The sequence below is a fragment of the Streptomyces sp. NPDC002867 genome (genome assembly GCF_053591895.1).
Genome location: NZ_JBSFUR010000001.1, coordinates 225,692 through 341,034 on the forward strand (window position 1 = coordinate 225,692; position 115,343 = coordinate 341,034).

The following is a 115,343-nucleotide window of genomic DNA, read 5'->3' on the forward strand; positions in this document are numbered from 1 at the left end:
GTTCCTACATGCCGGACCGCGTCGCCACGGTGTTTCAACAGCTCCGCACTGTGCTGCCGCCCGGTACACCGAGCGAGTTCGTCTCGGACGTGACTCCAAGGCTTGTCCACGAAGAGGCCTGACCCCTGGCCCAAGGCGTGTCCCGTATAAGGCTGTGAGCTGGGAGGTCGGCTGGCGGCACTGTCGGCCAATGGAATCTGAGGAGCCGAACGAGTGCCCGCTTCATGGTGCTGGGGTGAGCGCCCAGAGCCTGGTGGGGCGTCGGCTCGCGGCGGCCCTTGGGTCGTGGCATCTGCACGGCAGTGATGACCCCGCGGGCCCGCTGGATGTGTGGCTGATCGATGACCAGGGGGCCGCCATTCACCTCACGACCGGATCGGATTGGTGTCTGATCGTTGAGGCGTCGGAGCCGCACGCCGGCTACGACATGGGCGACTCGGGGCTCATCACCGTGGGAGCGATCGGAGGGAAGACATCGTTCGCAGACCACATCGGGGAAAGCGTCCTGGCGGTGCGGGAAGACCACGAACCGAACACCGGACGCGTCGCCCTGGAGCTCACGTTCTCCACCGGTCGGGTCCGTTGTGAGAGCTGGGCTGGTGACCTCCGCCTGACCGCGGTGTGATGATCTTGGTGTGGGTGGTGGATCATGGCGTCGGAGTCGTCCTGGTCCGGTGATAGCGACAGTCCTTGAGAGACGTACACCCGCCGGTCTGTTCGAGCAGTAGACGCGTTGGTCACGATGGCGGTCACGTGGGTGTCGGGCCGACGCCTTGAGCCGTCTGGGGACTTGATCCCTATATCCAGAGCGGTGGTGCCCGATGCTCTCGTGACCGCCATCGTCGTCACACTGCCCACTTGATCACTCGTTGGTGAATGTGGTGCGAGCCGACCGCATGGTGACCCCTCGTGATGCCCGAGCCTGCAGCTCCGACGCAGACCGGGGCCTGTGCGGTGAGCTGGTGCCTCGCCCATCACGCGGGCGTCCGGCAAGAAGTCCAGCATCACCCGGCGCTGGGTGAAGAACGACCGCCTCAACCACGCCGGATACCTCTGGGCGTTCTCCGCGATCAGCGCCTCGACCGGCGCCAAAGCCCACGACCGGCCGGCGTCGCGACAACCACGCGGACTGGCACGCGGCCGCCCAGCGCAACTGCTTCAACCGCATGATCGGCCAGCGCTACGACTGCCTCCAACAGAACCATCGATATGACGAGGCACTGGCCTTCCCAGTTCCACTCCACGAGGTGGGCACAGCGGCCGCATAACCAGAGGCCGTATCTCACCGGCAGCGATCAGGAGCATGCCTAGCGGGGCAGGCGGCCCAGCACAGCACGGAACCTCTCCCGCCCTGCCGTGACGCTCGCGTCCCACAGGCCTGAGGCGTCACCGCTCAGCGAGAGGGATTGGAGCTGTTGTTCCTCGGCGAGAAGGCCGGCACCCGCCATGTTCTGGTCCAGCATCCCCATCGCGGGGCAGTGGTAGAGGCAGCCGAGCAGCTTGTTGAACAAGTTCCTGAGGGCGGCCGTGTGGTGCTCTCCGTCAGCTCGTCGCCGGTCATAGTGGCGCGTGGGGCTTCAGTGAGGAGGGCGGCGAAGGCCCACATGTGCCCGGCTGATGCCAGCCGTTGGTTCTTGACGGTTCGGGCCACGACGACGTGGCTGCGGCCGGAAGCTCGTGCGACGGGGGTGGCACCGGCGTATGCCTTCATTGCTCTGGCCTCCCCGAAGCGCTCGCGATCGTCGCCGAGCTCAGTATGACGCTGTCGCAGGCGGCATCGAGTTGCCCGAGGAGAACTACGGTTGTTGTCCCATGGCCTGTTCGACCTGGGGCAACTGGTGGAGGTGATCCGCGCGGAAGATCGCCCGCAGCCGCTCCACCTCGGCCTCCATGCCGCACCGTGGGCGGCCGGCCCGCTTCAGCAGCGCACGCAGCCGGCTGCGGGTGCGTTTGGGCGGCGTCGGCCGGTGTGGGTGCGGCCAGCCAGAACCAACCGAGCGCGCCGAGAGTCGAGCCCGGGCCTGCCAGTGCCCTGGAAGGCCGCGAGGGCGGGGTAGTACTCGCGCAGGTGGGAACGGAGCCGGTTGATCATCTGCTGCCGGTCCCAGACCGCGTCCTGGTGGGCGCGGGCGAGAACTGCGACGGCCTGCCCGGCTTCGTTGCCGGAGGGCAGGGCCGGTGGGCATGCCGGTCGGTCCGCAGGATGTTGGCCAGGACGCGGGCGTCAGCAGCGTCGGACTTGGCCCGGGAAACGCTCCCGCGGTCGCGGTAACGGGGGGCAAGGGGGGAGTGGCCCCGGCCTGGTCCCTCGTTTGAAGCCTGTCGTGGCGATCACGTGAGCCAGATGACGGTCAAGCGGGCACGTCAGATGTTGGTGGTGACCTCAGTGCCGGATTAGACCGCCGACTGGGACGGGAGCGACGTGGCCGGTTGCCGGAACGGTCTGCGCCAGGGCGAGGCCGATGTCGAGCAGCGAAGATCGGCCGAGGCGAGCGACGTCGGGAATCGGAGTCCAGACCGACTCGGCGGTTTCGCCGTTCAGCTCAGGCCGGAGTTGGCCGCCGGTGATGCGGACCTGGTAGAAGATGCCGACATTCTGGAGCTCGGGCCGACCGGGCAAGCGGCGCTCTGCCGCCCGCTGGCGAACACGCGGCGGCACGCCTCCGCCTGGTCGTCGATTTCGACGGCGCGGACCAGCTTGGCCAAAGCCGAGTACCCCTGAATATTCCCAACGGGTCGTCCCGTATGGTTATTTCATGACGCTGCCCAGCGCCCCGCGTGGGCGTCCCAGAGACAGTCGTGCCCATCAGGCGATCCTGAGCGCTACGACCGAGTTGGTGACCGAAGTCGGCTACGCCCTCACCTCAATTGGGGCGGTGGCGGCTCGGGCCGGCGTCGGCAAGGACACTGTTTACCGGCGCTGGTCGGGCAAGGCTGAGCTGGTGTACGAGGCGGTCTTCACCGAGGCCGAGGCGGCTCCGGCACCGGACACCGGCACGCTGGCTGGTGACCTGACCGCGCTGCTGGAGGCCCTGATCCAGGAGTTCTCTGCCCCAGCCGCTGCTGCCGCCCTGCCGGGCCTGCTGGCCGACTTTGCCGCCGACCCAGCCTTGCAGGCCCGCATCCGCTCCCAGTTCCTCGCCCCGGCCAAGGACAGCTTGGTGGCGGTGTTCGAGCGAGCCGTCCAGCGCGGGGAGGCTGACCAGAACGTGCCGGTCGATCTGGTTCTGGACACACTGGCTGGGGCCGTCTTCTTCCACGTCGGCCTGGTGGGCGGGCAGCCCAGCCTCCGGCTGGCCACGCAACTGGCGGCCATCGTGGGCCGCGGAATCGAGACCCGATGAACGCCTGGTTCCTCACCGCTGGGATAACCGCCGGCGCGGTGGCTGCCCTCCACGCCATCGCGGGTGGTCGGGATGTCGTCCGACCCCTGCTGGCCGGCAACCTCCCCGATGAGCCCCGCAGTGTCCTGCACGCGGTCTGGCACATGGTCACGGCCGACCTGATGCTGGCGGCCGCCGCCCTGATCTGGCTGGCCCTGGGTGACCGTCCCGGCGGTGACACCATCGCCTGGCTCTTGGCGGCCCACTTCGTGGCCTATTCAGGCGTGTTCCTGGTGGTGTCACTGGCGGCGAGCTGGTCGAAGCCCTGGCTGCGCTTGCCGCAATGGATGCTGCTGTTGCCGGTGGCGGTTCTGGCGGCGGCCGGCGCAACGTGAACCGCCAGGGGCAGGCCGGCAGGCATGGGACGCGCGCCGATTGTCGTACACCGGCCCTCTGCCAGCGGGCGTCAGCGGGCCGGGACGAAATCCTGGGGACGGCCTGCTCCGGCCACGACCTCGTGGTGTTCCTGGAAGCGGCTGGGGTCGACCAGCCGGACGCTGTGCGCGTTCGGGTTCCCGGAGCGGCCCGTTCCCCTAACTCCGGGGCCCAGTGGGCCACAAGGCAGGCGGGGCGAAGACGCCCGCCCTGCACATGGTCCATGGGAAGAGGCCAGTCGCTGCGGAGAACGAGGTGATCCACGCCGAAGGCGGTGATCGCGAGGTCGACCACCACCGGGTCGTGGGCGAGGCAGTGGCTGAACCGTGCGTGTCCGGCGGTCGTCCTGAGCAGGCCGTCGTTGACCGCGCTGGTCCAGGCGGCGGGCGTGGACGGGACAGGCGCTGACGGAAAGCAGCGGGGGAGGGTGGCGCGTCCGAAGCGGTCGTGGTGGCCGACCGTGTCATGAACAGGTTCGGGGTGGGGGTCGGTCAGGCGGAAGACGGTGCCGTACTGGAAGCCCCCGCGGCGCTTGCCCGGTGGTCTGTACATCATCCGGTCGCGCGGATGCGTGCCGGCAAACCACGCACTGGTACCTCGCGCAGGAGCCAGGTCAGGTGCTCGATGTCGTAGCCGGAGTTCGGGCACGAGCAGCATCGATGGGTCACCAGCCAACACCCCGTCCGCCAGGCGTGGGCTGCACGCACCTTGAGCGCAATCCTGCCGGTCTCCGGGGGCTGAATGCCGGCCATCAGGGGTTCAGCTCCGCCCAGGAGGTGGCTCCGCCTGCGTGTGCGATCGTGCCGTACCGGACCGCCATGGCGGCCACGATGAGCATGCCGCGGCCGTGTTCCTCGTGCTGGTCGGGCTTCGACGTCGGATTGGGGCGCGGACCGCCGTCGGTGACTTCGATCCGCAGGAGCTGTTGCTGGATGCAGCGCACTCGCAGGGCGGCCGGCGGCAGGGCGTGGAGCACTGCGTTGGTGACGAGTTCGGAGATGATGAGCAGAGCATCGTCCAGTGCCGTCGGCGACACCCTCAGGTCGGTGAGGAATTCCTTGGCAATGCGTCGAATCCGGCTGACATCCTTGGCATCGGCACTCACCAGGGCGAGGTATTGGTCATTCGTGTCGACTGCCGCGGCTCCCTGACTTGCGCGGAAGAGCTGGTCGGTCGTAGTGGCCCTGCAGTGTGCAGGTGGTGCTTGAGCAGTCATCACAACCTCGGGTTTCCGCGGATGCAACGAGTGTCGTCGCGACCGCCGAGCGAGCCCACAAACTGGTAATTACCAGATATGACCACTTTGCGCATCGAGGGGTGATGTTGTCAATTCCGAAATCGCAAAAGATGTGGCCTATTTACTGCGATATCAGTGATGGAATGGCGTCATCTGTGTCGATCCAGTCGCCGCTGGCCAACCCTGCGCGCCGAGGCGGTTCGAGCCTGCCTTCTGCGAGGGGCAACAGCGCCCGTATCGTCAGTGCGGACGGGAACACACAGCGCTTCGCGACTACGTGGGGTCACCGGCTCCTGGCTCGGAATGCCCGTGAGTGCCATTCCCGGACCTCCTTCAGTGGATCGCCGTCCAGTTCCCAGGGCCAGGAGGTGGCGACCGCCGCGGTTGCTTCGAAGACCGGCCAGGCGTCCTGCGGGCGTGCTGCCTTCGTCAGCACGTAGGCAAGGAGGTTCAGGTCGGCGAGTGCTGCTGCGTGCCTGAGGAAGCCGGGCTGGGGCCAGGTGGCCAGTGCCTCGTCGACGAGGACGCGTTCGTGGGGCTGGTCCCAGTGCCTGCGTGCGGTCAGCGCGGTGATTCCTCCGGCCGCCAGAGCCCTGCGATACCGGTGGAGGCTGGCAGTGAGGCTCAGGGCTACTACGGGGGAGCCCGAGGGCGCAGAGGCGATGACCGAGTCGGTGAACTGGACGGTCAGGACGTTGGATCCGCATTCCTCCGGGGAGACGTAGTGCAGCATCTGCCGGTGGGCCTCGCGGTTCCAGGGATCCCGCGCGTTCACGGCCGTCCATGCGGGGTGGATCTGAGCCCAGGGTGCCCGCACCAGTCGGTAGTAGCTCAGCAGCCCGACCCAGGGGGCAGGGTCGGCCGGCGCGAGCTCTGCGGCGTCCTGGCACAGCGAGACCGTTGCGCTCAGATCGCTGCCGGCGCCGCCGGCTCGTGCCCGGGTGATGTCGGCGAAGGCCTGGAGAAGCATTGCGTCGGCACAGGCAGGATTCCAGGCGCGCCATTGGCCTGCCAGGACGTGCGCGTCGGGAAGCGAGCTGAAGATGAGCAGGCGGTGCATCCGCCGGTCCCAGTCCTCTCCCGGATCGCGAAGTGCCTGCTCTATCGGGTAGGTGAGGGCGCCGCGGTCGTTGCACTCGGCCAGGTTGTTTCCCTGGGCCGCGATCTGCGCTTCCAGATGTGTCAGGGCGCGGACCAGCGGCAAATCATCGAGCTCTGGCCGCAGCCGCTGGGGAGGGCGCTGACTTCGTTTTCGTGGCCACACGGTGATCTGCTCCATTTCATCCGCCGTCACGTGCCGGTGGCGCGACACCGTCGCCGCCGGCCGAGGACGGTCACCTCCGCGTGTGCTGTCCCGGCGTGGTCGTGTGTCCATTGCGGGAGGGCGGGAGCCCTGAGGTGTCTGCCGCCAGCAGGGCCGCTCCGAGGAGTGCCGCATCCGCGCCCAGTGACGAGATGTCGACAGGGGGCGCGGCGCGCCAGGTGAGTCCGCGCTGCAGGGTGCGGCGTACGGGCTCGGTGAGTGCTTCTCCGGCCGCGGTCATGCCGCCTGCCAGGACGATGCGCCGGTGGTCCAGGAGCACGGTCGAGGTGACGAGGGCTCTGCCGAGAGCGTCTGTTCCCTCGGCCCACAGGCGTGCGGCATGCGGGTCGGTGTCCAGGCGTGCGGTGATGTCGGCCGCGCTGTCGGCGATGCCTCCGGTGTGGCGGTAGCGGCGGACCAGGCCGCTGGCTGACGCGTAGGCTTCCAGGCATCCGTGCTGGCCGCAGGCGCAGAGTTCACCGTCGGCATGGACGGGGATGTGGCCGAACTCGCCGGCGAAGCCATGGGCGCCTCGTGTGATCCGGCCGTTGCTGACGATCCCGGCAGCCACGCCGGTGCCGAGGACGACGACGAGCAGGTCGTCGGCGTCGGCACCGGCGCCGAGCCGCTGCTCGGCCAGGCACGCTGCGCGGACGTCGTGCTCGAGTGTGACGGGCAGGTGCAGCCTGTCCCTCACGGCTGCGGCAAGAGGCGTCTTGTGCAAGCCGAGATTCGCGGCGAACCGGACGACACCCGCATCGGCGTCGATCAGCCCCGGGGCGCACAGGCCGATGGCTGCGGTAGGGGGACGGACGAGAGCAGCGGCGACGCGGACGACGGCGGCGACAACGGCGGCGGGACGTTCGGAGGTCGGTGTGGCCAGCCGCAGGGTTTCCTCGGCCGCCCCTTGGGCGTTGAACCGCGCGGCCTTGATGGTGGTGCCGCCGAGGTCGACCGCGACGACGTTGGTGGGGCGGCTCATCAGTACCCCTGACCGGGAGGCTTGTGGTGAGCGATGTGGCGGTAGTAGCGCTGCTGTTCCAGTCGGGCGGCGGCGAGTTCGTCCACCACCACCGTGGCATGCGGGTGCAGTTGAAGGATGGAGGCGGGGCACTGGGTGGTGACGGGTCCTTCGACGGCGGCGGCCACGGCGTGGGCCTTGTGCGGGCCGGTGGCGATCAGGACGAGGTGGGATGCTGCCCCGATCGTGGCCAGCCCTTGGGTGATGGCACTTCGGGGTACCTGGTCGAGTCCGCCGAATGAGCGCGCGTTGTCGCGGCGCGTGTCGTCGGTGAGGGTCTTGAGCCGGGTGCGGGAGGCGAGGGAGGACCCCGGCTCGTTGAAAGCGATGTGGCCGTTCACGCCGATCCCGAGGATCTGCACGCCGACCGGCCCCGCCCCGGTGAGTGCGCGCTCGAAACGGCGGGCCTCTTGCTGCAGGTCTGACGCCGTGCCCTGCGGGACGTGTACCCGGGCGGGGTCGAGGTCGATGTGGTCGACCAGCTCCCGGCGTATCACCTGGGCATGGGACTGGGGATGGGAGGGCGAGAGTCCCACGTACTCGTCGAGCAGGAAGGCGTCGATACCTGCGAAGCTCAGGCCCTGGTGCCGGTGGCGGCGGATCAGGTCCCGGTAGACGCTCAGCGGCGAGGAGCCTGCGGCCAGCCCCAGAGTCTTCGCACCGTCGATGATCGCGCGCTCGATGATGCCCGCGACCGTGCGGGCGGCCCCGTCGGCGTCGGGGAGGAGCACCACCTCCATCAGTCCTCCAGCCGTTCGCCCGCTGAGGCGACGATGGCGTCGCTCGTCCGCTGCGCGGTGGCGCGTGCGGTGTCCGGGCCCCCGGCCACGAGCGCGCGCGCCGCCAGGTTCTTGCAGTCCTGCAAGGTGAGCCGGACGAGGGCGTCACGGACCGCGGCGACGGCGGGCGCGGCCATGGACAGGCTGCTCACGCCCAGCCCGGCCAGGACAGGGGCGAGGAGCGGGTCGGCTGCGGCTTCACCGCAGACGCCCACGGGGCGGCCGAGCGCCGCTGCGGCGCTGCACACCCGAGCGATGAGGGTGAGCAGCGCCGGCTGCCACGGGTCCAGGAGGTGCGCAAGGGTGTGGGCGGTGCGGTCGGCGGCGAGCGTGTACTGGGCAAGGTCGTTGGTGCCGATGCTGGCAAAGTCGACGTGCTGCAGCAGATCGTTCGCGAGCAGGGCTGCTGAGGGTACTTCGATCATGATGCCGACGGTCTGTACTCCGTAGCTGCGGGCCAGGTCGGCGAACTCGGCTGCCTCCTGCACGGTGGAGACCATGGGCGCCATGACCCTCATCTGCACGCCGGTGCGTTGTTGGGCTGTGACGAGGGCCTTGATCTGGGTCTCGAGGATGCCGGGCACGACCGTGGAGGTGCGCAGGCCCCGCACGCCCAGGGCCGGGTTGTCCTCAGGGGGAAGGCGCAGGAACGGCAGGGGCTTGTCGGAGCCGGCGTCAAGGGTGCGGACGGTCACGGCGCGGCCCTCGAAGGCGGTGAAGACCTGCGTGTAGGCGTGGATCTGTTCGTCGACGGTGGGGGGCTCGCGGCGGTCCAGGAACAGGAATTCCGTACGGAACAGCCCCACGCCCTCGTTGTCTTCCTGCGCTGCCCTGGAGGCGTCGCCGAGTGTGCCGATGTTCGTGAGGAGGGCGACAGCGTGCTGGTCGGCCGTGTGTCCAGGTCCGTGTGCGCGGCGCTGCTGTCGGACTCGGGCTTGTTCTTCCCGGGCTTGTTGTCGGCGTTCGCGGGTGGGATGCGCTTCGACGGTACCGGCCCGGCCGTCGAGGATGACGGGCGTGCCGCCCGGCAGAGCGGCGGACTCCGCACATCCCACCACGGCGGGCAGACCCAGGCTGCGCGCGAGAATGGCCGTGTGACTGGTCGGGCCTCCTCGCTCGGTGAGCAGTCCCACCGCGTCACTGTCGGCCAGGCCGACGGTGTCGGCCGGCGAGAGGTCTTCGGCGGCCAGGATGAAGGGGTGTCCGGGGCAGGGGAGGCCGGGCATGGGTACCCCCAGAAGGAGTGCCACTGCCCGGTTGCGGACGTCGCGCAGGTCAGCGGCACGTTCGGCCATGTAGCCGCCGAGTCCCTCCAACCGGCCGCAGTAGTCGTCGACGGCGAGGGTGAGGCTGTGGGCGGTGGGCACGCCGTCGCAGATGTGCCGGGCGGCGGCCTGGACCAGAGCATCGTCGCCGGCCATGGCGGCGCCGGCCTCCAGAATGGCGCCGCCTGTTCCGCTCGTCCCGATCGCGGACAACTGCTCGGCGACTTCGGCCAGGGCCTGCCGTACGCGCTGTACTTCGTGCGCAGGGTCGTCGCCTGCGGCTTCGGCGGGGTCGGTGACGACCGGCGGCGCCATGCGGATCAGTGGAGCGCAGGCCAGCCCCGGGCTGACGCCGTAGCCGGTCATCGTGGTGGAGGATGCGCTCACGCGTCGAGCTCCTTGCTCAGCAGGGCGGCCAGCTCTTCCAGCACGGCCTCCGCCTGGTCTCCCGCCGCGGTCAGGGTGACCTGGTCGCCGCAGCCGGCGCCGAGTGTCATGACGCCCAGCAGGCTGTTGGCGGGGACCGGGGGCTTGCCCTCTACGGCGATGGTCACGGGGACCGGTGCCTGGGCGGCAGCCTGGACGAAGATGGAGGCCGGACGGGCGTGCAGTCCGCTGCGTGAGCCGATGGAGACGACGCGCTGCGCCATGGACGGTTCCTTTCGACGGTTGTTCCGGGACGGGTGCGGCTGGCGTCAGGCCGCAGGTTCGGGCTGTCGTTCCTGTGCGGAATCCGGGTTCTCTTCCTCTCGTCCGGGAGTGCGCAGGTTCCAGCGGCGGATGACGAACCGGAACAGGACGTAGTAGAGGGCGGCGTAGGCCAGGCCGATGGGGATCAGCAGGAGGGGGTTCGTGGCCTTGCCCCAGTTGAGGACGTAGTCGATGAGCCCGGAGGAGAAGGTGAATCCGTGGTGGATGTCCAGGGCGTTGACCAGGGCGAGGGAGGTGCCGGTCAGCACGGCGTGCACGAGGTAGAGGGGCCAGGCGACGAAGAGGAAGGAGAACTCGATCGGCTCGGTGATGCCGGTGAGGAAGCTGGTGAGGCCGGCCGAGAGCATGATGCCGCCGACGGCCTTGCGGTGCTCGGGACGGGCTTCGCGCCAGATGGCCAGGGCTGCGGCAGGGAGGGCGAACATCATGATCGGGTAGAAGCCGGTCATGAAGATGCCGGCTTCGGGGTCGCCCGCGAAGAAGCGGTTCAAGTCGCCCTGGACGCCGTTGTAGTCGCCGAGGATGAACCACACGACGGAGTTGAGGATGTGGTGCAGGCCGAGCGGGATCAGCAGCTTGTTCGCCGTGCCGTAGATGCCGCCGCCGACGATGCTGTTGTTGTCGATGGCGCCGCCGGCGGAGGTCAGACCGTCATTGAACAGGGGGTAGATCAAGCTCATCAGAACGCCGACGCCGAGAGCGGTCACGGCCGTCAGGATGGGCACCAGCCGGCGTCCGCTGAAGAAGCCCAGATAGGGCGGAAGCGCGGTGCGGTAGAAGCGCTGCCACAGCATCGCCGCCAGCAGACCGATGACGATGCCGCCCAGGACCCCGAAGTTGACCAGGGCCTGCTCACCTGCCGGGTCCTTCTGTCCTTCGAGGACGACCGGCGACATCGCTTCGAAGACGCCCTCCAGGACGAGATACCCGACCACGGCGGCCAGTGCGGTGGAACCGTCCGCCTTCTTCGCGAATCCGATGGCGATGCCGACAGCGAAGATCAGGGGCAGGTGAGTGAAGAGCGCCCCGCCGGCGGCGGAAATGACGTGCGCCGTGTCCTGCAGCGCGGGGAAGCGGCCAAGGACATCGTCCTGCCCCAGCCGCAGCAGGAGACCTGCGGCGGGGAGCGTGGCGATCGGCAGCATCAGGCTGCGGCCCAGTTTCTGCAGGCCTGCCAAGCCGGGTCGGCGGCCGGTGGATGGAGTTGCGCTGGTACTCATGACGACCTCAATGGGTGTGCAGGAGGAAGGGAGCCAATGGGACGGGCGGAAACCCGACACGGCTGAAACGACCGGTGGACAGGACCGGTACCATCTGGTTATGACCAGTGGTTTCAGCATGGCCTCGCTGCCGCGCGGGTGTCAATGCCTGAGGTGCTCGTTGTCGGGGAGAACAACAGCACCGCCGCTGGGGCCCGCCCGCTCCACCGGCCGGTCCGACCGCAGGCGGCGGTAAGGTGAGTGCATGATGCATACTGGTAATAACCAGTAGGGGGCGCATTGCTCCCTGGACGGAAAGCGGGGTCACGGTGGCCGGACAGCAGATTGTCGCCAAGGGCATGGTTCCCAAGCACGCACAGCTCCGCGCGATCCTGGTCGACATGTGCACCAATCAGCTGTCACCCGGGGACGCACTCCCCAGCGAGCGGCAGCTGTGCATCGACCACGGCGTCAGCCGTGTCACGGTGCGCGAAGCGCTCAGCCAGCTCGTGAGCGAGGGCCTGGCCGTCCGCGTCCATGGGCGCGGGACCTTCGTGGCCGAGCGGGCTTACCGCTCCGAACTGCGCCTGGCCTCCTTCCACGAAGACATGCGCCGCCTCGGCCTGGAGCCGGGCACCGTCGTCCTGTCCATCGGTCAGGACGCCCCTCCCCCTGCATCCGCCACAGCGCTGCAGATGACCGACGGCCAGCAGGCATGGCATGTCCGCCGCCTCCGACTGGCCGACGGGACACCCATCTCCGTCGAGGATGCGTGGTACAGCGCCGATGTCCTGCCGGAGCTGGACAGCGTGGACTTCACCGCATCGATCTACGACACCCTCGCCACGCGCTTCGGTCACCCCATCTCCCGCGCGGAGCAGACGATCGGAGCCGGGCCGGCCTCTTCCGAAACAGCTGCATTGCTGGGCATTCGCACAGGTACCGCCGTCATGACCTTCGACCGGATCGCCTACAGCGGCGAGCAGCCCATCGAGCACGCCTACTCATGGTTCCGCGCCGACCGGTACCAGCTGCACATGACGCTCACCGACGGGTGAGTCGAGGGCGTAGCCGCCGAACCTGAAGCGCTGCTCCCGGCCTCGCGAGTGGGGGACCGGCACATCGGGCTCGGCACGACGATGAGAACAAGCCAGGCATCGTTGAGCGAGCCCTCAAGAGGGCGGAAGTTCTTTCTGTCGCCATTTCTTGTCGTCGTCGTGCGGCAGCTCTTCGGCCCGACAACCCCGCGCCCCCAGCTCTCCGTCTGGGGATAACGCATGAGATTGACAGGTCCACGACATTCCTACGTTGCGTGCGGACGCTTGACGAAGTACCGTCTGGTCCTGTCTGGTTATTACCAGTAGGCGGGTGCTGTCAGAGCACTCCATTCACCAGGTGATCCATTGAGGAGGGGACTCATGTCCAAGGCACGTTTGATCGTCGAAGGCCTCGGCGGGGCCGGCAACATCGCCGACATCGAGGCTTGCATCACCAGACTCCGCACCGAGGTGAACGACACGGCCGCCGTGGATGTCGCTGCCCTCAAGAAGGCAGGGGCTCTCGGGGTCCTCGTCTCGGCCGGCATCGTGCAGGTCGTCGTCGGCGCCGAGGCGGACGGCCTGGCCGAGGACATCAAGGAGCTGCTGTGAGCCTCGCCGTCCGTGCCCCGCTGTCCGGCGATCTTGCGGCACTCGGCGAGGTGCCCGACCCGGTCTTCGCAGCTCAATTGGTTGGCTCGGGACTGGCGGTGGAACCCTTTTCTGGCGCAGGACTCGTCGATGTCGTGGCCCCTGTGAACGGTGCAGTGGTCAAACTGCACCCGCACGCGTTCGTCATCCAGACCGACAACGGGACCGGCGTTCTGGTGCATGTGGGCATCGACACCGTGCGGCTCAAGGGAACAGGTTTCGGCACGCATGTAGGGGAAGGAGACCGGGTCGAGGTCGGCCATCGCGTGATCACCTTCGACCCCGCCGCGGTCCGAGCGCACGGCCTGTCCGCGATATGCCCTGTCGTCGTGCTCGACAGCCGGCCCGGATCGGCGCAGCCGCCGGCTGTTACCGGTCCGATCCAGGCCGGTGCACTCATGTTCAGCTGGGCTGCGTCATGACCGGCGCCAGTGTGGGCTCGCAAAAGGCGATCGGCACCAGCTCTCCCTGCGAGGCGGTCCTCCTGGACTTGGACGGCACTTTGGTACTCAGTGAGGACGTGCATCGGCGTGCTTGGCAGGCGTTCTTCGACACGTGGGGCATGGAGGTGACCGACGCCGACTACGAACAGCGCTACATGGGACGGCGGCCCAGCGACATCATCACGGGCGTACCAGGGCCCTGGGCAGGAACGGACCCGGCTGCCGCCCTCGCCACCATGACCGCCTTCACCCTGGAGCATGCCGGCAGCGTGAAGGTCGTGCCCGGCGCCGCCGCTCTCATCCGACAGCTGCGTATCAAGTACCCAGTGGCCGTAGTCACCAGCGCCGGAGCGCAGTGGGCCCAGCATCTCCTCGACGATGTCCTCGACGTGCGCGAACTGGTGGACTTCGTCATCACCTCGGAGGAGATCACCTGCGGCAAGCCGTCACCCGAGGGCTATCTGAGGGCCTGCGCGGCCTTGCGGGCCCGGCCTCAACAGTGCCTCGCCTTCGAGGACTCACCCTCGGGAATCCACGCCCTCACCGCCGCGGGTGTCCGGGACATCGTCGGTGTCACCACAACCGCCAACGCAGCCGGTCTCACCCGCGCCGGAGCTCGCTGGACCGTCCCCGACCTCACCACCCGACACCTACGTCACGTACGCAGATCCTTCAACGCCGAACAGACGGCCCGGGAAAGCGACGACACGGAGGCCACCACGTGAAAAGACTCGACGTAGCCATGATCGGCGCCGGGTTCATCGCACGCACCCACTTGCCGGCCTGGATCGCCCTCGGCGCACGGGTGCGCGTCTTCTCGACCGACGGCCAGGCCGCCCGTCTCGCCGAAGACTTCGGAATCACCGCGGCCTCCACCCTCGAGGAAGTGCTGGAGCGGGCCACGATCGTGGACATCTGCACTCCCACCGCCACCCATCGCGACATCGCTCTGGCCGCCTTCGAGGCAGGGGCAGACGTCCTGTGCGAGAAACCGCTGGCGCTCGCCCCCGCCGAGGCCACGGACATGGCGGATGCCGCAGAGAAGGCAGGACGCCAGCTCTACCCCGGGCACGTCGTACGGTTCTTCCCCGCCTACGTCCGGCTCCACGACGTCATCAGTTCCGGTGCGCTCGGCCGCGTCGCGGTGGCCCGTTTCACCCGCACCGGCCGCTATCCGACATGGAGCCCCTGGTTCGCTGACCCCGCGCTCTCCGGAGGCATCGTGACCGACCAGATGCTCCACGACATGGACATCGCCAGGTGGCTCTTCGGAGACGTCGTCTCCGTCCACGCCACCCAGCGCGGCCACCTCACCGCCCCCGCACCCGAGGGAGCCGTGGCCACCGGCAGCGCGACCCTCACCCACGCATCCGGCGTCATCTCCCAGGTCCTGGGCGTATGGGGCCCGCCCGCGACCCCATTCCGCTACACGTTCCACGTCGCAGGCTCCGACGGCACCCTCTCCCACGACTCCCTCGCACACCCGTCGCTGCGAGTGATCGGCAAAGCCGGCGCCGAAGCCGACGGGGTACCCACCGGCGACTTCGGTGAAGACCCGTTCGCCACTCAGATACGCGAGTTCGCCGCCGCGTTCCAGGGCGGCAGCGTCCCCCGCGTCAGCGCGCTCGACGGTGTGGCTGCCGTTCGCATCGCCGCAGCCGCTCGCCAATCCGTAGCAACCGGCCTGGCCGTCGCGGTCGACGACACTTGTCCGCACAAGCAGATGGAAGGACGCCACTGATGAAGGTCGCCGTCTTGTCTTTCGCCCATGTGCACGCCGCAACGTACATCGAGCTGCTGCGCGATCGCAGCGACGTCGAGCTCATCACCACCGACCCCGACGCCCCGCCCGGCGACCCGACCCGCGGCAAGGCACTGGCCGACGTACTCGGCGTCACCTACAGGGCCGGCTACGAAGAGGTCTTCGCCGAGCTTCCCCAAGCCGTCATTGTCACCAGTGAGAACAGCCGCCACCGGCAGCTCGTCGAACAGGCCGCCGCGGCAGGCGCACACATCCTGTGCGAGAAGCCCATAGCCACCACGGAAGAAGACGCACGCGCCATGATCGACGCCTGTGAGCAGGCCGGCGTCAGTCTCATGACCGCATACCCCGTGCGCTTCCACCCGGCATTCACGGCACTGCGCCACACCCTCGCCGATGGCTCCCTCGGATCCCTCCTCAGTGTTCATGGCATCAACAACTCCAGCCCCCCGGGCCTGGAACGGCCCTGGTTCGCCGACCCCGCCCTCGCGGGCGGCGGCGCAATCATGGACCACACCCTGCACATCGCGGATCTCCTGGACGTCCTCCTCGACAGCGAACAACCCACACACGTCTACGCCGTCGCCAACACCCACCTCACTCCGGACCACGAAGACGAACCAAAGGTGGAATCCGCCGGCCTCCTCACCCTCACCTACGCAAACGGGCTCGTCGCCACCATCGACTGCAGCTGGAGCCACCCGTCCTCCCACCCCACCTGGGGAGGCCTGACGCTCACCTGCGTCGGGCAGCGCGCCTTCGTCGAATTCGACGCCTTTCAGCCACTCCTCGACGGCTACGACACCACCCAAGCCACCACCCGCTGGGAGCCCGGCGCCGTCGACCTCAACGAGGCCATGCTCGACAGCTTCCTGACCGCCGCCCGCACCGGCCAACGAGCCCACCCGGACGGGGAGACCGGACTACGCACTCTTCGAACCGCCCTGGCCGCCTACGCATCACTCCGCACCGGCCAGCCGGCGACTCCTTCCTGTACTGCCTGAAGGCCCCAGACACCACTGCCGCCCAAGTCCACCGACCCCGCCTCTGCGCGGCCATCGTCGACCGCCTCACCTTCGGCGGCACCCTCGTCCAGACCGGCACGGAGTCCTACCGCCTCGCCCTCACACAAGCCCGAGTTGCTGCGCAAGACACCTAGGCGGTTTCGTTTGGATCATCTGGCGGACCAGAGGAAGATGCCCGCGACGTGCAGTCCGGCCAGGTAGATGGCCGCTGTCTTCTCGTAGCGGGTGGCGATCCCGCGCCACTGTTTCAAGCGGTTGATGCAGCGTTCGACGGTGTTGCGCTGCTTGTATGCCTCGCGATCGAAGGCTGGCGGCCTGCCACCCCGGCTGCCGCGCCGCAGGCGGTGGCCGCGTTGATCGGCCGGAACGGGGATGACCGCCCGGATGCCTCGCCGCAGAAGGTGTTCACGGATGGCCCGTGACGAATACGCCTTGTCGGCCAGGACGGCCTCTGGCCGGGTCCGGGGCCGTCCACGCCCTCGGGGGACACGCAGGCGGGCCATCACAGCAGCGAAGGCGGGCGCGTCACCGGCCTGTCCAGCGGTGAGATGGAAGGCCAGGGGCCGGCAGTTTCCGTCGGCCGCGAGATGGATCTTCGTGGTCAGCCCGCCGCGGGATCGGCCGATGGCGTGGTCGTCCGGCTCGCCGGCTGGGGCCCCTTTTTCCGGGCTCCAGCCGCGTGCTGGTGGGCTCGCACGATCGTGGAGTCCACCGAGACAACCCAGTTCAGCTGTTCGTCGGCGTCGGCCTGTGCCAGAAGCGCGGTGAACACCCGCTCCCAGGTGCCGTCGGCGGACCACATCCGCAGCCGGTTGTAGACGCCCCGCCAGTTGCCGTACTTCTCCGGCAACTGCACCCACTGTGCCCCTGTCTGAAACTTCCAGGCGATGGCGTCGATCACCTCTCGGTGGTCCCGCCACCGGCCACCCCGCTTCGGTTTCCGGTCCGGAAGTAACGGCTCGATCCGCGCCCACTGCGCGTTAGTCAACGGCACACCCGGACAAACGAGCAGACGATCCGGAGGGAGCGGCTACACACCGCGGGTGCCATCGGCCTTGCCGGCGGCTGTCCACCAGGAGATCACTCGGGCCGCCATCGCTTCCGGCTCCGACGGCAGGGGGGTGAGACCGAAGTGAACCTCCAGCTCGTGCCGCAAGAACTCGCCGATCTCTGTCTGGTCGGCGCCACCCCGGAGCCGCTGGAGAAGAGGGACGAGCATGCAGTCGTATTCGTCCTGCACCTCGTCAGCGACGCCGATCGGATCCCACTCATTGAGCAGATGCCGCAGGCTGTTCTCGGTGGCGTCGGTTCCAGGCCGCATCGCTCCAGGGTGCCACCCGGAACCGCCCTCGTCACTCACCCCTACCTTGATCCAAACGAAACCGCCTAGCGCTGGATCGACATCCCCGAGATGTCGCAGGAGGAATCGTTGACCAGCCGCATCATGGAGGCCGACTGGCTGTTTATCGAGATCAGGGCGCGTCGAACAGCGCGCTCACTGATTCGCCGTTGTGGATGCGCCGGACCGCTTCACCCAACGCCGGGGGCGATCGACAGGACGCGCAATTTGTCGGTGCGGTGCTCGATCGGTATGGGCACGGTGTTGGTGCACACGATCTCCAGCACATCCGGCTGTTCTGACAATCGTTTGAGGGCTCCCGCCGAAAACAGTCCGTGCGTACAGGCAACGCGGATCGAACGCGCTCCTGCTGGCGGAGGCCCCGCGAGCGGCGTCACACATAAGCAACCGCTCGACGAGGTTCTCCTGCACGGGAGTGACCAGCGGCTGGATCAGGAAGACATCCCGTTCGCGGCAGGCCTGCAGTTGCACCTCGAGACAATCGTTCGCGAACCGGTTCACACGCACCGGATTCAGAGGAACCCCTAGGTGGTCGCACACCTCGGCCGCCAGCTCGGGGTGGGCACTACCGCTGAACACGGCGATCTCCCGCACGACGCTCCTCGCTTGATCGACTCGGTCATGCCACATGCTCATGGCCCCTCGACGTGGGCGGCCCCCAGATGGCGCAGCCGACTGCGAAGCCCATTCGTCGTGGCGGGGACAGTCACCCGAAGGGCCCGCACACCCCAACGAAAAGGGCCCGTCCGTCTCGCAGTGGTGTTAGTTCTCACCGACATTTTCCGGCCCTTTCATCGAGGTGCTGATTGCAGTAATCAATGAGTGGCTCGTGACCAGCGTGCTTACAGACGGCTTCGGGCGGCCAGGTCGCAGGCGCCGGCGATTGCCTCGGTGTCCCAGTAGAAAGGGCGGACTTCAGAGATCCGCCCGTCCTTGACCCTGATCGTCTGCAGAATCGGGAACGAGAGCTCGCGGCCGGTGGCACGAGCTCGAGCATGGACCTGGGTGAGTACCACCGCAGTCTCGCCGGTGGCAAGGAACTCCTGCTCCGCCATGTCGAACGACTCCCACACCTGGCTCATCGCAAGGAAGAACCCTTCCATGCCCTCGTGCCCACGCCAGATTCCGCCATAGGGCAGAGCCTCGGCTTGATGCAGCACGACATCAGGCGCGAAGAAGGGGGCAAGCAGGTTGAACGGAGCCTCGCCCGGGCCTCCGGCCGCCAAGTACTCCGCCTCCGCCGCATACATGCCAGTGAGGATCGTTACCGAGTCCGTCCCGGATGGAATCGTCATGCCGCAAGTGTGATCAAACGAGATGGACCACGCTGGCAGCAATCAGACATCGACCTGTGGCCGTGGCCAGCACTTTCCCAACAGGCCCTAGCCGCGGCCGAGGAGGAGAAGGCCAGGTCAAAGGGAGCGGCCTCGAAGAGCAAAACGGGCAAGAGACCGAAAGTGATCCCGCGCTGGAAGAACGACGACGCATCCGGCGTCGGCGGAAACTCCGGCTGAAGGCCGCCCTCCTCGGACGTTCCAGAGGCGGGCAGACCAGCAAGCTCCACCTCGCCGCCGACCGCAAGTGCCGCCCGCTGGCGTTCATCCTGACCGCAGGCCAGGCAGCGGACAGCCCGCAGTTCATCCCCGTCCTGAAGAAGGTACGGGTACGCGGGCCCGTCGGCCGACCCCGCATCCGGCCGGACGCGGTCGCCGGGGACAAGGCGTACTCGTCCCGCGGGAACCGCGCCCACCTGCGCAAACGCCGTATCAAGGCGGTCATCCCGGAGAAGAAGGACCAGGCCGCCAACCGGAAGAAGAAGGGCTCCAGAGGTGGCCGACCCGTCACCCACGACGCCGATCTCTACAAGGAGCGGAACACCGTCGAACGCCTGATCAACAAGCTCAAAGCATGGCGAGGCATCGCCACCCGATACGACAGGACTCCCGACAGCTACCGCGCCGGTCTCCACCTGCGCGCCTCGATGATCTGGATCAAGGACCTCACCAGGACCACCCGATGATCACGACTCGATATGCCCCTGGGTGACGCGCTGAGGTGCCGGACGCCAAGGGCGGGCAGGAGTTGAGTCAACGGTCAACCAGCCGTGGACGCGGGGCCTCACCCGTGGATTCCGCGTCGGTGTCGTCGGTGTCGACCGGGCCGCGGGGGAGCATCCGGTCCAGCCACTTCGGCAGCCACCAGTTGGTCCGGCCGAGGAGTGTCATGGTCGCCGGTACCAGCACCATGCGTACGACCGTGGCGTCGATGATGATCGCGGTGGCCAGGCCGAGCCCGAACATTTTGGTGGAGGGGTCCTCGGCGACGGCGAAGGACAGGAAGACCGCCACCATGATGAGGGCGGCCGAGGTGATGATCCGGGCGGTGCCCGAGACGCCCTCAACGATCGCCGTGCCGTTGTCGCCGGTGCGCAGGTACTCCTCGCGTACGCGGGAGAGGAGGAACACCTCGTAGTCCATCGACAGGCCGAACAGGATGGCGAAGAGGAACATCGGGATGAACGACACGATCGGAACCGTCGCTTCCAGCCCGATGAGTGCGCCTCCCCAGCCCCACTGGAAGACCGCGACCATGATGCCGTAGGCCGCGCCGATGCTCAGCAGATTCAGCAGTACCGCCTTGAGCGGTACGAGTATCGAGCGGAAGACCAGCATCAGCAGCAGGAACGACATCGCCAGCACGGCGGCGACGAACACCGGCAGGCGTTGGCTGGTGCGTTGGCCCACATCGGACAGGCTCGCGGCGGCGCCGCCGACGTGGGCCCTGGCCGGGCCGTGCCCGATCGCCGTGGGCAGCACGTCGGTGCGCAGCCGGGCGATGGTGTCGGCCGTGGCCTTGTCCTGAGGGCTGGTGGTCGGGAACACCACGAGGGTCGCGATGCCGGTGGCCCGATCGATGTGCGTCGGCGCGACGGATGCGATGCCCGGATCCGCCGCGACCGTTGCGACGAGTCGGTCCAGCACTCCCGGATCACCGGTGGGGTCCGCGGCGATGACGAGGGGACCGTTGGTGCCCGGGCCGAATCCCTCGGCGACGAGGTCGTAGGCCCGGCGCTCGGTACGGCTGTGGGGCAGTGAGCCGTCGTCGGGCAGGCCGACGCGCAGGCCGAGCACGGGCAGCGTCGCCGTCAGCAGCAGCGCCGCGGCGCCGACCGCGTACGGCGCCGGGTGCCGGCCGACGTGCCCGAGCCAGCGCCGCCACCCGACGGCGGGGACGGCGCCCGCCGCCGTGTCCCGCCGTCGGCCGAGGCGGCCCGACCGCCCGGCCCGAAGTGCCCGGCCGATCCGGCCGGCCCGGCCCAGCCGCGGGCCCGCCGCGCCGAGGAAGGCCGGCAGCAGTGTCACCGACGCGAGCACCATCGTCAGGACGACGATCGAGACGGCAACCCCGCCCACCGTCATGAACGGCACGTTCGCGACCGCCAGGCCGAGGATCGACACGACGACGGTGCCGCCGGCGAAGACCACCGGCCGCCCCGCCGTTGCCACCGCTCGTCCGGCCGCCGCCTGCGGATCGAGCCCGCACGCGAGGTACTCCCGGTGCCTGGCGAGCACGAACAGCGCGTAGTCGATGCCCACTCCGAGCCCGACCATGCTGCCCAGGACCGGTGCGAAGGTGGGGACCTCTGTCACCCCCGCCAGCACCGTCATCGTGGCGACCCCGACGGTCAGCCCGAAGACCGCCATGCCGATCGGCAGCGCGGCGGCTACGAGCGAACCGAACGCCAGGAACAGGATCGCGGCCGCGGCGAGGAGGCCGATCAGCTCGCTCGCGCCGCCGTCGGGGTCGGAGAAGACGTAGAAGAGGTTCCCGCCCATCTCGATGCGCAGCGGCAGCTCGGGGCGCAGCCGGTCGCCGAGTTCGACGAGGGCGTCGAGGTCTTCGGCCGACAGTCGGCTCTGGTCGGGGTACTGCACCCGGACGACCGCGATCCGCCCGTCGGCCGAAACGAGGCCGCCGCGCACGGCGGTGTCCCCGCCCGAGTCGAGCGCCCCCGCCGGGTCGCTCGTGCCGAGCACGTGCGGCAGCCGCTTCACCTCGGCCCGCAGCCGCGCGAGAGCGGTGCGCGCGCCGTCGTCGTCGAAGAACGTCGCACCGTCGTCGAGGGGGGTGACGACCACTTGGGCGGTCATCCCCTCCTGGCCGGTGCCTGCCCGCTCGATCAGTTCCGCGGCCCGTCGGGAGTCCAGTCCCGGAGCGGTCATCGAGTCCGCGGTCCGCCCGCCGAAGGCGACGGCGGCGAGGACGGCGAGCGTGGCGGCGATCAGCCATGCCGCGATCACCCGCCAGGGATGGCGGGCGGCGCCTGCGCCCAGGCGCAACAGGGCTTTCGAGAGCATCGGGTCCTCCAACCACCTCGTCGGCCGTCCTTGTACGGCCGCCGATGCCGAGGCTCGTCGCCACGGCGCTCCGCGGCATCGGCCCGCGGGCCGCGGATCCGTCGGCCCCGGGGCGGAGTGACGACCCGTCCTTTCGGCCGATGCGCGGCACGCCGCGGTCCCTAGGCTGAGAACCGTGCTCCGAGACGACCTGCGAACCCTGTGGACCGAACCCCGGCCGCCCGACGCGCCCGCCCGGGTGCGGCGGGACTGGGCGCTGCTCGCCGCGGGCCTTGCCGGTGTGGCGCTGGAGGCCACCCTGCGCGAGAACGTCGTGTGGCGGCCGGTGGCGGTGGTGTTCGCCGTATGGCTGTGCCTGCTGCCCCTGTGGCGCCGGACCCGCCCGCTGGCGATGGTGACGCTGGCGTTCGGCTCGGTGATCCTGCTTCCGGTGGCCTCGCTCGTCGCCGCACCGCGCGAGCCCGTCGGCCTGTACACCGGCGCGGTCGTGCTCGTGCTGGTGTACGCGCTGCCCCGGTGGGGATCGGGACGGGAGATCGTGCTGGGCGGCGCGGTGATCCTCGCGGCCGGCGCGCTGTGTGTCGTCACGGACGAGACCCCGGTCGTCGAAAAGGTCGTGGGCTTCGTCTTCCTGCTGCTGCCCGGCGTGGTCGGGGCTGCAGTGCGGTTCCGTGTGACCGCTCGCGAGCGGCAGTTGGAACAGGTGCGCTCCCGCGAGCGCGAGCAGCTCGCCCGGGAACTGCACGACACGGTGGCCCACCACGTGTCGGCCATGGTGATCATCGCCCAGGCGGGCCGGGTGCTCGCGGGCACCGACCCGTCCGCCGCCGTCGAGGCGCTGGAGGGGGTCGAGGAGGAAGGGGCGCGCACGCTGGAGGAAATGCGCGCCATGGTCGCCGCGCTGCGCGACCGCGGGGTCGGCGCCGAGCTGGCGCCGCCTGCCGGTGTCGCGGATCTGGAGCGCCTGGTGCGCACCCCGGGTGGTCGCCTCAGGGTCGACCTGGGGCTCGACGGCGAACTGGACGCGCTGCCCCCGGCCGTGGACGCGGCCGTCTACCGGATCGTGCAGGAGTCGGTGACCAACGCGCTGCGCCACGCGGTCGACGCGACCGAGCTCGTCGTTCGGGTCGCCGCGGAACGGCACACGGTACGGGTGAGCGTGCGCGACAACGGCCGGCGCACCGGCCGGGGTCGCGACGGATACGGACTTACCGGATTGCGCGAGCGCGCGACGCTGCTCGGCGGCACACTACGAGCCGGCCCGGGTACCGACCGGGGCTGGCATGTCGACGCCGAACTGCCGAGAGCGAGGAGCGAGAGCGGTGTCCATTCGCGTCCTCGTCGCTGACGACCAGACGATCATCCGCACCGGGTTGCGGATCATGCTGAACGCCCAGCCCGGCATCGAGGTGGTCGGCGAGGCCGCCGACGGGCGGGAGGCGGTACGTCTGGCCCGCGAACTGCGCCCCGACGTCTGTCTGTTCGACATCCGCATGCCCGTACTCGACGGGCTCGAGGCCACCCGGCTGGTCGCCGGCCCGGGCGTCGCCGACCCGCTGGCCGTGGTCGTCATCACCACGTTCGACCTCGACGAGTACGTCTACGGCGCGCTGCGTGCCGGCGCCCGCGGATTCCTCCTCAAGGACACGGGACCGGACCTTCTGGCCCAGGCCGTACGGTCGGCGTCCGGCGGTGAGGCGCTCATCGCGCCCAGCGTCACCGTCCGTCTGCTCCAGGCATTCGCGGACCTGCCCGCCGGCCGGCCCGTGGCCCAGCCGGTCTCCCCCGTCACCGCCCGCGAGGAGCAGGTGCTCCTCGCCGTCGCTCGCGGGCTGACCAACACCGAGATCGCCGATGCACTGCACATCAGCCTCAGCACGGTGAAGACCCATCTGGCCAGCCTGATGGCCAAACTCGGCGCCCGCAACCGGGTCGAGATCGCGATGTGGGCCTACGAAACGCGCCGTGTCCTCCCCGGAACCTGAGCCGGGTGCCGGGCCATGTCCCATGAGTCCCCGCCCGGACATCAGTGCACCGGTCGGCTCACGTCGGCTCCACGTGCCTCACCCGCCCCAGAGCGTGACGTACCAGGAGGCCGGAACTGGGACGGTGAGACACCCGATACGACAAGACTCCCGACAGCTACCTCGCCAGTCTCCACCTGCACGCCTCGATGATCTGGATCAAAGACCTCACCAGGACCACCCGATGATCACGACTCAATTACGCGCCCTAGCAGAGACTTCCGTGCTCAGAACTGCGCCCCTGGCTCTCGACGCTGCTCCCCACCTGCAGGCACCGCACGCATCGCGACCATGTCCCGCCTCCACCCCTCCTTCAGCGCCCAGAACGCCTCCCGGTACATCTGACGGGCACGGTTCGCAGCACTGCCGCTCTTCCGCGTCGAGGGAAGACCAGCACGCCCGAAGTCTGCGGCCTCCCATGAACCGTCCGGCTGCTCAGCCGCCGGACGGGTGCTACGGAGGTGAAGCGGGGGCGTGCGCGAGGACAGGCCCCTCAGACGCTCAGACGCTCCAAGGCGCGCTTGACCATGTCGTCGGGCGCAAAGGACGGGGTACTCAAGTCACCGATGGAGAGAACGGACCGCACGGTGGTGACCAGATCGACCAGAAGATCATCGGTGGACGCCCAGAAGTAGACAGTCCAGCCGCACCCGGCGGTGAATATGAGGAGGAGGCGCTGGCTGTCGCCGGGCCCGGCGAACCGTCGCCACTCCTCGGTGCCCACCGCCGTCACCGGACGTGCCTCGAGCAGCCGGGCCAGCGCCTCCAGGTCGGCTGCCGTGACCTGCTGCGCGTCGGCCTCCAGCGCGCTGGCGCTGCGCAACGGCGCGAAGTCCCACACGCGCGTGTAGACCCACTGGGAGAAATTGTCCGCATGGGGGAGCCACGTGTTCGGCTGCACACCGTCCCACGACAGCAGCACGGGCGGGTCGTCGGAACCGTCCAGCCGGACGGCCAGGCAGTAGACCCCCTGATTCTCGTTCAGGAACGGCAGCAGGTTGTGCGTCATGGGGTCGAACTCGCGCTCCTCCTGCTCCTCCACGCCTTCGGGCCACTCGTCGTGGGACGGCCAGTAGTACGTCTCCGGCTCGCCCAGTCTCTCGACCGGGTACACGAAGTCGCCGTTGCTCTCCGGCTCCAGAATCGTGGTGGCGGCGGAATGGGAGTACCACTTACGCACCGTCGCCGGAAGGGAGCGCCCGTGCTCGGCTTCGAGCGCGTTCAGTTGGGCAACGGCCGTGTCCGAGCGCTCGGCACGCGTACCCGCCAGAGCCAGGGCGGTCGCCAGGTAGTCCATGTCCTCAATCCGTTCGTCAGTTCGTGATTCAGCGGCCGCGGACCGCGGCCGGCACCGAATGCTCTTCGACACCATCGTCAGGGAGTTCGGCAGGGTGGGGAGTTTCGGCAGGGTCAGGGAGTTCGGTAGGCAGCTGGAAGCGCCGGATGAACGGCCGGATCCCAGCCTGTTCGCGGCGAAACGTCCCTCAGCGGGTGGCCACGGTAGCCCGCACCTGGCGCTCCGCCTGCTCCAGCCAGGACAGGTACCAGTCGGCGAAGGCCATGGGCGAACCGTCGGCGTTGATCAGCGGCCGCAAGTCGGTGCCGTCGGCCCGGCGATCGTCCCACATCCGCCCGCGGTCCGGCCCGCTCACGACCAGCCACTGGCGCAGCGCGCAGCCCAGGTGGCACAGGCATATCGCACCCACAGTGAGGTCGTCGGACCACAGCGGATCGCGCTCGTCCCAGGCCTCGAACGCGGCGTCGTACGCGTCGGGCTCGTCGAAGTCGTCCTCCTCGGGACACTCCGACTCGTGGGCCGCAAGGGCTTCCTCGGGACGGTCCACGGGGAACGGCTCGGCCATACGGTCCGGGGACGCCATGTCACCGCCGTCCCCGTCCCACTCCCATTCCCCCTCCTCCCCGCGCTGCACGGGGAACACGCCGTACGCCGGGCCGGCCCCGCCCGCGCCGACACGGAGTAGGAACTCCCGGTAGTCCTCCGGCAGTCGCACCCCCAACCGTGCCTCCAGCGACGCCAGCTCCTCGGGCGCCAGCGGGTCCTCCAGCCTGAATTCGTGCCCGTGGAACCCGAACACCTGATCCGCGCCAGGCGCTTTCGCCAGACTCAGCACCCGCTCACGGACCCCCGCCCACATCTGTGCGTTCATGCCGACAGGGTAGGAGCCGCCACTGACAGCCAGTCCACGCTCCCCAGGGGATTACGGTGCGGACGGCCACCAGAGCCACACGGTTACGGGAAGACTGCACTTCATCCGCTGGTGTGGCCCTGCGCGGCGTGCGGGCTGTCACCCGGTCGGCGTGCTCGATACAACCCTGCACGGTCTCGTCCGGCAGGATCAGCGGGCCAGCCTCCCCGTCCTGCTCCGCCTTGCGCGTCGGGCCGAGGGCCTGGGTCGGCCTGCCGTCTGACGCTTGAAGTGGTCAGGGGTGGGGTGTCGTGTGAGCCCTTGCTGGAGTTCGCGGTGGCGGAACTGATAGGCGGGTCCGCTGTAGCGAAGCGGTACTACGCCATGCGCGGTCGGGTGGGCTGCCGCATGCTCGCCGCAAGGGGGTCGCGCGCTGCTGTTGAGCGTGGGGATCGAGAGGCAGGGCTCCGGGGAGGGGGGCAGGAGCCACCGGATCGCCGGCGTGCGCCGCGCGGGACGTCCTTGCGCCGTACCCGGCAAGTCCCGGCGGAATTACGGTTTCTCCCTCTCCTCGGGACGACTCCATTCGTGCCAGACTCTGCGGCGATCGTTCCCCCAGGCGATCCTTCCCCTCGGCCCTGAGGGCCTGGGGAGACCCCGAGCACCACACGGAACCACGCGAGCCATGCGACGCATGCATGCGAAAGGGATCGCAACGTGAAGAGATCTGTCGTGGGCATGACCCTAGGGTCGGCGCTCACCGCTCTCCTCGCGGCGGGGCTGCAGCCCGCCGCCGCGCAGGAGGCCGGGGACACGTCGCCGAAAGCCTCGGAAGCCGCCACCGCGCACCGCTCCGACAATCGCCCCGGACCGCTCACGAAGCAGCGCACCGAGCTGCGCGAGCAGGCGATCGACAAGATCGCCAAGGGGAAGGCCAAGGCGAATGCCCGGGGCGTCGTCGAGGTCGCGCCCGGCAAGTTCGTGGAGACCGAGACCACCACGGCCGTACGCCAGGAGAAGATCTTCACCATCCTCTCCGAGTTCGGCGACCAGAGCGCCGGACGGTACGGCTCCACCCCCGGACCCCTGCACAACCAGATAGCCCAGCCGGACCGGAGCGTGGACAACTCCAACGCCTGGACGGCGGATTTCAACAAGGCGTACTACGAGAACCTCTTCAACGGCTCCGGCGAGTCGATGAAGACGTACTACGAGAACCTCTCGGGCGGCCGCTACTCGGTGACCAACACCGTCGAGGACTGGGTCAAGGTCCCGTACAACGCCTCCTTCTACGGTGACAACGCCATTGAGGACAACGGCGGTTCGTGGGCCTTCGTCCAGGACACCGGCGACGCCTGGTGGAACGCCCAGATCGCGGCAGGAAAGACCCCCGCCGAGATCGACGCCTACCTCGCCCAGTTCGACGTCTGGGACCGCAACGACTGGGACCACGACGGCAACTTCGACGAGGCCGACGGCTACATCGACCACTTCCAGGCCGTGCACGCCGGCATGGGCGAGGACGCGGGCGGCGGCGCGCAGGGCGAGGACGCCATCTGGTCGCACCGCTGGTACGTCAACGGTGACGACTACGGCCTGACCGGCCCGGACGTGGCCGGTACGCAGAACAAGGCCGGCGGCGCCCGTATCGGCCAGTCGAAGTACTGGCTCGGCGACTACACCACCGAGGGCGAGAACGGCGGACTCGGCGTCTTCTGCCACGAGTTCGGCCACGACCTCGGCCTGCCGGACTACTACGACACGGGCGGCGGCGAGAACTCCACCGCCTTCTGGACCCTGATGAGCTCCGGTTCCTGGCTGAGCCACGGCGCTGCCGCGGGCGCCGGCATCGGCACCCACCCGGGCCTGATGGGCGCCGAGGAGAAACTCTTCCTCGGCTGGCTCGACTACGCCGACGCGCCGCTCGGCGCCACCGGCACGTACACCCTGAACCCGGCGCAGCTCCAGGCCACCGGCAAGGAGCAGGCCGTCCGCGTCGCGCTGCCCGACAAGACGAGCAGCACCACGTACACCACCCCCACCTCTGGCACGCACGCCTGGTGGACCGGCTCGGCCGACGGCCTCAACCAGTCCCTCACCCGCTCCGTTCCGGCCGCCTCGCGGGTCACCGTCACGGCGAGCGCCTGGTACGAGATCGAGGCCGACTTCGACTACCTCTTCGCCGAGTACTCCCTCGACGGCGGGGCGAACTGGCTCCGCGCGGGCGCGGCCGTCGACGGCTCCTCCGCCGGCAAGTGGACGACGCTGCGCTACGCGTACGACTCCCAGGGCAAGCCCTCGCTGTTCCGCTTCCGCTACCAGACCGACGGCGGCGTGCACTTCGCCGGCGCGTTCCTGGACGACATCACCCTGTCCTCCGGCGGTACGACGCTGGCCACCGACGACGTCGAGCAGGGCGTCGGCGGCTGGACGGCGACCGGAAGGTGGAAGATCTCGACCGGCACGGAGACGGCCACGTACCCGCGCTACTACCTGGTCGAGAACCGCGAGTACGTGGGCAGCGACGCGCTCCTGGCCGAGGGCCCGTACCAGTTCAGCAAGGGCATCACGGCACCCGACTGGGTGGAGTTCTTCAAGTACCAGAACGGCATGCTCGTCTGGTACGTCGACCGGTCGTACGACGACAACAACGTCAGCTCGCACCCCGGCGGCGGCGCGGCCATGGCCGTCGACGCCCGCCCGGCGCCGTTCATGTACGACGACGGCACCGCGCCGAGCAACCGGCGCCAGCCGTTCGACGCGACCTTCGGCCTGGAGGCCACCGACGCGACCTGCCTCCACAAGGAGGTCCTGTCGGGCAAGGGTCAGCAGCAGACGGTTGTGACGAAGGCGGCGTGCGCGCCCTCGGTCCCGGGCATCGCGGTCTTCGACGACACCGACCCGAACGCGTACTACGACACGTCGGCCCCGCAGGCCAGTGTCAAGGTCGCGGGTCACGGGGTGAAGGTCACGGTCACCGGCGACACCGGTGACGACCTGACGATCAGCGTGGCCAACCCGGCCGCGCACTGACGGCGGGCAGAGCACGGTGACGGCCGGGTCGCGCTACAGGGCGACCCGGCCGGACGCCGGCCCGTGACGTCACGAGGCCGGCGCCAGGACACACACGTTCAGAGGGGCCGGCGTCAGGACACTCACGTTCAGAGGGGCTGGAGCCGGGTGCGCAGGAGGCAGAATTCGTTGCCTTCCGGGTCGGCCAGGACGTGCCAGCTCTCGGTGCCGGTCTGGCCGACGTCGACGGGCCTGGCGCCGAGAGCGAGCAGCCGCTCCAGCTCGGCGTCCTGGTCGCGGTCGGTGGCGTTGACGTCGATGTGCAGTCGGAGCTTCCCGGTCCGCGGCTCGCTGCTGGGGCTGAGGACGAGGGTGGGCAGCGCTCCGCCGAAGCCGGCGTCGGGCGGCCCGATCGCGATGCTTCCGTCGTCCTCCCGGTCGATTTCGACGTAGCCGAGGACCTTGCTCCAGAATGCGGCGAGCCGGTCGGGGTCGGCGGCGTCGATGACCAGCTCACTGATGCGGCATGCCATGCCCGTCAGTGTATGTAGACAACGACACACATGAACCAACGATCACATGATCCGAAGGCCCTGCCCTGTCCGACCGTCCACGTGACGTTGCGGGGCAAACCGCATGCCCCGTACTTCACCACGGACTCGGCCTTCGCGTGGTTGCGAGGGGGCCTTCTTCGCGTTGTGCGCGCCGGGGCGGCGTCATGCACGGGAAAGCAGTCGGCCCACCACGGGACCGTCCGGGGTGGGCCGCTGGTCTTGGGGATCGCCAGCCGTCAGGGGCGGCTGGTCAGGTAGCCGCCCATGGAAGTGAAGTACTCGGTCGCGGGCATCTCCCGGCCGTCCTCGGTCCGCACGCGGGTGATCACCAGGCCGTGGTTGCGGCCCGTGCGGGCATCGGCGCCGGCGACGATCGCCACGCCCTCGCCCTCCCGGTAGAAGATGCGGCCCGGGGTGCCGCCGTAACGGCCTTCGGACACGACGGCGGAGACGATCTCGAGCCGCTTCCCCTTGTGGAAGGTGAAGGCGCTCGGGTAGGGGGCGGACTGGGCGCGGACCAGGCGCTCCAGGATCTCGGCGGGCCAGTCCCAGTTGATCCGGATGTCCTCTTCTGCCCGCTTGTGGAAGAAGGTGGCCTGCGAACGGTCCTGCTTGGTGAACTCGGTCTGTCCGGAGGCGATCAGGTCGAGGGCGCCGATGGTGACCGGTGCGATGAGGTCGACCGTCTTGTGGAAGAGGTCGGTGGCCGTGTCCGCGGGCTCGACGGTGACCGCGTGCTGCATGACGATGTCGCCGGCGTCGAGCTCCTCGTCCATCATGTGGGCCGTGACGCCGACTTCGGGCTCGCCGTTGATGAGGGCCCAGATCAGTGGCGAGAACCCGGCGTACTTGGGCAGCAGCGAATCGTGGACGTTCAGCGTGCCGTGCCGAGGCAGGGTGTAGATGCGCGGCGGGATCCAGGTGCGCCAGTTGTTGGCCACGATGATGTCCGGGTCGGCCTCCTTGAGCTGCTGGAAGAGCTCCTCGTCGTCGGGCCGGTTGCGGATGATCACCGGGACGCCGTGCTCCTCGGCGAGGTCGGCGACGGAATCGCTCCAGATCTTCTCGTAGGCGTGCTCACTCTTCGGATGCGTCACGACCGCGACCACGTCGTGCTCGGAGTCCAGGAGCGCCTGCAGGGTGCGGTGGCCCCAGGTCTGATAACCGAACATGACGACCCGCATGGGGGTTCCTCCTCAGGAAAGCGACTGACCGGGCTTAGTAAAGCAAGCCTTACCTAAGGATGCAATGAGCCCTGATTTCGGCCCCAGTTGGCGCGGGAACAGCATCAGTGCCCGTTTTGCCCCGTCGACAGTCCGGCCAGATCAGGTTAGCTTTACCTAAGTTCCGCTCGGCGGCCGGGTTACCGGTGTGCCCGGGCTCCGCCGTTCCCCCACGCCTGACAGCACGCCTGACAGGCGGCTGTCCCGCACGATGGGAGTGACATGTCTCAGACTCTTCCTGACGACGCACCACTGATCCACGACCTCATAGGTATCGGCTTCGGGCCGTCCAATGTGGCCATGGCGATCGCGCTCAGCGAGCACAACGCACGCGTCGGAAGGCAGGAGGCGGTCACCGCTCACTTCTTCGAGCGGCAGCCCCAGTTCGGCTGGCACCGCGGCATGCTCATCGACGACGCGACCATGCAGGTCTCCTTCCTCAAGGACCTGGTGACGCTCCGCAACCCGAGCAGCGAGTACAGCTTCCTCTGCTACCTGCAGAGCAAGGGCCGGCTGATCGACTTCGTCAACCACAAGAACCTCTTCCCGCTGCGCGTGGAGTTCCACGACTACTTCGAGTGGGCTGCGGCGAAGGTAGACGACATGGTCTCGTACGGCCACGAGGTCGTCTCCGTCGAGCCCGTCGTCCGCGACGGTGTGGTGGACTACCTCGACGTGACGGCGCGGTGCGGAGCGGAGACCGTCGTCCACCGGGCCCGCAACCTCGTCATCGGCACGGGGCTGCGCCCCCTCATGCCGGAGGGCGTCGAGCGGACCGACCGCGTCTGGCACAACTCCGACCTGCTCGCCAAGGTGGACGGCCTGGAGGGCACCGACCCCTCCCGCTTCATCGTCGTCGGCGCCGGGCAGAGCGCGGCCGAGAACGTCGCCTACCTGCACCGCCGCTTCCCCGACGCCGAGGTCTGCGCCGTCTTCTCGCGCTACGGGTACAGCCCGGCCGACGACAGCAGCTTCGCCAACCGCATCTTCGACCCCGCGGCGGTCGACGAGTACTACACGGCACCCGACGACATCAAGCGCAAGCTGATGGACTATCACGGCAACACCAACTACTCCGTGGTGGACATCGACCTGATCGACGACCTGTACCGGCAGGCGTACCAGGAGAAGGTCCTCGGCGCCGAGCGTCTCCGCTTCCTGAACGTCTCACGCCTCACCGACGTCACGGAGACGGCCGACTCGGTCAGCGCCACCATCACCTCCCTGGTCACCGGGGAGGAGAGCCGGCTGGACGCCGACGTCGTCGTGTGCGCCACCGGTTACGCGAGCGCCGACGCCCTCGGCCTCCTCGGCCCGGTCGCCGACCGCTGTCACCGTGACGACCAGGGCCGCGTCCGCGTCGAGCGCGACTACCGTCTTGCGACCGACCCCGAACTGCGCTGCGGCATCTACCTGCAGGGTGGCACCGAGCACACCCACGGCATCACGTCCTCCCTGCTGTCCAACACCGCGATCCGGGTCGGCGAGATCCTCGCCTCGATCGTCGACCGGGAGCCGAAGCCCGACCTCGTCGAGGTCACGCCGGTAGCCGACGGAGCCGGCGCCGCCCGCTGAGCCCTGCCAGGGGACCCCGTACAAGGGACTCCCCTCCGGTCCAGCCCCCCACAGCCCGCCCGGTCCGCCGGTAGCGCCGTCGTACGCGGCGGTCCGGGCACGCAGCACGCACCGTGAAACCCCCGTGAAAGGAACCACCGTGTCCACTGGTACACGTCCCGCACTGACGCGGCTCGTCAGACACCTCCCCCGTGCCGCCGTGGCGGCTGTCGCCGCGCTTGCTCTGACCGCCTGTGGGGGTGGTTCGGAGAAGGCCGAGTCGAAGCCGTCGGGGAGCGCGGAGTCCGCTGCTTTCCCGGTGACGGTGGAGCACAAGTACGGCAGTACGACGATCGAGGCGGAGCCGAAGAAGGTCGTCACGCTGGGTCTGTCGGATCAGGACGCGGTGCTTGCGCTGGGTGTGAAGCCGGTGGGTTCGGTGGACTGGTTCAAGGAGCAGCCGTACGGCAAGTGGCCGTGGACGAAGGACAAGTGGGGTTCGACGCCGCCGCAGATCGTCGGTGAGCGTGACGAGTACAACGTGGAGAAGATCGCGGCGCTGAAGCCGGATCTGATCATCGCGCAGTACTCGGGCATGAAGAAGGAGCAGTACGACACGCTCTCCAAGATCGCCAAGGTCGTCGCGCAGCCCAAGGGCCACGAGGACTACCAGGCGCCCTGGCAGGACATGACCCGGCAGATCGGCAAGGCGCTGGGCAAGGACGCCGAGACCGAGCAGCTGATCGCCGGCATCGACGCCCGCTTCAAGGCCGTCCGCGACAAGCACCCGGAGTGGAAGGGCAAGACCGTCACCGTCGGCGAGCCCTACGAGCCGGGTAAGTTCTCCGCGTTCTCCCCGAAGGACCCGAAGGTCATCTTCCTGTCGGAGATGGGCTTCACCACCTCCGAGAAGTACCGTGCCGCCCTCGGCAAGGAGAACATCGCGGACCTCAGCGTCGAGCGCCTCGACGTCATGGAGGCCGACCGCACCGTGTGGCTGGGCACCCCGGACACCGAGAAGGTCATGAAGGCCGACCCGCTGTACAAGAAGACCAAGGTCCACCAGGAGAAGCGGGACCTGTTCCTCCCGTACGACAGCCCGGACATCGGCGCCGCGCTCTCCTTCAACACGGTCCTGTCGATCCCGTACGCCATCGACCAGGTCGTGCCGAGGCTCGAGGCCATCAAGTAGGTCCGGCGGAGGTGCCGCCTCCCGGCGGCACCTCTCTGGGCCGCTCCGCCCTCCCCCTACGGCCTGGCGGCCGTAGGGGGACCCCAGGTGGCCGTGCCCACCGGGCGGGCGGGAAACGCGCCCCGGATCACCCATGACGGTGAAGGAATTCGGGGAGCAGCCGTACGGCAAGTGGCCGTGGACGACGGAGAAGTGGGGGAGCAGCGGGACCTGTTCCTCCCGTACGACAGCACGGACATCGGCGTCGCGCTCTCCTTCGACACCGTCCCTGTCGATTTCCTGCGCCATCGACGAGATCGTGCCGCTGCTCACGGCCGACACCACGTGACGACCCACCACTGAAGCACCACCAGGGAAAGGCCCCGCGAACGATGTTTGACGCCGAGTCGGACCGGACACTCGCTGCCGGTACCCCCGTCACCGGCGGGCAATCCGGCATCTGGCTCGCCCAGCAGATCGAGCCGGAGAGCTCGGCCTACAACGTCTCGTTCGTCCTCGACCTGCGCGGAGACATCGACCTGGACCGCCTGGCCGCCGCCGTCCGGCAGACAGTCGAGGAGGCCGAGAGCCTGCACGTCCGGATCGTCGGCGACAACGGCGCACCGCGCCAGGTGGCATCGCCCGTCCCGGTCGACGTCCCGACCGTCGACCTGCGTGGCGAGTCCGACCCGCTGGACGCGGCCCACCGGTGGGCCGAGGCCGAGCGGGACCGCCCCACCGACCTCGCGTCCGCCCCGCTCTACGCCCACGCGCTGCTCCGCCTCGCGGACGACCGCGTCTGGTGGTACCAGCGCTACCACCACATCGTCATCGACGGCGTCGGCATCATCCGGATCTCCGGCCGTGCCGGTGACCTCTACACCCACGGCGACCGGGCCACCGCCCCCGACTGGTCGCTCTCCCGGCTGGTCGACGCGGACGCCGCCTACCGCGCCTCCGAAGAGTACGGCGAGGACCGCGCGTACTGGCTGCGGCGCATGGGCGACCGGCCCGAACCCGTGCGGCTCGTCGAGCGGTCGTCGGGGATGACCAAGCGGCGTCTCCGCCGCACGGCCGAGCTCCCGGCGCCCGCCGTCGCACGGCTCCGCGACGCCGCGGCCGCCGCAGGCGTCCAGCTCTCCCGCATCCTGCTGTCCGCCGTCGCCGCCTACCTGCACCGGACCACCGGCGAACAGGACCTGGTCCTCGGCCTGCCCGTCACCACCCGGCAGGACCCGGCGACCCGGCACGTCCCCGGCATGGTCTCCAACATCCTGCCGCTGCGCCTCACCGTCCGTCCCGACATGACCGGCGTCCAGCTGGTGGCGGCGGTCGGTACGGCGGTCGCCGAGACCGTCACCCACAGCCGCCACCGCGCCGAGGACCTGGCACGGGACCTCGGGCTCGTCGACGGGGTGCAGGAGCTCGTCGGCCCCACGGTCAACATCCTCCCCAGCGGCGAGCGGATCCGCTTCGGCGCCCTCGACGCCGACCTCGCCCCGATGTGGCTCGGCCCGGTCAGCGACCTCGCCATCACGTTCGGCGACTTCCAGGCCGGCCAGGGCCTGCGCGTCCTGCTCGACGCCGACGCCGACAGGTGCGACGAAGGGAAGCTGATCGAGCACGAGCGGCGTTTCCTCATGCTGCTCCACGCTTTCGCCCGGGACCTGACCTGCCGGGTCGGGCATCTCGAACTCACCACCGGCGCCGAACGCGCGCAGCTGCTCGACGGGTTCGGCGTGGCACCCCGCGAGGTGGCCGAACTCTCCTGGCCCGCAGCCTTCGAGCGGCAGGTACGGAGCACACCGGACGCCGTCGCCCTGGTGTACGAGGACCGTGAACTGTCGTACGCGGAGCTCAACGCCGCCGCGAACCGCCTCGCCCGGCTCCTCGCCGCCCGGGGCGTCGGCCGCGAGGACGTCGTCGCCGTGGCGCTGCCCCGCTCCCCGGAACTCGTCATCTCCCTGCTGGCCGTGATGAAGGCAGGGGCGGCGTACCTGCCGCTGGACGCCGACCACCCGCAGGACCGGATCGCGTACATGCTGGACGACGCGGGCGCCCGGACCGTCGTGACCACACGCGAGCTGTCCGCGGATCTGCCCGCCGCGCCGGGCGTCGTGCATGTCCTGCTCGACGAGCCGTCCGTGGCCGCCGAGTGCGCCACCCATGACGAGAGCGACCCCGGTGTGGCCGTCGCCCTGAATCAGGCCGCGTACGTCATCTACACCTCGGGCTCCACCGGACGCCCCAAGGGCGTCGTGGTTCCGCACGACGGCGTCGGCAGCCTCATCGCCACCGCCACCGACCGCATCGGCATCACCGCCGACAGCCGCGTCGTGCAGTTCGCGTCCGTCGGCTTCGACGTCACCGTCTGGGACCTGATCATGTCGCTGTGCGTCGGCGGCCGGATCATCGTCGTCCCCACCGAGCGTCGCGTCGCCGGGCCGGCCCTCACCGACTACATCGCGCGCCACCGCGCCACGCACATGATCCTGCCGCCGTCGCTCGTCTCGGCGCTCCCGCAGGACTGCGAACTCCCCGACGGCTCTGTGCTGATCGTCGGCACCGAAGCGGTTCCCAGCGAACTGATCGCCCGCTGGGCCGGGCATGTCCAGGTCGTCGTCGCCTACGGTCTCACCGAGGCGAGCGTCAACTCCACGCTGTGGGTCTCCGACGCCGACCGTCCGGGCCCCGCCCCGATCGGCGTCCCCGACCCCAACACCCGTGCCTACGTGCTCGACTCGGCTCTCCGCCCCGTCCCCGTCGGCACCGAGGGCGAGCTGTACGTCGCCGGGCGCGGCCTCGCCCGCGGCTACCTGGGCCGGGCCGGGCTCACCTCGGAGCGCTTCGTGGCCGACCCGTTCGGCGGGCCGGGCGCGCGCATGTACCGGACGGGCGACCGGGTGCGCTGGGGCGCCGACGGCAACCTCGAGTTCCTCGGCCGCGCGGACGGCCAGATCAAGATCCGCGGCCACCGCATCGAGCCCGGCGAGATCGAGAGCGCCTTCATGGCCTGCCCCGGCATCGCCCAGGCCGCCGTCCTCGTCCGCGAGGACCACCGGAACGTGAAGCGGCTCGTCGCCTACCTGGTCGCGGAGGCCGGCGCCGGTGCGGCCGCTGCCCACGGTGCCGGTCCGGACGCCGAGGCCGCCGTGGCCGAGGCCCGTGCCCGGATCGCCGGCACCCTCCCGGACTACATGGTTCCGTCCGCCGTCGTGCGCCTCGACGGAGCACTGCCGCTGACGCCCAACGGTAAGCTCGACCGCCGCGCCCTGCCCGCGCCCCGGTGGACGGCGATGGGCGGCGACGACGCGCCCACCACCCCCGCGGAGACCGCACTCGCCGGGCTGTTCGCCGACGTCCTCGGTCTGCCGTCGGCGGGCGTCCACGACAGCTTCTTCGAGCTGGGCGGCGACAGCATCGTGGCGATCCAGCTCGTGAACCGCGCCCGCGAGGCCGGTTTCGCGCTCACCCCGCGCGATGTGTTCCGGCACCGTACGGTCGCGGCACTCGCCCGCCTCACGGAAGAGGCGGCGGACACCCCTCGCGCCCTGAGCGGTGACCTGCCCGCCCCGTTCTCGCTCGTCACGCTCACCCACGCCGAGCGCGCCGAGTGCGAGGCCGCCGTCCCGGGCCTCGTGGACGCCGTTCCGGCCACTCCGCTCCAGGAAGGCTTCTACTTCCACGCCTCCGTCGACGAGACCGGCGCCGACGGATACGCCGTGCAGGACACCGTCGAACTGGCCGGCGACGTCGACCCGGAGGCGCTGCGGCTCGCCGTCCAGGGCCTCCTCGACCGCCACCCGCTGCTGCGCGCCGCCTTCCACCAGCTGCCGGACGGCAGGATCGTGCAGCTCATCGGCGAGCGCGTCACCCTGCCCTGGCGCTTCGACGACCTGTCCGGCCAGGACCCCGACAGTCGTGCGACGACCGCCGAGGCCATCGGGGCGCAGGAGCGGGCGGAAGGATTCGACCTGGACGTCCCGCCCCTGCTGCGGGCCGCCCTGATCCGCCACGGCGCCGAGCGTTCCCAGCTGGTGCTGACGCTGCACCACATCGTGGTGGACGGCTGGTCGGTGTCGCTCCTCATGCGCGAACTCCTCAGCGGCTACCGGCCCGGCGGCGAGGCTCCCCGGCAGGGGGAGGACCCGGCGTACCGGGCGTACGCCGGCTGGCTCGCCGCACGCGACCGGAACGGCGCGCTGAGCGCCTGGCGCGACGCCCTCGCCGGGTACGACGGCCCGGCCAGGCTCCCCGTACGAGGTGCGGACACCGGCGAGCGCCGGACCGGCACGATCGCCGTGGAGCTGACCGCTGCGGACACCGCCGCCCTCACCGCACGGGCCCGCGCGCTGGGACTGACGCTCGGCAGCGTCGTCCAGGGCGGCTTCGGACTCCTGCTCGGGGACGTCACCGGCACCCGCGACATCGTCTTCGGCAGCACCGTCTCGGGCCGCCAGGCCGCCGTCGAAGGAGTGGAGACCCTTGTCGGCCTCCTCATCAACACCCTTCCCGCGCGGCTGCGGTGGCGCCCCGAGCAGTCGCTCGTCGACGTCCTCTCGCGGTTCCAGGACGAACAGGCCGAGCTGCTGGACCACCAGCACGTGGGCCTCGCCGACATCCAGCGAGCCGTGGGACGCGGCGAGCTGTTCGAAGCACTGGTCGTCGTCGAGAACCTCCCCGGGGCCGGCGAGCCCTGCGACCCGGCCGGACTGGTCCGGATCACCGGCTCGCACATCCGCGACGCCGTCCACTACCCGCTGGCCCTCACCGTCCTGCCCGGTGAACGGCTCCGGCTGCGCCTCGACCACGATCCGGCGCGCCTCGAACCGGCGGCCGCCCGCCGGTTCGCCGACCGGCTGCTCGCCCTGCTCGACCAGCTCGTCACGGACCCGCTCCGCCCGGTGGCGCGACTCGCGCTGCGCACCCACGACGAGGAGCGGACCGCCCTCGACCGTCTGGCCGGCGCGGACCACGCCCTGCCCGGCGACACGCTGCACGCGGCCTTCACCCGGCAGGCCCGCCGGACCCCGGACGCGACCGCGCTGATCCACGAGGCGGGACGGACGACCTACGCCGAACTGGACGCGCGCGCCGAGGCACTGGCCGGAAGGCTGCTCTCCCTGGGCGTGACGCCCGAGTCCGTCGTCGCCGTCGCCGTGCCCCGGTCGGCCGAGACGCTGATCGCGATGCTCGGCGTGCTCAAGGCGGGCGCCGCCTACCTGCCGGTCGATGTCGACTACCCGGCCGACCGGGTGCGGTACCTGCTCGAGGACTCCGGGGCGCGCACCGTCGTCGTCACCGCCGCGTCCCGGACCCGGCTGCCCGCACTCGACGGCGTGACCCACGTCGTCGTCGGCGAGGAGACGGCCGGCGCCGATCCCGTATCCGGTCCTGTGTCCGCAGCCGTCCACCCGGACAGCGCCGCGTACGTGATCTACACCTCCGGCTCCACCGGCCGCCCCAAGGGCGTCGTCGTTGCGCACCGCGCGGTCGTCGGCCAACTCCTCTGGACCGCCGAGCACTTCGGGTACGGCCCCGACGAGCGGGTGCTGCACCAGTACTCGACCAGCTTCGACCCGTCCGTACTGGAGATCTTCACGCCGTTGCTCACCGGCGGCACCGTGGTGATCGCCCGGCCGGACGGACACCGGGACCCGGCGTACCTCGTCGACCTGATCCGCGGCGAGCGGGTCACCAGCGTCGACCTCGTGCCCTCTCTCTACGGCGCGCTGCTGGCCGAGGACGAGGCGGGGGAGTGGTGGGCGAGCCTGCGCCGCGCCTTCAGCGGCGGTGAGGCCCTGCCGGTTCCGCTCGCCCGTCGTTGGCAGGAGCGCACCGGAGTACCGCTGTTCAACGTGTACGGACCCACCGAGGCCGTCATCCAGGTCACGAGCTGGGAAGCGGGCCCGGCCCCGGACGGGGCCACCGTGCCCATCGGGCGGCCGGTGTGGAACACCCGCCTCTACGTCCTCGACCGCTGCCTGCGACCCGTCGCGGAGGGCGAGCCGGGCGAGCTCTACATCGCGGGCGCACAACTGGCCCGCGGCTATCACGGACGCGCCGCGCTGACCGCGGAGCGTTTCGTCGCCGATCCGTTCGGCGGTCCGGGAGGGCGGATGTACCGCACCGGAGACATGGTTCAGTTCAGTGGAGACGGTGTGCTCACCTACCTCGGGCGCACCGACCACCAGGTCAAGATCAGGGGTAACCGGGTGGAGCTCGGGGAAATCGAAGCCCGGCTGCGCGACGAGCCGGCCGTCGCCGAGGCCGTCGTCGTGGCACGCGACGACGAGCGGGGAGTCAAGCAGCTGGTGGCCTACCTGGTCCCGGCCGCCGGTGCGCGGGACCTGGACACCGAGGCCGTACGCGCCGCGCTGAGCGACTCGCTGCCCGCGCCCATGGTGCCCAGCCACTTCGTACGGCTCGACGCGCTGCCGCTCACCCCCGGCGGGAAGACCGACCTCAAGGCCCTGCCTGCCCCCGAGGCGCCCAGGCGCAGCCGTCACGCGAGCGCACGCGAAGGCTGCGAGCAGCAGCTGTGCGGCATCTTCGCCGAGGTGCTCGGCATCGACGGGGTCGACGCCGACGAGGACTTCTTCGTCCTGGGCGGCGACAGCATCCTGTCCATGGCGGTCTCCAGCCGCGCCCGCAAGGCGGGCCTGCCGGTGACCCCGCGCGACGTCTTCGAACACCGCACCCCGGCCGCCCTGGCGGCCACCGTCGCCGATGCGGCGCCGGCGACCGCGGCACCCGTCGCCGACTCCGACGGCGTCGGTGACGTACCGCTGCTGCCGATCGTCCACCAGCTCCGCGAGGACGGCGGCACGATCAGCCGCTTCAACCTCTCCATGCTGGTCCAGGCGCCCGCCGCCGCCGACACCGAGAAGCTGACGCGTGTCCTCCAGGCAGTCCTCGACCACCACGACGGCCTGCGACTCACCCTCACCCGCATGGACCTCGGCCCGGCGATCCCCGCCCTCTGGTCCGCGCGGACGATGCCCGCGGGTTCCCTCGACGCGGCCGGACTGCTCCGCCGCGTCGACGCATGCGGCCTCGACGAGTCCGCCTTCCGCACGGTCATCCGCGAGGAGTCCGACGCCGCGGCGAACCGCCTCGACCCCGACGCCGGCGTGACGGTGCAGGCCGTCTGGTTCGACGCCGGTACGGACCGGCCCGGCCGACTGCTGCTCGTCGTCCACCACCTCGTGATCGACGGCGTGTCCTGGCGCGTGCTCCTCGGCGACCTCGCCACCGCGTGGGACGCCGTCGTACGAGGCGAGTCCCCGGAGCTCGAGCCGGTGCCGACCTCTCTACGGAGGTTCGCCCGCGACGTCGCCGAGCAGGCCACCTCCCCGCAGCGGCAGGCCGAACTGCCCTACTGGGCCAAGACGCTGGCACCCGGAGCCGACCTGGTCGCCGGAGCCACCCGTACCGGAACGGCCGGTGCGGCGCGGGAGCACGTCGTCACCCTGCCCGCCGAGGACACCCGCGCGCTGCTCACCGCCGTACCCGCGGCGGTCGGCGCCGACGTCACCGAGGTCCTGCTCGCGGCGCTGCGGCGTGCCGTCACCCAGTGGCGCCCCGACGCCGACGGCGACCTGCTGGTCGACCTGGAGCGCCACGGACGGGACGGCACGGACGCCGACCTCTCGCGCACCGTGGGCTGGTTCACCAGCCTCCACCCGGTGCGTCTGCCCGCCGCCGACGACCCGCTCGACACGCTCAAGCAGGTCAAGGAGTCCGTGCGGTCCGCCCCGGACTCCGGCGCCGGATACGGCATGCTGCGCTACCTCAACCCGCAGCTCGCTCCCGTGTTCGCAGGGCTGTCCACCGCCCAGGTGCTGTTCAACTACTTCGGTCGCCTCCCCGCCGAGCAGACCCACGACTGGGCGCCCGCCGTCGAGTCCGACGCGCTCGCCGTCGAGCCCGACGCCGACCTCGCGATGCCCTACCCGCTCCAGGTCAACGCCGTCTGCGCGGAGACCCCGAACGGCCCCGAGCTGCGCGCCACCTGGACCTGGCCCGAGGGCGACGTGGTCACCGCGGAGGACGTGCGGGCACTGAGCCGCGCCTGGGCCGACGCCCTGCGCGACCTCGTCGCCACGACCGCCGCCCCCGGCGCCCGGCCCTCCCTCACCCCCTCGGACGTGCCGCTCGTCGCCCTCACCCAGGCCGGCATCGAACTGGTCGAGCGGGTGAGCCCGGCGCCGGTGGCCGACATCTGGCCGCTGTCGCCGCTCCAGGAAGGCATCTACTTCCACGCCAGCTACGACACGACCGCGCTCGACGTCTACACCGCTCAGGACACGTTCGACTTCGACCGCCGGCTCGACGCCGACCGGCTGCGCACCGCCGTCGCGACCCTGCTGCGCCGGCACCCCAGCCTGTGCGCGGGCATCGTCAGCGACGGCCTGCCCGAGCCGGTGCAGTTCGTCTGCCCGGCCGCCGAGCTGCCCGTACCGCTCACCGAGGTCGACCTGACCGGCCTGACCGAAGCCGAGCGCCAGACCCGGCTCGCCCAGATATCCGACACCGACCGGCGCCGGCGGTTCGATCTCGCCGCGCCCCCGCTGTTCCGGCTCACCCTGATCCGGCTCACCGACACCACCGACCGGCTGATGCTCAGCCATCACCTGGTCGCGTGGGACGGCTGGTCCCAGTCCCTCTTCCTCGACGAACTGCTCGGCCTGTACGCGGCGGCCGGCGACGACAGCGCCCTGCCCGCCGCCGGAAGCTACCTGGACTACCTGAGCTGGCTCGCCGGCCAGGACTTCGACGCGGCCCGCGAGACCTGGCGCGCCGCCCTCGCCGGACTCGACGAGCCGACCCTCGTCGCCCGCGAGCGCGGTGACGAACCGACCATCCCGCGCCGCCGCACCCTCAGCCTCGGACGAGCCCTCAGCGACCGGCTGCGCAGCTCCGCCCGCGAGCACGGACTGACCATCAACGCGGTGCTCTCCGCCGCGTGGGCGCTCGTCCTGTCCTCCACCGTGGGCCGTGACGACGTGGTGTTCGGCGCCACGGTCGCCGGACGCCCGGCGGACGTGCCCGGAGTCGACACGACGATCGGCATGTTCCTCAACACCGTGCCCCAGCGGATCACCCTCGACCCGGCCGAGCCGGTCGGGGACCTGCTGCGCCGCATCCAGACCGAGCGCGTCGCCCTGATGGACCACGAGTACCTGGGACTCGCCGAACTCCAGCGGGCCGGCGGGCACCCCACCCTCTTCGACACCCTGTACGTCCTGCAGAACTTCGCCGACGAGGGCGCCTTCCAGCAGCTCACCGAGCGACATGGCATCACGGGCGTGGGCAGCGTCGACGCCACCCACTACCCGATGACCCTGATCGTCAACCCGGCCGAGACGGTCCAGGTCAAGCTGGAGTACCGCCCCGACCTGGTCGAGGACGAGCAGGCCACGGCCACGCTCGACCGCTTCGGCGCCCTGGTGGAGCGGCTCATCGGAGACCTGACGACCCGGGTCGGCGCCCTGGACCTGCTGCTGCCCGGCGAGCGGGAGTCCCTTTCCGCCGACTGGGCGGGCAGCCGGGAGCCGGTACCGAACGAGACCGTCGCCGACATGCTGGCCGCTCAGGTGGCCCGTACCCCCGACGCCGTGGCGCTGGTGTTCGGCGATCAGGCCCTCACGTACGCCGAACTCGACGCGCACATCAACCGGCTCGCCCGGCTGCTGCTCGCCCGGGGGGCGGGACCGGAGAAGGCGGTCGCGCTCGCGCTGCCGCGCTCCATCGACATGGTGGCCGCGCTGTTCGCCGTCCTGCGCACGGGTGCCGCGTACCTGCCGCTGGACCTGGACCACCCGGCCGACCGGCTGCGGCTGATGGTCGAGGACACCCGGCCGCTGTGCCTGCTGTCCACGACCACCGTGGCCCCGACCCTCCGCGGCGAGAGCGGCCCCGCCGCGCCCGAACTCCTCCTGGACGACGAGGCCGTGGCCGCCGAACTGGCCGCGCTCCCCGGCACCGAGATCACCGACGCCGAGCGGCCCGCGTTCGCCCACGACCGGGCGGACCGCCTGGAGCACCCGGCGTACGTCATCTACACCTCGGGCTCGACCGGCAAGCCCAAGGGCGTCGTCACTCCGTACCGGGGCCTGACGAACATGCAGCTCAACCACCAGGAGGAGATCTTCGACCCGGCCATCGCCTCGGCCGGCGGGCGACGGCTGCGCATCGCGCACACCGTGTCCTTCGCCTTCGACATGTCCTGGGAAGAGCTGCTCTGGCTCGTCGAGGGCCACGAGGTCCACGTCTGCGACGAAGAGCTGCGCCGCGACGCCGAGGCCCTGGTCGCCTACTGCGACCGGCACCAGGTCGACGTGGTCAACGTGACGCCCACGTACGCCCAGCTCCTCATCGAGGAGGGCCTGCTCGACCAGGACGCGGCAGTCGGAAAGCACCGGCCCGCCCTGGTCCTGCTCGGCGGCGAGGCCGTCTCCGACACGGTGTGGAGCAGGCTCCGCCACACCGAGGGCACCTACGGCTACAACCTGTACGGGCCCACCGAGTACACGATCAACACGCTCGGCGGCTCCACCATCGACAGCGCGACCCCCACGGTCGGCCGGCCCATCCGCAACACCCGCGCCTACGTCCTCGACGCGATGCTGCGGCCCGTTCCGCCGGGCTGCCCCGGTGAGCTGTACATCGCGGGTACCGGTCTGGCCCGCGGCTACCACGACCGGCCCGGCCTGACCGCGGAGCGGTTCGTCGCCGATCCGTTCGGCGGTCCGGGAGGGAGGATGTACCGCACCGGCGACCTCGTACGCCGGCGTCCCGACGGCCTGCTCGACTTCCTCGGCCGCACCGACGACCAGGTCAAGATCCGCGGCTACCGCATCGAGCTGGGCGAGATCGCCTCGGCCCTGTCCACGCACCCCCAGGTCGCGCACGCCGCCGTGGTCGTCAACGAGGCCACAGGAACCAAGCGCCTGGTCGGCTACGTCGTCCCGGAGGACGGCGCCGAGGCGGGCGAGGAACTGCTCCAGCGGCTGCGCGACCACCTGAAGGCCGGACTGCCGGACTACATGGTCCCCTCCGCACTCGTCGCCGTGGACACGCTGCCGCTGACCGTCAACGGAAAGCTCGACGTCAGGGCGCTGCCCGCCCCGGACTTCGGCGGTACGGGCCCCAGCCGGGCCCCTCGCACGCCGCGGGAGGAGACCCTCTGCGCCCTCTTCGCCGAGGTGCTCGGCCTGCCCGAGGGCAGCGTCGGCATCGACAGCGATTTCTTCGAGCTGGGCGGCCACTCGCTGCTCGCCACCCGTCTGGTCAGCCGCGCCCGCACCGCGCTCGACGCCGAACTGGCCATCCGTGACCTCTTCGAGGCGCCGACCGTCGCGGAGCTGGTGGAACGCGCGGCCCGCTCCGGTGGCGCCGCCCGCCCGGCGCTGACCGCCGGCGAGCGGCCCGACGAGCTGCCGCTGTCCCACGCCCAGCAGCGGCTGTGGGTGATCCAGCAGATCGAGTGCACCTCCGCCGCGTACAACTTCCCGCTGGTGATGAGGCTGCGCGGCGCCCTGGACGTCGACGCGTGGACCGCCGCGCTCGCCGATGTCACGGCCCGCCACGAGGCCCTGCGCACGGTCTTCGCCGAGCGCGACGGCCAGGCGTTCCAGCGAGTCCTGCCGGCCGAGGAGGCCCGGCCCGTGGTCGAGCTCGTCCGCGCCACCGAGGACGAGGTGCCCGGCATCGTCGACGCGGAGACCAACCGGCCCTTCGACCTCGCCGCCGAACTGCCCTTGCGGGCCACGGTCGTGGAGGTCGCGCCCGACGACCACGTCGTCATCCTGCTGCTGCACCACATCACCACCGACGAGTGGTCCGACCGCCCGTTCCTGCGCGACCTGGCCACGGCGTACGAGGCGCGCCTCGTACACGGCACGGCCCCGGACTGGGAGCCGCTGCCCGTCCAGTACGCCGACTACGCACTGTGGCAGCAGCGGCTGCTGGGGGACCCCAACGAGACGGACAGCCTGGCTGCCCGTCAGCTGGAGTACTGGCACTCGACGCTCAGCGGGGCGCCCGAAGAGCTCGAACTGCCCACCGACCGGCCCCGGCCCGCCCGCCCCGCGTTCTCCGGAGCCGAGCTGGACATCGACTTCGATGCCGACGTCCACGAGGGTCTGAAGCGGCTCGCCCGCGAGACCGGCGCCAGCATGTTCATGGTGGTGCACGCGGCCGTTGCCGCCCTGCTGCACCGCATGGGCGCGGGTTCGGACATCCCCCTCGGCTCGCCCATCGCGGGCCGCGGTGACGAGGCGCTGGACGACCTGGTCGGCTTCTTCGTCAACACCCTCGTGCTCCGCACGGACCTCAGCGGCGACCCGAGCTTCACCGAGCTGCTGACCCGGGTCCGCGAGACCGACCTGGCGGCCTTCTCCCACGCGGACGTGCCGTTCGAGTCGGTCGTGGAGAAGCTCAACCCCACCCGCTCGCTGTCCCGGAACCCGCTGTTCCAGGTGATGGTCGGCTACCACGCCCGCACCGGCGACGAGCTCGAACTGGCCGGGCTCCAGGTGGAGTACGTGCCGTTCCGTATCCGCTCCGCGAAGTTCGACCTGGTGTTCAGCTTCACCGAGCACACGGCCGCCGACGGCCTTGCGGGCTCCCTGGCCTGCCGCCTGGAGTTCGCCACCGAACTGTTCGACCACGAGACCGCCGAGCGGATCGGCGACCGGCTCCGGGCGCTCGTCGCCGCCCTTGTCGCCGCGCCCGAGCGACCCGTCTCGCAGGCGGAGATCCTCGCCGCCGACGAGCGTCACCTCGTCCTGGAGGGCTTCAACGGCAGCCCGCGGCCCGTCGACGAGGAGACCCTGCCGGCGATGTTCGCGCGGCGGCTCGCCGAGCGGCCCGACGCGATCGCCGTCGTGGACCGCTCGCACTCGGTGACGTACGAGCGGCTCGACGCGCGGTCCAACCGGATCGCCCGGCTGCTGGCCGCGCGCGGTGTGGGCGCGGAGAGCGTGGTCGGCGTGGCCGTGCCCCGCTGCGCCGACATGATCGCCACGGTGCTCGCCGCGCTCAAGCTCGGTGCCGCGTTCCTGCCGCTCGACCTGGCCCACCCCGCCGACCGGCTCGGCTACATGATCGAGGACTCGCGGGCGGCCCTCGTGGTCGGCACCGAGTCCGTGGCCGGGAAGATCCCGGACGTGGCGGGCGTACCGATGGTGCTGCTCGACGAGCCGTCCGTCGCCGCCGAGCTGGACGGTCTGCCGGAGACCGCCGTCGGGAGCGGACCGGTCGGCCTGGACCAGGCCGCGTACGTGATCTACACCTCGGGCTCGACCGGACGTCCCAAGGGCGTGGTCGTCCCGCACGAGGGCATCGCCAGTCTGGTGGCCACCGCTGTCGACCGGATGGGCCTCGAGCCCGGCAGCCGTGTGCTCCAGTTCGCCTCGATCGGCTTCGACGTCTTCGTCTTCGAGCTGTCGATGGCGCTGTGCCACGGCGGCCGGCTCGTCCTCATCACCGACGAGGCCAGGGTCGCCGGGCCCGCGCTGACCGACTTCCTCGCGGACCAGCGGATCAGCCACATGATCCTGCCCCCGTCCCTGGTGTCGGCGCTGCCGCCCGGCTGCGAGCTGCCCGAGGGCTCGACCGTCCTCGTCGGTACGGAGACGGTGCCGCCGGACCTGTTCGAGCGCTTCGGCACCACGGCCCACCTGATCTGCGCGTACGGACTCACCGAGGCGACGGTCAACTCCACGCTGTGGCCCGCACGCGAGCACGGTGGCCGGCCCACCGGCCGGGTCCCCATCGGCCGACCCGACCCCAACACCCGCTGCTACGTCCTCGACGACAACCTGCGGCCCGTCCCGCCCGGTGTCGTCGGCGAGCTGTACGTCTCCGGACGCGGCCTCGCCCGCGGCTACCTCGGCAAGGCCGGGCTGACCTCGGAGCGGTTCGTCGCGGACCCCTACGGCCCGCCCGGCGGCCGCATGTACCGCACCGGCGACCGCGCCCGCTGGCGCACGGACGGGAACCTCGACTTCCTGGGCCGGGTCGACACCCAGGTGAAGGTGCGCGGCTTCCGTATCGAGCTCGGGGAGATCGAGGCGGCGCTCGCCTCGCACCCGTCGGTCGCGCAGGCCGCCGTACTGCCGGACCGCGACGGCGACATCGTGCGCCTGGTCGGGTACGCCGTACTGGAGGCGGGAGAGGCCGGGGAGGCAGCCCCGCAGGAGCTGCGCGCCCATGTGGCGGGCCACCTGCCGGAGTACATGGTCCCGGCACTCGTCGTACCGCTGGACGGCCCCCTTCCCCTGACCCCCAACGGCAAGCTGGACCGCAAGGCGCTGCCCGCGCCGGACTGGTCCGCGATGACCGGCGACGCGAGCCCGGCGACGGAGACGCAGGCCCGCCTGGCGGACCTGTTCTGCGAGATCCTCAAGCTGGAGAAGGTCGGCATCCACGACAACTTCTTCGCGCTCGGTGGCCACTCCATGGCCTCGATGCGGCTCCTGGGCCGTATCCGCGCGGAGTTCGGCGTCGAGCTGAGCATCCGGGACGTCTTCGACGCGCTGACCGTCGCCGGCCTCGCCGGCAAGCTGGAGGGCGCGGCGGCCGCCCGCCCGGCGCTGCGGCCCGCCGAAGACACCGAGGACACTGCCGGCGCCCCGCTGCCGGTCGCCCCCGTCCAGCGCTGGGAGTGGGAGTCGCACCGCCGTACCCCGGGCTTCGACCACGCGCTGGCCCTGCGTGTACCGGAGGGTGGACTCGACGCCGCCGCACTCGCCGACGCCCTCGCCGATGTGGTGGCCCGTCACGAGCCGCTGCGCACGGCGTTCGCCGAGCGCGACGGTGTGGTGCTCCAGCGGTCGGCCGAGGCCCCGGCCCTCGCGCTCGACCCGTGCGCGGACCTGGACGCCCGCCTGGCGGAACTCGCCGCGCAGACCCCGGACCTGGAGCGCGAGGCCCCCCTGCGGGCGACGCTGCTGACGGACCCGGCCGGTCACCAGGCTCTTCTCCTGACCTCGCACTACCTGGCGGTGGACGAGTGGTCGGTGGTGCCGCTGTTCCGTGACCTCACCACGGCGTACGCGGCCCGCACGGAGGGCCGGACGCCCGAGTGGGAGCCGTTGCCGGTGACGTACGCGGACTACACCCGCTGGGCGCACGAGGTCCTCGGTGACCTGTCCGACCCGGAGAGCCGGGGCGGGCGGCAGCTCGCCTACTGGCGGCAGACGCTCGAAGACGTCCCGGCGCAGCTGGCGCTCCCCACGGACGCCTCGCGCCCGGGTGCCGAGGGCAGCGACCACCTGGGATTCGTCCTGGACGAGCAGCTGCACGCGGCCGTGGACGAGCTGGCCCGGACGACGGGCACCAGCATGTTCATGGTGCTGCACTCGGCCCTCGCCGCGATGCTCACCGCCCACGGTGCGGGCACCGACCTGCCGATCGGTACGATGGTCGCCGGCCGTGGCGACGACCAGCTGGCCGACCTCGTCGGCTGCTTCCTCAACACGGTGGTGCTGCGCACCGACACGGCGGGCGATCCGACCTTCGCGGAGCTGCTGACCCGGGTACGGGAGACCACCCTCAGCGCCCTCGACCGGCAGGACGTGCCGTTCGACGAGGTCGTCCGGGCGACCGGACTGCCCCCCCAGGGCCCGCAGGTCATGGTGATCCACCACGAACAGGCGGATCTCGGGCAGCTGGAGGGCGGCATGGGCTCCTTCCACGCCGTTCCGACCGGCTCGGCGCGGGCGGAGCTGACCCTCAGCTTCTACGAGCCGCAGGGCGACGGACCGGTGCACTGCGAGCTGATCCACGCGGTCGGCCTGTTCGGCCCGGACAAGGCCCGGCAGCTCGCCGAAGAACTTCAGACACTGCTGCGCACCGCAGCGGCCGACCCCGAGCAGCCGATCTCCGAGCTGTTCACCGCAAAGTCCACGAGGAGTGACGACGTATGAGCACCAACCCGTTCGAGGACCCGCAGGGCCGCTTCCTGGTCCTGGTCAACGACGAGGACCAGCACTCGCTGTGGCCCTCTTTCGCCGAGGTGCCGGCCGGGTGGCGCGTCGTCTTCGGCGAGGAGACGCGGGAGGCGTGCCTCGCCTACGTCGAGACGAACTGGACCGACCTGCGCCCCAAGAGCCTGGTCGCCGAGCAGGGCTGAACCCGCCGCAGCGCACCGTACCGCCGCCCGCCGAGAGGGATTCCTCTCGGCGGGCGGCGGCGTGCGTCGACGAACTGCGGGAGGCGGCCCGCGCGGTCGTCCCGGCTACTTCGGATCGCGGTCGAAAACCGCCTTCGACCAGAAGGAGCCGAGCGCGGAGAGAGCCAGGCACCAGGCGACCGCGAGCCATCCGTTGTGCCCGATCTCGCTGCCGAGCAGCAGCCCGCGCAGGGTCTCGATGGCCGGCGTGAACGGCTGGTACTCGGCGATCGGCTGGAACCAGCCCGGCATCGCGTCGACCGGGACGAAGGCGCTCGAGATGAGCGGCAGGACGATCAGCGGCATGGCGTTGTTGCTCGCCGCCTCGGCGTTCGGGCTGACCATGCCCATCCCGACCGCGATCCAGGTGAGCGCCAGGGCGACCAGCGCCATCAGCCCGAACGCCGCCAGCCACTCCAGGGCCGTGGCATCCGTGGCCCGGAAGCCGATGGCCACGGCGACGGCACCCACGAGGACCACGCCGGCCACCGACTGCAGCACGCTGCCGACGACGTGCCCGATGAGCACGGACCCGCGGTGGATCGCCATCGTGCGGAAGCGGGCGATGATGCCCTCGGTCATGTCGTTGGAGACGGACACCGCGGTCCCGACCACGGTGCCTCCGATGGTCATCGTCAGGATGCCCGGCACGACGTAGGCGATGTACTCGGAGCGGTCGGCGCCGCCGCCCATGCCCGCGCTCATCACGTCACCGAAGATGTAGCCGAAGAGCAACAGCAGGACGATCGGCGTCAGCAGCAGGTTCAGGGTGAGGGACGGGTAGCGCCGCGCGTGCAGGAGGTTGCGGCGCAGCATCGTGGACGAGTCGCGCACGGCGAGGGAGAGGGAGCTCATCGGACAGCCTCCTCGGGGGGCTGGTTGGTGCCGCTGGTCAGGGCGAAGAACACGTCGTCGAGGTCGGGGGTGTGCACGGTCAGCTCGTCCGCCTCGATGCCGGCGGAGTCCAGCCAGTCGAGGAGGGAGCGCAGCTCGCGCTGGGTGCCGTCGCTGGGGATTTGCAGCGACAGCGCCTCGTCGTCCCGGGTGACCTCGCGCAGCGTGAGGGCGGCGCTCCGATAGGCGGACGGGTCGGAGAAGCGGAGCCGGACATGCCCGCCGGGGATCAGCCGCTTCAGCTCCTCGGCGGTGCCCTCGGCCGCGATCCTGCCGTCGTCGAGCACGGCGATACGGTCGGCGAGTTGGTCGGCCTCCTCCAGGTACTGCGTGGTGAGGAGGACGGTGACGCCGTCGGAGACCAGCTCGCGGATGATCTGCCACATGGTGTGACGGCTGCGCGGGTCGAGACCGGTGGTCGGCTCGTCGAGGAAGATCATCCGCGGGTCGCCGACCAGCGTCATGGCGATGTCGAGGCGGCGCTTCATGCCGCCGGAGTAGGTGGAGGCGGGCTTTTTCGCGGCGTCGACGAGGTCGAAGCGCTGCAGCAGCTCGGCGGCGGTGCGGCGGCCCTCGCTGCGGGAGAGGTGGTGCAGGTCCGCCATGAGGAGCATGTTCTCCTCGCCGGTGATCAGCCCGTCGACGGCGGAGAACTGCCCGGTGACGCCGATCGCGGCGCGCACCCCGTCCGGTGACGTGGCGATGTCGTGGCCCGCGACCTGGGCCTGCCCGCCGTCGGCGGCGATGAGCGTGGACAGGATCTTCACGGCGGTGGTCTTGCCGGCGCCGTTCGGCCCGAGCAGCGCGAACACGGAACCGGCCGGGATACGCAGATCGATGCCGTCGAGCACGGTCTTGTCGCCGTACGACTTGCGCAGACCGACGGCGGAGACGGCGGCGGACGACTGCGGACCGTCACCCCGCCTGGACGTGGGCATGACAGATGATGGCATGGAGCCCTCCCGTTCGAAGGGTGAAGTGACTGGGGTGAGCGGGCGATTTCGCGGGGCCGGTGCTCAGCCCCGGGCGCGGCGGACGTCGATGTTGCCGTACCGGGTGCGGGCGCGGACCTTGACGGTGTCCTCGGTCTGCTCCGGGGTCTCGGACGCGGTGAGCGTGTTGCGCACCTGGCCGGAGCCCGAGCTGACGTCGAGCCAGGCGGCCGTGCCCTGGCGGATGCCGACGTCGATGGCGCCGTAGGAGGTCTCCAACTGGACGGTGCCGCGGGCCACTTCGTCCACGCGCAGGGTGCCGTGGGCGGTGGTGGCGGTGACCGAGTCCTCGGCGCGCCGGATCTCGATGTCGCCGTTGGCGCCGCTCACCCGCAGCTCGCCAGTCGCGGCGCCGACGGTCGTGGTGCCGTGCGAGTTCTTCAGGACGGCGGGGCCGTCGACGAGGCCGACGCGCAGGCTACCGGAGCTGGTGGTGATCTCGGCCGTGCCCTCGACCCGCTCCACGGTGATCGAGCCGTGCGACGCGGTCAGCTTCAGCGGGCCGGTGGCGTCGAGGCGGACGTCGCCGGACGAGGTCTTCACGTGGACCTCACCGAGCCGGCCCTCGCCGAGCACCTGGACCCAGGCGCCGGTCATGTCGACGCGCGAGCCCGTGGGCAGTTCGACCGTCACGTCGACGGTGCCGGTGCGGCCGAGGCCGAGCAGATGGGGTTTGGGCGTCCTGACGGTCAGTACGCCGCTCGCGTACGTGACCTCGGTCTGGTCGGCCGCCCGTACGTCCTGGTCCTTCTTCGGGTCGCGGGGCTGCACCTCGACGACGGTGTCGAGGCGGTCGCCCGCGGTGAACTGGATGGAACCGGCCTCCACGTGCGCCGTGGCCGAGATCGGTTCGGGAGTGTCGAAAGAAGGCATGGTTGTCCCGTTCTCTTGGGTCTTCAGGGCGTCCCCGCTGGTGGGACGTGGTGTGGGTGAAGTGGTGCGGGCGCGGGCGCGGCTAGCGCACCCAGCCCGTGAAGCTCTGTCCGATGGTCTGGGTCTTCTCCGTCGTACGCGGCCGGGTGCCGCCGTCGACCGCGGCCGACACGGCGCGCACCAGCCACGCGTTGACCGACAGGCCCTCGCGGCTCGCGGCCTCCTCGGCGCGTGCCTTGAGGTGGGCCGGCAGGCGCAGGTTGACGCGGGCGGTGCCGCCCTCGTCGCCCTCGGCGGGCGCCTGCGCCTTCAGCGGTTCGACGGGCGCGGCCTGCTCCGCGGGGCCGCCGTCGGTGGGCGGCAGCGTCACCACGAAGTCGGGGTCGAGCCCGCGCAGCCGTACGTCGACCGAGCCGGGGGCGAGCTCGCGGGTGATCTCGTCCATCGCGGCGGAGAGCACATTGAGCAGGGTCAGACGGGTCGCCGACTCCAGAGGAGCGGAGAGCCGCTCGGCCAGCGCGCGGGCATCCGCCCCGCCGGCTTCGGCGGCCACCGCCAGTTCGCGGCGGAGGGTGTCGACATACGGGGTGAGGTCCATGGCGTCATCATGGCACCACTGTGGTGTCATGTGCAAGCCCTAGGGACGCCTTTGGGTGGGGTGTGCTCAAGGGAAACCGCTCCTACCTGCGGAAACGTGAAAGAGGGCGGCCCGAGTCATGGTGGTGCCATGTGGCTCATGTGGTTCGAGGGGCATGAAATGGCGCCGGGTGGCACCAAACGGTGCCACCCGGCGCCATGCGAGGTCGCTGCCGGCCCCCCGACGCTGCCGGATCCTCCGGGATCTTCCCGGAGAACGCCGCCGGCCGACGGCTCACGCCTTTCGCGGCGGCTCCCGGCGGCTGTCGGACCAGGCCGACCAGAGAGCGGCGTAGCGGCCGCCCGCCGCGACCAGTTCGTCGTGCGTGCCGGTCTCGGCGACCCGGCCCTGGTCGAGTACGACGACGCGGTCGGCGGTGGCGGCCTGGGGCAGGCGGTGCGCCACCATCAGGCCCGTACGGCCTTCCAGGGCCCGTACGGCGGCTGCCTCCAGGACGCGTGCGCCGGCGCTTCCCGCGTCTGCGGTCGCCTCGTCGAGGATGGCGATCGGCGGGTCCGCCAGGACCAGGCGGGCCAGGGCCAGGTGCTGTGCCTGGGTCACCGTGAGCCGGTGCCCGCCCTCACCGACCACCGTCGCGAGACCTTCGGGGAGCGCTTCGACCCAGTCCAGGGCTTCCACCTGGGCCAGCGCCGCGCGCAGTTCCTCGTCCGTGGCCTCCGGCCGCGCCAGCCGCAGATCCTCGGCCAGGGGCCCCGCGAACACATGGACCTCCTGGCTGATCAGCGTCACGGCGCGCCGGACTCCGGCCGGGCCCAACTCGCGGGCCTCGACGCCGCCGAGCACGATCGAACCGCCGGACGCGTCGTGGACGCCCGCGACCAATTTCGCCAGAGTGGTCTTCCCGGCGCCGCTCGCGCCCACCAGAGCGACCCGTTCGCCGCTGCGGACGTCCAGGTCCACGTCGCTGAGGACCGGGTGGCCGTCGACGTACGCGTGGCTGAGCGCGGAGACCTTGACCGAGCCGTCCACGGGCTTCTCCGCGGTGCCCGGTTCGGGCTCCGGCTCGACGGGCAGGTTCGACACCCCCACCAGGCGGGCGAGACTCGCGCCGGCCGACTGCGCGTCGTCGATGAGGAACAGGGCGGCGTTGATCGGATTGAAGAGGCTGTGGAAGTAGAGCGCGGCCGCGGTCGCCGTGCCGATGCTCACGGAGCCGTTGTCCACGAGGAAGAAGCCCGTCACCAGAACGCCGGTCAGACCGATGAACTCCGCCGCGTTGAGACGGGAGAAGAAACCGGAGACCAGCCGGATGCCTTGCAACGCCAGGTCGACGGCCTCCCCGGACCGCCGCTGAAGTGCCTGCGCGTGGCCGGCGGTGAGCCGGAACGCCCGTACGGTGCGGACACCGCCGACGCTGTCGAGGAGCTGGTGCTGCAGGGCGCCGCTCGCCACACGGTGCCGGGCGTACACCGACGCGGCGCGCGGGATGTACCAGCGGACCGTCAGGACGTGCACCGGCACGGCCAGCAGGACGGCGAGCAGGAAGCGCCAGTCCAGTACGGCGAGCCCGACGAGCGTCAGCGCGATGGTGAGGAGCGCCGCGGCGAACTCGGGCAGCGCCTGGCGTACCGCCTTCGCGATGATGGTGACGTCGCCGGTCACCCGGGAGGTCAGGTCGCCCGAACCGGCCCGCTCGACACGTTCCAGGGGCAGGCGCAGTGCCCGCCCGACGAATCGCTCGCGCAGGTCCGCGAGGACGGTCTCGCCGAGGCGGGCGACGAGCGATTGGCCGATCGCGGTCGCCACGCCCCGGGCCACGGCCACCGTCAGGAGCAGCACCATCGGTACCGTCAGCGCGCCCGCGCCGCGCCGCGCGGCGACGAGGTCGACGATGCGTCCGAGCAGCGGGGCGGTGAGCAGGCCGATGCCCGTGCCGGCGACGAGCACGGTGACCGCGAGTACGGTCAGGAGCCGGTGGTGCCGCAACAGCGCCCGGACGGCGGCGAACGTCTGTGCGCCGGTCGCGGTGGGCAGCAACTCGCGGTCCCCGCTCGCGCCGCGGTCCGCCGTACGGGGTTCGGTCATCTCGCGTCCTTCGTCGTTCACGGTCATGCCAGCACCGCCGCGCGGTATGTCTCGTGGGAGGCGACGAGTTCCGGATGGCGGCCGTCGGCGGCCACGGCGCCGTCGTCGAGCAGCACCACGCGGTCGGTCGCGGCGAGCAGCGCGGGGCTGGTGGTGACCAGGATCGTCGTACGGCCGTCCCGAAGTTCCCGAAGGCGGGCGGCGATACGTGACTCGGTGACCGTGTCGACCGCGGTCGTCGGGTCGTGGACGACGAGCACCGGGGGGTCGGCGGCGAGCGCCCGGGCCAGGGCCACCCGCTGACGCTGACCGCCGGACAGGGACCGGCCGCGTTCGGCGAGGACCGTGGCCGTGCCCTGGGGGAGCGCCCGCGCGACGTCGTCGGCGGCGGCCGCGGCCAGGGCGGGCGCGAGGTCGGCTTCCCCGGCGCCGGACCCCGCCCGCACGTTGTCGAGCAGACTGCTCTCGAACAGATCGGCGTCGTGGTGGGCGACGAGGATCGCGCGGCGGGCGCTCTGAGGGTCCAACTCGGTCAGTGGTACGCCGTCGAGTTCGACGGCCCCTTCGGCGGGGTCGAGTTCCCTGCCCAGGCAGAGCAGCAGGTCGTGCGCCGCCGCCGGGTCCTTCGCGACGACGCCGATGACGGAGCCGGCGGCGATGTCGAGGTCGACACCGCGCAGGGCGCCGTGTCCGAGCCCGCGCAGCCGGACTCCTCCGCAGACGGGACCGGGAAGCGTGGTCCGTCCGGTCGCGACGGCGGGCGGCGAGGCGAGCACCTCGGAGATCCGGTCGGCGGAGGCACGGCCGAGCGCCAACTCGCCGTTGACGTACGTCAGGAGCTGGAAGGGGCCGAGGAGGTACTGGGCGAGTCCGACGGCCGCCACGAGTTCGCCCACGCTGATCGAGCCGCGCATGGCCAGATGGGCGCCGGCGAGGCCGATGGCCGCGATGAAGAGGCCGGTGAGGGCGAGGATCGCGCCGTCGTGCCAGGCCCGGCTGCTGGCGGCCCGCAGCGCGGCGGCCAAGGAGTCCTGGCTCGTGCGCCGGTACCGGGACACGGCGGCGGCCTCGGCCCCGATGCCCTTCAGCACCCGCAGACCCGCGACGAGGTCGGCGGCGACGCCGGAGGCGTGCGCGGCACGCTCCTGCTCGATCTCGCTGCGCTCTTCGAGGGGGCGGCTGATCCGGTGGCCGAGCCACAGCAGGGGTGGGACGCCGAGCAGGATGAGCAGGCCGAGCGGCACCGAGACGCGCAGCAGCGCCACCGCGCTGACGACCAGCCCGGTGAGCGCCGATACGGCGTACGGCACGGCGGCCGCGACCGCTCCGACGCGTGTCGCGTCACCGGTGGCGACGGCCGTGAGCGCGCCGGGCAGCCGTCCGGCGTCGGCTCCGCCACGGGGGTCGAGCACCCTGGTGCCGAGGTCGACGCGGAGCTGGTGCGCCGCGTGTTCGCCCGCCCCGTCCGTGATCCTCGCGGCGGTCCGGTAACACGTGGACAGGACGAGGAAGAGGACGGCGAGGACGAGCAGCCAGCGCAGGAGAGCGGCGGAGGAGCCGGTGGACACGGCCCGGTCGATGATGACGCCGATGACGACGGGGACAAGGGCCTCGCACGCCTGGTGGCCCATGCCGAGGAGCGACGCCCCGACGACCCGTCGGCGCTGACCCCTGATCGTTCTGCGGAGGACGAGGCCCCCCGTCGGACCCCCCTCGTTCGGTCCCCCCACGGGCATGCGGTACCTCCGCGACGACGTCGATTAGTTAGGTAAGCCTACTCTAATCAGGTGGACTGCCAAGGCTGCCGGCGGCGTCGCACCCGGCCGGCTCCGTGACCGCCGGCCTCGTCGGCGGGACCGACGCGTTGACCCCGCCGAACGGTTCGGTTAGCCTCACCTAAGTCGCTGTCTGTTGCCACGTCACATGTGTTGTCTCGCGCGAGAGTCGCCGCCAGGGGGAGTTGTCGTTGTCGGTCGGAACCCAAGCGGCACCCAGGAGCGGAGCAGGCGGTCCGGCCGCGCCGGGAGTCCGTCGGTCCGTGGCCGCCCTGCGCGGCCTTGGCCTGCTCGCGACCCTGGCGGCCCTGGTCCTCGTCGGACTGCTCAGCGTGTGGCTGGGCACCCGGGGTATCCCGTTCACCTCCACCTGGAACGCGCTGTGGCAGCCCGACGGGTCGGAGACCTCGGTCATCATTCATGAGTACCGGATCCCCAGGACCCTCCTCGGCCTGCTCGTCGGTGTGGCCCTCGGACTCTCCGGCGCGCTCATGCAGTCGCTGACCCGCAACCCGCTCGCCGACCCGGGGCTGCTCGGCGTGAGTCTCGGAGCGTCCACCGGAGTCGTCGTGGCCATCGCCTTCTTCGGTGTGGGTACGGCCCTGGGCTATGTGTGGTTCGCGTTCCTCGGCGCGGCGGCGGCATCGGTGCTCGTCTACGTCCTGGGCTCCTCGGGGCGGACGCTGGCGACGCCCGACCGGCTCGTCGTCGCCGGAGCCGCGGTCACGGCGGTGCTCTTCGCCTTCAGCTCCGCGGTACTGCTGCTCAACCCGCGCGCCTTCGACCAGTTCCGGTTCTGGACGGTCGGGTCCCTGGCGGGCCGGAACACGGACATCGTCCTCGTCACCCTGCCCTTCGTCGCCGGTGGCCTGCTCCTCGCGCTCGGCCTGGCCCCCTCCCTGAACGCCCTGGCCATGGGCGACCAGGTGGGACGAGCCCTGGGCGTGAACATCGGCCGGACCCGGGTGCTGGGTGCCGTCGCCGTGATGCTCCTGTGCGGCGCGGCGACCGCCGCGGCCGGCCCGATCGGCTTCGTGGGCCTGGTCGTCCCGCACGTCGCCCGGTTCGTCGTGGGTCCCGACCAGCGCTGGGTGCTGGCCTACTCGATGCTGTTCGCACCTGTTCTGCTGATCGGTGCCGACGTCCTCGGCCGGGTCCTGGGATCCCCGGGCGAGGTCCAGGTCGGCATCGTCACCGCGTTCCTCGGAGCCCCGCTGTTCATCGCGCTGTGCCGTCGTCGAAAGCTGGTGATGCTGTGAGCGACGCACACGAGGCAGCCGGGCCGCGGACAGGCCCCGGAGCCGCACCTCCGCGTCTTGCGGGCGGAGACGGGGGTACGTCCCAGGCGTCAGCCCTGGGGGAGAACGAGGAGACCCTGTGAGTGCCGTACGGGAGTCAGAGGCATCCGCCCCCGATCCACGTCCCGTCAAGAACCGTGCGACCGCAGCGACGCCGCGCGTCGTCACCGGGATGGTCGTCCGCACCCGAAAGGGCGGCCTCTCCCTGCGGGTCCAGGGCCGCGCCCTGGCCGTCACGGCCGTCCTGGGCACCGCGCTCGTCCTGCTCATGGGCATCGCCCTCACCACCGGCGACTTCGAACTCTCCGTCGGTGAGGTCCTCCAGGCGCTCTTCGGCAACGGCTCCGGAGCCGCGGACTTCATCGTCAACACCCTGCGCATGCCCCGGCTGCTGACCGCCCTGTGCGTCGGCGCCGCCCTGGCCGTCAGCGGCGCCATCCTGCAGAGCCTGACCGGCAACGCGCTGGGCAGCCCCGACATCATCGGCTTCACCAACGGCTCGGCCACCGGGGCCCTGGTCGTCATCGTCGTTCTGAACGGCAGCATGACCCAGATCGCCCTCGGCGCGCTCGTGGGTGGACTCGCCACCGCCGCGGCCGTCTCCCTTCTCATGCTGGGCCGGGGCCTGCAGGGCTTCCGGCTGGTCGTGGTCGGCATCGGCGTCAGCGCCCTGCTCCTCGCCCTCAACTCGTACCTGATCACCCGGGCGAGCTGGCAGGAGGCGCTGGAGGCCCAGGCGTGGCTGATCGGCAGTCTCGGGAACCGCCTGTGGATCCACGCGAACACCATCGGCCTCGCCGTCGTCGTCCTGCTCCCGCTCGCCTTCTTCCTCGCCCGCCGCCTGTCCATGGTGGAGATGGGCGACGGTATCGCCACCGCCCTCGGTGTCGACGTGACCCGGACACGGGCGGCCCTGCTCGTCATCAGCGTCGCCCTGGCCGCCTTCGCCACCGCGGTGACCGGCCCGATCGTGTTCATCGCCCTGGCCGCTCCCCAACTGGCCCGCAGACTGACCCGGTCGTCCGGCCCCGCTGTCCTGCCGTCCGCCCTCATGGGCGCCCTCCTGCTCGCCCTGAGCGACCTCGTCGTGCAGCGCGTCTTCGCACCCGCGCTCCTCCCCGTGGGCACGGCGACCGGGACCATCGGCGGGCTCTATCTCATCTGGCTGCTGATCACCGAGTCGCGAAAGAGCCGCGCATGACACAAGTGAACGCCCCGACGCCCCGGCTGCGCGCCGAGGGCCTCACGCTCTCCTACGACCAGCGGACGGTGGCCACCTCCCTCGGCGTGGACATTCCCGACCAGTCCTTCACCGTGATCCTCGGGCCGAACGCCTGCGGCAAGTCCACGCTGCTCAAGGCGCTGTCACGGATGCTGACGCCGAAGGCGGGACAGGTCTGCCTCGACGGGAAGGCCATCTCCTCGTACCGCTCCCGCGAGGTCGCCCGCCGGCTCGGGCTGCTCCCTCAGTCGTCCAACGCGCCCGGCGGCATCACGGTCGGCGACCTCGTGGCGCGCGGCCGCTACCCGCACCAGCGGATGCTGAAGCAGTGGTCCACCGAGGACGAGGCTGCCGTGACCGAGGCGATGCGGCAGACCGGCGTACTCGAACTCGCCGACCGGCCCGTGGACGACCTCTCCGGCGGCCAGCGCCAGCGCGTCTGGCTTTCCATGGTCCTGGCCCAGCAGACCTCTCTCCTGCTGCTCGACGAGCCCACCACGTTCCTGGACATCGCCCACCAGGTCGAGGTGCTCGACCTGTGCGCCGAACTGCACGCACGCAAGGGCCACACGGTCGTCGCGGTCCTGCACGACCTCAACCAGGCGTGCCGCTACGCCACCCACCTCATCGTGATGCGGGCCGGCGGCACGGTCGCGGCCGAGGGCGACCCGGCGACCGTCATGACCGCCGAGCTCGTCGAGGACGTGTTCGGACTGCCCTGCCGGATCATCGACGACCCCGAGACCGGCACCCCGCTGATGGTGCCCGCCGCGCCCAGGCGGTACGAGGCGAAGGCCGGCGCGCGCGACACGCAGGGCACCGAAGCCGCCGACCCCGTACTCGCCGAAACCTCCTAGGGACGGACGGAGCGCCCATGATGCTGTGCACGAGACTCACGAACGCGCGCATCCTCACCATGGATCCGGGCCACCCGGTCGCTCACGACCTGGGCATCTGGCACGGCCGGATCGTGGGCGTGGACGAGGCCGTGACCTCCTTGCCCGCACGCGAGGTCGTCGACCTCCAGGGCGCCACCGTGCTCCCCGGGTTCATCGACAGCCACGTCCACCTGGCGTGGACGGGACTGAAAGCGAGCACGCCGAGCATCGCCGGCTGCGAGAGGATCGAGGACGCCCTCGCCGTCGTGGAGGAGGCGGTCTCCCGCACGAGCGCGCCCGACGCGTGGGTGCACATCGGCGGCTACGACCAGCGTGCCCTCGGCCGGCATCTGACGGCGGCCGAACTGGACCGGGTCAGCCCCGGCCGCCGGGTGTTCGTGATGCACGACTCCGGCCACGCCTGCGTGGTCAACAGCGCCGTCCTCGACCTGCTCCCGGCCGACGTCCCCCACGAGGACGGCGTCCTCGTGGAGAGCGCGATGGGCGCCGTACGGCGGCTGCGCCTTCCGTACGCGCAGGAGGAGCTCGCCGACGCGATCGAGTACGCCGGCCGTGTCTGCCTCGCCGAGGGGGTCACGGCCTGCGCCGAGGCCGGCATCGGCGGTGGCCTGCTCGGCCACAGCCCCGTCGAGCTCGGCGCCTACCAACTCCTCCGGGACCAGGGCCGACTGCCCCTGCGGGTCCAGCTCATGCCGGGGGCCGACACCCTGCGGCCGCTCGGCGCGCACGAGCGGGACGGCATTCCCCGTGGGCTGGACCTCGGTCTGCGCACCGGGTTCGGCGACGACTGGCTGTCCGTCGGCGCGCTCAAGATCTACACCGACGGCGGCATGATGGCGCGTACGGCCGCCCTCACGGCCCCGTACGAAGGCACGAGCCGAACCGGCCAGCTCCAGGACGACCCGGAGCGCCTCGCCTCCCTCATCGTCGACGGGCACCTCGCCGGATGGCAGCTCGCCGTCCACGCCATCGGCGACCGGGCCGCGGACCTCGCCCTGGACGCCCTGGAGCAGGCGCAGGCGCTGCGGCCCCGGCCCGACGCGCGCCACCGTATCGAGCACGCCGGGCTCATCCGGCCCGACCAGCTCCCGCGCTTCGCCCGGCTCGGCCTCAGCGCCGTGATCCAGCCCAACTTCCTGCGTTACTTCGGCGACGACTACGCGACGATCATGGGCCCGCAGCGAGCTCCGTGGATGTACCGGGGCCGAGGCTTCCTCGACCACGGCGTCACTCTCGTCGGCAGCTCGGACCGGCCCGTCACCGACGGATCGCCGCTGCGGGCCGTCCAGTTCATGGTCGAACGTGCCTCCACCTCGGGCCGGTCGATCGGCCCGGACGAGGGCATCACCGTCGACGAGGCCCTGCGCGCCTACACGGTCGCCGGCGCGTACGCCTGCCGCTGGGACGACAGCGCGGGCAGCCTCAGCCCGGGCAAGCGCGCCGACTTCATCGTGCTGGGCGACGATCCGCGGAGCGTCGATCCCTCCGGGATCGGTGACATCGAGGTCGTGGCGACCTTCGTGGACGGACGCGAGGCGACGGAGGGCCACAAGCTGTGAGCGAGCCGGCGGACACGACGCGACTTGGCCATTCGCTTAGGTAAGGCTAGCCTTAGTTCGAGCGTTTCACCGGGGTCACGCGGCGATCCAACCTCCTTTCGCGCACGGTGGAACCGAGGAAGGAAAGCCTTGATCACGGCCATGCCGCGCCCCGCCACGCTGTTGCCCCGCGCGCTCCATTCGCCCGGCCTCCCCACGTTCTCCGTTCGGCCGGCGCGGCCCGACGACGCCGCCGGGCTCGCCGCCCTCTCACGGCCCTTCGTATGCTCCGGAGCGCTGCGCGAGCGTACGCAGGCTCAGTACGCCTCCCAGGCACGGGACTTCCTCGTCGCCGAGGCCGCCGACGGAACCCTCGAAGGATGCCTCGGGCTGAGTGTCCACCACGCCGGCACGCCGTCCGGCCGACCCGCCGCCGGAGTCCTCTACAGCTTCTGCGTCGCCGGGCACCGGCAGGGATGCGGGGTGGGAGCCCGGCTCCTGCACGCCGCTCTGGCGAGGGCTCGGAGCCAGTCCCTGCGGGCCCTGTTCACGGCGACGACGGGCAGTGGCCGCCTCTTCCTCCGGCACGGCTTCGCACCGGCCTGCCCGAGCACGGCGCCGGCAGCCTGGGCCCAGTCCCTGGACCCCCGCCGCAACGCACGCGTTCTGGCCTGCGCCCTGTGAGGTGAGGAATGCGCAGGACGGGCCCGGGAGCCGTATCGGCTCCCGGGCCCGTCCTGGCCGGATGGCCACGTCCCGAGCCTCAGGCGTCGAGGATCCTTGACAGTGGCCGCACCAGTGCGTCGACCTGATGGTCCGTCACCGTGAGCGCCGGAGCCGGCCGAAGCGTGCTGCCCTGGCGCCGGACGAGTGCTGCGGGGGAGTGCCGTACGTGTCCATCATGACCGCGCGCCGGCGGTCCGTGAGCGGTCTCGTGCTGTCGTCGGCGGTCACGCGCCGTCCTCCTCGGCCTCGCGCTCCGGGGCCGGGTCCGGAACCACGGTCGTGCCCGGTCCGTCCTCGGCGAAGACGCCGCGCAGCAGGGCGTGCGGCACCCGGCCGTCGATGACCTGGGCCTTGCGGACACCGGCTCGTACCGCCCGCAGACAGCCTTCCATCTTCGGGAGCATGCCGCTAGCGAGCTCCGGCAGCAGTGCGTCCAGTTCACCGGCCGTCAGGCGGTCGATCACCTCGGTGCTCCGCGGCCAGTCCGCGTACAGCCCCTCGACGTCGGTCAGCACCACCAGCCGTTCCGCGCCGAGGGCCACGGCCAGCGCGGACGCGGCGAGATCGGCGTTCACGTTGTAGACCTCGCCGTCCGCCCCCCGCGCGATGGGCGAGACCACGGGGATGCGGCCATCCTCGAGCAGCGTGTGTACGGTGCCGGGTTCCACGGCCACGACCTCGCCGACGAGACCGATGTCCACGTGCCGGCCGTCCACCCACGCGGGGCGCCGTACGGCGGTCATGGTGTGCGCGTCCTCGCCCGACATGCCCACGGCGAAGGGGCCATGGGCGTTGAGGGCGCCGACGAGTTCCCGCTGGACCTGGCCGGTCAGCACCATCCGGACCACGTCCATGGTCTCCGGCGTGGTCACCCGCAGGCCCGCTTCGAAGCGGACCTCCAGGTCGAGGCGGTCGAGCATGGCGCTGATCTGCGGTCCGCCGCCGTGTACGACGACGGGGCGCAGGCCCGCGTGCCACAGCTCCACGACGTCCTGGGCGAACGTCCGGTGGAGTGCGGGGTCCACCATGGCGTTGCCGCCGAACTTGACGACGACCGTCCGGCCCTGGAGTTCCTCCAGCCAGGGCAGCTCGGCGGTGGCGTCGGCGGTCTTGTGCACCGAGTCCGTCGTCTTGATCGCGACGGCCGCGTCCTCGCCGCCCTCGGGCGACAGCAGGTCTCCGGCGGTGGCGATACCCGCGGTGACGCGGTCCATCGGCAGCCGTACGCCGATGAGGCCGGTGGAGCACACCGCGACCTCGTGCGGGTCCACGTCCACCGCCCGTGCCGTGTGCTCGGCCATCAGCCGCGCGTCGACCGCGCCGGCCTCCCCCGTACAGGCGTTGGCCCCACCGGAGTTGAGGACGACGGCCGATATCCGGCCGTCGGCCAGAACGCGTCGTGACCAGCGTACGGGCGCGGCCTGCACGCGGTTGGAGGTGAAGACGCCGGCGGCGGCGCGCGACGGCCCCCGGTTCACCACCAGGGCCAGATCGCGGTCACCGGATTCCTTGATGCCGGCGGCCACGCCGCCGGCGAGGAATCCACGGGCAGCGGTCACGCTCACTGTGCTTCTCCGTTCTCCCCCAGAGCTGACGCCTGGGTGGTTCCCCCACCGCCCGCGCGGGGCAGAGGTGGGGGCATCGTCGTCGACTCCGGACCGGCGGCTGCGCGCACGTCGCTCATGGAGCCACTCCATTCGTGGGCAGGCCCAGCCGTTCCGGCAGGCCGAGGGCGACATTCATGCTCTGCACCGCGCCACCCGCGGTGCCCTTCGTCAGGTTGTCGATGGCGCTTACACAGATCAGCCGGCCGGCGTCCGGGTCCACGGCGATCTGCACCTGGGCGGTGTTGGAGCCGAGTACGGCGGCCGTCGAAGGCCACTGGCCGGGCGGCAGCATCCGGACGAACGGCTCGTCGGTGTACGCGGCTTCGTACGCCGCGCGTACCGACTGCTCCCCGCCCGCGGCCGTGTCCGGGCGCAGGCGGGCCGAGCAGGTGGCGAGGATGCCCCGGGGCATGGGAGCCAGGGTCGGCGTGAAGGAGACCGTGACCTGCTCGCCCGCCACCCGGGAGAGGTTCTGCGTCAGCTCGGGTGTGTGCCGGTGGCCGCCCCCGACTCCGTACGGGCTCATGGAGCCCATCACCTCGGCGCCGAGCAGGTGCGGCTTGAGTGCCCGTCCGGCGCCCGACGTCCCGCTGGCTGCGACGATCACGGCCTCCGGCTCCACCAGCCGGGCCGCGTAGGCGGGGAACAGCGCGAGCGTGACCGCCGTTGGGTAGCAGCCGGGTACCGCGATCCGCGGGGCGCCCTTCAACTCCTCGCGGGCGCCGGGGAGTTCCGGGAGACCATAGGGCCAGGTCCCGGCGTGGGCGGAGCCGTAGAAGCGTTCCCAGGCCGCCGGGTCACGCAGCCGGAAGTCCGCGCCGCAGTCCACGATCAGCGTGCCGGGGTCCAACTCCCGTGCGAGCGCGGCCGACTGCCCGTGCGGCAAGGCCAGGAAGACCACGTCGTGACCGCGCAGGGCAGCCGCCGAAGTCCCGTCGAGAACCCGGTCGGCGAGCCCAGCCAGCTGTGGCTGTACGGACCCGAGGGAACGGCCCGCGCTGCTGTGCGCGGTCACCGCGCCGATCTCCACGCCGGGATGCGACACCAGCAGGCGGAGGATCTCCCCGCCCGCGTAGCCGCTGGCACCGGCCACCGCGACCCTTACGGTCATGTTCTTCCGTCTCTCTCGGTACGTGTGAGGGCTGCCGACACAGGGTGGCGCCGCAGGGTTGCTGCCACGGGGACTCGGTCACGCGTCCCGGCGAACGTCTCGCGGCGCCCTGTTGAGCAGGAGGTCGCGCAACAGGGCCTCGGTCGTGCACACCACACCGCTCCGGGCGGCCCAGCGCAGGGCCATGGCGTGCTCCTCGGGGGAGAAGTCCGCCACGGCGTCGGCGACGACGAAGGGCTGGATGTCGTTCATGAAGGCGTCGGCGGCCGTCAGGAGAACGCCGAGATGGGCGTACACCCCGCAGACGATCAGCTGGTCGCGCCCCTCCGAACGCAGCAGCCTGCCGAGGTGGCTGCGGAGGAAGGCGTTCTGGCGCACGTTGGCGAGCAGGTGCTCGCCGGGGCGGGGCGTGAGCGGAGCGATGATCGCGGCCGCGTCGGGTTCGTCGCCGATGCCAGGGCCCCAGACGTCCGCGGCGAGGCCGCGCTGTCCGGGCCGCTGGGCGGCCGGCTCGGCGCTGAAGACCACCGGCATGCCGAGAGCCCCGGCGAGTTCGCGCAGAGCCGCGATGTTGTCGACGAGGTCCACGATCGGGGACTGGCCGGCCGGGAACGCCTCCACGAAGTGGTTTTGCATGTCATGGACCAGGAGCGCGGCGCGACCGGGTTCGACGGTCCAGGAGGCCCAGGAGCGGGGGAGGGCGCCGGGACCCGGCATGGGGTAGGAGCCGACGGCCGGCAGGCCCATGGTGATTCCTCCCCTGGTGACATGCGCGAAGGCGCGCCCGCCCTCGAATGTTTAGCTTAGCCTAACCTAAGTTGCACGCCTGTGGTGGCTCGGTCCATGCGGCTCGCCAGGACCCGAGCGCGTACAACTGCTCCTTGCGTACGCCGCGTTGCTTGCGCACGAAGGCGGCGAGCGTGCGGGTGGTCGCCACGTCGCAGGGTCAGAGCCGCGCGGAAGGGTGCCGGTGGTGCGCGCATCGGGGCGTCGTGAGGAGCCGGCGGACCTGCTCCCCGGCCTCGGCGGCGTCCCGGGCCGTGGCCGGGAACACGAGGCGCAGATCGCAGTGGCCCCCGCGGTACTCGCAGCGCAGCGTGATGCCGTGCCGGTCCACGGCAAGCGGCATGGCTCGCACCACGCCACGCGGCAGCCGGGCCCCGGCCAGCGCGATCAGGTCCGCCACCATGTCCTCGTGGGCGTCGGCGAGATGCGTCAGCATCGCCGCTTCCTCGACGGCGAGCGGGTCGGGTTCGGCGAGGGCGAACTCGTCAAGCCCGACGTCATGGGTTTCCGCCGCGGTCCGCAGCGTCACGCGTACCGGATCGAGACGCAGCGCGCCGCCGTCCTCCGGGTCTGCGGAAGTGAGCCAGCCGGAGATCGTCACCCTGGCGCGCACGCGGTCACGGAGCGCCGTCGGTGCGATGTCGGTGAACTCCAGCAGGGCGGCGAGGGTGCCACGCGGCGCGGCGGCGACCTGGGCGGCCAGCGGGCTGTCCGCCTGGGGGTGAAGAGTGATCAGCCCCTCGCTGCCCACGGAGTGCATGCCGATCAGATCGTAGTCCTGACCTTCCGTGGTGAGCGACAGGGAGACCGCCCGGGCCGGCACGGAGCGGACGCACTCCGCCGCGGTCTGCTCGGGCGGGGCGACGTCTGGGGCGGCGGTCAAGGCAACTCCTCGCGGGACGGGTCGGATCGGTGCGGCTCCGGTCGGGGCGGCATGGAACCAGATCCCTGACTGTTGAGGTAAGGCTAACCTAACTTGCCTCCTGTGTGTGCGTCCACACCGCCCTGCGGTCGGCGCCGACGGCTGTTGGCGGAGCGCAGCCGGGGAACGCCGCGGTGTCGATGTGGTTGACGCCGAGCTCTGGCCTTGAACGGGCCTACTCGGTGCTCATGGAACATGCCTGACCGCTGACGCTCGCCCACAAGTGACGGCTCGGCCTGGGGAGATGCTCGCCGTCGGGGAGCCCGGCGCGGTAGCGTGGCGATCGTGGTGGACTGGGGCTTTCGGCCGGCGTCGGTGTCGGACGTCGCGGCGGTGGCAGAGTTGCGTGCCGTGGTGCTGCGGGCGGATCTGGAGCGGCTCGGGCGGTACGACGAGGAGCACGTGCGTCAGCGGCTGCGGGACGGGTTCGAACCGGCGCACACCTGGGTCATCGAGGTGGACGGCGCGTTCGCCGGTTGCGTGGCGCTGCGCCGGGCGAAGGACGCTCACTGGCTCGAGCACTTCTACCTGGCCCCGCATCTTCAGGGCAGCGGTATCGGTTCGGGCGTGCTGCGCGAGCTGCTGGAGCGGTGTGACCGCAACGGCGTCCCGGTCCGGTTGAACGTGCTGCTGGGCAGTCCGGCCCGGCGGCTGTACGAGCGGCACGGGTTCATCCTCGAGACCGAGGATCCGGTGGACGTGTTCATGGTGCGCAAGCCGGAGCGGCCGTGCAGCCGGCCGGTCCGGAACCGATGACGATGACGTTCCGGACCTCGTCCACGGTCTCGCTCAGGCCGTCTTCTGCGGGGCGATCTGATCGGCGTCGGCCGCCCCGCCCGTGAAGCGGCGCGCGAGATGGCGGCGCTCCTCAACTCGGGGACGTGCCCCGCAGCCTGGCAGGCATGCTCGGATGGCCGCGCTCAGCCCGCGAGGTCCCGCATCCACGCCTCCAGGTCGTCGGCCCTGCGGGGCAGGCCTGCCGACAGGTTCTCGTTGCCGTCCGCCGTGACGAGGATGTCGTCCTCGATACGCACGCCGATGCCCCGGAACTCCTCGGGCACCGTGAGGTCGTCCGCCTGGAAGTACAGGCCCGGCTCGACGGTGAGGACCATGCCCGGCTCGAGCGGCGCGTCCACGTAAGTGTCGTTGCGCGCCTGGGCGCAGTCGTGCACGTCCAGACCGAGCATGTGGCCGGTTCCGGCGATGGAGAAGCGCCGCTGCAGCCCGAGCTCGTACGCCTTCCCGGCCGGCCCCTCGACGAAGCCCCACTCGACGAGCCGCTCCGCAAGGTGGCGCTGGGCGGCCTCGTGGAAGTCCCGGTAGTGCGCGCCCGGCTTCACGGCGGCGATCCCGGCCTCCTGCGCCTCGTACACCGCGTCGTAGACCTTCCGCTGGACAGGAGTGAAGGTGCCGCTGATCGGAAGGGTGCGGGTGACGTCGGCGGTGTAGAGGGTGTGCGTCTCCACACCGGCGTCGAGCAGCAGGAGTTCGCCGGGCCGCACGGGCCCGTCGTTGCGGGTCCAGTGCATGATCGTGGCGTGCTCGCCCGCCGCGCAGATGGAGCCGTAGCCGACGTCGTTCCCCTCCAGCCGGGCGCGGCGGAAGAACGTGGTCTCCACCCAGCGCTCGGAGGTGGCGACGGCCCGCGACAGCTCGCGCACGCAGTCCGTGAAGCCCCGCACCGTGGAGTCCACGGCCGCCCGCAGCTGGCGGATCTCCCACTCGTCCTTGACCAGCCGCAGCTCGCTCAGCGTCTCCTCGAGCTCGGCGTCCCGCTCCTCGTCGGTGTCGACGGCGGCTTCGAGCACGGGGTCGTGGCCTCGCAGGATGCGCGTGGGAACGGCGGCGGCAGCGGCCAGTTCCGTGGCCGCGGCGCGCACGTCGCGGCAGCGAAGACCCAGCAGCCGCTCCGCCTCGGCGAGGCTGTGACGGCGACCCATCCAGAGCTCCGCGGTGTCTCCCGTCCAGAACTCGTCGCTGTCGCGGGCATCGCGCGGGAGCTGGTAGCAGTACGCGTCGTGCCCGCCGCCGGGGCGCGGCTCCAGCACGAGCGCGCCGTCCCTGGACTGGTCGCCGGTTAGATGGACGTAGCCGGTGCAGGGGCGGAACGGGTAGTGCGCGTCGTTCGAGCGGATCTTGAGGTTGCCCGACGGGATGACGAGCCGCTCCCCGGGGAAGCGGGCCGAGAGGGCGGCGCGGCGCCGTGCGGCGTAGGGCGCCTGCTCCAGGGGTTTCAGATCGCGCTGTTCGGTGTCCGCCCAGCCCGACCTCATCAGGGCGGACAGTTCGGGCGAGGGTTCACCGTAGAGGCCGTTCTTTCGGCGCTTGCTCATGTCACACACCTTCTCTTGGTTTCCGGAAGAGGGACAGGCGGGTTCAGAAGGGCCCGTACGCCGCGGGCCAGTCGTTCCACAGGAACCGGCCGCTGTGCTCGCTCAATGCTGCTGCCAGACGGGGGAGTCGGTCGATCTCCTGCGGTTCGGCGTGCAGGGCGACGGTCGACTGGCCCGGCAGTGACGACACCATCTCCAGTACGGCTTCCAGCCGTTGGTACAGGACCACGAGGCCGAGAGGTCCGAAGCACTCCCGGGCCGCGTCCGCCAGTGCGGGGGTGAAAGCTGATCCGTCCAGCGCGAGCAGGCGCGGCGCGAAGGTCGTCTCGTCGTCGGGCCACACCAGTTTCCGGGCGCCGGCGAGGTCGGCGAGTCTTGCGGCCCCCGACAGACAGCCTTCGGCGATGCGCGCGTTGAGCGCGGGCGCGGCCGGGATGTCGCGGACCTGCCAGGCGATCTCGTAGACGATGCTGTGCCCCGCCGGGACGAAGAGGAGGCCCGGGTCGGTGCGGAACCGGCCCGCGCCGAGGGTGAGTGACGCGGCGTAGCCCTGGGCGATCTCGGCCCCGCGGGCGTCGGCAGCGGCCGGGGTGATCACAACGGCCGCCGTGGCGGTGGCGGACAGTGCACGGTCCGGCCTCAGGACCACGGAGCCGCCCCGTCCGTGGACACGATGGTTTCTCGCAGGCGGGACAGCGGCTTCGTCTTCTTCTTCGGCGGGTGTTCCGGGCGGGGTGGCTCCGGACATGGCGATGACTCCAGACGGCAGGACGAGAGGGACGGCCGGTGACCGGACGGCGGCCGGCCCTCCGGCGAGGGGCTACAGGACGAACCCGTGGGGGAACGGATCGGACGGGTCGAGGAGATAGTTCGCCGTGCCGGTGATCCAGGCCCGGCCGGAGATCTCCGGTACGACGGCGGGCAGGCCGCCGACCTCGGTCGCGGCGACGAGCCGCCCGGTGAACCGGGTGCCGATGAACGACTCGTTGACGAACTCCGTGCCCAGCGGCAGTTCGCCGCGGGCGTGCAGCTGGGCCATGCGCGCCGATGTGCCCGTGCCGCACGGCGAACGGTCGAACCAGCCGGGGTGGATGGCCATGGCGTTGCGCGAGTGCTCGGCGTCCGAGCCGGGCGCGAGGAACTGGACGTGCTTGCAGCCGCCGATGAGCGGATCCACCCGGTGGACGGGCCGCTTCTGCTCGTTCACGGCCTCCATGATCGACAGCCCGGCGGCGAGGATCTCGGTCTTGCGCGCCCGGTCGAAGGGCAGCCCGGTCCGGTCCAGTTCGACGATGGCGTAGAAGTTCCCGCCGTACGCCATGTCGTAGGGCACGACGCCCAGGCCCGGCACTTCCACGGCGGCGTTCAGTTCGCTGACGTAGGAGTCGACATTGCGCAGGGTGACCCGCTCGGCCGCGCCGTCGGTCACGGTGACGCGGGCCTCGACGAGTCCGGCGGGGGTGTCGAGGCGCACGACGGTCTCGGGCTCGGTGACCGTGACCATGCCGGTCTCCACCAGGACCGTGGCCACACCGATGGTGCCGTGCCCGCACATCGGAAGGAACCCGCTGACCTCGATGTACAGCACGCCCCAGTCGGCGTCCGGCCGGGTCGGCGGCTGGAGGATCGCCCCGCTCATCGCCCCGTGGCCGCGCGGCTCGTCGACGAGGAACCGGCGAAGTCCGTCGAGGTGCTCGACCGCGTAGCGGCGGCGCTCGGCCATGGTGTCGCCAGGGACGGGGCCGACACCACCGGTGACGACCCGGGTGGGCATGCCCTCGGTGTGGGAGTCGACGGCGCTGATCGTACGGACCGACCGCATCAGGCGGACCGCTTCTCGAGCGCCGCGACGGCACGGGCCATGTCGGCCGCGACCTGCTCGCGCTGGGCGGGCGTCAGCGGGCCGCGCGGCGGGCGGCAGGGGCCGCCGTACCGGCCGACCTGCTCCATGCCGAGCTTGATGGCCTGGACGAACTCGGTCCGCGAGTCCCAGCGGAAGGCGGCCACCAGCGGTTCGTACAGTGTGCGGGCCTCCTCCAGGCGGCCTGCCGTGGCCAGTTCGAACAGGAGGGCCGACTCCGCGGGGAAGACGTTGGGGAAGCCGGCGAACCAGCCTGTGGCCCCCATCAGCAGGCTCTCCAGCACGACGTCGTCGGCGCCGCTGATCACCTCCAGGCCGGGCGCCCGCTCCTTGATCTCCAGCACCCGCCGCACGTCGCCGGAGAACTCCTTCACCGCGACCACGTTGTCGATCTGCGCGATCTCGGCGAGCAGGTCCGGGGTGAGATCGACCTTGGTGTCGAGGGGGTTGTTGTAGACCATCACCGGCAGGCCGACGGACGCCACGGCCTCGAAGTGTGCCAGGACCTCACGGTGGTTGGCCCGGTACAGGGTCGGCGGCAGGCACAGCACACCGTCCGCGCCGTCCTCGGCCGCGGCCTCGGCCCAGTGTCTGGCCTGGTGCGACCCGGCGCCGTGCACGCCGACGACGACCGTGCCGGCGCCGCCGACCGCCTCGATCGCGGTACGGGCGACCGTACGGCGTTCCTCGTCGGTCAGGGACGAGTACTCACCCAGCGAGCCGTTGGGGCCCACGCCGTGGCAGCCGTTGGCCACGAGCCACTTGCAGTGCTCGGCGTAGCGGTCGAGGTCGACGGCCAGGCCTGCCGGCGCGGAGGCGTCCTCGTAGTAGGGGAGTGCGGTGGCCACGACGACGCCCGTGAGGCGACTGTTCCTTGGTCTGGTGCCGGTCATGGATCGATCTCCTGGGTCTGGGGCGTACGGGACGTACGAAGGGAGGGGGCAACGAGGCCGGGGGCCGTACGGGACGATCGGGGTGCGTCCCCGGATCAGGCGTCGGGCTCGGTGGGCGCGGCCAGTTCGCCGAGCCGGATGGGCTGGGCGATCGGTCTGCGGTGGCAGCTCGCGGGCGGCTGCCCCTCGACGGTGATCTCCTCGGGCAGGTGGTGGAGGCGGCCCACTGCCGGTGTGCCGCGCAGCCGGGAGGTGAGCTCGGTGACGGTCGGGCCGCAGATCCGGCCCTGGCACGGGCCGAGACCGGCGCGTGTCTCCAGCTTGGCCGCTCTCGCCCCGTGGCCCGCGTCCTCGGCGGCGGACCGGCACAGGGAGGCGTAGTCCGTTTCCTCGCAGCGGCAGATCACCGTCTCCGGGCGCAGCCAGCCGGGCCACGCGGTGCCGATGGGGTGGGCCGAGGCCAGCCGTCCGGCGAAGGCACGGCCGCGGTCCCGCCGCCGGCGCAGGCCCGCGAGTGCGGCAGCACCTGTGTCACCGCCCGCGGCGAACCATCCGGCGAGCGCGCCCTCGGCGCGCGCGGCGGGCGCACCGGCGACACCGGTGATCTCCCCGGCGGCGAACACAGCTGGACGGCTCGTGCGTTGACTGTCGTCGACGTCGACGAACTCGCCTCCGTACACCTGCCGCAACGCGCACCCGGCGGCGAGCGCCAGTTCCAGCTGGGGGCTGAAACCGTGCGTGACGCACAAGGCGTCGACGGGCGTGGTCCGCCGACTGCCGGGGACCACGGACCAGTCAGGGCCCAGCCGGGCGCTGACGATCTCCTCGACCCTTCCCTCGCCACGGGCCTCGATCACGGCGCGGCCGAGCCGGTACGGCACCCGGTGGCGGGCCAGGGTACCTGCGTACGCGGCGAACTCGCCGGTCTTCCCGGCCAGTTCCCACGTGCGCCGCGACCACCCACGCGCCAGGGTGGCCGGGCCGTTGGCCTCCAGGACCTCCAGCACCCGGGACCCGGCTTCCACCAGCGACGCGGTCACGGGGAGCAGGAACGGACCGGTGCCCGCGACCACGACACGGTCGCCGACGACGATGCGTTCGCCCTTCGCCAGCGCCTGGGCGGCGCCGCCGGTGTACACGCCGGGCAACTCCCAGCCGGGGAACGGCAGCACCCGGTCATGGGCACCGGTGGCGAGGACCAGGGCGTCGGGTGCGAGGACGCGGCGCTCCCGTCCGGTCCCGTCGGCCGGGCCGCGCAGCACGTGCACACGCGGCGCCCCCGGTTCGCCGACGGCCGGGCGCTCCAGTGCCCACACCACGGTCTGCGGCCACCAGGCGCAGTGCGGGTGGTCCAGTACCTGTCGGCGCCGCCGTTCGAACGCCGGCCAGTCGTGCTGCGACTTCTCGGGGCGGGCCGCGTCGCAGGCGTCGGGAAGCGTGCGGTGGTACTGGCCGCCGGGCTGCTCCTCGGCGTCGATCAGTGTCACGTCGGCGCCCGCGCCCAGTGCCGTATGTGCGGCGGCGAGGCCGGCCGGTCCGGCGCCGACGATCACGACGTGACGGCGTGTCACCTCTGCTCCGCGGGGGAAGTGCCGGACGGGCGCGGCTCGCTCGACTCCCGGGTCTGGGTGGTCACCACGTCTCCGTCGCGGACCCGGCGACGGCAGGCGCGGACATCGCGCTCGGCGTTCACGGTGACCAGACAGTCGAAGCAGACGCCGATCCCGCAGAACACACCGCGCGGCGCGCCGGAGGGCCCGCGGCGCCAGGACTGCCGCCCGGACGCGAGCAGCACACCCGCGACGGTCTGGCCGTGGGCGCCCTCGAGCGGTTCACCGTCCACCGTGATCCGCAGCGGGCGGTCACGCCGCCCGACAGGGTCGGACCCGGCGGGCACTCGTCGGGGGCTCATGCTGTCTCCTCCTTCGCGTTCTTCCTGCTGCCGGTCCGGTCGTTCGCGGTCGGTCCGGTCGCCTCGGTCTGCCCGGCTCTGCCGATGACAGCCGGGCGGTCCACTCGGAACGGGCTCGCCTCGACCGCCGGCGGCTCGCCGAGCAGCAGGTTGCGTACGAGCAGCGCGGTGCCGAGGGAGAGCCCGATGCCCGCTCCCTCGTGGCCGGTGGCGTGCCACAGGCCGTCCAGTCGGGGGTCCGGGCCGATCACCGGCATGTGGTCGTCCACGTACGGGCGGAAGCCGCCGTAGGACCGCATGACGGCGACATCGGCGAGGCAGGGGAAGAGGCGCAGCGCCTTGGCGGCGATCTCCGCCAGCACATGCGGCCGCAGCCGGTCGTCGAAGCCGACCCGGCGGCGGGATGAGCCGAGGAGCACGCTTCCGGCGCGCGTCGACTCGACGACCGCCGAGGTCTGGAGGTCCTCCGCGCTGCTGCCCACCGCGCCGACGTAGTCGGCGTCGTACACCTTGTGGAACACGGTCGGGGGCAACGGGGTGGTGACGAGGATGTCGCCGCGGCGGGGCCGGACGGCGATCGGGGCGCCGAGCCGGGCGGCGAGCTCACCGGACCAGGGGCCGGCGGCGTTGACGAAGACGTCCGCCTCGACGAGTCCTTCGGTCGTGTGCAATGCGGTGAGCCGGGAGCCGCGGGTGACGGCGGAGAGCACCTCGCATCCGCTCTTCAGGGACGCGCCTGCCGCGAGCGCGTCCGTGAGCAGGGCGACGGCCGCACCGGCGGGTTGCACCTGGGCGTCCTCGGGGTAGTGCAGCGCCGCCGTGTGGTCACGCATGATCCGGGGCTCGGCCTCCGCGAGCGCCGCGGCGTCCAAGGCCTCGGCCCGTACCTCGGCAGCGCGCTGGGCGCCGGCGAACTCGGCCAGTGCGGCGGCCCCGGCTTCGGTGGTGGCCACCACGATGCCGCCCTTGGGCTCCCACTCGACCGCGGCGGCCGCTCGTGCGCCGCGGTCGGAGCGTTCGGCTACGGCGGCCAAGGTCTTCGGCCAGAGCCTGCGGGACAGTTGGGCGAGCCGGAGTTCCGGTCCGGGTCCCTTGTCGGAGACCAGAATGTTCCCCTCGCCGTGCGAGGTGGTCGCACCGGCGGGGGCGCCGCGGTCGACGACCGTGACGCGGAATCCGCAGAGGGCCAGTTCACGGGCGCACGCGGCACCGACGATTCCCGCGCCGAGCACGGCCACACGCGTTCCGTTCATCGTCCCCCTCCGTTCGCTTTAACGAACGACTTGAGACTATGGGCGCTGAACAGAAGGTGTCAACGGTCCGGTCGTGGCAGGCTCTGGGGCCGCCGGTCAGGGCGCCGAATGCGGGGTGCCGTCCCCGGCCGGCTGCCCGGCCCGGTACTGGAGCAGCAGCACGGAACGCACCGGCCCGTCGGTCGCCAGGTAGGAGTGGGGGAGCGCCGCGTCGAAGCCCACGTAGTCGCCCGGGCCCAGCTCGACCTCGTACCCGTCCACGGTGACCTCCAGCCTCCCCGACTGGACGACCGTGTGCTCGGTGCCCGCGTGGCCGTGCGAGCGTTGCCGGTGGCCGGCGCGGAACTGCTGGTCGTAGACCTCGAACGTGGTGTTGTCGCTCCGGATGTGGCGCAGCGCGCGCAGGTCGACGCCTTCGCCGCTGAGGGGTTCGACGTCCTTCGAGCGCACTACGGTCACGCCGCCGGGCGGCCGGGTGTCGAGGAGGTCGGACACCGGCATCTGCAGGGCGCGGGACAGGCTGAAGACGGTTTCGATCGTCGGGTTGCCGTTGCCCGACTCCAGTTGGGACAACGTCGCCTTGCCGATACCGGAGCGCCTGGAGAGTTCGGAGATGGACAGGCCGTGCAGGGTCCTCGCCCGCTTGAGATTGGCGGCCAGCATGCCCTGGATCGATCCGGTCTGCTCGCTCACGACGCTTTCCCCTCCCAGCGTTCTGTATACCGAACGGAGCGTGTTCGGTAGCCCGACCATAGCCGACCACGCGGGGACCGCCGCGCCGGCGAAGACTGTCGTCGACCGTCTCGTCGCCGGAGCCTGATCGCGGCACGGTGGTCCGGGCCGCCGCTGGTCCGCACCCTGATCCGATGGATCCCTACGCGCGGACCAGCGGGGTGTCGACCAGGTGCTCGGCCAGGAACCATGCCTGCAGTTCGCCGGTCCTGATCACCTGAGAGACCAGGAGGTCGTTGGTGCCGTCGTCACCGAGCGCGGCCGTCCGGGCGGCTGCGTCGTGGGCGTCGACGAGAACGGCCTCGTGGGCCTCCAGCGGCCGTGACAGCATCGCGGGCACCTGCTCGACCCCGTCGGCGGCCGCGGGATCGACGTGATCTCCGCGACGTGCCGGGGGTCGCCCACCGCGACGCCGCCGAGGGACTGGACGCGTTCGGCGATCGTGTCGACGAGTTCGAGCTGTTCCCCCGCGTGCTTGTCCAGGACCAGGCGCAGTTGGTAGAAGGTCGCGCCGCGCATCCATCGTCCTCGGGGAGTCCGTCGCGGCCGCCACCGTCGCCGTGCGGGGCGCCTTCGACCGGCACCACGGCATCGGCTCGCTGTACGCCCTGGCGGCCGGCGGCCTGCTCATGGCCTTCGCGATGTGGTGGCTGTACTTCGCCAGACCCGCACACACGCTGCTGGCCACGACGCACCAGGCCCACCGCAGGAGGTTCACCTGGGCCTACGGCCACTACCTGATCTTCGCCTCGGCGACCGCGGAGGGAGCGGGTCTGGCCCCGTACGCCGATCACGTCACGGGGCACACGGGCACCTCGCCCGCGGTTGCCGGTGCGGCGGTCACCGTCCCCGCGGCGGTCTTCCTGATCACGGTCTGGGCCGACACGTCGGTCCCCGCCAGAGAACCACGGCCGAGCGGGCCCCGTATCCCGGCGCCGCGGTCGGCGTGCTGGCGGCGGGGTGGTCCCCGGCGCCGGCCCTCACCGCCGGTGCCCTGCCGGCGGTCCTGGTCGCGGTGGTCGCGGCAGGCGACGCCCGGCGCCTTCGGATCACCGCCGGGGGTTCTGCCGACGCGCCGGGAGCTCGCTCGTGAAGGGAGGCCGCCGGACAGGCCCGCGGCCGGACCGGCGCGAGAGGTATTCGTTGAATATAGAATCATTCTTGAGTGAGAGGGGCATGCCATGAGCAACGTCGAGACGCATCCCGCCGAACTGCGCTGCGGGTCAGCGGTCCGGTGTGAGAGCGTGCCGAAGGTCGAGGTCCTTGCGGCGCGGGACGTCCCGCTGGGCGGCCCCAGGGCCATGACGGTGCGGCGCACGCTGCCGCAGCGCGCCCGGACGCTCATCGGGGCGTGGTGCTTCATCGACCACTACGGCCCCGACGACGTCGCCGACACCGGCGGCATGGACGTCCCGCCCCACCCGCACACCGGTCTCCAGACGGTGAGCTGGCTGTTCAGCGGGGAGATCGAGCACCGGGACAGCCTCGGCAGCCACGCCTTCGTACGGCCCGGCGAGCTGAATCTCATGACGGGCGGGTACGGCATCAGCCACTCGGAGGTCTCCACCGCCCGCACCACGATCCTGCACGGCGTCCAGCTGTGGGTGGCGCTTCCCGAAGAACACCGGCACACCGGCCGGGACTTCCAGCACTACGTCCCGGACCCGGTCCGGGTGGACGGCGCCGAGGTCAGAGTGTTCCTGGGCGCTCTCGCCGGTGACACCTCTCCGGTGCGGACCTTCACACCCTTGCTCGGCGCCGAGATCGTCCTCGAGCCGCGCTCGACGATCACGCTCGGGACGGACGCCGGCTTCGAGCACGGCCTCCTCGTCGACCACGGGAGCGTCGGCATGGCCGGCACACTTCTGCAGCCGGCGGACCTGGGCTACCTCGGCACGGGCAACGACAGGCTGTCACTGACGAACGAAGGCGACACCGCCGCACGGGCGGTCCTGCTGGGCGGGGCGCCGTTCGAGGAGCAGATCCTCATGTGGTGGAACTTCATCGGCCGCAGCCACGACGACATGGTCGAGGCGAGAGAGGCGTGGGAGAACGCATCCGACCGTTTCGGCAGGGTCGACGGATACGACGGCGACCGCCTTCCCGCCCCCGTCCTTCCCCGCACCCCCATCACACCGCGCAGGAACCCGCCGCGGCACTGAAGGCGTACGACGGCCCGGACGGCCGCTCGGAGCGGACGGCCGGGCCGTCCGGTCTCGGCAGCCCTCCGCCGCGCGGTGGCCGTCCGACGGAAGGCCGGGGCAGCCGGCGGTGGCCAGGACGGCCTCCTCGATCAGCTCGGCGAACGGCCTTGGGGTGAGCGAGCATCACCAGGTGCGAGGAGTCGATCTCGACGGTCGTCATGCCGGCCCGCTCGTACCCGAAGCGCTCCACATCGGAGTTGAGGGTGCGGTCGGCCGCGGCGCCAGGCCCCAGGAGGGCTTGGTCTTCCAAGCCGCGTTCGGGGCCTTCTCCGTGAAGGCCTGCGCGGCCAGCGGACGCTGGGGGACGGCGAGCACGGAGGCGAGTCGGGGGTCGACGTCGGCGGCGAAAACGGACGGGAACCTGTCGACCCGGACCGAGACGTCGGTGCCGGGAGAGCTGGAGCACTCGATCGGGAAGGGGGTCTGGACGAGCGCGGTGGCGAGGTCCGAGTCGGGGAAGTGGCCCTGCAGTTCGCCCAGGCTCTCGCCCTCCTCCAGGGCGTAGGCGGCCAGGTAGACGAGCGCGCGGACGTTGTCCTCGGCGCCGGCGACGGTGGTGACGGCGCCACCGTAGGAGTGACCGACCAGGACGACCGGGCCGGGTATCTCCCGGACGGTCGAAGCGATGTAGGCGGAGTCGCCGAGCAGGCTGCGGTTGGGCACCGCCGGGGCGACCACGTCCAGTCCGCGGTCGATGAGTTCGGGGATGACGCGGGCGGAGCTGGACGCGTCGGCGAAGACGCCGTGGACCAGGACCACGGTCGGGCTGTCGGAACGGGACAAGGCACAACTCCCTGTAGATGTCGTGTGATCGGCTGACGCGCGGCGGGGCGGTTCGGACGGGGCTGCCCGGCCGAGGCGCTCCGCCCGGCCGGACCGGCGCACGCGGCGTCCGGGCCGGGCGACGAGCCGCGGGTGTGAACGGCACGCTATGGGCGGCCTGAGCAGGCGTCTTGCCTGTCGGTGCACCACCACTGGCCCGTCCGCGCCTGCGTCCGGAAGGCCCGCTCCCATCGACGGGGTGCCGCCGCGGGCACGCGCCACCCGGTCGGGACCGGGGACACGGCCCTGCGCTTGCGGACAAGGAGCGGTGCGCTCGAGGACAATGGCCGGTGGGACGTTCGCCCTAGCGGGGTGAGAACCCCGCGCGCGCATGCCGCGAACGTTCTGCGGCGACCCCGACGGGCCGTGCGGTCCGTATGCCGCGCGCTCCTCCACGGGGGAGCGCGGCCCCCTGCGCACGCGCCAGCCAATCCGGACGAAGGAACGAGCACTTGCCGTACATCACTGTGGGCCAGGAGAACTCCACCACCATCGACCTCTACTACGAGGACCACGGAACCGGGCAGCCCGTCGTCCTCATCCACGGCTTCCCGCTCGACGGCCACTCCTGGGAGCGGCAGAGCGCCGTGCTGCTCCGAGCGGGCTACCGCGTGATCACCTACGACCGCCGGGGCTTCGGGCAGTCGAGTCAGCCGACGGCCGGCTACGACTACGACACCTTCGCCGCCGATCTGAACACCGTGATGGAGACCCTCGACCTGCGGGACGCGGTCCTGGTCGGGTTCTCGATGGGCACCGGTGAGGTCGCCCGGTACGTGTCCGCCTACGGCTCCGCCCGGGTCTCCAAGGTCGCCTTCCTGGCCTCGCTGGAACCGTGTCTCCTCAAGACCGACGACAACCCGGACGGCGTCGCACCGAAGGAGTTCTTCGACGGCGTGGTCGCGGCCGTCAAGGCGGACCGGTACGCCTACTACAGCGACTTCTTCGCGGACTTCTACAACCTCGACGAGAACCTGGGCACCAGGATCAGCGAGGAGGCGGTCCGCAACAGCTGGAACGTGGCGGCGGGCGGCGGCTTCTTCGCCGCCGCCGCCGCACCGTCGACCTGGTACACCGACTTCCGGGCCGACATCCGCGCCATCGACGTGCCGGCCCTGATCCTGCACGGTACGGCCGACCGGATCCTGCCCGCCGAAGGCACCGCGCGGCCGTTCCGCAAGGCGCTCCCCTCCGCGGACTACGTGGAGGTCGAGGGCGCCCCGCACGGCCTGTTGTGGACCCATGCGGAGGAGGTCAACACCGCGCTCCTCGCCTTCCTGGCGAAGTAACCCCCGTTCCGCCGAAGCACTTTGCCGACCGGGCCCGGCCACCACGGCCGGGCCCGGCCTGTGAACGCCGGCTTCCGGGCCGCCGCACCTCCTCGGCGGTGGCCCGGTCGGATCGCCGGCGGCCTCCGTGCCCTGGCGGGCATGTGTTGTGCACACAGGGCAAACTTCTCGATTCCGCCGACTCCTACGTTGAAGCCATCCCGTTGTACCGGGCTTCGGCAAGGAAAGGCAGTGCGTGATGTCCGACGAGCAGAGCAGGAATCGGCCGGTTCTGGAGGTGGAGGCGGCAGGGTTTGCCGCGGCGACGGCTGAGCCGCCGTTCCTCTACGAGATTCCCGTCGACGACGGCCGCAAGGCGGTGGACGACGTCCAGTCCGGGCGCGATCGCGAAGCCGGAAGTGGACGAGGAGTGGGTGACGGTCGAGGGCGGCCCGACGGGCTCCGTCCGTGCGCGCATCGTGCGTCCTGCGGGACATGAGGGCGTGCTGCCCGTCATCGGTCTACATCCACGGCGCCGGCTGGGTGTTCGGCAACGCACACACACGACCGCCTGGTGCGCGAGCTGGCCGTCGGCGCCCGCGCGGCGGTCGTCTTCCCCGAGTACGACCGGTCGCCCGAGGTCCGCTACCCGGTGACGATCGAGCAGAACAACCTGGTGGCCCAGTGGGTCGTGCGCGAGGGGGCCGCGAACAACCTCGACCCGGCCCGCATCGCGGTGGCCGGTGACTCGGTCGGCGGCAACATGTCGACGGCGCTGACCCTGATGGCCAAGGACCGCGGCGATGTCGAACTCGTCGCGCAGGTGCTCTTCTACCCGGTGACCGACGCGGCGTTCGACACACCGTCGTACCACCAGTTCGCCGAGGGCTACTTCCTGCGCCGCGAGGCGATGACGTGGTTCTGGGACCAGTACACGACCGACGAGGCCGACCGCGCCCCGATCACCGTGTCCCCGCTGCGGGCCACCACTGAGCAACTCACCGGACTGCCGCCGGCCCTGGTCGTCACGGCCGAGGCCGACGTGATGCGCGACGAGGGCGAGGCGTACGCGGACAAGCTGCGCGAGGCCGGTGTTCCGGTCACCGCGATCCGGGTCCAGGGCGTCATCCACGACTTCGTGATGCTCGACGCGCTGCGCGGCACCAGGGGCGCCGACGCCGCCATCACCCTGGCCGTGGACGCGCTGCGCAAGGCGCTCTACGCCGTCTGACCACCGCCCGCAAGAAGGCGGCCGTGTCCGGTAGCGGCTGCTCCGTACTCCATCGACAACCATGACAATTGAGGAAATCCGTCATGTCTGAGTTCGACCTCGACAACCCTGCCTGCCGATCCCCCCTCTGCTCCATGTGCCGAAGCGCACGTGCCTGTTGACGCCTATCCGCCCCCCGCTCGGATCCGTCAGCCCTGGGTCGGAGACGATGTTCGTGCTCATGGCCGACGCCGCGGCCGTCGACCACCGGAATGCTGATGCCCATGACGACCGACAGGACGACGTACGTCGTCGGCCCGCCGCCTCCCGGCCACCCGCCCGCCGTACCGCTGCCGTACCACCGGCTCGCCCGGGTGACCCATCGGCACCGCTGGTGGCGGCCGTTGCTGGGGACGCTCGTGGTGGTCGGCGGCATCATGATCTCGATGCTGGTGCTGCTTGTCCTCGTCGAGTTCGCGGGGATGGCGACGGGCCGCCCGGCCGACGCGGAGGGCTGGCGTTCCTGGGGCGACATCGGCGACGCGGCGATACTCCTGCTGGGCATCGCCGTCGCGATTCCGCCCGTGCTGCTGGCCGCGCGCTGGACACAGCGCCGGCCGGCCGGGACCGTGTCGTCCGTCGCCGGTCACCTGCGGTGGCGCTGGCTGGGGACGTGTCTGGTGGCCGGACTGCCCCTGGTCGTCGCGGCGTTGGGGGTCTCCCTGCTGCTGCCCGATCCCGCGGGGCACAGCGAGGACGTGGCGTGGGCGGGGCTGTCGTCCTTCCTCCTCGGCCTCGGGATGGTGTGCGTCCTGGTGCCGTTCCAGGCCGCGGCAGAGGAGTACGTGTGCCGGGGCTGGCTGGTGCAGGCGGTCGGCGCATGGTGCCGCTCTCCCTGGATCGCGATCGCGCCGCAGTCGGTGCTCTTCGCCGCGGCCCACGGGTGGGGGACTCCCTGGGGCTTCGCCGACCTGCTCGTCTTCGGGCTGGTCACGGGACTGCTGACCGTACGTACGGGGGGACTCGAGGCCGCGATCGCGCTGCACGTCCTCAACAACCTGCTCGCCATGGGCATCGCGGCGGCGATCGCCGGGGCGCTCGCGTCCGACGAGACGGCCGCCGACATGGGTCCGTTGGCGTTCGCGGTGGACGTGGTGATGCTCGTCCTCTACGCGGCGGCCGTGCTGTGGCTGGCCCGCCGCCGCCGAATCAGCGCCCTCACCTCGCCGGCCGCGGACCCGCGCCCCACGCCGTAAGCGTGTGGCATCCGCCCGGAGGGGCGCTGATCCTCGTCGAGCGCCGTCGGCGCGAGTCCGGCCAGAGCGGGTCCCGTACGCCGCCGGAGCGGAGACCCTGCCCTGGCACGGCGGCGTCACCGCCGATGACCTGTCGGCCGCCGTGCCCCGCTCGTCACCGAGCCGCGCATCGAACGTCGGCCCTGTGGCCGCCGCCGGGCGTGGTCAGGCTTCCGCCCCCGCCGCCCGTGAAAGTCCTGTCACACAAGATCAGCGACTCCTGGCACCCGAGCAGGCGTACCGACGACCGGCCCGCGTACTCGGGCGCGCTGTCGCCCGGCCGACGAGCCCGTGCTCGCTGGCCGGGCGACGCCCAGGACCCGTCAGGTATGAGACACGGCCGCCGGTGCGGGGGCCGGAGCCGCAGGGGGAGGCGGAAGCGGCAGCTTCCGGGACTGGAAGCGGCTCACGGCCGGTGACGTGACCGTCGTGGTGATCAGCGCCATCAGGACCAGCATCGTGAACAGTTCCGGCCCGATGACCCCGAGTTCCAGGCCGATGTTCAGCACCACGAGCTCCGTCAGGCCCCGGCAGTTCATCAGGGCGCCGACCGACAGGGCCTCTCGCCAGGAGCGGCCGCAGGCGCGGGCCGCCCCCGCCGCACCGCCCCACTTGCCGAGCACCGCGACCGCGAGCACCGCACCCGCCCACAGCCACTGCACCGGGTCGGCGGCCAGGGCCCCGATCTCCGTACGCAGCCCGGTGTGCACGAAGAACAGCGGCAGCAGCACGGGCACCGCCACGGCGCGCAGCCGGGCGGCCGACGCCTCGATGCGGTGATGCCCGCGCGGAGTGACCACGCCGAACAGGAAGGCCCCGAACAGCGTGTGCACCCCGACGAGGTCCGTCACGAGCGCGGACAGGCTCAGCCCGCTGAACAACAGCACCAGGAGCACGCCGTCGCTCGTACGGTCCGCCCGTGCCGCCGCCCACCGTGCGAGCAGCGGGCGGACCACCAGGACCATGGCGGCGGCGAAGGCCACCGCGAGGCCGGCCGTCGTCACCGCGTCGAGCGGGGAGCCGGCCGAGGCCAGGGCCACCACCAGAGCCAGCAGGGACCAGGCGGCCACGTCGTCGGCCGCCGCGCAGGCCATCGCGAGCGCGCCCAGCGGGGTTCCGTACAGGCCGCGGTCCACCAGGATCCGGGCCAGCACCGGGAAGGCCGTGACACTCATGGCGACTGCCACGAACAGCGTGAACGGCGTCAAACCGACTCCATCGGGGGCCAGTTGACCGTACATGCCGATGGCCAGCAGCGCGCCGAGTCCCAGCGGCAGCAGCATGCCCGCGCTGCTGACGGCCACCGCGATCCGGGAGTGGCCGCGCAGCGTGCCCAGGTCCAGTTCGAGGCCGACGAGGAACATGAAGGCCAGCAGGCCGAGCTGTCCCAGGACCGAGGTGTACGGCAGCACCGACTCCGGGAACAGCCAGTGATGCGCCTCGGGCCACAGCCAGCCGACCAGTGACGGGCCGAGCAGGATGCCCATGGCGATCTCGCCGATCACGGGAGGCTGGCCGAGGCGTCTGAGGAGGACCGCGCCCGTCTGGCAGGCGAGTATCACCACGGGCACGGCGACCAGGAGCGCGGGAAGGGGGTCAGCGGCGGACACCGGCGGCTCCTTCGGACGGCAGCACGGGAGGTACGGGCGGTGCCGGTGTGATCGCCGCCGGCTGCGGCGCGGAGGCGGCGTCGGACCATCCCGCGTAGCGGCGCAGGCCGTACAGCAGCGGCTGCGCGGCGGGGCGGACCGTCACCCGGCTCGCCTCCGCGAAGACGGCCGTGTGGTCCCCGAACGCGACCGCCTTCACGACCGTGCAGTCGGCGATGGCGTGGGCGGCCGCGATCAGGTGCGGACCGCTCGCGCCCAGTGGCAGCCGCCACTCCGTGCGCTCGAAGCGGTCGGGCGCCCCGGAGGCGAACAGGTCCGAGGTCGCGCGGGCCTGCTCGTGCAGCAGGTTGAGCGCGAACTGCCCCTGGTCGAGCAGGGCTTGGAGAGTAGGGCTCGCGGTCCGGATGCAGACCACCAGGGTGGGCGGGGCGAGCGCGACGCTCGCCAGCGAACTGCATGTCAGGCCGCGGGGCCGGTCGTCGGCGTCGAGGGTGGTGACCACCGAGACCCCGGAGGGGAAGGCGGCCATGAAGGGGCGGAGGTCGGTCTGCCGGAGGACGGCGGAGTCTTCGGCCCCGGGCGTCCCTTCGTTGTCGTCGCTTGCCGGTACGTCCCGGTGCGGCGCGGAGTTGGGCATGTCTGACTCCCTGTGGGTGACGAGCAGTGCGGCCCGGCACCCGGCGGGTTGCGCCGGGTACCGGGCCGTGGGTGCGGCGGCAGTGCCGGGGCCCGGAGGACGGCACCGGATCTGCGCCGGGGCGGGGAGGCGCCGGGACCGGGGGAGGCGACACGCGGTCCGGTCCCGGCCGCGTCCTACGCGTGCAGTCGCTTCAGGTACTCGTAGGCGCTGGGCAGGGTCTCCAGCAGGTTCTGCTGCTGGCGCTTGACCGTCTCGAACAGCGGCTCCGCACCCGCCACGGACTCCGGCTTGTGCGCCAGCGCCGGCAGCGGGGCGTCCGGCTCCAGGCCCATGCCGGCGAAGATGCAGTAGTAGCTGCCGTTGGTCCAGAAGTTGCGGAACTCGGCCTCGAAGTTGCCGTAGTACGTCGACTCGTCCGTGATCGGCGAGTTGATCGGCAGCCCCGCCCGGTAGGCGGAGATCTTCTTCTGGATGTTGTCGGGGAGCGTCAGCTCTTTGTTGGCCCGCCAGAACGGCGTGTCGTTGCGCGGCGCGTAGAAGAAGTGCGCCTGGATGAAGTCGCGGGTGTCGTCGAACATCACCTCGATCTCGTGGTTGAAGCTGTCGATCAGGCCCGGGTTGAAGGTCTTGTCGGGGAAGTGCTTGGCCAGCTGGTAGATCGCCGCGGTGATGAAGTAGATCCCGGTGGACTCCAGCGGCTCCAGGAAGCAGGACGACAGGCCGATGCTGACCACGTTCTTCACCCACGCCCGGCGGTTGCGCCCGACCCGGAAGCGGATGTGGTTGAACTTCGTCTTCTCCGGGTCCAGACCCCACATCGCGGCGAACTCGGCGGTGGCCTCGTCCTGTTCGGTGAACTTGCTGGAGTAGACGTATCCGGTGCCGAAGCGGCCCAGCATCGGGATCTTCCACGCCCAGCCGGACGACATCGCGATCGCGGAGGTGTACGGCTCCACGCCGCCCTCCTCGTCGTCGTGCGGGACGGCGGTGGCGACCGCGCTGTCGCACAGCAGGTGGTCGCTCATGTCGACGAACGGCTCCGCCATCGCCTGGTTGATCAGCAGCCCGCGGAAGCCGGAGCAGTCCACGAAGAGGTCGGCGTCCAGGACCCTGCCGCCCTTGGTGTGCAGCTCCGTGACGTAGCCGCGCTCGTCCTGCCGCACCTCCGTCATCTCGTCCCGGACGTGGTTGACGCCCTGCTTCTCGACGGCGAACCGGCGCAGGAAGTCCGCCACGAGCTGGGCGTCGAAGTGCCAGGCGTAGCGGGTGGCGGACCGGCCGTCGAGCCAGCGGGGCGACTTCATCGCGTCCATCACCGGGGGCTCGCGGAAGCAGGCGTAGTCGAACGGCTCCGTGGTGCGGCCCTCGTACTTGCGCTTGAACCAGTAGTGGGACAGCGGCGTCTGGTCGTAGTCGGGCAGCAGCCCGAACGGGTGGTAGAAGTGGTCGGGCGAGCCGTCGGGCAGCTCCCGGGCCGCTGCCTCGCCCTGGCCCTCGGTGCGCCAGTTCACGAACCGCACCGCCATCTTGAAGCTGGCGTTGCACTCACGCATCCACTCGTCCTCGGCGATGCCGAGGTAGTCGAAGAACGCGCGCTGCAGGTTGGGCACGGTCGCCTCGCCGACCCCGATCCGCGGGATCGCCGGCGCTTCCAGGACCGTGATGTCGACCGTGCCCTGGAGAGCCTTGCCGAGATACGCGGCGGTCATCCAGCCGGCCGTACCGCCGCCCAGGATGACGACCTTCTTCAGTCGGGTGTCGGTGCTGGTCATGGAGCAGCCCTCATTTCGGAGTCGGGATTCGCGGCCGGAAGCCGAGGAGCTGGAGGAGAGGCGGATGCCGCTACGGGGCCGGGCCGGGCCGGCCGCATCCGGCGGTCGGGGCCGGACGCGTCCTGCGACGTCGGTCCCGGGACCGTCGAGCCTCATCGTGGTCCGCCGCCCTATGACGGACCTACAGAGGCGAGATCCGGCCGGTATAGGCCGTTCGTAGAGCCCCGGAACACACTCGGCCGCAGGCAGAGCGGCAATACGACGTACCCCGGGAGGAAGCGATGACCACCGCGGTGACCGGAATTGCGCGGCAGGCGGTACGCATACGCTTCCTGGGCGACTTCGAACTGACCGTGAACGGTGCCCCGGTGCGGCGCTGGCGGGCCGGCAAGGCGCGCGGGCTCTTCCAGTACCTCGTGATCCACCGCGGCCAGACGCTCACCCGCGACCGGCTGTACGAGGTGTTGTGGCCCGGCTGCGACCGGTCCGCGGGCGGCAGTTCGCTGAAGGTCGCGGCGCACGCGCTGCGCCGCGTCCTCGACGCGCACCCCGACAGCCCCGAAGAGTCGGGAATCCGGCTGCACTACCGCGACTTCGGCTACGTCCTCGACATCGCCGAGCTCTGGTCCGACGTGGACCGTTTCCAGGAGCTGGTGCACAGCGGGCTGCGGGCGGCCGGCGCCGGCGACCGCGGCGCCGCGCGGGAACGGCTGCGGTCGGCGGTGGGGCTGTACACGGGCGAGTTCCTGCGCGGGGAGAACGCGGACTGGGTCGTCGAACAGCGCGAGTACCTGCGGTCGCTGGCGCTCCGGGCCCTGGACGTGCTGCGTGCGGACGCCGTCGAGCGCGACGACTTCCCGGAACTCATCGAGATCTGCCGGCGCACGCTCGGCATCGACCGGCACCACGAGGAGACCTACCGGGCGCTGATGGCGGCGCACGGGCGCCGCGGCGAACTCGCCTGCGTGCGCAACTGGTACGAGCTGTGCGCGCGCCGGCTGCGCGACGACCTCGACGTCGTCCCTTCCGCGGAGACCGAGCGGCTGCTCGCCGCGCTGGTGCCTCCGGCCGGGCCCCGCCCCGGCCTCCGCTCCCGCCCGGCCCGCCGCGCCCGCCCCGACACGCGGGCCGATACGCGCGCCCCGTTCCCGGCCGGCCCCGCGACGCGGCCCGCACCCGCCACCTGGCCCGCGTCCTGGTCCCCGCTCCGGCCCGTCGGCCGGCCCGCGTCGCGGGCTGCCACCCAGGCCGCCGCACCGGCCGCGTCTCGGGCCGACGCTTTACCCGCCTCCCGGCCCCAAGTGCGGCCTGCTGTCCGGTCCGTGTCGTCGGCCGGCGGCCGGGCGGCTGCTGGGGCAGGTCCCGGGGCCGCCTTCCGGCCCGTGTCACGGGCTGTCGCCCAGCCGGGAGGCCAGGCCGGGATTCGGGCCGGTTCAGAGGCCGAAGCCGCGCCCGCTGCCGAAGGCGGTACCGGAGCCGGAGGCCGGGCCGACGCCGGGCGTCGTGCCGGGCCCGATCAGGCGTTCTCCCGGCCCGCGGCCGGGGCCGACGCCTGGCCTGGCGGGCAGGCCGCCTCCCGGGATGGTGTTCTGCCCGCTTCGCGGCCCCAAGTCCGGCCCGGCGTCCGGGCCGTGCCGTCGGCCGACGGCGGCCCTGGTCGTCCGGCCGGGACCCCGGCCGGCTGCCGGCCGGCTGCCGGGCCCGCGGCTGGGGCCGACCCCTGGCCGCGGGCGGGCCGAGGCCCGGCCGGGGCCGTACCCGGCGCGCGAATTCAGTGACCGAGCGACTCAGTGAGGAATCCACCGTGACCGTGCTGACCGTGCCGCAGGGCTCCGCCGCGCCGACGGGCGAACCGTCCGCGGCCCTCCTGCCGACCCGCTACGACGACCAGTGGATCGGCGGCCGCTGGACGCCGTCCGACGCCGACAGCCGGCTGGTCGTCACCGATCCGAGCACCGAGGCGCCGCTGGCCACCGTGCCCGCGGGCACCGCCCGGGACGCCGACCTCGCCGTGCGCGCCGCCGCCGCGGCCTTCCCCGCCTGGTCCGCCACACCCGTACGGGAGCGGGCCGCCATGCTGCGCCGCGTGGTCGAGGGACTGGAGCGCAACGCCGAGCGGTTCGCCGACGTCATCACCGCCGAGGTGGGCGCCCCCTCCCGGGTGTCGCTGCACACCCACGTCGGGCTGTCCGTCGGCATGGCGGCGCACTGCGTGGAGACCGCCGCCTCCTACGCGTTCGAGGAGCGCGTGGGCCACTCCCTGGTCGTACGGGAGGCCGCCGGCGTCGCCGCGTGCATCACCCCCTGGAACACCCCGTTGCTCCTCACGGTGCAGAAGCTGCTGCCCGCACTCGCGGCCGGCTGCACCGTCGTCCACAAGCCCAGTGAGCTGACGCCCCTTCACGCCCGGCTCCTCGCCGAGGTGTTCGCCGAGGCCGACCTGCCCCCCGGCGTCGCCAACATGGCCGTCGGCACCGGCAACACCCTGGGCACCGCCCTCGTCACCCACCCGCTCGTCGACGTGGTGTCCCTCACCGGGTCCACCCGTGCCGGCCGCCAGGTGTCGGCCCTCGGTGCCGACGGCGTCAAGCGGATCCACCTGGAGCTCGGCGGCAAGAACGCCAGCCTCGTCCTGGACGACGCCGACCTCGGCGCGGCCGTCGGAGCCACCGTCGACCAGGTGCTCTTCAACACCGGCCAGACATGCCTGCAGTGGAGCCGGCTGCTGGTGCCCCGCGACCGCCAGGACGAGGCCCTGGAACTCGCCGGACAGGCCATGGACGGCTATGTCACCGGTGACCCCCGCGACCCCGCGACCGACCTCGGCCCGCTGGTGACCGCCGCCGCGCACGCCCGGGTGAACGACTACATCCGGCGCGGCACGTCGGAGGGCGCCCGCCTGGTACGCGGCGGACCCGGCCGCCCCGAGGGCCTGGACACCGGCTACTACGTCCGGCCCACGATCTTCGCCGACGTCGACCCGATGTCCACCCTCGGCCAGGAGGAGATCTTCGGGCCGGTGCTGTGCGTCATCCCGTACGACGACGAGGAGCAGGCGGTACGGATAGTCAACGGCACCCGCTACGGGCTGCACGGCGCGGTCTGGTCCGGCGACGACGCCCGGGCCGAGCGCGTCGCGCGGCGGTTCCGCACCGGCCTCGTCGACGTCAACGGCGGCGCCTTCAACCCCGCCGCACCCTTCGGCGGCTTCAAGCAGTCCGGGATCGGCCGGGAGTGCGGCACCGCCGGAGTCGAGGCGTTCCTGGAGACGAAGTCGATGCAGCTGCCCCAGGGGCCCGAGGGCCGGCTCGTCGGCCCGCGCCTGCGCGCCACCGCGCCGGTGACCGCCCAGACCCCGGAGAGGAACGACGGATGACCGCCCAGCACGCCGGCCGACCGCCCAGAGAGACCCCGCCGCTGTTCGCCGCCCTGGAGCGCTGGACCCGCGAGCGGCCCGGCGAACGCGCCGTCAGCGCCGAGGACGGCACCCTCACCTATGCGGCGCTGACCTCCCGTACCGCCGCCACCGCGTCCGCGCTCGCCTCCGCCGGCGTGGGACCCGGCACCGCCGTCGGGCTGCTCCTCGGCCGTTCCCGGGAGAGCGTGCCCGCACTCCTCGCCGTCTGGAGCCTCGGCGCGACCGCCGTACCGCTCGACGCCGGACACCCGGTCGAACGGCTCGGGACCGTCCTGCGGGACGCCGAGGTCTCCGTCCTGGTCGCCGCGGACACCCCCGAAGGACTCGACGTCGCCGGTGTCCGCACGATCGCCCCGGCGGAGCTGCACGGCACCGCGCCCGGCCCGCTCGACGTGGTCCGTCCGGAGCCCGGCGCCTGCGCCTACGTCATCTACACCTCGGGAACCACCGGGCGGCCCAAGGGAGTCGAGGTCACCTACCGCGGCCTCGACACCTTCGTCGACGCCCTCGCGACCCTGGGCCTGCCGCCCGGCGGCCTCGGCCTCAACGCCGTCTCGCCCGCCTTCGACGGCTGGCTCTGGTGCACGCTGCTCTACCTCGTGCACGGCCAGGGCGTGTCCCTGGTGGACCTGTCCCTGGACGGGCTGCGCCGCGCCGAGGCCGACGGCCGCGAACCGCTGCCCGCCGGGCTGCGCACCGCGTCGCTGACCCCCTCCCTGCTGGCCGCCCACGGCGGCGGCCTGGACGAGGCCGAGGTCGTCGTCGTCGCCGGCGAGGCGTGCCCGGCGGCGCTCGCCGAACGCTTCGCCCGGGGACGGCGGTTGCTGAACGTGTACGGGCCGACGGAGACGACCATCGCGGCGACCTGGGCCGACAGTGAGCGGGGTGACGACGTGACCACCATCGGACGACCGCTGCCCGGCTACCGGGCGTACGTCCTGGACGACAACCTGATCCCGGTCGCCGCCGGCACGGAGGGCGAGCTCTACCTCGGCGGCCCCGCCGTGGCCCGCGGCTACCGCAACCGGCCCGGTCTGACCGCGGCCCGGTTCCTCCCCGACCCCTTCCAGGGCGGCGGCGCCCGGATGTACCGCACCGGCGACCTGGTGGTCCGCCGGGCCGGCGGCGAACTGGAGTACCGCGGCCGCCGCGACGACCAGGTGAAGATCCGCGGCCACCGCATCGAACTGGGCGAGGTGGAGCGGATCGCCGCCGAACTCCCCGAGGTCGTCGCCGCCGCCTGCTGCACCCTCGCCTCCGGCCAGTCCCTCGGACTCGCGGTCGTCGCCGCCCCCGGCACCGGCGCGCCCGAGGACCTCGCGGCCGCGGTCGCCGAACACTGCGGCAAGCTCCTCCCGCAGGCCGCCGTCCCCGCCACCGTCCGCGTCGTCGACCGCATCCCCACCCTCACCACCGGCAAGGCCGACCGCGACGCGCTCGCCCGCAGGCTCGCCGCACCGGCGGGGGAGGCCGAGCAGGCGGCCGCCACGGCCCGCGAGCGCGCGGTGATGGCCGTCTGGGCGGACGTCCTCGAACGCGAGGTCCCGGGACCGGACGCGGACTTCTTCGAACTGGGCGGCCACTCGCTCGCCGCCGCCCGCGTCGTCGCCGACCTGCGCCGGAACACCGGACTGCGCATCACGCTCGGGAAGCTGCTCACCCGGCCCACCGTCGCGGACGTCGCCGCCGAACTCGACCGGCTCGCCGCCGAGGCGGACGCGGCCGAAGCACACGTCCTGACCGCCGAGGGGGCCTGAGGCCATGGGCAGCTGGATCTCCACCTGGCCGTCCGGGCCGGGCGAGGCGGACCTTCCGGCCCTGCTCTGCCTGCCGCCGGCCGGCGCGGGCTGCCAGCAGTTCCGCGCCTGGACACCGGCGCTGGCCAACGTCGCGCAGGTCTACGGCGTCCAGCTGCCGGGCCGCGAGAACCGCTGGCGCGAGCCCATGCCGGAGACGTTCGACGAGGCCGTCGAGGCGATCGCCGCCGAGCTGCGGCCGATCGTCGCCGCCGGTCGCCGGCTGGTCGTCTTCGGCCACAGCTTCGGCGGGCTGCTCGGCTACGAGGTCGCCCGCCGCGTCACGCCCGCCGCCCTCGTGGTCAGCGCCTGCCGGGCGCCCGGCCACTGGGACGGCGCCGGCCGCGGCATCGTCGACGACGACGAGGAACTGGACAAGCTCTTCGACACCGCCGGACTGGACCCCGCCTTCCTGGACGAGGACACCCGCTCGCTCATGGTCGCCATGCTGCGCAAGGACGCGCAGCTGTCGCTGAGTTACACCCACTCCCCGGGCGACCTGCTCCACGTCCCCGTGCACGCCTGGGGCGCCGACGGCGACGAGACCGTCACCGCGCAGGAGCTGGCCGGCTGGGCCGCGATCACCACGGCCGGCTTCCACGTCCACCGCGTCCCGGGCGGCCACCACGCCGTGCTGCGCCGCCCCGAGACCGTACTCGAGCACCTGGCCGGACTGCTGCGGGAGGACGTGGCCGCACCGGCCCGCACTGCCTGACCTCAGGGCCTCGCGGCTGTCCGGCGGTGACACGCCGGACAGCCGCAACGCCCGCCACCCGATTCCGGAGGACGTCGTGCCCACCACCTACCAAGTCCTCGTCAACCACGAGGACCAGTACGCGCTGTACCCCGCGGCGCGCGAGCTCCCCGACGGCTGGACGCCGACCGGGTTCAGCGGCACCGAGGACGAGTGCGCCGCCCATGTGGACGCGCACTGGACCGACATGCGTCCCCGCAGCGTGCGCACGGCGGCAACCGCCCCCGCGACGACGGGCGAAGGAGTCTGAGATGCACATCGACCTGCTCGACCCGGCCCCCTTCGGCCGCAACGACTTCTGGTCCGCGTTCACCTGGCTGCGCGCCAACTCGCCCGTCCACTGGCACCCCGAGCCCGGCGGCGACGACGGCTTCTGGGTGCTCAGCAAGCACCGCGACATCATGAGCGTCTACGCCGACAGCGACACCTTCAGCTCCGCGCAGGGCATGCGGCTCGGCAGCGATCCCGCCGCCGTCGCCGCCGTCACCCAGCGGATGCTGATCGTCTCCGACGCCCCCCACCACACGCGTCTCAAGCGGGCCCTGTACCAGGCGTTCGGGCCCCAGCAGATGCCGAAGATGGAGGCCCTCGTCGAGACGGTCGTCGGGGAGCTGGTGGCCGAGGCCGCGGAGCAGGACGAACTGGACTTCATCGACCTCGCCAAGCAGCTCCCCAACCGGGTGGTCTGCGCCATGATGGGCATCCCGCGGGCCGACTGGTCCTGGATCGGGGCGCTCACCACCGACGCCTTCGACTCCCCGGACGAGAGTGTGCGCAGCAGCGCGCACTCCGAGATCTTCCTCTACTTCATCGAACTCCTCGGCGAGCGCCGGGCCCGCCCCGGCGACGATCTGGTGAGCCAGATCGCCCACGACACCCTCGTCGACGAGGGCGACGGCACCGAACGGCCGCTCAGCGACGAGGAGATCGTCTTCAACTGCAACGGCGTGCTGTCCGGCGCCAACGAGACCACCCGCTACTCCGCCGCCGGCGCGGTGCACATGTTCGCGCAGCTCCCCGAACAGTGGGACCTGCTGCGCGGCCTCGGCCCCGCCGGCATCGCCCCGGCCGTCGAAGAGATCCTCCGCTGGACCACGCCCGGGGTGCACGCCCTGCGCACCGCCGTCCGCGACACCGAGATCGACGGGACGCCCATCGCCGCCGGCGACCGGGTCACGCTGTGGAACGTCTCCGCCAACCGCGACGAGGACGTCTTCACCGACCCGCACAGCTTCCGGGTCGACCGGCGCCCCAACCGGCATGTCGCCTTCGGTCACGGCCGCCACCTCTGCCTCGGAGCCCGGCTGGCCCGCTTCGAACTCGGCGCCCTGCTCACCGAGATGCTGGACCGGTTCGACGGCTTCGAACTGACCGGTCCCGCCCTGTTCAACTCGTCCAACTTCACCTGGGGGATCAGAAGTCTCCCGGTACGGCTGCTGCGCAGCCGAGCCTTCGCACAGGCAGAAAGGGCCGCGCTGTGACCACCGCACTGATCGACTTCAACCGGACCGACACCGACTTCCCCGCCACCGGCTACCCCGAGCTGCTGGCCGAGCAGGCCGCCCGCACCCCGGGCGCTCCCGCCCTGGTCCAGGGCGACCGCTCCTGGACGTACGCGGAGCTGGAGGCCGAGACCAACCGGCTGGCCCACGCGCTGATCGCGCACGGCGCCGAACCCGGCGAGCGGATCGGGCTGTGCTACCCGCGCAGCGCCGACTACGTCATCGGCTCACTCGCCATCCTCAAGTCGGGCGCCGCGATCGTCGCCCTCGACCCGGTCAACCCCGACGACCGGCTCGCCGCGATGATCGCCGACGCCGGGCCGCTGCTCGTCCTCACCCCGGCGGACGTCGCCGCGCGGATGCCCGAGGGCGTGGCCCTGGCCGAGGTGGCCACCGAGGGCCAGGGCCGGCCGGAGACGCCGACCGGCGTGGCCACCGGCCCGGACACGGTCAGCCACCTCATCTACACCTCCGGGTCCACCGGCACCCCGAAGGCCGTCCTGGAGCGGCACGGCGCCCTGACCAACCTCGTCCACTGGACCGCCCGCGCCTACGGGGTGCGCCCCGGCGACCGCGCGTCCTGGATGTCCACGCCCGGCTTCGCCGTACAGATCATGGAGTGGCTGCCGTACCTGCCGATGGGCGCGGCGATCCACATCCCCGAGGCCGGTCAGGCCCAGACCCCGGAGCAGATCCGCGACTGGCTCGCCGCCGAGCGGATCACGCACACCATGCTCGTCGCCGCACTCGCCGAACCCGTCTGGGGCCTCGACTGGCCGGCGGACACCGCGCTGCGCATCCTGGTGACCACGGCGGAGCGGGTGCACAGCTGGCCGCCCGTCGACACACCCTTCCGGGTCGTCATGACCTACGGCACCACCGAGACCACCAACGTCCTGACCTGCCTCGACCTCGGCGCCGGTGTCGACTTCACCAGCCAGGCCACCCCGGAGGAGATCCGCGCCACCCGCCAGGTCCCCGTCGGTGTGCCCATAGCCAACATGCGCGTGCACCTGCTGGACGAGCAGGACCGCCCGGTCGCCGACGGCGCGGTCGGACGGCTCCACGTCTCCGGTGCCGGAGTCGCCGCCGGGTACCACGGCCGCCCCGAGCTGACCGGGGCCAAGTTCCGTACCGGCGTCGTCCCCGGTGACCCCCACCCGGTGCTCTACGACACCGGCGACCTCGCCCGGCGCCGCGAGGACGGGGCCGTCGAGCTGCTCGGCCGCTCCGACGCCCAGGTCAAGATCCGCGGCTTCCGTGTCGAACTCGGAGAGGTCGAGACCCACGTCGCCCGCCTCGACGGCGTCGCCGAGGCCGTCGTCGTCACCCACGAGCGCGCAGCGAACGACAAGCGGCTCGTCGCGTACGTCTCCGCCGACGGCGACGCGGCCCCGGACCCGGCCGGGATCCGGGCCGCCGTGGCCCGCACCCTGCCCTACTACATGGTCCCCGCCACCGTCGTCGTCCTGCCCGCGCTGCCCCGCCTGCCCAACGGCAAGGTCGACCGGCGCAGCCTGCCCGAACCGCCCGACACCCGCGAGACCGTCAGCGCCGGGTACGAGCCCCCGCGCAACGAGATCGAGGACGGCCTGGTGCGCCTGTGGGCCGAGGCCTTCCGCACCGACGGCGTCGGCATCCACGACAACTTCTTCGAGCTCGGCGGCCACTCGCTGCTGGCGTTCCAGCTGATCGACGAGATCCGCCGCCGTTACGGCGTCGAACTCAGCCTCTCCGACCTGTCGTCCTGCCCGACCGTCGCCGAGCTGGGCGCCCTCATCGTCACCGAACGGACCGCCGGGCGCGGCGAGTTCGGCGGCCTGCCCGCGATCGTCCCCGACCCGGACGCCCGCTTCGAGCCCTTCCCGCTCACCGAGAGCCAGCAGGCCCTGTGGATCGGCCGGGGCGGACTGGTCGAACTCGGCAACGTCGGCTGCCACGGCTACTTCGAGTGGGAGAGCGAAAACCTCGACATCGCCCGCTTCGAGCGCGCCTGGCGCCGGCTCGTCGAGCGTCACGACGCGCTGCGCACCCGCATCCTGCCGAACGGCACCCAGCAGGTGTACGCGGAGATCCCCGACTACGACATCCCGGTCACCGACCTCGGCGCACTGGACGAGACCTCGCGCGAGCGGGAACTGCTGGCCCTGCGGGAGAAGTTGTCGCACCAGGTGCTCGACGCCGACGGCTGGCCCCTGTTCGACGTGCGGATCAGCCTGCTCGGCGGCGGGCGCGCCCGCATCCACCTCTGCCTCGACTTCCTCGTGGCCGACGCCTGGAGCTACTTCCAGGTCCTGATCCCGGACCTGGTCACGTACTACACCGAGCCCGGCACCGACTCCGTGGACACCACCCACCGGACAGCAGCCGTCCCCCGGTCGGGCGCCGAACTGCCGCCGCTGGAGCTGACCTTCCGCGACTACGTGCTGGCCGTCGGCAACTCGCTGCGCGACAGCGAGCTCTACCGCCGCTCCGAGTGGTACTGGCGCGACCGCCTCGCCACCCTGCCGCCGGCCCCGCAGCTGCCCGAGCGTCCGGCGGACGCCCCCGAGCTGCCCGTCCGCTTCGCACGCCTCAGCCACGTCGTGCCCGCCGAGCTGTGGAACCGTATCCAGGAGCGGGCCGGCGACCGCAAGGTCACCGCGTCCGGCGTGCTCGCCGCCGCCTACGCCGAGGTCCTGGGCAACGCCAGCGGACAGGCCCGCTTCACGATCAACTTCCCCCTCTTCAACCGGCTTCCGCTGCACCCGCAGGTCAACTCGCTGCTCGCGGACACCACGACCACCCTGCTGCTCGCCGTCGAACAGCAGGACACCACTTTCACGGGACGCGCCCAGGCCGTGCAGCGCCGCCTGTGGGCCGACCTGGAGCACCGCTACTTCAGCGGCGTCCAGGTGCTGCGCGAGCTGACCAAGCTGCGCGGCTCCCTCGCGCCCGCCATGCCCGTGGTCATGACGAGCCTCGCCGGCCACCCGCCGCAGTACGAGGAGACCGAACTGGGCGTGCCGGTGTACGGGATCTCCCAGACCCCGCAGGTCTCGCTGGACTTCCAGGTCTTCGAGAAGGCCGGCGGCCTCACCTTCAACTGGGACCACCTGCCCGCGGTCTACCCCGACGGGCTGATCGAGTCGATGTTCCAGGAGTTCACCGAGCTGCTGGAGGCACTCGGCGAGGACGAGGTCTGGGAGCGCTTCTCGCCGCCGCCCGGCGACGAGAGCGCGGCCGCCGAGCCCGTCGAGGAGCGCGACACCGGCGACGCGTGGGAGCGGTACTGGGCCGGCATCGAACGCACCGGCCGCGGCGGCGACGTCATCTGGGACGCCGACAGCGGCGAGGAGTTCCAGTGGCTGCTCGGCCAGGCCCGCAAGCACTTCGGCAGCGACCTGCCGGTCATCGACCTCGGCTGCGGCAACGGCCGCTACAGCCGCGAACTCGCGCCGCACTATCCCCGCGTGGTCGGCGTGGACGTCTCCGCCAGCGCCATCGAGCACGCCGTCCGCGAGGCGCGGGCGGAGGGTGTGACGAACGTCGAGTACCTCGCCGTCGACATGACCGACACCGAGCAGGCAGCCGCCCTGGGCGAGGGCCCGTACAACATCTTCGTCCGCGGTGTTTTCCACGTCCTCGACAGCGCCGCCAGGGCACGGCTCGCGACGGTCGCCGGCCGGCTGCTGGGCCCCGACGGGGTGCTGATCATCCACGAGCCCGACTACTCCAGCAACTCCTTCGGATACCTCGGCTTCGTCGGCGGCAAGCGCGGCCGGGCCGAGGGCCTGGTCGGGCCGCTGGAGGCGGCCGGCGTGCGCCACTCGAACCGCTTCACCCGTCCCGAACTCACCGCCGCCTTCCCCGCGGACGACTGGGAGATCCTGGACGACGAGGCGATCCAGCTGCACGCCATCGACCCGCAGTCGGACGCGGACGCGCTCCTGCTGCCGGGGTACTACGCGGTGCTGCGCCGCAGGCGCTGAAGACGGCGGTCGCGGCGGCCGGGCGGACCAGGGACGTCCTGGCCGCCACCGGTGACGCCCGGGGGCTGCCGACCCGTAGGGAGCCGGACCGGGCCGGCGCCCTGCGCTCCGCCGCGGACCAGGGCGACTTCGTCGCCGCCCCCGCACTCGTCAGGCTCCGCGCCGCCCGCCTGCTCCGGCGGCCGGCGCGGAGCCTGGCTCTCGTGCGGAGCCGCGGCAGGCCCCGGGGCGGGCCGCGCCTGGCCCGGGCGCCCGGAGTCGGCGTTGAGCCTCGCGCACACCCGGGGCCGGGTCGCGGCCGCCGCGTCCCACGGGCCGGTGTCCGACGAACGATCTCGGTGAAAGACTGAAAGACTGAGGGACTGTGGAACGACGAACTGCCGACCGGCTGCTCAGAGCACACGCACAGGCGATCGCGGGACGGGTCCGCGAGACGACGGTCTCCGCCGTCCTGGACCGGGTCCTCGCCGTCCAGGCGCAGGACCTCGCGGCGGCGGGCCTCGGCCTGCGCGCCCGCGTCCAGGGCCTGACCGCCGACGACGTCCGGCACGCCACCGACACCGAACTCAGCGCCGTTCGCGGCTGGTTCATGCGCGGCACGCTGCAACTCGTCCCGGCGGCCGACGCCCGCTGGCTGCTCGGCCTCTTCGGCCCCGTCTACCTGGCACTCGCCGCCCGCCGCCTGCGCGAACTCGGCCTGGACGAGGCCCTGTGCGAACGGGCGGCGAAGCTGATCGTGAGCGCCGTCGACGGCGAGGGGCCGCTCACCCGGGCCGAACTCACCGAACGCCTGGGCACCCTGGGCGTCGAGTCCAAGGGCCAGTCCGCCTTCCACCTGATCCGCCGGACCGCGCTGTCCGGACTGATCTGCCACGGGCCCCAGCGCGAGGGCGAGGCCACCTTCGTCCTGCTCGACGACTGGCTGCCGGCCTCCGGCCCGCCGCCTTTCACCGGGTCCGCCGCGGTGACCGAACTCGTCCGGCGCTACCGCGCCGCCCACGGGCCCAGTGACGCGGAGGATTTCGCCCATTGGTCGGGGCTGCGGACGACCGTCTGCAAAAGTGCCTGGGCCGCCGCCGGCGAACCCGCGTGGGAGGACGCCGCGGAAATTTCCCAAGGAGACGTGCGGTTGCTTCCGGCGTACGACAACTACCTCGTCGGATACCGGCGCAGGGATCTGTCGGTGCCCGCCGAGCACGAGCGCCGCGTGTGGCCGGGCGGCGGCGTCATCCGCGCCACCGTCGTGGTCGACGGCTGGGCGGTCGGCACCTGGTCGGGAGGCCGGCGCGGCGCCGAGCCGGTGGTGGAGCCCTTCGCAGGGAACGAGCCGCTCGACACAGCGGTCTCGGCGGAGATCGCCCGGGAGAGCGCCGACATCGCACGCTTCTACAACGCTTCTCATATGTAGTCCATCACCGGTCTTCATCCGCCCGGATCCGTAACCGGACACTAACCGCCCCTCCCTAGCGTCAGTGCCGTCCGACAATTCCGTCCCCAACCAGAAAAGGGCGTCGACATGGCACTCGGTCGGCATTCCGATTTCAATCGTCTGTGGTTCGGGCAGACCGTCAGCAACTTCGGCGACAAGATCTCACTGCTCGCACTACCGACCCTCGCGGTCGTCTTTCTCGACGGAGGAGCGTTCGAGGTCGGCGTCCTCGGCGCACTGCGCTTCCTCCCGTTCCTGCTGCTGGCCCCGGTCGCCGGACTGGTCGCGGACAGGGTCTCGCGCCGTACGGTCATGATCGTGGCCGACCTGGGCCGCTTCGCGGCGCTGGGCTCGATCCCGCTGGCCTTCGCGTTCGACTCGGTCACCATGACGCACGTCTACATCGCGGCCGGCGTCACCGGTGTCCTGACCACCTTCTTCGAGGTCTCCTACCAGTCGTGGCTGCCGCAGCTCATCGGCACGGAGAACCTGGTCGAGGGCAACACCAAGCTCCAGATCAGCCGCAGCGTCGCCGAGGCCGTCGGCGCCGGCGCCGGTGGCGCGCTGATCCAGCTGCTCGGCGCGGCCCGCGCCATCACCGCGGACGCGTTCACCTTCCTCGTGTCCCTCGGAGCCCTGCTGCTCATTCGCCACCGGGACAGCCGGGCGCGGCTGGAGGAGACGAAGGCGTCCGCCAAGGCCGAGATGAAGGAGGGCCTGAAGACCCTCTTCGGCAACCCCGTCCTGCGCGGACTGTTCACCGCCAACGTCGTGGTCAACCTCGGCGCCGCCATGGGCGACGCCCTGCTGATCGTGTACGCGTACAAGGTGCTCGACCTGAGCCCCGGCCAGGTCGGTGCGGCCTTCGCCGTGATGTCGGTCTTCGTCATCGTCGGCGCGGTGCTGTCCGAGCAGGTCACCAAGGTGCTCACGGTCGGCCGCACGCTGATCCTGACCGCGGTCGTGCTGGGCGCCGGGTACATCCTGGTGCCGACGGGCGGCGCGGTCGCCGGGTTCGTCGGGCTGATCGTGGTCCAGGCCGTCATCGGCTTCGTGTCCCCGATGTTCGACATCCACGTCCTCAGCCTGGTCCAGGGCATCACGCCGAACGAGCAGATGGGCCGCGTCAGCGGTGCCGCTCTGTCGGCCGTCTACGGCGCCCTGTCCCTCGGCTACTTCGTCGGCGGCGCGCTGGGCGAGGCGTTCGGCCTCACCGCGGCGCTGGCCGTCGCCGGAGCGATCACCATCGTCGGCGGCCTGACGCTGCTGGGCGGCCCGGTCGCCGCGATCAAGGAGATGCCGGGAGCCGACGCACCCGCCGAGGGCGCCGAAGGCACCGAGTCCGTGGCGAACGACACCAAGGTCGGCGCCTAGGCCGACCCGGACGCGTCGGAGCGGGTGCCGCGGCCCGACCGGGTCCGGCGCCCGCACCGAGGCGGCTCTCCGCCCACGTCGGGCGCCGCCGGCACGACCGGCCCCTGCCGTGGACTCGTCCGTACGACCGGGCAGCCGCCCGCACCGAGCGGCCCGCATCCGCGGGGTGCGGCTCGGCCGGGCGCACCGCATACAGCGGCCAGCCGCCCGTACCGGAACGAACCGCACCCTGCGGATGCGGCCCCCGCCGGGGACGCGCCGCACACCGCGGGCGCGGTCCGCATGCGGGGTACCGCCCCGCACGACCTTTCGTGAACGACCGCACCACGGGGGCAACCTCGGCACCGAAGCGGCCCCACCCGCGGGTGCGGCGGCGCCGGCGGGCGCCGCCCGAGACAGGGGCGTCACCCCGACCACCGGGGCGCTCCGCGCCCCCACTCGCCGTATCCCTCTTCCTTCAGACCGCACGGAGGCACAAGGTGAGCGAGTCCCTCGCCGAACGCATAGCCGCACTGCCGAAGAACCGCAGGGCACTGTTCCAGGCCCTCGCGGGCCGGGGCGGAGGGCGCGGCGCCGTACGGGAGGACCCCGAACCGGCGCCACGGGATCCCTCCGAGGCGCCGGTGCTCTCCTTCGCCCAGCGCCGCCTGTGGTTCATCGACCAGCTCCAGCCCGGCAGCCCCGCCTACAACGTCCCGGTCGCCACCCGCATCCGCGGCCCCCTCGACGTGCCCGCCCTGCACGGCGCGCTCCAGGACGTCGTGGACCGTCACGAGGTCCTGCGCACCGTCTACCGGGACGTGCCCGGCGCCGCCGAGGCCGAGCCCCACGTGCTGCACGGCTTCCGGCTGCCGCTGCCGGTGAGCGACCTGCCGGACGAGGCCGCCGTCCGGGCGTTCTACGACGCGGACGCCGCGGCGCCGTTCGACCTCGCCGGCGCCGTGCCGCTGCGCGCCTCGCTGGCCCGCATCAGCGCCGACGACCACGTCCTCGTCCTCAACCTGCACCACATCGTCACCGACGGCTGGTCGATGCGGCTGCTCTACACCGAGCTCGAGCGCGCGTACGCGGCACGCGTCGGAGCTGCCGCCGAGCCGCTCACCCACCTGGCCCTGCAGTACGCCGACTTCGCCGCCTGGCAGCGCCGCCGCATCAGCGGCGAACGCCTGGAGAAGCTCACCGGCTTCTGGCGCGAGGAGCTGAGCGGCGCCACCCCCGTGGACCTGCCCACCGACCGGCCCCGGCCGCCCGTCTTCGGCCATGCCGGAGCGTCCCGCTACATCGACCTGCCGCCACGCCTCATCGCCCGGCTGCGCGAGTTCGGCAAGTCGGAGGGCGCCACCCTCTACATGACGATGCTCGCCGGCTTCGCCGCCACCCTGCGCCGCTGGACCGGCCAGGAGGACATCGTGGTCGGCACCTCCGTCTCCGGCCGCGACCACCCCGCCTTCAGCGACCTCGTCGGGTTCTTCGTCAACACGCTGCCGCTGCGCATCAGAACGGGCGGCGACACGGGCTTCGCGGAACTCGTCCGCTCCACCCGGCACACCACGCTCCAGGCGTACGCGCACCAGGAGCTGCCCTTCGACCTGATCGTCGACGCGCTCGGCCTGCCGCGCGACCCCAGCCGCCCGCCGCTCACCTCCGTGATGTTCCTGCTGGACGAGACCCCGGACACCGCGCCCGGCCTCGCCGGACTCGACACCGAGCCCATCGACTTCTCCTCCCGCGCCACCAAGTACGACCTGATGATCAGCGTCCACGACACGGGCAGCGCCGTCCGCGCCCTCGTGGAGTACCCCACCGCACTCTTCGACGCCGCGACCGTCGACCGGCTGCTCGGCCACTTCCTGACCACCCTGGAAGCGGCGGTCGCCGTGCCCGACGTGCCGATCTCCACCCTGCCGCTGCTCACCCGCGCCGAGCGCCGCACGGCCCTCGACGACTGGAACGCCACCCGCGCGCCGTTCCCGCAGGACGCCTGCCTCCACCACCTGTTCGAGGAGCACGCGGACCGGCGCCCCGACTCGGCGGCCATCGTCTGCGGCGGACTCGGCGGCTGGACCGTCACCTACCGGGAGCTGGAGGAGCGGGCCAACCGTCTCGCCCACCACCTGGCCGAGGCGGGCGCCGGACCGGACCGGACCGTCGCCCTGTGCCTGCGCCGCGGTCCGGGGCTCGTCACCGCGATCCTCGCCGTCCTCAAGGCCGGCGCCGCCTACGTCCCCCTCGACCCCGAGTACCCCGCCGAGCGCCTGGGCCTCCTGCTCCGCGACGCCGCACCTCCGATCGTCGTCTCCGACTCGGAACTGATCGGCCGGCTCCCGCTGGGCCCCGACACCGTCCGCGTCCTGCTCGACACCGACCGGGCGGTGCTCGAGACGCTGCCCGCGACCCGGCCGGCGGTCCCCGTCACCTCCCGTGATCTCGCGTACGTCATCTTCACCTCGGGGTCCACCGGCACCCCCAAGGGCATCGCGCTGGAGCACCGCGGCGTGGTCAACAACCTGCTCGACCTCAACCGCTCCTACGGCATCGGTCCCGCGGACGCGGTCCTCGCACTGTCCTCGCCGAGCTTCGACATGAGCGTGTACGAGACGCTCGGCATGCTCGCCGCGGGCGGCACCCTCGTCCTGCCCGACCCCGCCGCGGCCAAGGACCCCGCCCACTGGGTCGATCTGATCGAGCGTCACGGCGTCACCGTGTGGAACTCCGCGCCCGCCCTGCTGGGCCTTCTCCTCGACCAGCTCGAGCACGCGGGCGGCCCCGCCCTGCCGAGGCTGCGCACCGCATTCCTCGGCGGTGACTGGATCCCCGTCACCCAGCCCGACCGGCTCCGCGCCTTCGCCCCAGGGCTGGCGTTCGCCGCGCTCGGCGGCGCGACCGAGGCGTCGATCCACTCCGTGGAGTACCGGGTCGGGCGGGTGGACCCCGGCTGGACGAAACTCCCCTACGGCCGGCCCATGGCCAACCAGCGCACCTACATCCTCGACCCCGCCGACCGGCTGGTGCCCGTGGGCGTACCCGGCGAACTGCACCTCGGGGGAGTGGGGCTGGCCCGCGGCTACCTGAACCGACCGGAACTGACCGCGGAGAAGTTCGTCCACGTCGAACTCGAACCCGGCCGCACCGAACGGCTCTACCGCACCGGCGACCTCGCCCGCTACCGGCCCGACGGCACCATCGAACTTCTCGGCCGCACCGACTTCCGCATCAAGCTCAACGGACTGCGCATCGAGCCCGGCGAGGTGGAGAGCGCCCTGCGCGAGCAGCCCGGGGTCCGCGAGGCCGTCGTCGTCGCCCGCCAGGGCGCCGGCTCGGCCCGCCTGATCGGCTACGTCGTCCCCGAGGACGGGGCCGCCCCGGACCCGGCCGCCCTGCGCGGAGCGCTGGGAACCGTGCTCCCGCCGCACTGCGTGCCCGCCGAACTCGTCGTCCTGGACCGGCTGCCGCTCAGCCCCAACGGCAAGGTCGACCGCAAGGCCCTGCCCGAGCCGCCGAGCGGCCGGCGCGCGGCCGCGGCGCCCACCGCCACCACCGCGCCCGCCGCGGCCGAGTCGCCCACCGAGTCCGCGGCGCCCGCGGCACCCACCGACGGCGACCCCGCGGCACGGCGCGTGGCCGCGGTCTGGGCCGAGGTCCTGGGACTTGAGTCCGTCGGGCCCGACGACGACTTCTTCGCCCTCGGCGGTGACTCGTTCGCCGCCGTCCGCGCGGTGCGGGCCGTCGCCGAGGCGATACCGCAGGCACACGCCCTGCGCGTCGTCGACCTGTTCAGCAATCCCACCCCGGCCGGCCTCGCGGCCCGCGCCGCGGAACTCGGCAAGGGCGCCGCCGACGGCCCGGCCCCGCACCGGCTCCTGCACCGGCTGTCCCCGCGGCCCGCCGAAGGCCCCGCCGCGCTCACCCTCGTCTGCTTCCCGCACGGCGGCGGCGACGCCATCGCCTACCAGCCGCTGGCCGCCCACCTCCCGCCCCACATCGAGCTGCTGGCCGTCTCCCCGCCGGGACACGACCCGCTCAACCCCGGCCCGATGCTGCCCGTCGGCGAGTTCGCCGAACTCGCCGCCCGCGAGATCGCCCGGACCGTCACCGGACCCTTCGCCGTCTACGGCCACTGCGCAGGCGTCGTCTCGGCCCTGGAGACCACCCGCGTCCTGGAGCGTGACGGCCTGCGGCCGGTCGCCCTCCACCTCGCCGCCGCACTCCCGGAGGAGGACCCCGAGTACGCGCTGGAGATGGAACGCGTCTCCAGCGACGACGACCTCGTCGGCTACCTCACCGCCATGGACGGCTTCGACGGCGTCCTCGACGACAGCGATCTGACGGCCGTGCTCAGGATGGTCCGGCACGACATGACCGAGGCCGCCCGCTTCTTCGCCCGCACGCCCGACGGCTACGCACCTCCTCTCGTCACCCCGCTCACCTGCATCGTCGGCGACGCGGACGACGCGACCGAGGGCTACGAGCAGGGCCACCGCGCCTGGGGCCGCTACGCACGCGACCTGCGGCTCGCCGTCATCCCCGGCGGCCGTCACTACTTCGCCAAGCACCTGCCCGACCGGCTCGCCGCGCTGCTGGCCGACCTGCACCGCAACGGAGGAACCCATGTCTGACCTCGCCGAACGGCTCGGCCGGCTGCCCCAGGGACAGCGCTCCCGGCTGCTGGGCCGGATGCGCAACCAGATGACCGCGCCCGTCGGTCACCGCAACGAACTCAAGCGCAGCGACCACGGACCCCGTTCCCGTGCCTCCTTCCAGCAGGAACAGATGTGGTTCGTCGACCGGCTGGGCGCGGGCAAGGCGCGCAACAACATCGCACTCGCGATACGCCTCGACGGCCCGCTCGACCGCGCCGCCCTGCACGAGGCGCTCAACGCGGTCGTCGCCCGCCACCAGGTGCTGCACAGCAAGCTCGTCGAGGTCGACGGCGTGCCCTGGCAGGAGCCCGTGCCCGGCTTCGTCCTCGGTGTGCAGACCAGCGACTTCGGCGACAGCGACGACCCCGACCACGACCTCGCCGAACTCACCGCCTCCTGCGCGGCCGCCCCCTTCGACCTCGCCGAGGCGCCGCCCGTCCGCGCCCACCTCGTACGCCTCGCCGACGACCGGCACATCCTGCTGTGGGTCGTCCACCACGTCGTCTGGGACCCGGGCTCCACCCGCATCTTCACCGAGGAACTCACGGCCGGCTACGCCGACGCCGCCCAGGGCAAGCGCCCCGAGGCAGGCGAACTCGCCGTCCAGTACGCCGACTTCGCCGCCTGGCAGCGCGCCAAGCTGGAACACCCCGAGCACCGGCGGGCACTGGCCGACAAATGGCGGCAGCTGCTCGCGGGCGCCGAGGCCACCGAGGTCATGCCCGACCACCCGCGCACGCCCGAGACGCGCGGCGACGGACGCGGCCTGTCGCTCACCCTGGAACAGAAACTGCTCGACCGGCTGAACGCGGTGGCCGAGAGCTCCGACACCACCGTCTTCACCACGCTCCTCGCCGCATTCAACGCGCTGCTGCGGCACTGGACGCACACCGAGGACGTCGTCGTCGGCACGGCGAGCGCCTCCCGCCCGCACCCTGACCTGGAGCGGGTCATCGGCTGCTTCGTCCAGATGATCACCCTGCGCACGGAGGTCGGTGACACCCTCACCTTCCGCGAGCTGGTCGCCCGCACGGCAGGCACCGTGATGGACGCCTTCACCAACAGCGAGCTGCCGTTCGAGCAGGTCGTCGACGCCGTCCGACCCGCCCGCGACCCGCTGCGACACCCGCTGTTCCAGATCGAGTTCACCTCGCTCGGCCGCTGGGGCACCCAGACGGCCGAGGCCGGCGGAGTCGAGCTCGCCGTCGAGCAACTGCACGACGGAGCCGCCAAGTTCGACATGAGCTTCCTCGTCGGCGAGAACGACGGCCTGGAACTGTCCCTGGAGTACAACACCTCCCTCTACCGGCACGGCACCGCCTCCGCGCTGCTGACCGCCTTCCGGCGAGTCATCGAGCAGGTGGCCGAGAACCCCGACATGCAGATCGGCGAGCTCAGCCTCGTCGAGGAGCCGGCCGCCTCCCGGCACGCCCGCGAGCTGTCCCGCGGCGGTCCGCTCGACGAGGCGGCCTGGACCACCACCCTCGACCGCGCCTTCCGCGAGCGCGCCACGGTCCGGCCCGACGCCGTCGCCGTCCGCCACGGGGCCACGACGCTGGACTACGCGGCCCTGGACCGCTGGTCGGAGGCGATCGCCCACCGCCTGCGCGACCGCGGCGTGCGGCACGGCGACCCAGTCGCCGTCTGCCTCGGCCGGGGCCCCGCAGCCGTCGCCGGACTGCTCGGCATCCTCAAGGCCGGCGCGCACTACGTGCCCGTCGACCCCACCGCGCCCGCCGACCGCACCAGGGCCGTGCTCTCCGACGCCGGCGTGCGGCACGCCCTCGTCGACGACGCCACCGAACTGCCCGTGCCGCTGGAGCGCGTCACCGCGGGCGACAACGCTCCCGTGCGCGACGTGCCGTCCCTGCCGCCGACGTCGGCCCCCGCCGACCTCGCCTACGTCCTCTACACCTCGGGCAGCAGCGGCACACCCAAGGGCGTGATGATCGAGCACCGTTCGGTCACCCACTTCTCCCGCACCATCGCCAGGGCGTACGAGATCGGCACCACCGACCGCGTGCTCCACTTCGCCCCGCTCACCTTCGACGTCTCCGTCTTCGAGGTCTTCACGACCCTGCTCGCCGGCGGGGAGCTCGTCATCGCCACCGACGACGAGCGCCGCGACCCGGCCCTGCTCCAGACCCGTATGCGCGAGGACGGGGTGACCGTCGCGGAGCTGCCGCCCGCGCTGCTGCCCCTCCTCGACCAGGCCGGGCTGCCCGCCCTGCGCCTGGTGTCCGTCGGCGGCGAGGCGTTCCCCGGCAGGCTGGTCGCCGAATGGACCACGGGGGACCGCCGGTTCGTCAACGGGTACGGACCCACCGAGGCCACCGTCGCCGTCACCCTCATGGACTGCACCGGCAGCTACGACCGCAACCCGCCCATCGGCCGGCCCATGACGGGCCACCAGGCGTTCGTCCTCGACGACCGGCTGCGCCCGGTGCCGCCCGGGGTGCCCGCCGAACTGTGCGTCGCCGGCCCCGGCGTCGCCCGCGGCTACCTGGGCCTGCCCGAGCTGACCGCCGAGCGCTTCGTCACCAACCCCTACGCCGACGGCCCGGAGACCGAGCGCCTCTACCGCACCGGCGACCTGGTGCGCTGGCTGCCGGGCGGCAACCTGGAGTTCCTCGGCCGCACCGACCGCCAGGTGAAGCTGCGCGGACACCGCATCGAACCGGGCGAGGTCGAGGCCGTGCTCATGAGCCACCCGCGCGTCCAGCAGGCCATCGCCCTCGCCCAGCCCGCCGCGGGCGGCGACAAGATGCTCGCCGCGTACGTCACCGTCGAACAGGTCGGCGCGTACGCCTCCGAAGTCGTCGACGCCGAAGTGCTGCGCGCCTACGCCGCCTCCCGGCTCCCCGGCTACATGGTCCCCGTGGTCGTCGTGCTGGACGAGCTGCCGCTCACCCGGCACGGCAAGGTCGACATCACCGCGCTGCCGCTGCCCGTCGACCACGCCACCACCGGCGGCACCCCGCCCCGCGACGAGATCGAGGAGCAGATCTGCCGCGACATCCTCACCCCGCTGCTGGAGTGGTCCAGCCCCGACGTCGAAGGCGACTTCTTCGCGCTCGGCGGCAGCTCGCTCCAGGCGACCATCGTCGTCTCGCGGGTCCGCGCCGTCTTCGGCATCGACATCGCGCTCGCCGACTTCTTCGGCCGCCCGACCGTCGCCGGACTGGCCGACCTCGTCCGCGCCGCGCAAGCCGAGGCGGCCGGCGAACAGGACCGGCTGCTGGCGGTCTTCGACCAGATCGAGAACATGTCCGACGAGGAGGCCGCCGCCCTGCTCAGGTCCCTGCAGACCCCGGACGGCGCCTGATGACCGCCCCATCGGACGCGGGGGTCGACCAGGCGCTCGCCGCCCTCCCGGAGTCCAGACGCGAACTGGCCCGCATGCTGCTGGCCGCCCGGCGCCCCGTCCCCGCCCGGCCGGCCCCGCGCTCCGGCGCGGGGCCGGTCCCGGCCACCGCCCTCCAGGCCCGGCTGCGGCGACGCGAGCACGTCCGGCCGGGCGCCGGCACCGGATCGCACGCCGTGCGGCTCACCGGGCGCCTCGATCCCGGACGGCTGCGGGACGCGCTCACCGGCGTGCTCGCCCGTCACGAGGCGCTGCGCTGCCGCATCACGGACGCCCCGGACGGCGGCCGCCCCCAGCTGACGGTGGACGACGGGCCCACCCTGCGGCTGACGCGGACCGACCTCACGGACCGCACACCCGCCGAACGGGAGGACGCCGTACGGCGGGCGGTCACCGAGAGCGCCGGGACCGCCCTGTCCCTGGAGACCGGCGAGACCAGCGCTTTCCGGCTGCTGACCGTCGGCCCCGAGGAGCACGTGCTGATCCTCGCCTCGCACCTCGCGGTCTTCGACGGCTGGTCGTCCGGGGTGTTCCTCACCGACCTCGCGGCCGGCTACCGGGACGGTGCGGCCGGCCTCGCCCCACCGGAACTGCAGTTCCCCGACTACGCGGACTGGCAGCGGCGCTGGCTCGCGTCGCCGGACGGCGCCGCCGAACTGGAGCGCCGGCGGGCCGCGTTCGCCGGCGTCCCGGCGGCGCCCCGCGCCGAGGGCGGCTTCGAGCGCGGCCACCTGCCGGTGCACCTGGACCGCGGACCCGGCAGCGCGCTCGACGCCGGACTGGCCCTCGGCGCCGCCGAGGGGGCCACCCCCTTCATGACGCTGCTCGCGGCCCTCGCGGTGGTCCTCGCCCGCCGCGACGGGAGCACCGACGTCGTCGTCGGCACCCCGTCCGCGGGCCGCTTCGCGACCCAGCTCGAAGGCGCGGTGGGGCAGTTCACCACCGTGGTCCCGATCAGGATCGACCTGTCGGGGGATCCGTCCTTCGCCCGGCTGCTGCACCGCACCCGCGCCTCGGTGGCCGACGCCCTCGGGCACCAGCGACTTCCCGTCGACGAGCTCTTCACCGACGGGACCCAGCCCTACAGCGTCCTGTTCGCCCTCCACAACTACCCGGCCGTGTCCTTCGGCCTCTCCGGAATCGAGGTGAGCCAGCTGCCCGGTCCCCCCGCACGCCACCTGGAGCTCTACAGCCCCGACCCCGCCGCCACCCTGGCCTGCATCGGCCTGGTCGAACGCGACGGCGAGATCGGCGGAACAGCCGAGTTCAACCGCCGGGCCGCCGCACCCGAGGACGTGACCGCGCTGCTCACCGGCATCGAGGACGTCCTCAGGCACGCCGCCGTATCGCCCGCCGCCCCCGGGATCATCAACCGCTAGCCCTGGGAGTATCCGTTGCTCACCACCGAGTTCTACCGGGCGCCCGCCGACTGCGGCCTCGTCCGTTCCGGCGACGGCGTGCCCCGTACGCCCATGCGCGCCCTCCGCGAGGAGATCCACGACGTCCTGGTGTCCGCACCCGTCGCCGCAGCCCGGCGCACCCGCGACCCCCGTCCCGTCCACCGGGCACTCGGCGAGGCCGGTCTGCTCGCCCCGCAGTGGCCCGAGGAGTACGGCGGCCGGGGGGTCAGCCAGGTCGCCGCCGCCGTGCTCGTCGAGGAACTGGCGATGCACGACGTGCCCGACCTGCTGCACACGCTGACCGTGCAGATCGTCGGCTCCACCCTGCTCAATGTCGCGAGCCCCGCGATGAAGGCCCGGCACCTGCCGGGGTTCGCGGCCGGCACCGCCTTCGGCTGCGTGCTCTTCAGCGAGCCGCAGGCCGGATCCGACCTCAACATCCTGTCCACACGCGCCGTTTCCGACGGGAACGGCGGCTACAAGCTGTACGGGACCAAGGTCCACTCGCTGTTCGCGGGACTCGCCGACTACGGACTGTGCCTGGCCCGCGGCGAGGACGACGCCTTCAGCCTGTTCCTCGTCCCCCTCGCCCAGAAGGGCGTCACGATCAGAGCCGTCCCCGGCATCGGGGACGACGCCTTCCACGAGGTCACCCTCGACGGCGTGGCCGTCACCGCCGACGACGTGGTCGGCTCGATCGGCCAGGGCTGGGCCATCGTCGTCAAGACCCTCGCCTTCGAGCGCACCGGACTCGACTACTACGTCAAGGCCCTGCGCTGGTACCGCGCCGCCGTCGAACGGCTGGAGGCGCACACCGACCGGCTGGAGGCCGGCCAGCACGACCAGATCGGCCTGGCCAAGCTCAACGCCCGGCTGCTCGCCGCCGGCACGCTCGTACGGCGCGTCCTGACCCGGCTCGACCGGGGCGAACTCAACGAGGACGAGGCCGCGGCGGCCAAGTGGTACACCACCGAACTCGCCGCCGAGGTCGCCTGGTGGGCGGCCGAACTCGACGGCGACCGCAGCATGACCCTCGACGACCCGGAGGTCGACGGGGTGGCACACCCACTGGACTCGGCGATGCGCGACGCCCCCGGGATGCGGATATCCGGCGGCACCGCCGAAATGATGCTGGAGACGCTGGCCCGGCTGCGTCTCGACTCAGGGGCGGAGGTACGGCCGTGACACAGAGCGCGACGACGGAACAGGACGCCGGCGGCAGGATTCCCGCCGAACGGTGGCGGGAGCGCGAGGAGGAGGACTCCCTCTTCCGCCAGCTCCGCCTCACCGTCCGCCAGGGCCTGGAGCTCGACTCCGGCGGCACCGCCGAGTGCGCCTGGGTGGCCCTGACGCAGGTCGGCGCCTGGGAGTTCGCTCTGCCCATCGACCGGGACGGGCTCGACCTCGGGCAGGCCGTCATCGCGATGGTCTGCGAGGAGGCGGGGAACGCGATGCAGCCGCTGCCGCTGACCGACACCCTGCTCGCCCTCGACCTGCTGGCCGGGCTCGGCCCGCTCGCGCCGGAAGGGATCGAGGGCCTGCTGGACCGGGTCCGGGCCGGTGAGCACCCCGTGGCCCTCCCGGGCCGGCTGCCGGACCCGTGCGGAGCGGTTCCGCCCGGCATCACATGGAAGCCGGACGGCGACAGCGGCGGTGTCGTCCTGACCGGCACGGGAGGGCCCTTCGCCGCCGGTGTCGCTCCCGGCTCGCTGCTCGTCCTCGCCGACGGGCCCGACGGGTCCTGCGTGGTCCTCGTGGAACTGCCGGCGGCGGGGGTCGAGTTGCGACCGCTGCGCGACCACGGCGGGGGAGCGGTCTCCAGTGCGGTCTTCGACGACGCCCGCATTCCCGCCGAGGCCGTCCTGCTGCGCGGGATCGCCGCCGAACAGGCCCTGGCCCGGGTGGGGCTGCGGGCGGCCGTGCACCAGGCGTCGCTTCTCGCCGGCATCACCGCCGCGGCGCTGACCGCCGTGGTGGCCCGGATCAGGAGCCGCCGTCAGTTCGGCCAGGCGCTGGTCAAGCACCAGGGGCCGCGACTGCGGGTGGCCGGGCTGCTGGCCCGTCTCGACGCGGTCCGCTGGGCGGTCGGGGACGCGGCCAAGGACCTCGACGAGGACCGTCTCACGCCCGGCGAGGCCGCGGGCCTCATCGCCCTGACGGCCGAGACGGCCCTGGACGTGACCCGCGACGCGGTCCACCTGCACGGCGCGTCGGGCCTGGTACGGGACGGCCTGGTCGCCGGCTGCTACCGCCGCGCCGCCTGGGAGGCCCTGCGCTGCGGCCGCCCCGCCCGCCTGTGGGACACGGCGGCGCACATGCCCTGACGGCCGGTCGCCCCGGGCCGGGTGCCCCCGGGCGGCCGGCCCGGGGCCGGGCGGAGCCGCTGCCCACGTTCGGGCTCAGGTTGCAGAGCTCCTTCCTCCTGCGGATCGAGCCAAGCCGCACTGCCGGGGCTGCGGCGACGGATATCGTGATCAGACGCCTTCGGGGGAGGGACAACCCATGGACAGTCTCGTCGACAGGTACAAGGCCCTCTGCTGTGGTGCCCTACTCGTCGCCGAGTCAGCCGAGGAGGCGTATCGCCTCGGCGCTCTTGACCGGTTCCTCAAGCCGTGGGTCCGGGGGCGGCTCGACTCGCTGGGGGCGCTGCTGCAGAGCTGCGACACCAGACACGAGCTGGCTGAGGACACCCGACGCCTGGCAAGAACAGCTTCCGAATACTCCCAGCTGCGGAGCGAGTTGTTCTCCGACGTCCATCACACACGCCCTGAGCCTCCATGGCGCATTGTGGATGCAGGGGCGCTGGCGATCCGGGCGCAGTCCGGAGTGCTGTTGAAGCAGCCGGCATTCGTGCTGCAGCGACTCGCGGCCGTGTCGGAGGTGCCTGGTGCCGCCACCTGGGAATTCACCGTGATCGACAATCCGTCCGATACCAGTGACACGGGCACCTCCTTCGTGGTCATGGTGTCCACCGGAGACCACAAGGGCGGCGTGCCCGTTCAGGTGGCGAAGGAGCTGGAGGACAACCGCGTCTGGTACCAGCAGCTCGAGTACGGCTTCTACGCCTTGGACATCAGGCCGTTCCTTCCCGCGATCTACGATCCGGACCGCCACCGGAAGTAGCCGGTGGGGGGATCCGGCTCGAGCGGGACCGGCGCAGTACGGTGTGCGATCGCGGTGCCATGCGCAGAATGGGCCTCATGAACGAGGAGCGCCCCGGCACCACGGAACAGGACCAGCGGAGCGGCAAGGGGCGCCGCCACGTCGTCGAGGTGAGTGGGGGACGCCCCAGGCAGTGGACATTCGAGGTGCTCGATCAGGACCGTTGGTTGCGCCTCACCGAGCACGAGCGGAAGTCGGAACGACACCGGGCGATCAAGCGGCGCCAGAATCGTCGGCGCCGACAGCGCATCCGCGAGAGCGGCCCTCGCGACGTCTACACGCTTGAACTGATCGGGGACCGCGACGGGTGGCGCTGCGTGATCTGCCGCAGCGCCGTAGACCGAGCGTTCGTGCAGCCGCACCCCTGCTCCCCGAGCGTCCATCACCTCGTCGAGATCGTCGCCGGTGGCACCGACACCCTCGACAACGTCGCCCTCGCCCACCGGTTCTGCAACAGCGACTCGTACACATGGGGCCTGAAGAGACCCGCCGTGGCCAGGGAACGATTGGCAGATCGCGTACTGTACGGCAAGCACGCACCAGGGCGACGCGACCGATTGCCCGACGAGGACGCTGTGGCCCTGGCCGCTGAGATCACGGGAAGCGTCGAGGACGGATAGACCGCGTCCTGCAGACCTGCCCGGGCTGTCGGAGGCGTCGTCTACCGTTCGAGTCATGGCGCTGACTGACATCACGCGGTCCGAGATTCTGCAGGCCGCGGCAGAGTGCGACCGGCTTGGCAGGGATCCGTTCCTGCAGAGGTACGGCTTCGGGCGTGCGCGCAGTTACCTGCTCCTGATCGACGGGAAGGAGTACGACTCAAAGGCCGTTGTCGGGGCCGCGCATGGCTACCTCCCTGGACAGGAACCGCTGCGAGCACGTGACGCGCGCTTGTCCGGCGGCCACGAGCATGCCGCCGAACTGCTGCGTAACCTTGGGTTCCCTGTAGTCTTTCGGGTGCCTGGCACCGATACGACACCGGTCGAACTGATAACCCGCGTCGAGAAGTTGAGGATCGGCAGGACTTCCTCCGGGCCTCGCCTCTACCAACCGATCACCCTCCTGTGGGCCATCGGCCGGGCAACTCGTGGTGAGCCACGCATTCTCTCGTGGGCCGAGACCAACGAGGCGCTGACAGATTTGCTCACACGGCACGGCATGCGCGGCGAGCGGCCACGCCCCGACTATCCGATCGCTGCCCTCCACCACGCCGGTCTGTGGACCCTTCAGGACCACTCCGGGGCTGTACCTCCTGCTCATGGCGACTCGACGCTCAAGCGCTGGTTTGCCGATCAGCGACCGTCCGGAGGTCTTGCCGCACCTCTTCACGACGCCGTGCATCGTTCGGGGCAGACCCGTATTGCGCTGATCGAGACGCTCGTCGACCGGTTCTTCGAGGGACTCGACGAGACTCCGCTCCTCAACGATGTGGGCCTGTACGACGACACGGTGGCCGATGACGCCGACCCCGGCACGTCCATACCCGCAGACCCGGTGGCCATGGCGGCTCGGTACGAGAGGTGGTGCCGTCTCGTCGAGCGACGCGAGGAGTCGACCCAGGGCCGCAGACAGGAGCACGTCTCCCGCGATCCGATTCGCTCCAGCACGGCCCGGAACGCGGTGCT

At 71.7% G+C, this 115,343-nt stretch carries 81 protein-coding genes and 9 pseudogenes (2 of these 90 running past the window's edge); 49 read left to right on the forward strand and 41 right to left on the reverse strand.

Annotated features, from left to right (window positions below):
- The 3 genes and pseudogenes from ACWD0A_RS01065 to ACWD0A_RS01075 form a co-directional block, all read left to right on the forward strand.
- A protein-coding gene (locus ACWD0A_RS01065) for a hypothetical protein (protein WP_451293369.1) crosses the window boundary here: on the forward strand, positions 1 to 122 show its 3' end. The gene continues 820 nt to the left of window position 1, outside the view; 122 of the gene's 942 nt are visible here — the last part of the coding sequence; its start codon lies beyond the left edge, outside the window; it ends in the stop codon at positions 120 to 122.
- A gap of 113 nt (positions 123 to 235) precedes the next feature.
- Positions 236 to 625 carry a hypothetical protein gene (locus ACWD0A_RS01070; RefSeq protein ID WP_451293371.1) on the forward strand — a complete coding sequence of 130 codons (390 nt, stop codon included), beginning with the start codon at positions 236 to 238 and terminating at the stop codon, positions 623 to 625.
- Between the two features lie 333 nt (positions 626 to 958).
- Positions 959 to 1,268: pseudogene (locus tag ACWD0A_RS01075) on the forward strand (IS110 family transposase); the annotation flags it as partial.
- A 39-nt stretch (positions 1,269 to 1,307) separates the two neighbouring features.
- Here ACWD0A_RS01075 and ACWD0A_RS01080 read toward each other — a convergent pair.
- Positions 1,308 to 2,280 (reverse strand): annotated as a pseudogene (locus tag ACWD0A_RS01080) (IS110 family transposase); the annotation flags it as partial.
- Between the two features lie 103 nt (positions 2,281 to 2,383).
- A pseudogene (locus ACWD0A_RS01085) lies at positions 2,384 to 2,662 on the reverse strand (NUDIX hydrolase); the annotation flags it as partial.
- Positions 2,663 to 2,756: 94 nt separating this feature from the next.
- On the opposite strand from ACWD0A_RS01085, the gene ACWD0A_RS01090 reads away from it, so the two are divergent.
- Both ACWD0A_RS01090 and ACWD0A_RS01095 read left to right on the forward strand, forming a co-directional pair.
- A complete protein-coding gene (locus tag ACWD0A_RS01090) occupies positions 2,757 to 3,344 on the forward strand; it encodes a TetR/AcrR family transcriptional regulator (RefSeq protein WP_451293373.1) in 588 nt (195 codons plus the stop codon).
- The gene (locus ACWD0A_RS01095; protein ID WP_451293375.1) at positions 3,341 to 3,718 is read left to right on the forward strand and encodes a hypothetical protein; all 378 of its coding nucleotides are present in this window, start codon (positions 3,341 to 3,343) and stop codon (positions 3,716 to 3,718) included. The genes ACWD0A_RS01090 and ACWD0A_RS01095 overlap by 4 nt, the downstream gene beginning before the upstream one ends.
- A 791-nt stretch (positions 3,719 to 4,509) precedes the next feature.
- Here ACWD0A_RS01095 and ACWD0A_RS01100 read toward each other — a convergent pair.
- The 7 genes from ACWD0A_RS01100 to ACWD0A_RS01130 all read right to left on the reverse strand — a co-directional run bounded on the left by ACWD0A_RS01100 (position 4,510) and on the right by ACWD0A_RS01130 (position 11,294).
- Positions 4,510 to 4,863, reverse strand: a complete 354-nt coding sequence (locus tag ACWD0A_RS01100) for an ATP-binding protein (protein ID WP_451293377.1) — start codon at positions 4,861 to 4,863, stop codon at positions 4,510 to 4,512.
- Between the two features lie 415 nt (positions 4,864 to 5,278).
- Positions 5,279 to 6,274, reverse strand: coding sequence for a hypothetical protein (locus tag ACWD0A_RS01105; protein WP_451293379.1), 996 nt, complete (start codon positions 6,272 to 6,274; stop codon positions 5,279 to 5,281).
- 55 nt (positions 6,275 to 6,329) lie between these two features.
- Positions 6,330 to 7,280: an ROK family protein gene (locus tag ACWD0A_RS01110; protein ID WP_451293381.1), complete on the reverse strand. Its 951-nt coding sequence runs from the start codon at positions 7,278 to 7,280 to the stop codon at positions 6,330 to 6,332.
- Entirely contained in the window at positions 7,280 to 8,059 is a 780-nt protein-coding gene (nagB, locus tag ACWD0A_RS01115) for a glucosamine-6-phosphate deaminase (RefSeq protein ID WP_451293383.1), read from the reverse strand. Before nagB ends, ACWD0A_RS01110 begins: the two co-directional genes overlap by 1 nt.
- Entirely contained in the window at positions 8,059 to 9,750 is a 1,692-nt protein-coding gene (gene ptsP / locus ACWD0A_RS01120; RefSeq protein ID WP_451293385.1) for a phosphoenolpyruvate--protein phosphotransferase, read from the reverse strand. Before ptsP ends, nagB begins: the two co-directional genes overlap by 1 nt.
- Entirely contained in the window at positions 9,747 to 10,013 is a 267-nt protein-coding gene (locus tag ACWD0A_RS01125; protein ID WP_451293387.1) for an HPr family phosphocarrier protein, read from the reverse strand. The genes ptsP and ACWD0A_RS01125 overlap by 4 nt, the downstream gene beginning before the upstream one ends.
- Before the next feature lie 45 nt (positions 10,014 to 10,058).
- Entirely contained in the window at positions 10,059 to 11,294 is a 1,236-nt protein-coding gene (locus tag ACWD0A_RS01130) for a PTS transporter subunit EIIC (RefSeq protein ID WP_451293389.1), read from the reverse strand.
- A 308-nt stretch (positions 11,295 to 11,602) separates the two neighbouring features.
- On the opposite strand from ACWD0A_RS01130, the gene ACWD0A_RS01135 reads away from it, so the two are divergent.
- From ACWD0A_RS01135 to ACWD0A_RS01165, 7 genes and pseudogenes are all read left to right on the forward strand, one after another.
- Complete coding sequence (locus tag ACWD0A_RS01135; protein WP_307712119.1) at positions 11,603 to 12,331, forward strand: GntR family transcriptional regulator; 729 nt, start codon at positions 11,603 to 11,605, stop codon at positions 12,329 to 12,331.
- A 360-nt stretch (positions 12,332 to 12,691) separates the two neighbouring features.
- Complete coding sequence (locus tag ACWD0A_RS01140; RefSeq protein ID WP_307712118.1) at positions 12,692 to 12,922, forward strand: glucose PTS transporter subunit EIIB; 231 nt, start codon at positions 12,692 to 12,694, stop codon at positions 12,920 to 12,922.
- Complete coding sequence (locus ACWD0A_RS01145; protein WP_451293391.1) at positions 12,919 to 13,383, forward strand: PTS sugar transporter subunit IIA; 465 nt, start codon at positions 12,919 to 12,921, stop codon at positions 13,381 to 13,383. Before ACWD0A_RS01140 ends, ACWD0A_RS01145 begins: the two co-directional genes overlap by 4 nt.
- Positions 13,380 to 14,129, forward strand: a complete 750-nt coding sequence (locus tag ACWD0A_RS01150; RefSeq protein ID WP_451293393.1) for an HAD family hydrolase — start codon at positions 13,380 to 13,382, stop codon at positions 14,127 to 14,129. The genes ACWD0A_RS01145 and ACWD0A_RS01150 overlap by 4 nt, the downstream gene beginning before the upstream one ends.
- A complete protein-coding gene (locus ACWD0A_RS01155; RefSeq protein WP_451293395.1) occupies positions 14,126 to 15,145 on the forward strand; it encodes a Gfo/Idh/MocA family protein in 1,020 nt (339 codons plus the stop codon). The genes ACWD0A_RS01150 and ACWD0A_RS01155 overlap by 4 nt, the downstream gene beginning before the upstream one ends.
- Complete coding sequence (locus tag ACWD0A_RS01160; RefSeq protein WP_451293397.1) at positions 15,145 to 16,170, forward strand: Gfo/Idh/MocA family protein; 1,026 nt, start codon at positions 15,145 to 15,147, stop codon at positions 16,168 to 16,170. Before ACWD0A_RS01155 ends, ACWD0A_RS01160 begins: the two co-directional genes overlap by 1 nt.
- A 35-nt stretch (positions 16,171 to 16,205) precedes the next feature.
- Positions 16,206 to 16,325, forward strand: a pseudogene (locus ACWD0A_RS01165) (IS21-like element helper ATPase IstB); the annotation flags it as partial.
- Positions 16,326 to 16,340: 15 nt separating this feature from the next.
- Here ACWD0A_RS01165 and ACWD0A_RS01170 read toward each other — a convergent pair.
- The 4 genes and pseudogenes from ACWD0A_RS01170 to ACWD0A_RS01185 form a co-directional block, all read right to left on the reverse strand.
- Positions 16,341 to 17,185 (reverse strand): IS5 family transposase gene (locus ACWD0A_RS01170; protein ID WP_451293399.1). Its coding sequence is split into 2 segments (ribosomal slippage): positions 16,341 to 16,852 and positions 16,852 to 17,185, totalling 846 coding nucleotides; the frame shifts between segments, so codons are not numbered across the junction.
- Between the two features lie 36 nt (positions 17,186 to 17,221).
- On the reverse strand, positions 17,222 to 17,512 hold the full coding sequence (locus ACWD0A_RS01175) for a hypothetical protein (RefSeq protein ID WP_451293401.1): 291 nt from the start codon (positions 17,510 to 17,512) through the stop codon (positions 17,222 to 17,224).
- Positions 17,513 to 17,663: 151 nt separating this feature from the next.
- Positions 17,664 to 18,145, reverse strand: a pseudogene (locus tag ACWD0A_RS01180) (ribose-phosphate pyrophosphokinase-like domain-containing protein).
- 248 nt (positions 18,146 to 18,393) lie between these two features.
- The gene (locus ACWD0A_RS01185) at positions 18,394 to 18,846 is read right to left on the reverse strand and encodes a nuclear transport factor 2 family protein (RefSeq protein ID WP_451293403.1); all 453 of its coding nucleotides are present in this window, start codon (positions 18,844 to 18,846) and stop codon (positions 18,394 to 18,396) included.
- Positions 18,847 to 18,936: 90 nt separating this feature from the next.
- Here ACWD0A_RS01185 and ACWD0A_RS01190 point away from each other — a divergent pair.
- A pseudogene (locus ACWD0A_RS01190) lies at positions 18,937 to 19,571 on the forward strand (IS5 family transposase); the annotation flags it as partial.
- A 67-nt stretch (positions 19,572 to 19,638) separates the two neighbouring features.
- On the opposite strand, the gene ACWD0A_RS01195 reads toward ACWD0A_RS01190, so the two are convergent.
- Positions 19,639 to 21,909: an MMPL family transporter gene (locus ACWD0A_RS01195; protein ID WP_451293405.1), complete on the reverse strand. Its 2,271-nt coding sequence runs from the start codon at positions 21,907 to 21,909 to the stop codon at positions 19,639 to 19,641.
- Positions 21,910 to 22,084: 175 nt separating this feature from the next.
- Between ACWD0A_RS01195 and ACWD0A_RS01200 the strand changes: the two genes are divergently transcribed.
- Together ACWD0A_RS01200 and ACWD0A_RS01205 are read left to right on the forward strand one after the other, a co-directional pair.
- Positions 22,085 to 23,257 (forward strand): sensor histidine kinase, encoded by a 1,173-nt coding sequence (locus ACWD0A_RS01200; RefSeq protein WP_451293407.1) that lies wholly within the window; start codon positions 22,085 to 22,087, stop codon positions 23,255 to 23,257.
- Positions 23,232 to 23,894, forward strand: a complete 663-nt coding sequence (locus tag ACWD0A_RS01205; protein ID WP_451293409.1) for a response regulator — start codon at positions 23,232 to 23,234, stop codon at positions 23,892 to 23,894. The genes ACWD0A_RS01200 and ACWD0A_RS01205 overlap by 26 nt, the downstream gene beginning before the upstream one ends.
- A 532-nt stretch (positions 23,895 to 24,426) precedes the next feature.
- Here the strand turns inward: ACWD0A_RS01205 and ACWD0A_RS01210 are convergent.
- Entirely contained in the window at positions 24,427 to 25,230 is an 804-nt protein-coding gene (locus ACWD0A_RS01210) for an SMI1/KNR4 family protein (RefSeq protein ID WP_451293411.1), read from the reverse strand.
- A gap of 187 nt (positions 25,231 to 25,417) precedes the next feature.
- Positions 25,418 to 26,101, reverse strand: a complete 684-nt coding sequence (locus ACWD0A_RS01215) for an SMI1/KNR4 family protein (protein ID WP_451293413.1) — start codon at positions 26,099 to 26,101, stop codon at positions 25,418 to 25,420.
- 717 nt (positions 26,102 to 26,818) lie between these two features.
- On the opposite strand from ACWD0A_RS01215, the gene ACWD0A_RS01220 reads away from it, so the two are divergent.
- Positions 26,819 to 29,113: an immune inhibitor A domain-containing protein gene (locus ACWD0A_RS01220; protein ID WP_451293543.1), complete on the forward strand. Its 2,295-nt coding sequence runs from the start codon at positions 26,819 to 26,821 to the stop codon at positions 29,111 to 29,113.
- A 128-nt stretch (positions 29,114 to 29,241) separates the two neighbouring features.
- Here ACWD0A_RS01220 and ACWD0A_RS01225 read toward each other — a convergent pair whose 3' ends face one another.
- On the reverse strand, positions 29,242 to 29,625 hold the full coding sequence (locus ACWD0A_RS01225) for a VOC family protein (protein ID WP_451293415.1): 384 nt from the start codon (positions 29,623 to 29,625) through the stop codon (positions 29,242 to 29,244).
- 257 nt (positions 29,626 to 29,882) lie between these two features.
- On the reverse strand, positions 29,883 to 30,830 hold the full coding sequence (locus ACWD0A_RS01230; RefSeq protein WP_451293417.1) for a methionyl-tRNA formyltransferase: 948 nt from the start codon (positions 30,828 to 30,830) through the stop codon (positions 29,883 to 29,885).
- 261 nt (positions 30,831 to 31,091) lie between these two features.
- Here ACWD0A_RS01230 and ACWD0A_RS01235 point away from each other — a divergent pair, with 261 nt between their 5' ends.
- From ACWD0A_RS01235 to ACWD0A_RS01255, 5 genes are all read left to right on the forward strand, one after another.
- Entirely contained in the window at positions 31,092 to 32,444 is a 1,353-nt protein-coding gene (locus ACWD0A_RS01235; protein ID WP_451293419.1) for a lysine N(6)-hydroxylase/L-ornithine N(5)-oxygenase family protein, read from the forward strand.
- 139 nt (positions 32,445 to 32,583) lie between these two features.
- Positions 32,584 to 33,615 (forward strand): iron-siderophore ABC transporter substrate-binding protein, encoded by a 1,032-nt coding sequence (locus ACWD0A_RS01240; protein ID WP_451293421.1) that lies wholly within the window; start codon positions 32,584 to 32,586, stop codon positions 33,613 to 33,615.
- Between the two features lie 133 nt (positions 33,616 to 33,748).
- A complete protein-coding gene (locus ACWD0A_RS01245; protein ID WP_451293423.1) occupies positions 33,749 to 33,943 on the forward strand; it encodes a hypothetical protein in 195 nt (64 codons plus the stop codon).
- Positions 33,944 to 33,986: 43 nt separating this feature from the next.
- Positions 33,987 to 49,532: an amino acid adenylation domain-containing protein gene (locus ACWD0A_RS01250; RefSeq protein WP_451293425.1), complete on the forward strand. Its 15,546-nt coding sequence runs from the start codon at positions 33,987 to 33,989 to the stop codon at positions 49,530 to 49,532.
- Complete coding sequence (locus tag ACWD0A_RS01255) at positions 49,529 to 49,738, forward strand: MbtH family protein (RefSeq protein WP_307712103.1); 210 nt, start codon at positions 49,529 to 49,531, stop codon at positions 49,736 to 49,738. The genes ACWD0A_RS01250 and ACWD0A_RS01255 overlap by 4 nt, the downstream gene beginning before the upstream one ends.
- 105 nt (positions 49,739 to 49,843) lie before the next feature.
- Here ACWD0A_RS01255 and ACWD0A_RS01260 read toward each other — a convergent pair whose 3' ends face one another.
- The 6 genes from ACWD0A_RS01260 to ACWD0A_RS01285 all read right to left on the reverse strand — a co-directional run bounded on the left by ACWD0A_RS01260 (position 49,844) and on the right by ACWD0A_RS01285 (position 56,955).
- Entirely contained in the window at positions 49,844 to 50,632 is a 789-nt protein-coding gene (locus ACWD0A_RS01260) for an ABC transporter permease (RefSeq protein WP_451293427.1), read from the reverse strand.
- Positions 50,629 to 51,609, reverse strand: a complete 981-nt coding sequence (locus ACWD0A_RS01265; protein WP_451293429.1) for an ATP-binding cassette domain-containing protein — start codon at positions 51,607 to 51,609, stop codon at positions 50,629 to 50,631. Before ACWD0A_RS01265 ends, ACWD0A_RS01260 begins: the two co-directional genes overlap by 4 nt.
- A gap of 78 nt (positions 51,610 to 51,687) precedes the next feature.
- The gene (locus ACWD0A_RS01270) at positions 51,688 to 52,536 is read right to left on the reverse strand and encodes a DUF4097 family beta strand repeat-containing protein (RefSeq protein WP_451293431.1); all 849 of its coding nucleotides are present in this window, start codon (positions 52,534 to 52,536) and stop codon (positions 51,688 to 51,690) included.
- Between the two features lie 82 nt (positions 52,537 to 52,618).
- Positions 52,619 to 53,134, reverse strand: a complete 516-nt coding sequence (locus ACWD0A_RS01275) for a toxin-antitoxin system HicB family antitoxin (RefSeq protein ID WP_451293433.1) — start codon at positions 53,132 to 53,134, stop codon at positions 52,619 to 52,621.
- A 273-nt stretch (positions 53,135 to 53,407) separates the two neighbouring features.
- Entirely contained in the window at positions 53,408 to 55,246 is a 1,839-nt protein-coding gene (locus ACWD0A_RS01280) for an ABC transporter ATP-binding protein (protein WP_451293435.1), read from the reverse strand.
- Positions 55,243 to 56,955 (reverse strand): ABC transporter ATP-binding protein, encoded by a 1,713-nt coding sequence (locus tag ACWD0A_RS01285; RefSeq protein WP_451293437.1) that lies wholly within the window; start codon positions 56,953 to 56,955, stop codon positions 55,243 to 55,245. The genes ACWD0A_RS01280 and ACWD0A_RS01285 overlap by 4 nt, the downstream gene beginning before the upstream one ends.
- Before the next feature lie 302 nt (positions 56,956 to 57,257).
- Here ACWD0A_RS01285 and ACWD0A_RS01290 point away from each other — a divergent pair, with 302 nt between their 5' ends.
- From ACWD0A_RS01290 to ACWD0A_RS01310, 5 genes are all read left to right on the forward strand, one after another.
- Positions 57,258 to 58,253, forward strand: a complete 996-nt coding sequence (locus tag ACWD0A_RS01290; protein ID WP_451293439.1) for a FecCD family ABC transporter permease — start codon at positions 57,258 to 57,260, stop codon at positions 58,251 to 58,253.
- 118 nt (positions 58,254 to 58,371) lie between these two features.
- Entirely contained in the window at positions 58,372 to 59,493 is a 1,122-nt protein-coding gene (locus ACWD0A_RS01295; protein ID WP_451293441.1) for a FecCD family ABC transporter permease, read from the forward strand.
- Positions 59,490 to 60,371 carry an ABC transporter ATP-binding protein gene (locus tag ACWD0A_RS01300; RefSeq protein WP_451293443.1) on the forward strand — a complete coding sequence of 294 codons (882 nt, stop codon included), beginning with the start codon at positions 59,490 to 59,492 and terminating at the stop codon, positions 60,369 to 60,371. The genes ACWD0A_RS01295 and ACWD0A_RS01300 overlap by 4 nt, the downstream gene beginning before the upstream one ends.
- A 20-nt stretch (positions 60,372 to 60,391) precedes the next feature.
- A complete protein-coding gene (locus tag ACWD0A_RS01305; RefSeq protein ID WP_451293545.1) occupies positions 60,392 to 61,972 on the forward strand; it encodes an amidohydrolase in 1,581 nt (526 codons plus the stop codon).
- Between the two features lie 141 nt (positions 61,973 to 62,113).
- Positions 62,114 to 62,635 (forward strand): GNAT family N-acetyltransferase, encoded by a 522-nt coding sequence (locus ACWD0A_RS01310; protein WP_451293547.1) that lies wholly within the window; start codon positions 62,114 to 62,116, stop codon positions 62,633 to 62,635.
- 266 nt (positions 62,636 to 62,901) lie between these two features.
- On the opposite strand, the gene argB is transcribed toward ACWD0A_RS01310, so the two are convergent.
- From argB to ACWD0A_RS01330, 4 genes are all read right to left on the reverse strand, one after another.
- On the reverse strand, positions 62,902 to 64,416 hold the full coding sequence (argB, locus tag ACWD0A_RS01315; RefSeq protein WP_451293445.1) for an acetylglutamate kinase: 1,515 nt from the start codon (positions 64,414 to 64,416) through the stop codon (positions 62,902 to 62,904).
- Positions 64,358 to 65,395 (reverse strand): N-acetyl-gamma-glutamyl-phosphate reductase, encoded by a 1,038-nt coding sequence (gene argC, locus ACWD0A_RS01320; protein ID WP_451293447.1) that lies wholly within the window; start codon positions 65,393 to 65,395, stop codon positions 64,358 to 64,360. The genes argB and argC overlap by 59 nt, the downstream gene beginning before the upstream one ends.
- Positions 65,396 to 65,473: 78 nt before the next feature.
- Positions 65,474 to 66,142 (reverse strand): isochorismatase family protein, encoded by a 669-nt coding sequence (locus ACWD0A_RS01325; protein WP_451293448.1) that lies wholly within the window; start codon positions 66,140 to 66,142, stop codon positions 65,474 to 65,476.
- A gap of 199 nt (positions 66,143 to 66,341) precedes the next feature.
- The gene (locus ACWD0A_RS01330; RefSeq protein ID WP_451293450.1) at positions 66,342 to 67,064 is read right to left on the reverse strand and encodes a DUF2470 domain-containing protein; all 723 of its coding nucleotides are present in this window, start codon (positions 67,062 to 67,064) and stop codon (positions 66,342 to 66,344) included.
- Positions 67,065 to 67,388: 324 nt separating this feature from the next.
- Between ACWD0A_RS01330 and ACWD0A_RS01335 the strand changes: the two genes are divergently transcribed.
- On the forward strand, positions 67,389 to 67,859 hold the full coding sequence (locus ACWD0A_RS01335) for an N-acetyltransferase family protein (protein WP_451293549.1): 471 nt from the start codon (positions 67,389 to 67,391) through the stop codon (positions 67,857 to 67,859).
- 164 nt (positions 67,860 to 68,023) lie between these two features.
- Here ACWD0A_RS01335 and ACWD0A_RS01340 read toward each other — a convergent pair whose 3' ends face one another.
- From ACWD0A_RS01340 to ACWD0A_RS01380, 9 genes and pseudogenes are all read right to left on the reverse strand, one after another.
- On the reverse strand, positions 68,024 to 69,436 hold the full coding sequence (locus ACWD0A_RS01340; protein WP_451293452.1) for an aminopeptidase P family protein: 1,413 nt from the start codon (positions 69,434 to 69,436) through the stop codon (positions 68,024 to 68,026).
- 43 nt (positions 69,437 to 69,479) lie between these two features.
- Complete coding sequence (locus ACWD0A_RS01345; RefSeq protein ID WP_451293454.1) at positions 69,480 to 70,085, reverse strand: hypothetical protein; 606 nt, start codon at positions 70,083 to 70,085, stop codon at positions 69,480 to 69,482.
- Positions 70,086 to 70,256: 171 nt separating this feature from the next.
- The gene (locus ACWD0A_RS01350) at positions 70,257 to 71,258 is read right to left on the reverse strand and encodes a proline racemase family protein (RefSeq protein WP_451293456.1); all 1,002 of its coding nucleotides are present in this window, start codon (positions 71,256 to 71,258) and stop codon (positions 70,257 to 70,259) included.
- A complete protein-coding gene (locus tag ACWD0A_RS01355) occupies positions 71,258 to 72,190 on the reverse strand; it encodes a dihydrodipicolinate synthase family protein (protein WP_451293458.1) in 933 nt (310 codons plus the stop codon). Before ACWD0A_RS01355 ends, ACWD0A_RS01350 begins: the two co-directional genes overlap by 1 nt.
- A 95-nt stretch (positions 72,191 to 72,285) precedes the next feature.
- Positions 72,286 to 73,761 (reverse strand): FAD-dependent oxidoreductase, encoded by a 1,476-nt coding sequence (locus ACWD0A_RS01360; protein WP_451293460.1) that lies wholly within the window; start codon positions 73,759 to 73,761, stop codon positions 72,286 to 72,288.
- Entirely contained in the window at positions 73,758 to 74,102 is a 345-nt protein-coding gene (locus ACWD0A_RS01365) for a (2Fe-2S)-binding protein (RefSeq protein ID WP_451293462.1), read from the reverse strand. Before ACWD0A_RS01365 ends, ACWD0A_RS01360 begins: the two co-directional genes overlap by 4 nt.
- On the reverse strand, positions 74,099 to 75,355 hold the full coding sequence (locus ACWD0A_RS01370; RefSeq protein ID WP_451293464.1) for an NAD(P)/FAD-dependent oxidoreductase: 1,257 nt from the start codon (positions 75,353 to 75,355) through the stop codon (positions 74,099 to 74,101). The genes ACWD0A_RS01365 and ACWD0A_RS01370 overlap by 4 nt, the downstream gene beginning before the upstream one ends.
- A 96-nt stretch (positions 75,356 to 75,451) precedes the next feature.
- Positions 75,452 to 76,048 (reverse strand): helix-turn-helix domain-containing protein, encoded by a 597-nt coding sequence (locus ACWD0A_RS01375; RefSeq protein ID WP_451293466.1) that lies wholly within the window; start codon positions 76,046 to 76,048, stop codon positions 75,452 to 75,454.
- 181 nt (positions 76,049 to 76,229) lie between these two features.
- Positions 76,230 to 76,606 (reverse strand): annotated as a pseudogene (locus tag ACWD0A_RS01380) (Dps family protein); the annotation flags it as partial.
- 41 nt (positions 76,607 to 76,647) lie between these two features.
- On the opposite strand from ACWD0A_RS01380, the gene ACWD0A_RS01385 reads away from it, so the two are divergent.
- Complete coding sequence (locus tag ACWD0A_RS01385) at positions 76,648 to 77,256, forward strand: low temperature requirement protein A (protein ID WP_451293468.1); 609 nt, start codon at positions 76,648 to 76,650, stop codon at positions 77,254 to 77,256.
- A gap of 12 nt (positions 77,257 to 77,268) precedes the next feature.
- Positions 77,269 to 78,249: a pirin family protein gene (locus tag ACWD0A_RS01390; RefSeq protein ID WP_451293470.1), complete on the forward strand. Its 981-nt coding sequence runs from the start codon at positions 77,269 to 77,271 to the stop codon at positions 78,247 to 78,249.
- 105 nt (positions 78,250 to 78,354) lie between these two features.
- Here the strand turns inward: ACWD0A_RS01390 and ACWD0A_RS01395 are convergent.
- A pseudogene (locus tag ACWD0A_RS01395) lies at positions 78,355 to 79,074 on the reverse strand (alpha/beta fold hydrolase); the annotation flags it as partial.
- A 491-nt stretch (positions 79,075 to 79,565) separates the two neighbouring features.
- Here ACWD0A_RS01395 and ACWD0A_RS01400 point away from each other — a divergent pair.
- The 3 genes and pseudogenes from ACWD0A_RS01400 (at position 79,566) to ACWD0A_RS01410 (ending at position 82,847) form a co-directional block, all read left to right on the forward strand.
- A complete protein-coding gene (locus tag ACWD0A_RS01400) occupies positions 79,566 to 80,402 on the forward strand; it encodes an alpha/beta fold hydrolase (RefSeq protein ID WP_451293472.1) in 837 nt (278 codons plus the stop codon).
- Between the two features lie 238 nt (positions 80,403 to 80,640).
- Positions 80,641 to 81,612: pseudogene (locus ACWD0A_RS01405) on the forward strand (alpha/beta hydrolase).
- 263 nt (positions 81,613 to 81,875) lie between these two features.
- Positions 81,876 to 82,847, forward strand: coding sequence for a CPBP family intramembrane glutamic endopeptidase (locus tag ACWD0A_RS01410; protein WP_451293474.1), 972 nt, complete (start codon positions 81,876 to 81,878; stop codon positions 82,845 to 82,847).
- 362 nt (positions 82,848 to 83,209) lie between these two features.
- Here the strand turns inward: ACWD0A_RS01410 and ACWD0A_RS01415 are convergent, their stop codons facing one another.
- The 3 genes from ACWD0A_RS01415 to ACWD0A_RS01425 form a co-directional block, all read right to left on the reverse strand.
- On the reverse strand, positions 83,210 to 84,496 hold the full coding sequence (locus ACWD0A_RS01415) for a cation:proton antiporter domain-containing protein (protein ID WP_451293476.1): 1,287 nt from the start codon (positions 84,494 to 84,496) through the stop codon (positions 83,210 to 83,212).
- Complete coding sequence (locus tag ACWD0A_RS01420; protein ID WP_451293478.1) at positions 84,483 to 85,133, reverse strand: flavin reductase family protein; 651 nt, start codon at positions 85,131 to 85,133, stop codon at positions 84,483 to 84,485. The genes ACWD0A_RS01415 and ACWD0A_RS01420 overlap by 14 nt, the downstream gene beginning before the upstream one ends.
- Before the next feature lie 176 nt (positions 85,134 to 85,309).
- Complete coding sequence (locus ACWD0A_RS01425; RefSeq protein ID WP_451293480.1) at positions 85,310 to 86,908, reverse strand: tryptophan halogenase family protein; 1,599 nt, start codon at positions 86,906 to 86,908, stop codon at positions 85,310 to 85,312.
- Between the two features lie 281 nt (positions 86,909 to 87,189).
- Here ACWD0A_RS01425 and ACWD0A_RS01430 point away from each other — a divergent pair, with 281 nt between their 5' ends.
- The 17 genes from ACWD0A_RS01430 to ACWD0A_RS01510 form a co-directional block, all read left to right on the forward strand.
- The gene (locus ACWD0A_RS01430) at positions 87,190 to 88,686 is read left to right on the forward strand and encodes an AfsR/SARP family transcriptional regulator (RefSeq protein WP_451293482.1); all 1,497 of its coding nucleotides are present in this window, start codon (positions 87,190 to 87,192) and stop codon (positions 88,684 to 88,686) included.
- An 89-nt stretch (positions 88,687 to 88,775) separates the two neighbouring features.
- A complete protein-coding gene (locus ACWD0A_RS01435; protein WP_451293551.1) occupies positions 88,776 to 90,284 on the forward strand; it encodes an aldehyde dehydrogenase family protein in 1,509 nt (502 codons plus the stop codon).
- Positions 90,281 to 92,083 carry a non-ribosomal peptide synthetase gene (locus tag ACWD0A_RS01440; protein ID WP_451293484.1) on the forward strand — a complete coding sequence of 601 codons (1,803 nt, stop codon included), beginning with the start codon at positions 90,281 to 90,283 and terminating at the stop codon, positions 92,081 to 92,083. The genes ACWD0A_RS01435 and ACWD0A_RS01440 overlap by 4 nt, the downstream gene beginning before the upstream one ends.
- A 4-nt stretch (positions 92,084 to 92,087) precedes the next feature.
- Complete coding sequence (locus tag ACWD0A_RS01445) at positions 92,088 to 92,837, forward strand: thioesterase II family protein (protein WP_451293486.1); 750 nt, start codon at positions 92,088 to 92,090, stop codon at positions 92,835 to 92,837.
- 76 nt (positions 92,838 to 92,913) lie between these two features.
- A complete protein-coding gene (locus ACWD0A_RS01450; RefSeq protein ID WP_451293488.1) occupies positions 92,914 to 93,126 on the forward strand; it encodes an MbtH family protein in 213 nt (70 codons plus the stop codon).
- A gap of 1 nt (position 93,127) precedes the next feature.
- Positions 93,128 to 94,357, forward strand: coding sequence for a cytochrome P450 (locus ACWD0A_RS01455; protein ID WP_177151287.1), 1,230 nt, complete (start codon positions 93,128 to 93,130; stop codon positions 94,355 to 94,357).
- Positions 94,354 to 98,349, forward strand: coding sequence for an amino acid adenylation domain-containing protein (locus ACWD0A_RS01460; RefSeq protein WP_451293491.1), 3,996 nt, complete (start codon positions 94,354 to 94,356; stop codon positions 98,347 to 98,349). The genes ACWD0A_RS01455 and ACWD0A_RS01460 overlap by 4 nt, the downstream gene beginning before the upstream one ends.
- A 364-nt stretch (positions 98,350 to 98,713) precedes the next feature.
- Positions 98,714 to 99,757 carry a winged helix DNA-binding domain-containing protein gene (locus ACWD0A_RS01465; protein ID WP_451293493.1) on the forward strand — a complete coding sequence of 348 codons (1,044 nt, stop codon included), beginning with the start codon at positions 98,714 to 98,716 and terminating at the stop codon, positions 99,755 to 99,757.
- A 108-nt stretch (positions 99,758 to 99,865) separates the two neighbouring features.
- Complete coding sequence (locus tag ACWD0A_RS01470) at positions 99,866 to 101,152, forward strand: MFS transporter (RefSeq protein WP_451293495.1); 1,287 nt, start codon at positions 99,866 to 99,868, stop codon at positions 101,150 to 101,152.
- 479 nt (positions 101,153 to 101,631) lie between these two features.
- Complete coding sequence (locus ACWD0A_RS01475) at positions 101,632 to 105,768, forward strand: non-ribosomal peptide synthetase (protein WP_451293497.1); 4,137 nt, start codon at positions 101,632 to 101,634, stop codon at positions 105,766 to 105,768.
- The gene (locus tag ACWD0A_RS01480) at positions 105,761 to 109,117 is read left to right on the forward strand and encodes a non-ribosomal peptide synthetase (RefSeq protein ID WP_451293499.1); all 3,357 of its coding nucleotides are present in this window, start codon (positions 105,761 to 105,763) and stop codon (positions 109,115 to 109,117) included. The genes ACWD0A_RS01475 and ACWD0A_RS01480 overlap by 8 nt, the downstream gene beginning before the upstream one ends.
- Positions 109,117 to 110,535 carry a condensation domain-containing protein gene (locus ACWD0A_RS01485; protein ID WP_451293501.1) on the forward strand — a complete coding sequence of 473 codons (1,419 nt, stop codon included), beginning with the start codon at positions 109,117 to 109,119 and terminating at the stop codon, positions 110,533 to 110,535. The genes ACWD0A_RS01480 and ACWD0A_RS01485 overlap by 1 nt, the downstream gene beginning before the upstream one ends.
- Positions 110,536 to 110,550: 15 nt before the next feature.
- On the forward strand, positions 110,551 to 111,741 hold the full coding sequence (locus ACWD0A_RS01490) for an acyl-CoA dehydrogenase family protein (RefSeq protein ID WP_451293503.1): 1,191 nt from the start codon (positions 110,551 to 110,553) through the stop codon (positions 111,739 to 111,741).
- On the forward strand, positions 111,738 to 112,880 hold the full coding sequence (locus tag ACWD0A_RS01495) for an acyl-CoA dehydrogenase family protein (protein WP_451293505.1): 1,143 nt from the start codon (positions 111,738 to 111,740) through the stop codon (positions 112,878 to 112,880). Before ACWD0A_RS01490 ends, ACWD0A_RS01495 begins: the two co-directional genes overlap by 4 nt.
- Before the next feature lie 178 nt (positions 112,881 to 113,058).
- Entirely contained in the window at positions 113,059 to 113,679 is a 621-nt protein-coding gene (locus tag ACWD0A_RS01500; RefSeq protein WP_451293507.1) for a hypothetical protein, read from the forward strand.
- Positions 113,680 to 113,756: 77 nt separating this feature from the next.
- On the forward strand, positions 113,757 to 114,338 hold the full coding sequence (locus ACWD0A_RS01505) for an HNH endonuclease (RefSeq protein WP_451293509.1): 582 nt from the start codon (positions 113,757 to 113,759) through the stop codon (positions 114,336 to 114,338).
- 55 nt (positions 114,339 to 114,393) lie between these two features.
- Positions 114,394 to 115,343: the 5' portion of a hypothetical protein gene (locus ACWD0A_RS01510; protein ID WP_451293511.1), read on the forward strand. Its footprint extends 106 nt past the window's final position; the window shows 950 of its 1,056 coding nt (coding positions 1-950); its start codon is at positions 114,394 to 114,396; its stop codon lies off the right edge, out of view.

Bases quoted from the DNA above. Each gene is read 5' to 3' on its own strand.
- ACWD0A_RS01090 (WP_451293373.1), top strand. From the start codon at position 2,757: ATGACGCTGCCCAGCGCCCCGCGTGGGCGTCCCAGAGACAGTCGTGCC.
- ACWD0A_RS01095 (WP_451293375.1), top strand. From the start codon at position 3,341: ATGAACGCCTGGTTCCTCACCGCTGGGATAACCGCCGGCGCGGTGGCT.
- ACWD0A_RS01105 (WP_451293379.1), bottom strand. From the start codon at position 6,274: ATGGAGCAGATCACCGTGTGGCCACGAAAACGAAGTCAGCGCCCTCCC.
- ACWD0A_RS01110 (WP_451293381.1), bottom strand. From the start codon at position 7,280: ATGAGCCGCCCCACCAACGTCGTCGCGGTCGACCTCGGCGGCACCACC.
- nagB (WP_451293383.1), bottom strand. From the start codon at position 8,059: ATGGAGGTGGTGCTCCTCCCCGACGCCGACGGGGCCGCCCGCACGGTC.
- ACWD0A_RS01125 (WP_451293387.1), bottom strand. From the start codon at position 10,013: ATGGCGCAGCGCGTCGTCTCCATCGGCTCACGCAGCGGACTGCACGCC.
- ACWD0A_RS01130 (WP_451293389.1), bottom strand. From the start codon at position 11,294: ATGAGTACCAGCGCAACTCCATCCACCGGCCGCCGACCCGGCTTGGCA.
- ACWD0A_RS01140 (WP_307712118.1), top strand. From the start codon at position 12,692: ATGTCCAAGGCACGTTTGATCGTCGAAGGCCTCGGCGGGGCCGGCAAC.
- ACWD0A_RS01150 (WP_451293393.1), top strand. From the start codon at position 13,380: ATGACCGGCGCCAGTGTGGGCTCGCAAAAGGCGATCGGCACCAGCTCT.
- ACWD0A_RS01160 (WP_451293397.1), top strand. From the start codon at position 15,145: ATGAAGGTCGCCGTCTTGTCTTTCGCCCATGTGCACGCCGCAACGTAC.
- ACWD0A_RS01175 (WP_451293401.1), bottom strand. From the start codon at position 17,512: ATGCGGCCTGGAACCGACGCCACCGAGAACAGCCTGCGGCATCTGCTC.
- ACWD0A_RS01185 (WP_451293403.1), bottom strand. From the start codon at position 18,846: ATGACGATTCCATCCGGGACGGACTCGGTAACGATCCTCACTGGCATG.
- ACWD0A_RS01195 (WP_451293405.1), bottom strand. From the start codon at position 21,909: ATGCTCTCGAAAGCCCTGTTGCGCCTGGGCGCAGGCGCCGCCCGCCAT.
- ACWD0A_RS01210 (WP_451293411.1), bottom strand. From the start codon at position 25,230: ATGGACTACCTGGCGACCGCCCTGGCTCTGGCGGGTACGCGTGCCGAG.
- ACWD0A_RS01215 (WP_451293413.1), bottom strand. From the start codon at position 26,101: ATGAACGCACAGATGTGGGCGGGGGTCCGTGAGCGGGTGCTGAGTCTG.
- ACWD0A_RS01220 (WP_451293543.1), top strand. From the start codon at position 26,819: ATGACCCTAGGGTCGGCGCTCACCGCTCTCCTCGCGGCGGGGCTGCAG.
- ACWD0A_RS01225 (WP_451293415.1), bottom strand. From the start codon at position 29,625: ATGGCATGCCGCATCAGTGAGCTGGTCATCGACGCCGCCGACCCCGAC.
- ACWD0A_RS01230 (WP_451293417.1), bottom strand. From the start codon at position 30,830: ATGCGGGTCGTCATGTTCGGTTATCAGACCTGGGGCCACCGCACCCTG.
- ACWD0A_RS01235 (WP_451293419.1), top strand. From the start codon at position 31,092: ATGTCTCAGACTCTTCCTGACGACGCACCACTGATCCACGACCTCATA.
- ACWD0A_RS01245 (WP_451293423.1), top strand. From the start codon at position 33,749: ATGACGGTGAAGGAATTCGGGGAGCAGCCGTACGGCAAGTGGCCGTGG.
- ACWD0A_RS01250 (WP_451293425.1), top strand. From the start codon at position 33,987: ATGTTTGACGCCGAGTCGGACCGGACACTCGCTGCCGGTACCCCCGTC.
- ACWD0A_RS01255 (WP_307712103.1), top strand. From the start codon at position 49,529: ATGAGCACCAACCCGTTCGAGGACCCGCAGGGCCGCTTCCTGGTCCTG.
- ACWD0A_RS01260 (WP_451293427.1), bottom strand. From the start codon at position 50,632: ATGAGCTCCCTCTCCCTCGCCGTGCGCGACTCGTCCACGATGCTGCGC.
- ACWD0A_RS01265 (WP_451293429.1), bottom strand. From the start codon at position 51,609: ATGCCCACGTCCAGGCGGGGTGACGGTCCGCAGTCGTCCGCCGCCGTC.
- ACWD0A_RS01270 (WP_451293431.1), bottom strand. From the start codon at position 52,536: ATGCCTTCTTTCGACACTCCCGAACCGATCTCGGCCACGGCGCACGTG.
- ACWD0A_RS01275 (WP_451293433.1), bottom strand. From the start codon at position 53,134: ATGGACCTCACCCCGTATGTCGACACCCTCCGCCGCGAACTGGCGGTG.
- ACWD0A_RS01280 (WP_451293435.1), bottom strand. From the start codon at position 55,246: ATGACCGTGAACGACGAAGGACGCGAGATGACCGAACCCCGTACGGCG.
- ACWD0A_RS01285 (WP_451293437.1), bottom strand. From the start codon at position 56,955: ATGCCCGTGGGGGGACCGAACGAGGGGGGTCCGACGGGGGGCCTCGTC.
- ACWD0A_RS01300 (WP_451293443.1), top strand. From the start codon at position 59,490: ATGACACAAGTGAACGCCCCGACGCCCCGGCTGCGCGCCGAGGGCCTC.
- ACWD0A_RS01305 (WP_451293545.1), top strand. From the start codon at position 60,392: ATGCTGTGCACGAGACTCACGAACGCGCGCATCCTCACCATGGATCCG.
- ACWD0A_RS01310 (WP_451293547.1), top strand. From the start codon at position 62,114: ATGCCGCGCCCCGCCACGCTGTTGCCCCGCGCGCTCCATTCGCCCGGC.
- argB (WP_451293445.1), bottom strand. From the start codon at position 64,416: ATGTCGCCCTCGGCCTGCCGGAACGGCTGGGCCTGCCCACGAATGGAG.
- argC (WP_451293447.1), bottom strand. From the start codon at position 65,395: ATGACCGTAAGGGTCGCGGTGGCCGGTGCCAGCGGCTACGCGGGCGGG.
- ACWD0A_RS01325 (WP_451293448.1), bottom strand. From the start codon at position 66,142: ATGGGCCTGCCGGCCGTCGGCTCCTACCCCATGCCGGGTCCCGGCGCC.
- ACWD0A_RS01340 (WP_451293452.1), bottom strand. From the start codon at position 69,436: ATGAGCAAGCGCCGAAAGAACGGCCTCTACGGTGAACCCTCGCCCGAA.
- ACWD0A_RS01350 (WP_451293456.1), bottom strand. From the start codon at position 71,258: ATGCGGTCGGTCCGTACGATCAGCGCCGTCGACTCCCACACCGAGGGC.
- ACWD0A_RS01355 (WP_451293458.1), bottom strand. From the start codon at position 72,190: ATGACCGGCACCAGACCAAGGAACAGTCGCCTCACGGGCGTCGTCGTG.
- ACWD0A_RS01365 (WP_451293462.1), bottom strand. From the start codon at position 74,102: ATGAGCCCCCGACGAGTGCCCGCCGGGTCCGACCCTGTCGGGCGGCGT.
- ACWD0A_RS01370 (WP_451293464.1), bottom strand. From the start codon at position 75,355: ATGAACGGAACGCGTGTGGCCGTGCTCGGCGCGGGAATCGTCGGTGCC.
- ACWD0A_RS01390 (WP_451293470.1), top strand. From the start codon at position 77,269: ATGAGCAACGTCGAGACGCATCCCGCCGAACTGCGCTGCGGGTCAGCG.
- ACWD0A_RS01410 (WP_451293474.1), top strand. From the start codon at position 81,876: ATGACGACCGACAGGACGACGTACGTCGTCGGCCCGCCGCCTCCCGGC.
- ACWD0A_RS01420 (WP_451293478.1), bottom strand. From the start codon at position 85,133: ATGCCCAACTCCGCGCCGCACCGGGACGTACCGGCAAGCGACGACAAC.
- ACWD0A_RS01425 (WP_451293480.1), bottom strand. From the start codon at position 86,908: ATGACCAGCACCGACACCCGACTGAAGAAGGTCGTCATCCTGGGCGGC.
- ACWD0A_RS01430 (WP_451293482.1), top strand. From the start codon at position 87,190: ATGACCACCGCGGTGACCGGAATTGCGCGGCAGGCGGTACGCATACGC.
- ACWD0A_RS01440 (WP_451293484.1), top strand. From the start codon at position 90,281: ATGACCGCCCAGCACGCCGGCCGACCGCCCAGAGAGACCCCGCCGCTG.
- ACWD0A_RS01445 (WP_451293486.1), top strand. From the start codon at position 92,088: ATGGGCAGCTGGATCTCCACCTGGCCGTCCGGGCCGGGCGAGGCGGAC.
- ACWD0A_RS01455 (WP_177151287.1), top strand. From the start codon at position 93,128: ATGCACATCGACCTGCTCGACCCGGCCCCCTTCGGCCGCAACGACTTC.
- ACWD0A_RS01470 (WP_451293495.1), top strand. From the start codon at position 99,866: ATGGCACTCGGTCGGCATTCCGATTTCAATCGTCTGTGGTTCGGGCAG.
- ACWD0A_RS01480 (WP_451293499.1), top strand. From the start codon at position 105,761: ATGTCTGACCTCGCCGAACGGCTCGGCCGGCTGCCCCAGGGACAGCGC.
- ACWD0A_RS01485 (WP_451293501.1), top strand. From the start codon at position 109,117: ATGACCGCCCCATCGGACGCGGGGGTCGACCAGGCGCTCGCCGCCCTC.
- ACWD0A_RS01500 (WP_451293507.1), top strand. From the start codon at position 113,059: ATGGACAGTCTCGTCGACAGGTACAAGGCCCTCTGCTGTGGTGCCCTA.
- ACWD0A_RS01505 (WP_451293509.1), top strand. From the start codon at position 113,757: ATGAACGAGGAGCGCCCCGGCACCACGGAACAGGACCAGCGGAGCGGC.